At 72.1% G+C, this 115,343-nt stretch carries 89 protein-coding genes and 4 tRNA genes (2 of these 93 cut by a window edge); 30 read left to right on the top strand and 63 right to left on the bottom strand.

All coding sequences use genetic code 11. From position 1 onward, the window contains the following. Positions 1–1,732 carry the 5' portion of a leucine--tRNA ligase gene (leuS, locus tag OEIGOIKO_RS27980; RefSeq protein ID WP_125056308.1) on the bottom strand. 1,142 nt of this gene lie to the left of the window's left edge, so 1,732 of the gene's 2,874 nt are visible here — the first part of the coding sequence; the start codon lies at positions 1,730–1,732; its stop codon lies beyond the left edge, outside the window. Between the two features lie 578 nt (positions 1,733–2,310). Here leuS and OEIGOIKO_RS27975 point away from each other — a divergent pair. Beyond that, on the top strand, positions 2,311–3,429 hold the full coding sequence (locus tag OEIGOIKO_RS27975) for a hypothetical protein (protein WP_125056307.1): 1,119 nt from the start codon (positions 2,311–2,313) through the stop codon (positions 3,427–3,429). Further along, positions 3,426–4,967, top strand: coding sequence for an NADH-quinone oxidoreductase subunit NuoF family protein (locus OEIGOIKO_RS27970; protein WP_125056306.1), 1,542 nt, complete (start codon positions 3,426–3,428; stop codon positions 4,965–4,967). Before OEIGOIKO_RS27975 ends, OEIGOIKO_RS27970 begins: the two co-directional genes overlap by 4 nt. Before the next feature lie 119 nt (positions 4,968–5,086). Here the strand turns inward: OEIGOIKO_RS27970 and OEIGOIKO_RS27965 are convergent, their stop codons facing one another. After that, positions 5,087–5,347, bottom strand: a complete 261-nt coding sequence (locus OEIGOIKO_RS27965; RefSeq protein ID WP_125056305.1) for a hypothetical protein — start codon at positions 5,345–5,347, stop codon at positions 5,087–5,089. A 30-nt stretch (positions 5,348–5,377) separates the two neighbouring features. Beyond that, positions 5,378–9,007, bottom strand: a complete 3,630-nt coding sequence (locus OEIGOIKO_RS27960; RefSeq protein WP_170251883.1) for a hypothetical protein — start codon at positions 9,005–9,007, stop codon at positions 5,378–5,380. A 369-nt stretch (positions 9,008–9,376) separates the two neighbouring features. Here OEIGOIKO_RS27960 and OEIGOIKO_RS27955 point away from each other — a divergent pair, with 369 nt between their 5' ends. Then, the gene (locus OEIGOIKO_RS27955; RefSeq protein WP_246177565.1) at positions 9,377–9,892 is read left to right on the top strand and encodes a hypothetical protein; all 516 of its coding nucleotides are present in this window, start codon (positions 9,377–9,379) and stop codon (positions 9,890–9,892) included. A 273-nt stretch (positions 9,893–10,165) separates the two neighbouring features. Here OEIGOIKO_RS27955 and OEIGOIKO_RS27950 read toward each other — a convergent pair. Beyond that, positions 10,166–10,238, bottom strand: a tRNA-Ala gene (locus tag OEIGOIKO_RS27950). 168 nt (positions 10,239–10,406) lie between these two features. Between OEIGOIKO_RS27950 and OEIGOIKO_RS27945 the strand changes: the two genes are divergently transcribed. After that, on the top strand, positions 10,407–11,792 hold the full coding sequence (locus tag OEIGOIKO_RS27945) for a glycosyltransferase 87 family protein (RefSeq protein WP_125056303.1): 1,386 nt from the start codon (positions 10,407–10,409) through the stop codon (positions 11,790–11,792). Between the two features lie 144 nt (positions 11,793–11,936). Here the strand turns inward: OEIGOIKO_RS27945 and phsA are convergent, their stop codons facing one another. The 10 genes from phsA to OEIGOIKO_RS41840 all read right to left on the bottom strand — a co-directional run bounded on the left by phsA (position 11,937) and on the right by OEIGOIKO_RS41840 (position 19,441). Then, on the bottom strand, positions 11,937–13,778 hold the full coding sequence (gene phsA, locus OEIGOIKO_RS27940; protein WP_125056302.1) for an O-aminophenol oxidase PhsA: 1,842 nt from the start codon (positions 13,776–13,778) through the stop codon (positions 11,937–11,939). A 267-nt stretch (positions 13,779–14,045) separates the two neighbouring features. Continuing rightward, positions 14,046–14,279, bottom strand: a complete 234-nt coding sequence (locus OEIGOIKO_RS27935; protein ID WP_030020510.1) for a hypothetical protein — start codon at positions 14,277–14,279, stop codon at positions 14,046–14,048. 3 nt (positions 14,280–14,282) lie between these two features. Beyond that, entirely contained in the window at positions 14,283–14,531 is a 249-nt protein-coding gene (locus tag OEIGOIKO_RS27930) for a hypothetical protein (RefSeq protein ID WP_125056301.1), read from the bottom strand. A gap of 266 nt (positions 14,532–14,797) precedes the next feature. Further along, positions 14,798–14,870, bottom strand: a tRNA-Ala gene (locus OEIGOIKO_RS27925). A gap of 149 nt (positions 14,871–15,019) precedes the next feature. Then, positions 15,020–15,673 (bottom strand): histidine phosphatase family protein, encoded by a 654-nt coding sequence (locus tag OEIGOIKO_RS27920; RefSeq protein ID WP_125056300.1) that lies wholly within the window; start codon positions 15,671–15,673, stop codon positions 15,020–15,022. Next, complete coding sequence (gene rsfS, locus OEIGOIKO_RS27915; RefSeq protein ID WP_125056299.1) at positions 15,670–16,104, bottom strand: ribosome silencing factor; 435 nt, start codon at positions 16,102–16,104, stop codon at positions 15,670–15,672. The genes OEIGOIKO_RS27920 and rsfS overlap by 4 nt, the downstream gene beginning before the upstream one ends. A gap of 187 nt (positions 16,105–16,291) precedes the next feature. Further along, a complete protein-coding gene (locus tag OEIGOIKO_RS27910; protein ID WP_125056298.1) occupies positions 16,292–18,193 on the bottom strand; it encodes an LCP family protein in 1,902 nt (633 codons plus the stop codon). Between the two features lie 60 nt (positions 18,194–18,253). Then, positions 18,254–18,883: a nicotinate-nucleotide adenylyltransferase gene (gene nadD / locus OEIGOIKO_RS27905; RefSeq protein WP_050510248.1), complete on the bottom strand. Its 630-nt coding sequence runs from the start codon at positions 18,881–18,883 to the stop codon at positions 18,254–18,256. Positions 18,884–18,935: 52 nt separating this feature from the next. Next, positions 18,936–19,097 (bottom strand): hypothetical protein, encoded by a 162-nt coding sequence (locus OEIGOIKO_RS41845; protein WP_031001894.1) that lies wholly within the window; start codon positions 19,095–19,097, stop codon positions 18,936–18,938. A gap of 167 nt (positions 19,098–19,264) precedes the next feature. Continuing rightward, positions 19,265–19,441, bottom strand: coding sequence for a hypothetical protein (locus OEIGOIKO_RS41840; protein WP_170251882.1), 177 nt, complete (start codon positions 19,439–19,441; stop codon positions 19,265–19,267). 140 nt (positions 19,442–19,581) lie between these two features. Here OEIGOIKO_RS41840 and OEIGOIKO_RS27900 point away from each other — a divergent pair, with 140 nt between their 5' ends. Further along, positions 19,582–20,700 (top strand): M48 family metallopeptidase, encoded by a 1,119-nt coding sequence (locus OEIGOIKO_RS27900; RefSeq protein ID WP_125056297.1) that lies wholly within the window; start codon positions 19,582–19,584, stop codon positions 20,698–20,700. Here OEIGOIKO_RS27900 and OEIGOIKO_RS41835 read toward each other — a convergent pair. From OEIGOIKO_RS41835 to OEIGOIKO_RS27835, 13 genes are all read right to left on the bottom strand, one after another. Beyond that, positions 20,663–21,823, bottom strand: a complete 1,161-nt coding sequence (locus OEIGOIKO_RS41835; RefSeq protein WP_176602592.1) for an SCO2583 family membrane protein — start codon at positions 21,821–21,823, stop codon at positions 20,663–20,665. The two genes, OEIGOIKO_RS27900 and OEIGOIKO_RS41835, sit on opposite strands and share 38 nt — an antisense overlap. Before the next feature lie 226 nt (positions 21,824–22,049). After that, complete coding sequence (locus OEIGOIKO_RS27890; protein WP_125056296.1) at positions 22,050–22,682, bottom strand: SCO2584 family spore wall biosynthesis protein; 633 nt, start codon at positions 22,680–22,682, stop codon at positions 22,050–22,052. Positions 22,683–22,848: 166 nt separating this feature from the next. Beyond that, entirely contained in the window at positions 22,849–24,117 is a 1,269-nt protein-coding gene (locus OEIGOIKO_RS27885) for a glutamate-5-semialdehyde dehydrogenase (RefSeq protein ID WP_125056295.1), read from the bottom strand. 134 nt (positions 24,118–24,251) lie between these two features. Further along, positions 24,252–24,749: a hypothetical protein gene (locus OEIGOIKO_RS27880; protein ID WP_030020521.1), complete on the bottom strand. Its 498-nt coding sequence runs from the start codon at positions 24,747–24,749 to the stop codon at positions 24,252–24,254. Positions 24,750–25,106: 357 nt separating this feature from the next. Further along, positions 25,107–26,225: a glutamate 5-kinase gene (proB, locus tag OEIGOIKO_RS27875; protein WP_125056294.1), complete on the bottom strand. Its 1,119-nt coding sequence runs from the start codon at positions 26,223–26,225 to the stop codon at positions 25,107–25,109. Positions 26,226–26,389: 164 nt separating this feature from the next. After that, a complete protein-coding gene (gene obgE, locus OEIGOIKO_RS27870; protein ID WP_125056293.1) occupies positions 26,390–27,826 on the bottom strand; it encodes a GTPase ObgE in 1,437 nt (478 codons plus the stop codon). A gap of 142 nt (positions 27,827–27,968) precedes the next feature. Beyond that, the gene (rpmA, locus tag OEIGOIKO_RS27865; RefSeq protein ID WP_030020524.1) at positions 27,969–28,226 is read right to left on the bottom strand and encodes a 50S ribosomal protein L27; all 258 of its coding nucleotides are present in this window, start codon (positions 28,224–28,226) and stop codon (positions 27,969–27,971) included. 14 nt (positions 28,227–28,240) lie between these two features. Next, positions 28,241–28,561, bottom strand: a complete 321-nt coding sequence (gene rplU, locus OEIGOIKO_RS27860; protein WP_031001886.1) for a 50S ribosomal protein L21 — start codon at positions 28,559–28,561, stop codon at positions 28,241–28,243. A gap of 226 nt (positions 28,562–28,787) precedes the next feature. Next, positions 28,788–32,801 carry an Rne/Rng family ribonuclease gene (locus OEIGOIKO_RS27855; RefSeq protein ID WP_125056292.1) on the bottom strand — a complete coding sequence of 1,338 codons (4,014 nt, stop codon included), beginning with the start codon at positions 32,799–32,801 and terminating at the stop codon, positions 28,788–28,790. 250 nt (positions 32,802–33,051) lie between these two features. Then, a complete protein-coding gene (locus OEIGOIKO_RS27850; protein WP_125056291.1) occupies positions 33,052–33,795 on the bottom strand; it encodes a TIGR03936 family radical SAM-associated protein in 744 nt (247 codons plus the stop codon). 118 nt (positions 33,796–33,913) lie between these two features. Then, a complete protein-coding gene (locus OEIGOIKO_RS27845) occupies positions 33,914–35,134 on the bottom strand; it encodes a hypothetical protein (RefSeq protein ID WP_246177564.1) in 1,221 nt (406 codons plus the stop codon). A gap of 106 nt (positions 35,135–35,240) precedes the next feature. After that, entirely contained in the window at positions 35,241–37,169 is a 1,929-nt protein-coding gene (locus OEIGOIKO_RS27840) for a TIGR03960 family B12-binding radical SAM protein (RefSeq protein ID WP_125056290.1), read from the bottom strand. A gap of 190 nt (positions 37,170–37,359) precedes the next feature. Continuing rightward, positions 37,360–39,162, bottom strand: a complete 1,803-nt coding sequence (locus OEIGOIKO_RS27835; RefSeq protein ID WP_125056289.1) for a CYTH and CHAD domain-containing protein — start codon at positions 39,160–39,162, stop codon at positions 37,360–37,362. 297 nt (positions 39,163–39,459) lie between these two features. On the opposite strand from OEIGOIKO_RS27835, the gene OEIGOIKO_RS27830 reads away from it, so the two are divergent. The 3 genes from OEIGOIKO_RS27830 (at position 39,460) to OEIGOIKO_RS27820 (ending at position 43,331) form a co-directional block, all read left to right on the top strand. Beyond that, positions 39,460–40,839: a family 2B encapsulin nanocompartment shell protein gene (locus OEIGOIKO_RS27830; RefSeq protein WP_125056288.1), complete on the top strand. Its 1,380-nt coding sequence runs from the start codon at positions 39,460–39,462 to the stop codon at positions 40,837–40,839. Further along, positions 40,826–42,688 carry a cysteine desulfurase gene (locus OEIGOIKO_RS27825; protein WP_125056287.1) on the top strand — a complete coding sequence of 621 codons (1,863 nt, stop codon included), beginning with the start codon at positions 40,826–40,828 and terminating at the stop codon, positions 42,686–42,688. The genes OEIGOIKO_RS27830 and OEIGOIKO_RS27825 overlap by 14 nt, the downstream gene beginning before the upstream one ends. Before the next feature lie 184 nt (positions 42,689–42,872). After that, positions 42,873–43,331, top strand: coding sequence for a hypothetical protein (locus tag OEIGOIKO_RS27820; RefSeq protein ID WP_125056286.1), 459 nt, complete (start codon positions 42,873–42,875; stop codon positions 43,329–43,331). A gap of 44 nt (positions 43,332–43,375) precedes the next feature. Here the strand turns inward: OEIGOIKO_RS27820 and rodA are convergent, their stop codons facing one another. The 9 genes from rodA to OEIGOIKO_RS27775 form a co-directional block, all read right to left on the bottom strand. Beyond that, the gene (rodA, locus tag OEIGOIKO_RS27815; RefSeq protein WP_125056285.1) at positions 43,376–44,584 is read right to left on the bottom strand and encodes a rod shape-determining protein RodA; all 1,209 of its coding nucleotides are present in this window, start codon (positions 44,582–44,584) and stop codon (positions 43,376–43,378) included. After that, positions 44,581–46,722 carry a penicillin-binding protein 2 gene (gene mrdA, locus OEIGOIKO_RS27810; protein ID WP_125056284.1) on the bottom strand — a complete coding sequence of 714 codons (2,142 nt, stop codon included), beginning with the start codon at positions 46,720–46,722 and terminating at the stop codon, positions 44,581–44,583. Before mrdA ends, rodA begins: the two co-directional genes overlap by 4 nt. Beyond that, positions 46,719–47,441, bottom strand: a complete 723-nt coding sequence (mreD, locus tag OEIGOIKO_RS27805) for a rod shape-determining protein MreD (RefSeq protein WP_125056283.1) — start codon at positions 47,439–47,441, stop codon at positions 46,719–46,721. The genes mrdA and mreD overlap by 4 nt, the downstream gene beginning before the upstream one ends. 3 nt (positions 47,442–47,444) lie before the next feature. Continuing rightward, on the bottom strand, positions 47,445–48,377 hold the full coding sequence (gene mreC, locus OEIGOIKO_RS27800; RefSeq protein ID WP_125056282.1) for a rod shape-determining protein MreC: 933 nt from the start codon (positions 48,375–48,377) through the stop codon (positions 47,445–47,447). Positions 48,378–48,553: 176 nt separating this feature from the next. Then, entirely contained in the window at positions 48,554–49,573 is a 1,020-nt protein-coding gene (locus tag OEIGOIKO_RS27795; protein WP_003985182.1) for a rod shape-determining protein, read from the bottom strand. A 289-nt stretch (positions 49,574–49,862) separates the two neighbouring features. Further along, positions 49,863–50,276, bottom strand: a complete 414-nt coding sequence (gene ndk, locus OEIGOIKO_RS27790; protein WP_031001873.1) for a nucleoside-diphosphate kinase — start codon at positions 50,274–50,276, stop codon at positions 49,863–49,865. Positions 50,277–50,671: 395 nt separating this feature from the next. After that, positions 50,672–51,031 (bottom strand): DUF4233 domain-containing protein, encoded by a 360-nt coding sequence (locus tag OEIGOIKO_RS27785; protein WP_031001872.1) that lies wholly within the window; start codon positions 51,029–51,031, stop codon positions 50,672–50,674. A 2-nt stretch (positions 51,032–51,033) separates the two neighbouring features. Further along, positions 51,034–52,572 carry a bifunctional tetrahydrofolate synthase/dihydrofolate synthase gene (folC, locus tag OEIGOIKO_RS27780; RefSeq protein ID WP_174857228.1) on the bottom strand — a complete coding sequence of 513 codons (1,539 nt, stop codon included), beginning with the start codon at positions 52,570–52,572 and terminating at the stop codon, positions 51,034–51,036. Between the two features lie 103 nt (positions 52,573–52,675). Then, a complete protein-coding gene (locus OEIGOIKO_RS27775; RefSeq protein ID WP_125056281.1) occupies positions 52,676–54,124 on the bottom strand; it encodes a peptidoglycan D,D-transpeptidase FtsI family protein in 1,449 nt (482 codons plus the stop codon). Between the two features lie 350 nt (positions 54,125–54,474). On the opposite strand from OEIGOIKO_RS27775, the gene OEIGOIKO_RS27770 reads away from it, so the two are divergent. Beyond that, on the top strand, positions 54,475–55,674 hold the full coding sequence (locus tag OEIGOIKO_RS27770; RefSeq protein WP_125059036.1) for a hypothetical protein: 1,200 nt from the start codon (positions 54,475–54,477) through the stop codon (positions 55,672–55,674). Here the strand turns inward: OEIGOIKO_RS27770 and OEIGOIKO_RS27765 are convergent. Beyond that, positions 55,640–58,279 carry a valine--tRNA ligase gene (locus OEIGOIKO_RS27765; protein WP_125056280.1) on the bottom strand — a complete coding sequence of 880 codons (2,640 nt, stop codon included), beginning with the start codon at positions 58,277–58,279 and terminating at the stop codon, positions 55,640–55,642. The genes OEIGOIKO_RS27770 and OEIGOIKO_RS27765 overlap by 35 nt on opposite strands. Before the next feature lie 159 nt (positions 58,280–58,438). On the opposite strand from OEIGOIKO_RS27765, the gene OEIGOIKO_RS27760 reads away from it, so the two are divergent. Together OEIGOIKO_RS27760 and OEIGOIKO_RS27755 are read left to right on the top strand one after the other, a co-directional pair. Beyond that, positions 58,439–59,368 carry a hypothetical protein gene (locus OEIGOIKO_RS27760; protein WP_125056279.1) on the top strand — a complete coding sequence of 310 codons (930 nt, stop codon included), beginning with the start codon at positions 58,439–58,441 and terminating at the stop codon, positions 59,366–59,368. A gap of 33 nt (positions 59,369–59,401) precedes the next feature. Further along, positions 59,402–60,382, top strand: coding sequence for a hypothetical protein (locus tag OEIGOIKO_RS27755; protein WP_125056278.1), 981 nt, complete (start codon positions 59,402–59,404; stop codon positions 60,380–60,382). A 101-nt stretch (positions 60,383–60,483) separates the two neighbouring features. Here OEIGOIKO_RS27755 and clpX read toward each other — a convergent pair whose 3' ends face one another. From clpX to OEIGOIKO_RS27730, 5 genes are all read right to left on the bottom strand, one after another. Then, positions 60,484–61,773 (bottom strand): ATP-dependent Clp protease ATP-binding subunit ClpX, encoded by a 1,290-nt coding sequence (gene clpX, locus OEIGOIKO_RS27750; RefSeq protein ID WP_030020546.1) that lies wholly within the window; start codon positions 61,771–61,773, stop codon positions 60,484–60,486. Positions 61,774–61,936: 163 nt separating this feature from the next. Next, positions 61,937–62,620, bottom strand: a complete 684-nt coding sequence (locus OEIGOIKO_RS27745; protein WP_031001865.1) for an ATP-dependent Clp protease proteolytic subunit — start codon at positions 62,618–62,620, stop codon at positions 61,937–61,939. Positions 62,621–62,688: 68 nt separating this feature from the next. Further along, positions 62,689–63,291, bottom strand: coding sequence for an ATP-dependent Clp protease proteolytic subunit (locus OEIGOIKO_RS27740; RefSeq protein ID WP_030020548.1), 603 nt, complete (start codon positions 63,289–63,291; stop codon positions 62,689–62,691). Between the two features lie 324 nt (positions 63,292–63,615). After that, positions 63,616–65,004: a trigger factor gene (gene tig / locus OEIGOIKO_RS27735; protein ID WP_125056277.1), complete on the bottom strand. Its 1,389-nt coding sequence runs from the start codon at positions 65,002–65,004 to the stop codon at positions 63,616–63,618. 325 nt (positions 65,005–65,329) lie between these two features. Beyond that, a tRNA-Pro gene (locus OEIGOIKO_RS27730) sits at positions 65,330–65,406 on the bottom strand. A 214-nt stretch (positions 65,407–65,620) separates the two neighbouring features. On the opposite strand from OEIGOIKO_RS27730, the gene OEIGOIKO_RS27725 reads away from it, so the two are divergent. The 3 genes from OEIGOIKO_RS27725 to OEIGOIKO_RS27715 all read left to right on the top strand — a co-directional run bounded on the left by OEIGOIKO_RS27725 (position 65,621) and on the right by OEIGOIKO_RS27715 (position 66,444). Continuing rightward, a tRNA-Gly gene (locus tag OEIGOIKO_RS27725) sits at positions 65,621–65,691 on the top strand. 69 nt (positions 65,692–65,760) lie between these two features. Further along, complete coding sequence (locus OEIGOIKO_RS27720) at positions 65,761–65,949, top strand: hypothetical protein (RefSeq protein WP_125056276.1); 189 nt, start codon at positions 65,761–65,763, stop codon at positions 65,947–65,949. Between the two features lie 117 nt (positions 65,950–66,066). After that, entirely contained in the window at positions 66,067–66,444 is a 378-nt protein-coding gene (locus OEIGOIKO_RS27715; protein WP_125056275.1) for an arsenate reductase family protein, read from the top strand. A gap of 46 nt (positions 66,445–66,490) precedes the next feature. On the opposite strand, the gene OEIGOIKO_RS27710 is transcribed toward OEIGOIKO_RS27715, so the two are convergent. Further along, positions 66,491–66,685 carry a hypothetical protein gene (locus OEIGOIKO_RS27710; RefSeq protein ID WP_030020551.1) on the bottom strand — a complete coding sequence of 65 codons (195 nt, stop codon included), beginning with the start codon at positions 66,683–66,685 and terminating at the stop codon, positions 66,491–66,493. A gap of 574 nt (positions 66,686–67,259) precedes the next feature. Here OEIGOIKO_RS27710 and OEIGOIKO_RS27705 point away from each other — a divergent pair. Beyond that, positions 67,260–68,447 carry an acyltransferase family protein gene (locus OEIGOIKO_RS27705; RefSeq protein WP_125056274.1) on the top strand — a complete coding sequence of 396 codons (1,188 nt, stop codon included), beginning with the start codon at positions 67,260–67,262 and terminating at the stop codon, positions 68,445–68,447. 36 nt (positions 68,448–68,483) lie between these two features. Here the strand turns inward: OEIGOIKO_RS27705 and OEIGOIKO_RS27700 are convergent, their stop codons facing one another. Continuing rightward, a complete protein-coding gene (locus OEIGOIKO_RS27700; RefSeq protein WP_125056273.1) occupies positions 68,484–69,278 on the bottom strand; it encodes an ABC transporter ATP-binding protein in 795 nt (264 codons plus the stop codon). Between the two features lie 325 nt (positions 69,279–69,603). Between OEIGOIKO_RS27700 and OEIGOIKO_RS27695 the strand changes: the two genes are divergently transcribed. Then, entirely contained in the window at positions 69,604–70,797 is a 1,194-nt protein-coding gene (locus OEIGOIKO_RS27695; RefSeq protein ID WP_125056272.1) for a cation:proton antiporter, read from the top strand. 50 nt (positions 70,798–70,847) lie between these two features. On the opposite strand, the gene OEIGOIKO_RS41830 is transcribed toward OEIGOIKO_RS27695, so the two are convergent. Continuing rightward, positions 70,848–71,015: a hypothetical protein gene (locus OEIGOIKO_RS41830; protein ID WP_170251878.1), complete on the bottom strand. Its 168-nt coding sequence runs from the start codon at positions 71,013–71,015 to the stop codon at positions 70,848–70,850. A gap of 45 nt (positions 71,016–71,060) precedes the next feature. Then, a complete protein-coding gene (locus OEIGOIKO_RS27690) occupies positions 71,061–72,203 on the bottom strand; it encodes a PP2C family protein-serine/threonine phosphatase (RefSeq protein ID WP_125056271.1) in 1,143 nt (380 codons plus the stop codon). Between the two features lie 127 nt (positions 72,204–72,330). Between OEIGOIKO_RS27690 and OEIGOIKO_RS27685 the strand changes: the two genes are divergently transcribed. After that, positions 72,331–73,560, top strand: coding sequence for a GNAT family N-acetyltransferase (locus tag OEIGOIKO_RS27685; protein ID WP_125056270.1), 1,230 nt, complete (start codon positions 72,331–72,333; stop codon positions 73,558–73,560). A gap of 100 nt (positions 73,561–73,660) precedes the next feature. Beyond that, entirely contained in the window at positions 73,661–73,951 is a 291-nt protein-coding gene (locus tag OEIGOIKO_RS27680) for a hypothetical protein (RefSeq protein WP_125056269.1), read from the top strand. An 8-nt stretch (positions 73,952–73,959) separates the two neighbouring features. On the opposite strand, the gene OEIGOIKO_RS27675 is transcribed toward OEIGOIKO_RS27680, so the two are convergent. Beyond that, a complete protein-coding gene (locus OEIGOIKO_RS27675; RefSeq protein ID WP_125056268.1) occupies positions 73,960–74,769 on the bottom strand; it encodes an Fpg/Nei family DNA glycosylase in 810 nt (269 codons plus the stop codon). Positions 74,770–74,844: 75 nt separating this feature from the next. Beyond that, complete coding sequence (locus OEIGOIKO_RS27670; protein WP_125056267.1) at positions 74,845–75,333, bottom strand: ribose-5-phosphate isomerase; 489 nt, start codon at positions 75,331–75,333, stop codon at positions 74,845–74,847. A gap of 203 nt (positions 75,334–75,536) precedes the next feature. On the opposite strand from OEIGOIKO_RS27670, the gene OEIGOIKO_RS27665 reads away from it, so the two are divergent. Next, on the top strand, positions 75,537–77,045 hold the full coding sequence (locus OEIGOIKO_RS27665; RefSeq protein ID WP_125056266.1) for an amino acid permease: 1,509 nt from the start codon (positions 75,537–75,539) through the stop codon (positions 77,043–77,045). Here OEIGOIKO_RS27665 and OEIGOIKO_RS27660 read toward each other — a convergent pair. Further along, the gene (locus OEIGOIKO_RS27660) at positions 77,006–78,679 is read right to left on the bottom strand and encodes a serine/threonine-protein kinase (RefSeq protein WP_307721247.1); all 1,674 of its coding nucleotides are present in this window, start codon (positions 78,677–78,679) and stop codon (positions 77,006–77,008) included. The genes OEIGOIKO_RS27665 and OEIGOIKO_RS27660 overlap by 40 nt on opposite strands. 64 nt (positions 78,680–78,743) lie before the next feature. Here OEIGOIKO_RS27660 and OEIGOIKO_RS27655 point away from each other — a divergent pair, with 64 nt between their 5' ends. Then, positions 78,744–79,493 (top strand): hypothetical protein, encoded by a 750-nt coding sequence (locus tag OEIGOIKO_RS27655; RefSeq protein WP_246177562.1) that lies wholly within the window; start codon positions 78,744–78,746, stop codon positions 79,491–79,493. A 138-nt stretch (positions 79,494–79,631) separates the two neighbouring features. On the opposite strand, the gene OEIGOIKO_RS27650 is transcribed toward OEIGOIKO_RS27655, so the two are convergent. Beyond that, positions 79,632–80,231: a biotin transporter BioY gene (locus OEIGOIKO_RS27650; protein WP_125056265.1), complete on the bottom strand. Its 600-nt coding sequence runs from the start codon at positions 80,229–80,231 to the stop codon at positions 79,632–79,634. Positions 80,232–80,541: 310 nt separating this feature from the next. Here OEIGOIKO_RS27650 and OEIGOIKO_RS27645 point away from each other — a divergent pair, with 310 nt between their 5' ends. From OEIGOIKO_RS27645 to OEIGOIKO_RS27635, 3 genes are all read left to right on the top strand, one after another. Then, positions 80,542–81,954 (top strand): amino acid permease, encoded by a 1,413-nt coding sequence (locus tag OEIGOIKO_RS27645; RefSeq protein WP_125056264.1) that lies wholly within the window; start codon positions 80,542–80,544, stop codon positions 81,952–81,954. A 279-nt stretch (positions 81,955–82,233) separates the two neighbouring features. Beyond that, positions 82,234–83,700 carry an amino acid permease gene (locus tag OEIGOIKO_RS27640; RefSeq protein WP_125056263.1) on the top strand — a complete coding sequence of 489 codons (1,467 nt, stop codon included), beginning with the start codon at positions 82,234–82,236 and terminating at the stop codon, positions 83,698–83,700. 228 nt (positions 83,701–83,928) lie between these two features. Further along, positions 83,929–84,570, top strand: coding sequence for a superoxide dismutase (locus OEIGOIKO_RS27635; protein WP_031001846.1), 642 nt, complete (start codon positions 83,929–83,931; stop codon positions 84,568–84,570). A 171-nt stretch (positions 84,571–84,741) separates the two neighbouring features. Here OEIGOIKO_RS27635 and OEIGOIKO_RS27630 read toward each other — a convergent pair whose 3' ends face one another. After that, entirely contained in the window at positions 84,742–85,398 is a 657-nt protein-coding gene (locus OEIGOIKO_RS27630) for a mycothiol-dependent nitroreductase Rv2466c family protein (protein ID WP_125056262.1), read from the bottom strand. A gap of 123 nt (positions 85,399–85,521) precedes the next feature. On the opposite strand from OEIGOIKO_RS27630, the gene pepN (OEIGOIKO_RS27625) reads away from it, so the two are divergent. After that, positions 85,522–88,104, top strand: a complete 2,583-nt coding sequence (gene pepN, locus OEIGOIKO_RS27625) for an aminopeptidase N (RefSeq protein WP_125056261.1) — start codon at positions 85,522–85,524, stop codon at positions 88,102–88,104. A 249-nt stretch (positions 88,105–88,353) separates the two neighbouring features. Next, complete coding sequence (locus tag OEIGOIKO_RS27620) at positions 88,354–89,400, top strand: hypothetical protein (protein ID WP_174857227.1); 1,047 nt, start codon at positions 88,354–88,356, stop codon at positions 89,398–89,400. 31 nt (positions 89,401–89,431) lie between these two features. Here the strand turns inward: OEIGOIKO_RS27620 and OEIGOIKO_RS27615 are convergent, their stop codons facing one another. After that, entirely contained in the window at positions 89,432–91,198 is a 1,767-nt protein-coding gene (locus tag OEIGOIKO_RS27615) for a TIGR03767 family metallophosphoesterase (protein WP_125056260.1), read from the bottom strand. Positions 91,199–91,625: 427 nt separating this feature from the next. Between OEIGOIKO_RS27615 and OEIGOIKO_RS27610 the strand changes: the two genes are divergently transcribed. Next, positions 91,626–94,961 (top strand): S8 family serine peptidase, encoded by a 3,336-nt coding sequence (locus tag OEIGOIKO_RS27610; protein WP_125056259.1) that lies wholly within the window; start codon positions 91,626–91,628, stop codon positions 94,959–94,961. 83 nt (positions 94,962–95,044) lie between these two features. After that, a complete protein-coding gene (locus OEIGOIKO_RS27605; protein ID WP_125056258.1) occupies positions 95,045–96,076 on the top strand; it encodes an aspartate-semialdehyde dehydrogenase in 1,032 nt (343 codons plus the stop codon). Positions 96,077–96,148: 72 nt separating this feature from the next. On the opposite strand, the gene OEIGOIKO_RS27600 is transcribed toward OEIGOIKO_RS27605, so the two are convergent. Together OEIGOIKO_RS27600 and OEIGOIKO_RS27595 are read right to left on the bottom strand one after the other, a co-directional pair. Continuing rightward, positions 96,149–96,670 carry a DUF1203 domain-containing protein gene (locus tag OEIGOIKO_RS27600; RefSeq protein ID WP_125059028.1) on the bottom strand — a complete coding sequence of 174 codons (522 nt, stop codon included), beginning with the start codon at positions 96,668–96,670 and terminating at the stop codon, positions 96,149–96,151. Positions 96,671–96,879: 209 nt separating this feature from the next. Further along, a complete protein-coding gene (locus tag OEIGOIKO_RS27595) occupies positions 96,880–97,479 on the bottom strand; it encodes a Uma2 family endonuclease (protein WP_170251876.1) in 600 nt (199 codons plus the stop codon). A gap of 133 nt (positions 97,480–97,612) precedes the next feature. Between OEIGOIKO_RS27595 and pepN (OEIGOIKO_RS27590) the strand changes: the two genes are divergently transcribed. Next, entirely contained in the window at positions 97,613–100,189 is a 2,577-nt protein-coding gene (gene pepN / locus OEIGOIKO_RS27590) for an aminopeptidase N (RefSeq protein WP_125056256.1), read from the top strand. Between the two features lie 109 nt (positions 100,190–100,298). Here the strand turns inward: pepN (OEIGOIKO_RS27590) and OEIGOIKO_RS43585 are convergent, their stop codons facing one another. The 8 genes from OEIGOIKO_RS43585 to OEIGOIKO_RS27555 all read right to left on the bottom strand — a co-directional run bounded on the left by OEIGOIKO_RS43585 (position 100,299) and on the right by OEIGOIKO_RS27555 (position 110,190). Continuing rightward, positions 100,299–100,421, bottom strand: coding sequence for a hypothetical protein (locus tag OEIGOIKO_RS43585; RefSeq protein WP_281288394.1), 123 nt, complete (start codon positions 100,419–100,421; stop codon positions 100,299–100,301). Between the two features lie 1,439 nt (positions 100,422–101,860). Beyond that, positions 101,861–103,018 (bottom strand): allantoicase, encoded by a 1,158-nt coding sequence (gene alc, locus OEIGOIKO_RS27585; RefSeq protein WP_125056255.1) that lies wholly within the window; start codon positions 103,016–103,018, stop codon positions 101,861–101,863. Between the two features lie 118 nt (positions 103,019–103,136). Further along, positions 103,137–104,102 (bottom strand): LysR family transcriptional regulator, encoded by a 966-nt coding sequence (locus OEIGOIKO_RS27580; RefSeq protein ID WP_125056254.1) that lies wholly within the window; start codon positions 104,100–104,102, stop codon positions 103,137–103,139. A gap of 34 nt (positions 104,103–104,136) precedes the next feature. Then, positions 104,137–105,111, bottom strand: a complete 975-nt coding sequence (locus OEIGOIKO_RS27575) for an acyl-ACP desaturase (protein ID WP_125056253.1) — start codon at positions 105,109–105,111, stop codon at positions 104,137–104,139. A 233-nt stretch (positions 105,112–105,344) separates the two neighbouring features. Next, positions 105,345–105,587: a hypothetical protein gene (locus tag OEIGOIKO_RS27570; RefSeq protein WP_030020579.1), complete on the bottom strand. Its 243-nt coding sequence runs from the start codon at positions 105,585–105,587 to the stop codon at positions 105,345–105,347. 143 nt (positions 105,588–105,730) lie between these two features. Further along, positions 105,731–107,305: an alpha-L-fucosidase gene (locus tag OEIGOIKO_RS27565; protein WP_170252071.1), complete on the bottom strand. Its 1,575-nt coding sequence runs from the start codon at positions 107,303–107,305 to the stop codon at positions 105,731–105,733. Positions 107,306–107,704: 399 nt separating this feature from the next. Further along, positions 107,705–109,873 carry a 4-alpha-glucanotransferase gene (malQ, locus tag OEIGOIKO_RS27560; protein WP_125056251.1) on the bottom strand — a complete coding sequence of 723 codons (2,169 nt, stop codon included), beginning with the start codon at positions 109,871–109,873 and terminating at the stop codon, positions 107,705–107,707. Beyond that, the gene (locus OEIGOIKO_RS27555) at positions 109,873–110,190 is read right to left on the bottom strand and encodes a hypothetical protein (protein ID WP_125056250.1); all 318 of its coding nucleotides are present in this window, start codon (positions 110,188–110,190) and stop codon (positions 109,873–109,875) included. Before OEIGOIKO_RS27555 ends, malQ begins: the two co-directional genes overlap by 1 nt. A gap of 815 nt (positions 110,191–111,005) precedes the next feature. Here OEIGOIKO_RS27555 and OEIGOIKO_RS27550 point away from each other — a divergent pair. Beyond that, positions 111,006–114,170, top strand: coding sequence for a beta-N-acetylglucosaminidase domain-containing protein (locus OEIGOIKO_RS27550; protein ID WP_246178119.1), 3,165 nt, complete (start codon positions 111,006–111,008; stop codon positions 114,168–114,170). Between the two features lie 238 nt (positions 114,171–114,408). Here OEIGOIKO_RS27550 and OEIGOIKO_RS27545 read toward each other — a convergent pair whose 3' ends face one another. Further along, positions 114,409–114,945: an HNH endonuclease gene (locus OEIGOIKO_RS27545; protein WP_003982442.1), complete on the bottom strand. Its 537-nt coding sequence runs from the start codon at positions 114,943–114,945 to the stop codon at positions 114,409–114,411. Between the two features lie 277 nt (positions 114,946–115,222). Here OEIGOIKO_RS27545 and OEIGOIKO_RS27540 point away from each other — a divergent pair, with 277 nt between their 5' ends. Beyond that, positions 115,223–115,343 carry the beginning of a mechanosensitive ion channel family protein gene (locus OEIGOIKO_RS27540; protein WP_125056249.1) on the top strand. Its footprint extends 947 nt past the window's final position, so the window shows 121 of its 1,068 coding nt (coding positions 1–121); its start codon is at positions 115,223–115,225; the stop codon falls past the right edge of the window.

The raw sequence follows: 115,343 nt of genomic DNA, 5'->3' as shown, positions 1-115,343 counted from the left end.
TACGGGACAGCGGGGTCTCGGGCTGGGTGTCGGCGTCGTCCGGGTCGAAGGTGCGCGGCGAGTAGTCGTCGACCTCGGGCAGCTGCAGCGGCAGCATCGACTCGGGCAGCGCGTGCGCGACGCCGTCCTCGTCGTAGACGATCGGGAAGGGCTCGCCCCAGTAGCGCTGGCGGCTGAACAGCCAGTCGCGCAGCCGGAAGTTGACGGTGCCCTCGCCGATGCCGTTGGCGGCCAGCCACTCGGTGATCTTGATCTTGGCGTCCGGGACGGTCAGGCCGTCCAGCGCGATGCCGTCGCCCGCCGAGTTGACGATCTTCGCCTCGTACGAGTCGAAGGCCTCGTCCCAGGTGGCGGGGTCCTGGTCACGGCCGTCCGACGGCTCCACGACACAGCGCATCGGCAGCTCGAAGGCGCGCGCGAAGGCGAAGTCGCGGCTGTCGTGCGCCGGGACGGCCATGATCGCGCCGGTGCCGTAGCCCATCAGCACGTAGTCGGCGATGAAGACCGGGACGCGCTCGCCGCTGACCGGGTTGGTCGCGTACGCGCCGGTGAAGACGCCGGTCTTGTCCTTGGCCTCGGCCTGCCGCTCGACGTCCGACTTGGCCGCGGCCTGCTTGCGGTACGCGGCGACGGCCTCGGCCGGGGTGCCGTACCCGCCGGTCCAGACCTCGTGGGTGCCCTCGGGCCAGGCGTCCGGGACGATCGAGCGCTCGCCGGAGACCAGCTCGTGCTCGGGCGCCAGCACCATGTAGGTGGCACCGAACAGGGTGTCCTGGCGGGTGGTGAAGACGGTGATCTTCTCGTCCCCTACGGGGAAGTCCACCCGCGCGCCCTCGGACCGGCCGATCCAGTTGCGCTGCTGCAGCTTGATGGCGTCCGGCCAGTCCAGCCCGTCCAGGTCCTCCAGCAGACGGTCCGCGTAGGCGGTGATGCGCATGTTCCACTGGCGCAGCTTGGCCTTGAAGACCGGGTAGTTCCCGCGCTCGGACCGGCCCTCGGCGGTGACCTCCTCGTTGGCCAGCACGGTGCCCAGGCCGGGGCACCAGTTGACCGGCGCGTCCGAGGCGTACGCCAGGCGGTACTCGCCCAGGATCTCGGCGCGCTCGACGGCGCTCAGCGCGTTCCAGGGGCGCCCGTCCGGCGTCGTACGCTCTCCGGCCTCGAACTGCGCCACCAGCTCGGCGATGGGACGCGCCTTCTTCGCGTCGGCGTCGTACCAGGAGTTGAAGACCTGGACGAAGATCCACTGCGTCCACTTGTAGTAGTCCGGGTCGATCGTCTCGACGGAGCGGCGCGGGTCGTGGCCCAGGCCCAGCCGGCGCAGCTGGCGCCGCATGTTGACGATGTTGGCCTCGGTGGAGACGCGCGGGTGCGTGCCGGTCTGCACGGCGTACTGCTCGGCGGGCAGGCCGAAGGCGTCGAAGCCCAGGGTGTGGAGCACGTTGTGGCCGGTCATGCGCAGGTGGCGGCCGTACACGTCGGTCGCGATGAAGCCGAGCGGGTGGCCCACGTGCAGCCCCGCACCCGAGGGGTACGGGAACATGTCCATGATGAACTTCTTGGGCTTGGCCACCAGCTCCGGGTCGCCCGCCAGGTCGCCCTTCGGGTTCGGGGCCTCGTACGTGCCCTCCGCCTCCCAGAAGTCCTGCCAGCGCGCCTCGATGTCGGCGGCCAGCGCTGCCGTGTAGCGGTGCGGCGCTGCCACCTCGGCAGCCGAAGTCGTCTCGGTCATCGTCCTCAAAGCTCCATCGGTCGTCTCTGCCTGCGGCTACTGCGAAAAAGTGCGACTTTTGCGGAAACAAAAAGACCCCTCGCACAGGAGGGGACGCCGCGCCGATGCCGACCGGAAGCTCACCGGTCGGTACTGATCAGCGCGGCCCGCTAAGCAGAAGGCGTACGGCACGCATGGCGTCAGGGTACCGCAGGGGCCGCCGGGCCCGCTGGGAGCCGTCCGACCGCGGAACGGGCGGCGGCCCGGCGGGCGGGGGTCTCCAGGACGGGGCGGAGGCGGGGCGGGGGCTGGTGGCGGGTGTCTGCGGCCGCCTTCACGGGCTTCCTCGGCCGAGCCCCGACGAGCCTCCCCGGTCCGGTCAGACCTCGTCGGCCGAGCCCGGCGAACCTCCCCAGTACGGACGGGCCTCCTCGGCCGAGCCCGACGAGCCTCCCCAGTACGAACGGGCCTCCTCGGCCGAGCCCGGCACGGACTCCTTCGAACAAGCCCGACAGCCGACGGTAGCAGCGCGCCACCCCGCAGCACGCCGCTTACGGAAAGCCCGCCGCCCCGATCCCAGACCGCCCTACTTTTCCCGCATGCGTCCCCACCGCAAGAGCCGTGCCGCCTCCGGCCCACGGCCCCCTGGCTTACCCCGCCTCCCGGTCCGCCTCTCTGTCCGTCTCCCGGGCCGCCTTCCGGCCCGCCTCCCAAGCCTGTCCCGCCCGTCCCCCGGCCCACGCCGTCATGGCCCCCGGGACGGCCCGCGCCACACCGCCCCTGCCGACCCGGCGGCGGCCCCGGCCCCCGTCCCCCGCCGCCCGATCCCGCACCGCCCGCGCCTGCGCCGCCGCCCCGCGGTCGCCGCCGGAGCCGTCGCCGCCCTCGCCCTTCTCCTGCTCTCCGGGACCGCCCCGCTGCGCGGCTTCCTCGACTTCACGGCCGGTGTGCTGACGCTCGTCTCCCTCACGGCCGCCGTCGTCTGGGGGCTGGTAGCCGCGGGCCGTGCGCTCCTGCTGCCCCGCAGCCGGCTGCTCGCCCAGGGCGTCCACCGGGCCCTGGGCACTGCCTCGCTCGGCTTCCTGGCCCTGCACATCGCGGTCAAGGTCGCCGAGGGGCATGCGCACGTACTGAACGCGCTGCTGCCGTTCACCAGGACGCCCGCCGGGGCTTCCGCACTGATCGGCTTCGGCGCCGTGGCCGGCTACCTGATGGTGCTGGCCGCCGCGACCGGCGCGCTCCGCAGCGCCTTCGCCGGCCGCGGCCGGGCCTCGGAGCGCTGGCGCGCCCTGCACGCCTGCGCGTATCCGGCCTGGTGCCTGGCGCTCGTCCACGGCCTGAAGGCCGGGCGTGCCCCCTCCGGGTGGGTCACCACCGGGTACGCGCTGTGCCTGACGGCCGTCGCCGCCGCCCTCCTGGCGCGCGCCTTCCTCCCGCACGTCCTACGGGCCCGCCTCCGCGCCCGTACTGCCGATGCCCCGCCGCCTCCGCCGCCCCCCGCACACCCGGACCCGCACCCCTCGTCCCCGGGCTCCCCGCCGCCATACCCTTCGTATCCGGACTCCCCGCCGCCGTATCCCTCGTATCCGGACCCCTCGCCGCCGTATCTCTCACCTGCGGATTCCCCGCCGCCGGGCTCGTCGCCGCCGCCGTACGGACGGCACGCCCTCCACCCCGTCCCGGCCCAGCCCGCCTCGCACGGCAGGAGCCGATCGTGACCGGCCCGCTGCCCGACGTCCCGCCCGTCCAGGCCATCGGCCCGCCCCGGCTGACCGCGGGCTTCGACGAGGCCGAGCGCCTCGACCGCCGGGCCCACCTGCTCATCCACGGCTCGCCGCCGTCCCTGTCGGCGGACCGGCTGACCGAGCTGGCCGGCGCCATCGCGCTGCGCGGCCGTGGCGGCGCGGGCTTCCCCCTCGTACGGAAACTGGAGGCGGTGGCCCACCATGCGCGGCGCTCCGGCAACCGGCCCGCGGTCGTCGTCAACGGCTGCGAGGGCGAGCCCGCCTGCCGCAAGGACACCGTCCTGCTGTGCCGTGCGCCCCACCTCGTCCTGGACGGCGCGCTGCTCGCCGCCAACGCTCTCGGCGCCCGCACGCTGGTGGTGGGCGTGACCAAGGACGCGGCCGAGCGGTCGGTGCGGGACGCGCTGGCCGAACGCGGTCTGAGCGACCGGCGGCGCGGGCGGTCGTTGCGCGCCCGGCTCGTCCGCGTACCGGAACGGCTCGTCTCCGGCGAGGCGTCCGCGCTGATCCGGGCCGCGGAGGGCGGGCCGGCGCTGCCTCCGGGGCGGCGGGTGCGGGCCGCGGAGTCCGGACTCGGCGGCGCGCCCACGCTCTTCTCCAACGCCGAGACATTCGCGCAGCTCGCTGTCGCGGCCCGTGCGGGCGCCCACCGGTACGCCGCTACCGGGGCACCCCACGAACCCGGCACCCTGCTCCTGACCGTGTCCGGCGCGGTGCCCTCCCCCGCCGTCGTCGAGGCACCGAGCGGGGTGCCGCTTCTGTACGTCCTCCAGACGTGCGCCGCCGATCCGGCCCCTGGGGGCGTCCTGGTGGGCGGCTACCACGGCGCCTGGCTGGCCGCCGCGACCGCGTACGGAACGGTGGTCACCCGCGAAGCGCTCGCGGCCGGCGGCGGGGCGCTCGGCGCGGGCGCGGTACTGCCGGTGCCCGCCGGTACCTGCCCGCTCGGCGAGACCCTGCTCGTAGCGCGCTGGCTCGCGGCCGAGTCGTCGGGCCAGTGCGGGCCTTGCCGTTTGGGTCTGCCCTCCGTGGCAAGCGCGCTGGCGGACACCTTGGCGGGCGGCGGCCAGGAAGCGCTGGACGGCGTACGGCGTGCCACGCAGACCGCGAACGGGCGCGGTGCCTGCAAACACCCCGACGGCGCCGTACGGTTCGTGCTCTCCGCCTTGGACGCCTTCCCGGACGATCTCGCCGCGCACACCCTGGGCGGCGGATGCGGCCGGGAGACCGCCGGTGTTCTCCCCCTTCCCGCACCGGAGACAGCCGAGGCGGCCGACGGTACGGGCACGGGTACCGCGGGCGTGACGGCTGCCGCGGGCCGGTTGGCGGTGGACTGGACCCTGTGCGAAGGGCACGGCCTGTGCGCCAGGCTCCTCCCCGAAGCCGTACGTCTCGACCCGGACGGCTACCCGCTCATCCCGGACACCGCTCTCCCGCCCCGGCTCCACCAACGCGCCCAGCGCGCGGTCAGCCGCTGCCCTGCCCTCGCCCTGCGCTTGGAGAAGCCGTAAAGCCGTCGGGAAGACGTCTTCCGAACACCGCACAACACAGAACCGCGTCCCGGAAACGACGAGGGCCCGTCAGCAAGCTGACGGGCCCTCTTACCAGATCGCGGTCAGGCGATCAGGAGTCAGCGCCACTCGGGAGGGATGTTCTCCAGCTGCTTCAGCAGATCCCAGTCCTCCGGCTTGTCGCTCGGCCTGAACCACTCAGAACTGCGGCACACCCAGTACCCGCGAGTTTCTCGAACACCTTCCAGCATGGTGTCCTCGATTCCGGCCTCCGAACCACAGCAACCGCAAATGGTGTTGAGGGGGAGACCGCGCATCCGGAAAGGGGAGTCGACGAATCCGCAGATCCGGCACACACAGTCTTCGTCAAGATTTTCCATCTCTTTCCCTTCTTATGCCGCCTACCGGAGCTACCGCTCGTGCCCGAACCACTTCAGCGAGTCGAAGTGTTCTTCAAAGTTGTCTTCCTTGTAGCCACGAGGATGCGCGGGCGACCTCTTATGCGGCCTGTACATGGTATTGGGCAGCCCGTCCTTATTGAAAATGGTCAGCGTGTTTGAACTTTTCTCGTAGACCGCCCAGCCCCCAATATCTCCCTTGTCATCAATTCGATCGATCACACGATACCCGGGCGGCGGCTTCCCTGGATCGGTGTACTTGCGATAGCTATGCGCCCTTGTGACGTACTCTCCGATACTCTTCAGATCGGAGAACTCGGCAGAATGATTGGACCAGTGTTCATGCGCTTCTGCGACACGGGTCCTCCTTCTCGTCGTGTTCCAGACCTCCGCAGGCCGCCCCGCATCACGGTTCGCCCTCATGTACTTGAGGAGGGTGTCGGTGCCGTTCTTGCCGAACTGTGATTCGAGGTTCTTGATGCCTGACTTGAGGCCGCTCTTGAAGGCCTTGCCTTCCGCCTTGATGGCGGTCCGCATCGCATACTTGTCGATGTCGCCGAGGACGGGGAGGACACCGGCGCAGGAAGCGGTGGCGTCCAAGCCCATTCCACGGAGGCCGTAGATGAGGCAGTTGAGGCCGTCGAAGGGCTCGCCCAGGACCGGGACGTAGCCGGCCCAGTCGGAACCAGTCTGGAAGTCGTCGAGGTACTTCTCCCAGATGCTGGTGTCGTCTTCGTTGGCCAGGAGGAACCGCAGCTGCTCCTCAAGCGCCAGGAGTTCGTTCATCTCCTTCTGCGCCTGCGCATCGTGCCGCTTGGCCTCGGTCTCCTTCCGCTCCCTTTCCTTGTACTGCTCGCGGGCTTCGTCATGGGCCTTGCGCGCCGCGTCCCGGTCCTTGCCCGCGTTCTCGGCGGAGACCCGGGCGTCATTGGCGTAGGTCCACGCCTCGCTCGCGGACATCTGGGCCGACTGGGCCGACAGTTCGGCTCGGGCGGCGGCGTTGACCGCCCTGGTCGCGGCCTGGTCCGCCTCCTTGGCGGCCTGGGTGGCCTTTCGCGCCGACTCGGCGGCCCGGTCCGCGGAATCCTTGGCCTCCGCGGCCGACTTCCGGGCAGCATCGGCGTACTTCTTCGCCTGCCTGGCCTGTTCGTCGGCGTCCGCAGCGGCCTTGTCCGCCTCGGCGGCCGCCTTGCTGGCGCGGAGCCCGTGCTCCTTGGCCCGGAGGGCATCCTCCTTGGCCTTCGCCACGACCCTGTCGCCTTCGGCGAGCAGGCCCTGGATCCGGGCTTCATGGGTGGCCGCCATCTGGTCCTTGCGCTGGGCCTTGTGCTGCCCGACCGTGATGAACGCGCGGAGCAGGTCGGGCGACCCCTCAAGGGCGATCTGCGCCGCACTCTTGAGCTCAGGGCCACCTGTGCTCATCAGCCGCATGGCCTGGACCCGCTCATCGGCGAGACGCGCCTTGTCCTGTCCGGACTCGATGAATTCAACGAGCTTCTGCGGGGAATTGTCGTCCAGTGCCGCCTGTGCGGCAGCCTTCACCTGGGCCCCGCCCCTGCTGGCCAGCTTCATCACGCTGATGCGGTACTGGGTCGCCGCGGCCTCGTGCTGACCGGTGCTCAGGAACGCGTCGATCTGCTCGGCGTCGCCCTTGAGCGCCTTCTCGGCCGCGTTCTTGACCGAGTCCGACAAACCGTCCGCGGCCAGCGCCTCGACCCGCGTACGGCCGTCCTGCTTCGCGGCGTCCTGCCAGTCCTTGCGGACGTAGTCGCGGACGTCCTCGTCCGATCCGGCGAGGGCCACCTCGGCGGCAGTCCGGCTCCAGGGGCCCCGGGTCTTCATGGCCAGGAACGCCACCTTGCGGCCCTTGGCCGCCACCTGCCGGAGATCCGCGCCGGGCTGTGCGGCCTCGCCGGCCAGCCGCTGCGCCTCCGTGTCGAGCTCTCCCGTCGCCTTGAGCTTGTCGGCGACCTCGGCCTGGCCCTTCTCGTAGGCCTCCTTGAGGTCCCGGGCCTTCTCGATCGCGGCCGCGGTCCGCGTCTTGAGGCCTTCCTGCTCCGCCTGACGCGCGACCTCGTGCGTCTCCCGGGCGGTCTTCACCGCATCGGCCGCGACCTGCCCGGCGGCCGTGGCCGCAGCAGCGTGCCGATTGGCCTCGTCCGCCGCCTTCGCCGACTTCCCGGCGTTGTCGGCCGCGATGTCCGCCTCGCGTGCGGCGCTGCTGGCATGCGAAGCGGCCCGGTCGGCTGCCTGCTGGGCATCGGTCGCGGCCTTGGACGCCTTGCGCGCGAGCGACTTGGCGGCCTGGGCGGCCCGGCGGGACTCGGCGGCGTGCCGCTTGGCCTGGCCGGCCGCGGCCCTGGCCTCGGAAGCCTTGGCTCCGGCGGCGTCGGCGAACCTGCTCGACTCCGCCGCCGCGTTGGCAGCCGCATCCGCGTTGTTGCTGGCGCTCAGCGCCGCGTCGGCCGCGTTGTCCGCGGCGTCCGACGCCTTCTGCACCTCGGCGAGCGCGGCCTTCAGGCTGTTCACCGCCGTGACGGCGTTGCGTGCCTCCTCCGCGGCCTTGCGCGCGCCGGCGGCTGCTCCGGCGTCCGTCGCCGCTGCTGCGGCGGCGTTACGGGCCCGGGAGGCCGCGTTGGCCGCGTTGGCCGCCGCGGAGGCGGCCTGGGAAGCGGCGGCCGACGCGAGACGGGCCGCCCGGTTGGCCGCCTGCGACGCGCCGATGGCCCGCTGCGCCGCGCTCGCGGCGCCCTTGGCGGCCTCGGCCGCGACGTTGGCGAAGGCCGCCGCGTCCACGGAGCCCTTGCGCGCCTCCTCGGTGTGGCGCCTGGCCTTCTCGGCGGCCTCCTTGGCCGCCTTCGACGCCTCGACGGCCTGGTCCGCGGAGAACTTGGCCGCATCCGTTTCGCGCTTGGCCTCGGCACCGGCTTCCTTGGCCTGCTGAACCAGCTGCGCGACCGTGGCGTGCTCCTGGTCCCTCGCACGGGCCACATACTGGCCCACGTCGAGAAACTCCCGGATATCCGAGATGGAACCGTTCAGCGCGACCTGAGCGGCTTCCTTGGTCGCCTTGCCACCCGTGCTCATGACGCGCATCAGGCGCACACGGTCGTCGGCGTCACGCGCGGCGTACTGGCCCTTTTCAAGGAAGTCGCGCACGTCATTGATCGCGCCGCTCTCCATGGCGGCCTGGCCCTTTTTCTTGACCTGCGGGCCACCGACGCTCATGACCTGGGCCAGCTGCACGCGCTGGTCCTTCTCCAGCGGATTCTGCCAGCCGCTCTTGAGGAATCCCTTGACCTTGGCCGGGTCGTCGGAGTCCAGAGCGTCCTGAGCGGCGGCGCGGACCTTGCTGCCTCCGATGGAGGAGATACGCATGGCCAGCACGCGGTCATCGCTGGCTTCGGCAGTGGCCTTGTCCTTGTCGAGGAACTGCCGGACGTTTTCTTCCGTACCCAAGAGCACCGGCTCGGCGGCCCTCTTGACCATCCGGCCGCCGTTCTGCCACGCCTCGACGACGCGTCCCCGGTCGGTCGCCGGAATCGGGGTGCCGCCCTCGTCGTCCCCCTCCGCCGCGAAGGCCGGGGTACTTCCGATGAGGCCGGCCGTCAATGCCAAGGGGAGTGCGACGCCGACGAACAAGCCGCCTATGCGACTTGCCCCTGGTGTGCGCGCGCCGTGAGAGCGGGTTCTTCGTCTCACCGAGTCCATCCTTTCCAATTTTCCGAGATGCCACAAAACGGGCCCAGCGAGCATATAGGCCGCGATCGGCAACTACGCAGGCGGCCGCCCGCTGCCCAACACCCGTTCACAGGAAGGAGCTTGGGTCGCATTCACCGCGCGCGCCTCACTCCGACTCGACCGGACGCCCCGATGTGAACCGTTATCAAAAGGCAACCCATGTCCGGAGGTGAGGCGAAGTGATACGTTTTCGGACGCCAAAATTGTCATTCTGAGCGGCCGCCCTTGACGCCGCACACCACCTGGAAGGTTCCTCTGGTGATATCTCGCATGCGCAGAACGGTGCTTGCCGGCATCCTCGGCGCCACCACGGCCGTCGGGGCCGTCTCCGCCTTCACCATCGCCCAGGCCGCTCCGCAGCCTGCGGAGGTTCAGCAGACGGCGGCCGACGCCGCGATGTCCTCCGCGGTGGAGGACTTCAATTACCCCGACGCGGAGAGGATCCTCAAGGAAAAGGGGATCAAGCTGGGCAGGGGTGACGGGCACATCATCCTGAGCGAATGCAAGAACGACGACATTCGCGTGTGGACGACGAGCACCAGCGAAGACGGCAACAAGTACTGCTTCAAGGTCACCGGAAAGTCCGGGTACCTGACGCTCGAAGTTCCCGAGACCTTCGGCGTCCAGGCCCTGGACCGCCCTGTCGAGGCGACGCTCACCTCGGACGGGAAGAAGCAGACCGTCAAGGTCACCGAGGGAACCACCGAGCAGGTCGGTGTCGGCGACGGCCGCCCGGGCGCCTCCGGCAAGGAAGCGACTCTGGTCGAACTGCGCGTCAAGGGTTAACGGCAGGCCTGCCACCCCCGCCGATCATGCCCGGCCGTAGGCGCGGAGCCGTCAGTGACGTGACGGCTCCGCGCCTACGGCCGGCTGATCTTCTCCAGCGGGGGGGCAGCCGGGCGCCTCCGCCCCTGCCTTTGCCTCTGTGACGAAGCGCACAACGAGGGCCACATCGACCGCACCCGCCCGTCCCTCTAAACCAGAAGATCCCGCCTGATCGAATTGATCAGGCGGGATCCCGTGGACCGAACCTGAGGGATCTCAAGAACGATCTTTTTGTGGAGCTAAGGAGAATTGAACTCCTGACCTCCTGCATGCCATGCAGGCGCTCTACCAACTGAGCTATAGCCCCTTGTTGTGGTCCGCCGCGGTTCTTTTCCTTGCGGCTCCCCGCTGCGGCATCGCCTACATTACACGGTCCTCCCCGCCTTCTGCCAAATCGGTTGTCCTGGGCCCCCGGGCAAGGGCTCGATGTACTGTCGGCGGGCCGTGCCCGATTCGTCCTGGGGAGCTGTACGCCGTGTCCGCGCTGGAGCTGGAACAGTCCGCTGCACCCGGCGGTCCTTCCCCGCTGAGGGGCTTCGTCCGCCGCCGTCCGCTGCTGGTGGCAGCCGTCGGCTGTGTGCTGTCCTTCGCCGCCTTCTGGGTCGCGCAGCGGCTGGCGCACGTGACGATGGTCGACCTGATGGTCTACCGCGCCGAGGGCTGGACCGCCCGCAACGGCGAGGACCTGTACGACATGGTCGCGACCTCGGCGCTCCTGCCCAACACCTATCCGCCCTTCGCCGCGCTGCTGTTCACGCCGCTGACGCTGGTGGGCGTACCCGAGATGCGGACGCTCGCCACCCTCGGCAACCTCCTGCTCATGGTCGCCGTCGCCCACCTCGGCCTGCGGCTCGCGGGGCAGCCGAAGCGGGTGCCGCCGCTCGCCGCGGCGCTGGGGGTGGCCGCGCTGCTGGTCTGGTGCGAGCCGGTGTGGACGACGCTGCGCTACGGACAGATCAACCTGCTGCTCGCCGTGCTGGTCCTGTGGGACCTGACCCGTAAGGACACCAACCGGTGGGCCGGCGTCGGCATCGGCCTGGCGGCCGGCATCAAGCTCACCCCGGCCCTGTTCGCGGTCTTCCTCGCGCTGGCCGGGCTCGTACGGGCCTGGCAGCGGCTGCGGGAGGGCGCGGGGCCGCGGAAGGCCTGGAACCCCTGGCTGCGGCAGGCCGCCGTCGCCTGTCTCACCTTCCTGGGGACCGCGGTGCTGTCCGCGATCGTCCTGCCGCACGACTCCCGCCGCTTCTGGACGGAGATCATCTTCGCTGCCGACCGGGTCGGGGAGGTGGAGATCACCGCCAACCAGTCGCTGCGCGGCGCGCTGGCCCGGCTGCTGCACACCCACGACCCCGGCCTGTGGTGGCTGGCCGCCGCGGCCGTCGTGGCCGTCTTCGGGCTGGCCGTGGCGGTCGGCGCGCTGCTGCGCGGCCGCCGGGCCTGGGCGGCCGTCGCCTGTGCCGTGACCGCGCTGCTGGTCAGCCCGATCTCCTGGTCGCACCACTGGGTGTGGGGCGTACCGATGCTGATCCTGCTCGGCTCGGAGGCGATCGGCCGCGGCGGCGCCGGCAGCCGGACCGGCCGGCGCTGGTGGGCGGGAACGCTGTCGATGGGCCTCCTCTTCTGCTCGTTCGCGCTGTGGTTCGTGCCGCACCGCTACCACCACCATGAGGAACTGCACCAGAACGGCGGCCAGATGCTGTTGTCCGGGATCTATCCGATCGCCGGCCTGGTCTTTCTGGCCCTGACCGCCGTGTCGGTGCAGAGGGACGGCGCCGGTGGCGGCGGACCGGCGCTGCCGAGCACAGGGCAGGGCGCGGCCACCCCGGACGCCGGTCCGGCGGCGGCCACACCGGGACGCTGAGCCGGGACGCCGAACCGGGGCGCCGAACCGGGCCTCGAACCGGGCGTCGAACCGCCCCCGGCCAAGCGCCGGCCCTCACCTCAGCGCCCGCCTCTCCCCCTCTCCCTCCCCCTTCCCTGCCTCAGCGCCCGTCTCTCCGCCGCCTCAGTGTGCGTCGTGGCCGTGTCCGCCCGGCTGGTGATGATGGAACTTCAGCACCTCACGCGGCATCACGACGAACGGCCGCATCATCCCCATGTCCTCGTGCTCCAGCAGATGGCAGTGGTACATGAACCGGCCCGTCGCGCCCTGGAAGCGGGCGAGCACGTTGACCATCTGGCCCGGCGGGACCTGTATGACGTCCTTCCAGCCCTGGTCGCCCGGGGATATCGGGGCCGTACCGCCGTGTTCGAGCGGGACGCGGGTGCCGCCGGTCTTGTTGTCGTACGGGAAATTCGGGTCGCCGTCCGCCGGGTAGCGGTCGCGGCTGAGGACCTGGAAGTCCACGAGGTGGATGTGCATCGGGTGGGTGCCGGCGCCGCCCAGGTTCAAAAAGCTCCACTGTTCCCAGTCGCCGAGCCGGACCATGTGGTTCAGCGTGTCGTCGAACATCCGGGCCGTACGGCGGTACGTGCGGGTCTTTCCGTCCGCGCCGCGGATCTGGACGACTCCTTCGACGGGGAACTTCAGGCCCGTGTCGGGGATCTCCTCCATCTCCCACATCTCCGGGTGGAAGTTGCCGACCGGGCCGGGCGGGGTGAGGACGACGAGCCGGTGCTCGTGGTGGGGCGCCGAGCCGTGGGTGAGCCGCTCGAAGGACGGGGAGATCACCTGCGGGAGAACGAACGGGTCGCGCACCTGCGTGGTACCGACCCGGAACTGCATCACGTCCGGATACGTCACCCCGGGCGCGGCATTGACGAGCCGCAGCGTACGGCCGCGCAGCCGGCCGAAGTCGATGAGCAGGTCCATCCGCTCGGCGGACGCGACCGACAGCGGGCCGTCCACCGGGACCGGCCGCGGCAGCAGGCCGCCGTCCGAACCGATCTGCCACACCGCGCCCGTCACCGGCGCGCCCGTCGCGTCGTCCACCAGGCGCAGCTGGAAGGTGCGGCTGTTCGCCGCGTTCAGCACGCGGAAGCGGTACCAGCACGCCGCGACGTCGGCATGGGGCCAGATGACCCCGTTGACGAGGGTGTACGGGCCGGTGAAGGGCAGGGTGACGTTCTTCCCGTCCTTGTCCTGGGCCACGACCTGCGTCTTGTGCAGCAGACGGCCCGTCAGGCGGCCTTCCTCGTCCGTGTCGAGGTTGCGGTCCTGGATGACCAGCGGTATCTCCCGCCTGCCGGAGGGCAGTTGCAGCATGTCCTCCTCGTCGTCGCGGACCAGGTACATCCCGGCCAGGCCCGCGAAGACGTTCCACCGCGTGATGTCCATGGCGTGGTCGTGGTACCACCAGCTCGTCGCACGGTGGTCGTTGGGATACTCCGAGAGCTGGGAGTCACCGGGCGCGACGGCGTTCTCCGACCAGCCGTCGTTGCCGCCGCCGGTCACCGCGCCGTGCAGATGGGTGACCGTCCAGGGCGGCAGATCGGCGACGCCTTCCACGGGTGTGCTGTTCGCGCGGCCCGGCTCGTCGGTGGGCAGGGGCGCGCCCGGTAAGGGCTTGGCCTCGGCGGCGGTGACCGGATACCCGCCGGTGAGACGGTTGTGCCAGTTGATGCGGAGCCGCCGGCCGCGGCGCACCTCGATCGTCGGGCCCGGGTAGTGCCCCTCGTACGCCCACACCTTGGTCGGCGGGAGTTCGGAGTGCAGCCGGACCCAGGTGGTGGTCTGGTCGATGTCGATACCGCGCAGCGCCTCCTTGCGGCCGGGCCGCAGGACGGGCGGGATGCGCAGCTCGTCGACGAAGGGTGTCAGCCCGGCCACGGCTTCGCGCTTGGACGGCGCGCCGGACGGCCGGTCCGACGCCGCTTCCCGGACAGGATGAATCGTCAGATCACTCACGATGCGACCCCCGTGTCGCTTCCCCCGTGCCGCCGGCCGTCTCCGGCGGCAGCTTCACCCGTACAACGCCCCGTCTTTCGCACGGAGTTCCGTGTTCCGCCGGAAATTTCGTACTGATGCCCGCAACGGCGGCTCAACCCGCCCATGCGGTAGCTGACGGGCCATCCCTGGCCAAAGCTGGGCGGCCGTCAAGAACCGTCACAGGGGCAACGTCCCAGGGACCGCGTCGGCCCGCGGCAGCCCCGCCGCCGGGCGTACGCACCGCGCTCAGGCGGTCGCGAAGGAATAGAAACGCTTCAGCGTGCAGTGCTCGTCGAGCAGGCGCCCGTAGATCGGTTCCCCGTCGAGTTCGCGGTACGTCTCGATCGGGTCGCCTTTTATGACCAGGGCCCGCGCGCACTCCTCGCACCAGTACTGGTACTCGGGGTTGACCGGCTCCATGTCCCGGACGATCGGCGTCCCGCTGCCGCACCAGTCGCATTTCCTGCTGTGAGCGCCCATCAGTCAGCTCCAGCTGTGGCCGCAGGCCGTACAGACGAACGAGATGCCGCCGTTGTCGCCCAGCACCTGCGCCACGTGGGCCGAGCCGCAGGACGGGCACTGGAGCACGGCGCTGCCGGTGCCGTGTGCGTCACTGGAGAGGCGGGCGGGGCGGGCCGGACGGGGAGCGTCCTCGGGCAGCGGGCCGGCGCTCTGCGCGGGAGCGGTCGCATCGAGCAGGTCGTCGACCTCCTCCATGATGCTCGTGGGCATCGCGTTCTCTCCTCCCCTGCCGGCGCCGTCCGAATTCTGCCACGGACCGCCGACCGGGTCAGTCCCGCCGCCGTACCCGTTGTACCAGCACACCGCCGTACGGCGGCCGGAGCGCCGGAGGGACCGGCGTCGAACGCGGGCGGGCCGCGCGGTCCCCGCGCCGCGGGCTTTTGACGAGGTCTACCCCGTTACGCACCGGTTCGTGCGCCCGTCCGTGCACGAAATGATCCCGCCTCCCAGAGTGGGAGACGGGATCATCCGAGGTGTGGAGCTAAGGAGAATTGAACTCCTGACCTCCTGCATGCCATGCAGGCGCTCTACCAACTGAGCTATAGCCCCGGGTCTTGTTCCGCTCCTCCGGGGTTTTCCCCGGCGGCGCCGCGAACAAGAAGAACTCTAGCCTGCGACCAGCCCAAATGTGAAATCCGGTCGCTCCGGGCCCCCGGAGCGGCGGTCCGCCGGGCCGCGGGCGCCGGCCGCGGGACCGCTCAGTCGTCGTCGCCGAGCACCGGCTCCGGCAGCGTGCCGGCGTTGTGCTCCATCAGGCGCCAGCCGCGCGCCCCCTCGCCCAGCACGGACCAGCAGCAGTTCGACAGCCCGCCCAGTCCCTCCCAGTGGTGGGACTCCAGGCCCAGCAGCCGCCCGATGGTCGTACGGATCGTGCCGCCGTGGCTGACGACGACCAGGGTGCCGCCGTCCGGCAGCTTGTCGGCGCTGCGCTCCACGACGGGGGCCGCGCGGTCGGCGACCTCGGTCTCCAGTTCGCCGCCGCCGCGCCGTACGGGCTCGCCGCGCTTCCACGCCGCGTACTGCTCCCCGTACCGCGCCACGATCTCCTCGTGGGTCAGGCCCTGCCAGGCGCCCGCGTACGTCTCGCGCAGCCCCTGGTCGTGGGTGACCTCCAGACCGGTGACGGCCGCCAGCTCCCGGGCCGTGGCGGCGGCCCGGCGCAGGTCGGAGGCGATGATCGCGTCCGGCTGGAGGGCCGCGAGCAGCCGGGCGGCGCGGCGCGCCTGCGCCACGCCCTCCTCGGTCAGCTCGATGTCCGTGGAGCCCTGGAACCGGCGCTCCAGGTTCCACGCCGTCTGGCCGTGGCGCCACAGGACTATCCGGCGGCCACGGCCGCTGCTGGTCCCGTTCAGCTCAGGTCTCCGTCCTGCTCGGCCGTCGTGGCCTCGGCGTGCGCGGCGGCCTTGCCGCGGGTGGCCTTGGCCTCCTCGGGGAGGTCCAGCTCGGGGCAGTCCTTCCAGAGGCGTTCGAGGGCGTAGAAGACGCGCTCTTCGCTGTGCTGGACGTGGACGACGATGTCGACGTAGTCGAGCAGCACCCAGCGGGCCTCGCGGTCGCCCTCGCGGCGCACCGGCTTGGCGCCCAGGTCCTTGTTCAGCCGCTCCTCGATCTCGTCGACGATCGACTTGACCTGGCGGTCGTTGGGGGCCGAGGCCAGCAGGAATGCGTCGGTGATCGAGAGCACGTCGCTGACGTCGTACGCGATGATGTCGTGCGCGAGCTTGTCGGCGGCCGCCAGCGAGGCGGCCTTGATCAGCTCGATGGAGCGGTCGGTGGCGGTCACAGTCCAGCTTTCGGGATGGATGGTCAGGTACCCACCAAGGGTCTCACGGACCGCCGACACTCCCCTCGGGCTTTACGGGCCGGGCCCCACAGGCCCCACAGGCCCGGATGCGGCCGAAGGCGGTACGGGCGCCGTGCCCCGTACCGCCCCCGGCTCGCCGGGCACCGGCCTTCCGGTCCGGTGCCCCTCAGCCCTTGTAGTCCTGCCCCAGCACCACCGTCACGTCGGCGTTCGAGGCGGTCTTGCCCTGCTTGACCGCGCCGGCCGGCAGACCCAGCGTCTTGGCGGCCTCCTCGGCCTTCGCCTTCTGGGCGGCGTCCGCGTACGTGACCTCGGAGGCCGGCCTGGCCGCCGCGGTGCCGCCTTCGACGAACGAGTACCCGCCGTTGACCAGGGCGATCCGCGCCTTGTCGGTCGCTTCCTTCTTGCCGGTGGCGTTCTGGACGCTGACCCTCGGGGTCGAGCTGGGGTCGGCCTTCTTGACCGTGCCGCCGAGCACCTCCTTGACCACACCGTCCGCCGCCTGCCGGCTCAGCGTGCCGTCCTGCTGCACCGGCAGCAGGGTGGTCCCGTAGGCGCCGGACTTCGCCAGCTCTGCGCGCTGCGCGAGCGAGCTGCCCAGTTCCGCCTCGGTGAGCGGCGGGTCCAGCACCTGGAGCAGCGACTTCACGGTGGCCGTGGCGCCGTCCGCGTCGCTGGAGACCTTCTTCAGGGTGGCCTGCATCACCTGGCCGAAGCGCTCCAGCTGCTTGGTCTGCGGTTCGCCGGGCGCCTGGAACGTGGCGTACGCCACGGCCGCCTGGCCGTTCAGCTCCTGGCTCTTGCCCTGCTTGACGAGGGGGCCGTCGCCCTTCTTGGCGCCGGGGACGGTGGTGTCGGTGTCCAGCGTGATGCCGCCGGTCGTCTCGACCAGGTTCTCCAGGTACGGGGTGTCCAGCCGCCAGCTGGCCTTGATGTCGGCACCGAAGAGGGTGTTCAGGGCCTCCCTGGTGGGGTCGATGCCCTGGTCCTTGACCGACTTGGCCAGCGTCGTGGACCCGCCGTCCTCGGTGGAGACCGCCAGGCTGTTCGGGAGCAGGACGGTGGTGCCCTTGTGGGTGCTCTCGTTGTCCACGAGGAGCGCGGTGGAGCTGTTGCCCTTGGGGTCCTTCAGGTGCACGACGAGCACATCGCGCTTCTGTCCGGCGCCCCCGGCCTCCTTGCCCGCCCCGGCCCCCGAGAGGCCGGGCAGCTTGCCCGCCCACCAGAGATAGCCGACGCCGCCGAGGAGCAGCAGGACCAGCAGCACGATCAGCATGACCTTGCGGCTGCGGCCGCGCCGCTTGGCCTCCTCACGCCGCTCGGTACGGCTCTCGGTGAACTTGAGCCAGTCGATGACGTCCTCGGACTCCTCGGCCGGCTCCTCGATGAACGAGAACTGCTCGGTGCGGTAGTCCGTACCGCCCGCAGCGCCCCCGGGGCCCTGTGCGGCCTCCTGAGCCGACGCACGGCCCGTGGCTCCCGCGGCCCCCGGTGCCCCGTCGTGCGGGGCCTGCGTGGCGCTCTCCCGGGCGGGCTGCCCGTACGGCTGGTGCTCCGGCTCCTGGTAGGAGACCTGCTCGTACGAGGGCTGCGCCGACTGCTGCGGGATCCAGCCTTGCTGATGCTGCTGCTGATGTTGCTGCGGGGTCTGCTGCGGTGCTTGTTGCTGCGGCACACCGTGCTGCTGAGTCTGCTGGGGCTGGTGGAACTGCTGGGGCTGTCCGTACGGGTCGTACTGCTGCTGGTACTCCGCCTGCTGAGGCGTCTGCTGCGGCACCTGCTGATGGCCGTACGGGTCGTAGCCGTAACCCTGGCCCGCTCCCTGCTGCTCCGGGATCTGCTGCCCGGCGCCCGGCTGCCCGCCCGGCTGCCGGCCGTACGGGTCGTACGGACCCGGAGCACCGTACGGGTCGTAGCCCACCGGCTGCCCGTACTGGTCGTACGCGGCCTGCTGCGGCGCTTCCGGGTACACCGGCTGCCCGTAGGCGTCGTAGGTGTACCCCGGCTGCCCCTGCTGGTCCTGGGCATACGGGTCCCGCGGCACGTACGGGTCGTGTCGGTCGTTCACCGGTGCCCCTTTCCGTGAGCCCCGTCGGCGGTCGTCGTCGGCGGCCGTCGGCAACAGATGTCAACGGCCGTCGTGGCCGGTCAGGTCCTCGCGGTACAGGTCGCGCTTGTCGATGTAGCGCACGACGCCGTCCGGCACCAGATACCAGACCGGGTCCCCCTGGGCGACGCGCGCCCGGCAGTCGGTCGAGGAGATGGCCAGCGCCGGCACCTCGACCAGGGACACCGCCCCTTCGGGGAGCCCGGGGTCGGCGAGTATGTGCCCGGGCCTGGTCACCCCGATGAAGTGGGCGAGTGAGAACAGCTCCGGCGCGTCGTGCCAGGTCAGGATCTGGCCGAGCGCGTCGGCGCCGGTGATGAAGAAGAGGTCCGCGTCACGGTGCTGCTCGTGCAGCTCCCGCAGCGTGTCGATGGTGTACGTCTTGCCGCCGCGGTCGATGTCGATCCGGCTGACGGAGAACTGCGGGTTGGACGCGGTCGCGATGACCGTCATCAGATAGCGGTCCTCGGCCGGCGACACCGTCTTGTGGCTCTTCTGCCACGGCTGCCCGGTCGGGACGAATATGACCTCGTCGAGGTGGAACTGGCTGGCCACCTCGCTGGCGGCGACCAGGTGTCCGTGATGGATCGGGTCGAACGTCCCGCCCATCACTCCGAGCCGCCGCTTCACGGGCCCTGTCTGCTCTCCCATGCGTGCAGACCCTACTGGGCGCTGCGCGGTGCCGGGGTCCCGGTGCCCGCCCTCAGCGGTCCCGGTTGAAGCGGGTGGTGATCCAGAGCAGCAGGAGCAGGGCGATCAGGGCGCCGCCACCCGTGACGAACGGGTTCAGGCTCTCGTGCGCGCCGCCCTCCTGACCGCCTTCGGCGAGGGTGACCAGGTGCTGTGCGGTGGTGTGCAGGCTCATCGTCGGCAGAACCAATCCGGGATGGGGTCGGACAGAGACTTCCGCCACATCGTATGCGCGAGCTCACCCGTGTCTCACGCCGACTCCGCCGGGAGGGCGTTCGCACGCCCGTCCGCGGGGCTGTTCCGGGCCCGCGGGCGGGTGGGCCGTCCGGGACAGGGGCGGGGTCAGTCCCGGTCGTCGCGGTCGCTGTGGTCGTCCTTCCCGTAATTGCGCAGCAGGACCCATGCGAGGAACACCGCGCCGAGGATGCCGACGATCAGGACGGTGCGCAGGATCCACCCCGGGCCGTCGTTCTTCGAGGTCTCCGCCGCGGCGGCGAGCAGCACGCTCGGGTTCGGCATGGCTGAAGCGCTCCCTTTGTACGGGCATGTGGGCATCTGCGGGCCCCGGTGCGCTCGCCAGCGTACGCCTGGGCATCCAAATGGCTGTCAGTGGCGTCCTCTAGTCTGAATCACACGCAGTCGAACAGGGGGAGGCCCCAATGACGGAGAGCCCAGGCGGCAGCGAGCGCGTACCGAGCCGGGACCGCAGGCGGTTCCCCGGAATCTCGTCCCGCGCCTACGAGCACCCGGCGGACCGTTCCGCGCTCGTGGCCCTGCGCAAGCTCAGCGGGTTCGACACCGTCTTCAAGACGCTCAGCGGCCTGTTGCCGGAGCGCAGCCTGCGGCTGCTGTTCCTGTCGGACTCGGTGCGCGTCAGCGACCAGCAGTTCACGCATCTCAACGACATGCTGCGGGACGCCTGTTACATCCTGGACCTGGAGAAGGTCCCGCCGATGTACGTGAACCAGGACCCGGTGCCGAACGCCATGTGCATCGGGCTGGACGAGCCGATCATCGTCCTGACCACCGGCCTGGTCGAGCTGCTCGACGAGGAGGAGATGCGCGCGGTCATCGGCCACGAGGTCGGCCACGCGCTGTCCGGTCACGCGGTGTACCGCACGATCCTGCTGTTCCTGACGAACCTGGCGCTGAAGATCGCCTGGATTCCGCTGGGCAACGTCGCGATCATGGCGATAGTGACGGCGCTGCGCGAGTGGTTCCGCAAGTCGGAGCTGTCGGCCGACCGGGCCGGACTGCTGGTCGGGCAGGACCTGCAGGCGTCCATGCGCGGACTGATGAAGCTGGCCGGCGGCAACCACCTGCACGAGATGAACGTGGACGCGTTCCTGAAGCAGGCCGAGGAGTACGAGGCGGGCGGCGACCTGCGCGACTCCGTGCTGAAGGTGCTGAACATGCTGCCGCGCAGCCACCCGTTCACCACCGTGCGGGCGGCCGAGCTGAAGAAGTGGGCGGCCAGCCGCGACTACCAGCGCATCATGGACGGCCACTACCCGCGCAGGGACGAGGACAAGGACACCTCGGTGTCCGAATCCTTCCGTGAGTCCGCCGCGCACTACGCCGAGTCGGTGCGTACCAGCAAGGACCCGCTGATGGGCCTGGTGCGCGACATAGCCGGCGGCGCCGGTGACCTCGGCGGCAAGCTGCGGGACACGGTCTTCCGCGGCGGCTCCCGGCCCGGGACCTCCGGAGGCTCCGGCGGCGCGAACGGGTCGGACGGCGCTAACGGTCCGGACGAGCCGGGCCCGGCTGGGAAGTAGCCGCCAGCTTTCCGCACAGCCCCGTGTTCGAACGGCCGCGGGCGTACGGGTCGGTGGCCGCCGGCCCGGCGTCCCCGGCCCGCTGCCCCGCGAGCAGCGGCCGCAAGGTGCTCGACGCGTCGGCGGAGCAGGACATCGGCCCTGCCTGGAGGCTGCTCTGGAGCACCTCCAGGCGGTGGTCGTCCAGGTCGTCGCGGCTGATCCGGAAGCGCAGTTCGCGGCGGACGGTGAACAGCGAGGCGGCGGGGGCCTGTTGCCCCGCCGCGGCCTTGACACCGGCCCCGGCCCCCGCACCGGCACGGGCCCCGGCGCCCGCAGCAGCACCAGCACCAGCACCAGCAGGACGTACCGCGTAGGCGAAGGTGAAGTCGGCGCTCACCTCCAGCGCGTCCGCGCCGACCTCGGTGGCCGACAGGGTGCCGCTCACCCGTACATCGGTGTCGGCCAGCTCCACCTCGTCCGGATCGAAGCGGGTCAGCCAGCCGGTGGCCGCGTGCCGCCCGTCGTCGGCCGGGTGGGCCAGGCTCCGGTCGAACTGGTCGAGTTGGCCGGGATCGAGCAGCAGCCCCACCGGCCGTACGGAGCCGCCCGTCAGGGTGGCCGGGTCGATCGAGGAGCGCACGAGGTAGTCCTTGGCGAGGGTCAGGGCGGAGACGACCTGGCCGTCCGAGAAGTGCTCGGTCCGCGAGACCGCGGGCAGGTTCACGCCCGCCGCGCCGATGCGGTACTGCGCCGCGGGACCGCGCGCGAAGAGGTCGGCCGGCTTGCCGCCCGGCACGGCGCCGTCCGGCGCCAGCGGCACGACCGTGGACCGCAGCGGCTCCGCCGCCATCGGCTCGGGGGGCCGGTAGGGGTGGCGGACCCCCATGTAGATCGCGGTGCCGAAGGCGATGACGATCAGCAGGGCGAGGAGCACGGCCTGCCGGGCGCCGCCGAGCCGCGCCCAGGCGTGCCGGGTGCGTACGGCCCGTGCGTGGTCCTCCATGCGCTCCCTCGCCGAGTACTCCTGAAGGCGTGCAGCTCGTACGAACGATTCGTCGAAGACGACGGATCGGTATTCGTCCTCTCCGCCTCCCGCGGCGCCCTCGGGGGTCCCTTCGGGAGGGTCACCAGCACCGGCCATACCACAAGAGTAGGTCTGTGGAGGCGCCGGTAAACGCCCTGGTACGGGACAAGTTCGGCGGATTCTGCCGGAGCTGTGCCCCCCGCTTGCGGCGGCCGGACCCGCTCACGGGAGCCGCCCGGCGCCCCCGGAGGCACACGGACCGCGGGCCTCAACTGCTGCGCGCCTCCCGGATCTCAGCCGGTGCGCGGCTCCCGCCTCTCAGCCGTCGCACGGCTCCCGGAACTCAGCCGGTGCGCGGAGCGGCGGAAGCGGGTGGCGGCGTCGACTCGGCCGACGCGGACGCCGACGGCACCAGGCTGGAACGCACGGGCGGTACGCCGTCCACCCCGCTGGTCGCGGGCGGCGGCGCCGGAGTCTGCGTGCGCCCGCCGGACGCGCCGCGGTAGACCGCGGAGAAGGCGAGCGCGACGAGACCGATGCCCATGAGGACGGCGAGTACCCAGGCCACCGGGCGGTGCCAGCGGACGCTGCCCCGGTACGGGCGCAGGGCGCCGCCGTACGGGCCGTACGGACCGTGGGGGCCGTACGCGTCCGGGTCGGCGGGCCGCTCGCGGGCGGCGCCGGTGCCACGGCCGTAGCGGCGGCCCGTGGCGCGGGGCCGGCCGTCCGGGTCATCGGCGTCCGGGTCGGTGCCGTACCCCGGGCGGGCGCGGGCGGCGTCGGCCTCGGCGCGTGCCTGGGCGGCGGCCAGCATCCGTTCCACCGCGGTGGGTTCGTGGAAGCGCGCGGACCGCACGAAGTCCTCGTCGAGGACCACGGAGGCGAAGTCCTCGTCCGCTTCCCCGTGGCTCGGCTGACTGTGCTCGTCGGGCTCCTCGCCGTCCGGGAACGGCTTGCCCCCCACGTCGTCCGGCACCCGTCCAGACTAGCCCGGCCCGGTCGGTCGTGGGCGGGTAGCACGGGAATTCGGCCGCGGACCGGAGCGCGGCACCCGTCCCCGCCCCGCGCGAGACCCCTGCCCGGCCCACGCGAGACCCCGAGCAAGTCTCCAACCCTCCCGAGTTCCCGGCCCGCCCGTACGGTCAGCGCGTGTGACCGTCCCCGGTGACGACGTACTTCGTCGAGGTCAGCTCCGGCAGCCCCATCGGGCCGCGGGCGTGCAGCTTCTGCGTCGAGATGCCGATCTCGGCGCCGAACCCGAACTGGCTGCCGTCGGTGAAGCGGGTGGACGCGTTGACCGCGACCGTCGTGGAGTCCACGAGCTGGGTGAACCGGCGGGCCGCCGCCTGCGAGGTGGTGACGATCGCCTCGGTGTGCCCGGAGGACCAGCGGCGGATGTGCGCCACGGCGGCGTCCAGGTCCTGCACGACGGCCGCGGCGATGTCGTACGAGAGGTACTCGGCCGCCCAGTCCTCGTCCGTGGCCGGCGCGACCAGGCCGGGACCGGCCTGCTGCCAGGCCGTGTCGCCGTGCACGATCACCCCGGCCTGGGTCAGCGCCTCCAGCGCCCGCGGCAGGAACGTCTCCGCGATGCCGGCGTGCACCAGGACCGTCTCGGCGGCGTTGCAGACGCTGGGCCGCTGCGCCTTGGAGTTGATCAGGATGTCCAGCGCCATGTCGATGTCGGCGTGCTCGTCCACGTACACATGGCAGTTGCCGGTGCCGGTCTCGATCACCGGGACCGTGGACTCCTCGACGACCGTACGGATCAGCGAGGCACCGCCGCGCGGGATCAGCACGTCCACCAGGCCGCGCGCCCGCATCAGCTCGCGCACCGAGTCCCGGCTCTCCCCCGGCACCAGCTGGACGACATCGGCCGGCAGCCCGACGCTCGCCACCGCGTCCCGCAGCACCTCGACCAGCGCCGTGTTCGAGGCGTAGGCGGAGGACGAGCCGCGCAGCAGCACCGCGTTGCCCGCCTTCAGGCACAGCGCGGCGGCGTCCACGGTCACGTTCGGCCGGGCCTCGTAGATGATGCCGACGACGCCCAGCGGGACGCGGACCTGCCGCAGGTCGAGGCCGTTGGGCAGGGTGGAGCCGCGCAGCACCTCGCCGACCGGGTCGGGCAGTGCCACCACGTCCCGGACGTCGGCGGCCATCGCGGTGACCCGCTCGGGGGTCAGGGTGAGCCGGTCCACCAGGGACTCGCCGGTGCCCGCGGCCCGTGCCTTGGCGACGTCCCCGGCGTTGGCGGCGACGATCTCTTCGGTACGGGCCACCAGGGCGTCGGCGATGGCGAGCAGCGCGCCGTCGCGCGCGGTGCGCGGCTGCGGCGCCAGGACGGCCGCCGCCTCCTTGGCGCGCCGGGCGGTCTCGATGACGGGTGAGGAGTGCGCTGATTCGCTGGTCATGGCGGAAAGCGTAACCGGGCGGCGGCGTGCGGCCCGGTCACGTTCCATCTGGCAAGACGTCGTGGCCCGCGGCCGCCGGTGGGGCGCGGCGGGCCACCGGCCCACCACCGGTCGGGCCGGGGCCCGCACCGCCCTCAGTACGGATGCACCCCCACCCGGGACGCGGGCGGCGGCCCGTACCCCTCGGCGACGCGCTGGTGGTACGTCTCCCGGTCGATGACCTCCAGGCCGACGATCTCCCACGGCGGCAGCCCGGCCGAGGAGCGGTGTTCGCCCCACAGCCGCAGGGCGACCGCCGCGGCGTCGTGCAGGTCGCGGGCCTCTTCCCAGTAGCGGATCTCGGCGTGGTCGTTGGCGTAGCGGCTGGTCAGCAGGAAGGGGTGGTCGTGGGCGAGCTGTTCCAGTGCCCGCCGGACCTCCTGGACGGGGGCCTCGGCCCCCGAGACGCTGAGGGTCACGTGCCACAGCCGGGACGCCTCGCGGCGCCCGGGCGACGGCCGCTCGGACGTCGCCCGGCCCGGCCCGGCACGGTCCCCGGACGCGGACCCGCCGGCCGGTCCGGCGGGTCCGACGCTGGTCAGTGTGCGCTCCGCCGTCCCTCGGGGCAGCGCCCCTGAGCGCCCTCGTCTCACCGGCGGCCTCCTGTTATGCGTAGCGCTCCGCTCGTACCCACGGGGGCGGAGCCGATCGGTGCTGTCTTCCGTCACCGGCACCGGCCCGCCGCCGGGTGCGCCGCCGCGTACGGACCGCCCGAGTCACCGCGGATCGCGCTGCTCCGGGCCCCGGTCGCGGGCGGTTCCTCGGCAGTGGTCCGGCACTGCTGTCCCTCGGCGCGCACTCGCGCGCGGCGGACGGCGCTCCCCGGACGCCGTCCCCGCAACAAAGTTGACCAGCCCGCGGGCCGTCGCGGGGGCATTTTCGAGAAGGTCTCCGTGGAAAGGCTGGTCTTTGGACCTTTCCTGCCACTTGTTTCCCTGTTGTGACGGCCGTCAGTGGTGCAGTACGACCAGATCGTCCCGGTGCACGACCTCGCGTTCGTACGCGGGCCCCAGCTCGCGGGCGAGGTCACGGGTGGAGCGGCCGATCAGCCGCGGGATCTCCCGCGCGTCGAAGTTGACCAGGCCGCGGGCGACGGCGCGGCCCGCGGTGTCCCGGAGTTCGACCGGGTCGCCGGCGCTGAACTCCCCGTCCACCGAGGCGATACCGGCGGGCAGCAGCGAGGAGTGCCGTTCGACGACGGCCTCGACGGCGCCGTCGTCCAGCACCAGCGCGCCGCGCGGGGTGGAGGCGTGCGCCAGCCACAGCAGCCGGTCGGCGGAGCGGCGGCCGGTGCGCAGGAAGTGGGTGCCGGTGGGACCGCCGGCCAGGGCGTCGGCGGCGTGCACGGCGGAGGTCAGGACGACCGGGATACCGGCCGCGGCGGCGATCCGGGCCGCCTCGACCTTGGTGACCATGCCGCCGGTGCCGACGCCGGCCCGGCCGGCGCTGCCGATCGAGATGCCTTCCAGGTCGGCCGGGCCGCTCACCTGCGCGATCCGGGAGGTGCCGGGCAGGCTCGGGTCGCCGTCGTAGAGCCCGTCCACGTCCGAGAGCAGCACGAGCAGGTCGGCCCGTACGAGGTGGGCGACCAGGGCGGCCAGCCGGTCGTTGTCGCCGAAGCGGATCTCGTCGGTGGCGACGGTGTCGTTCTCGTTGACGATCGGCACGGCGCCCATGGCCAGCAACTGGTCCAGGGTCCGGAAGGCGTTGCGGTAGTGGGCGCGGCGGCTGGTGTCGTCCGAGGTGAGCAGGACCTGGCCGACGCGGCGGCCGTAGCGCGCGAAGGAGGCGGTGTAGCGGGCGACCAGCAGGCCCTGGCCGACGCTGGCGGCGGCCTGCTGCCGGGCCAGGTCGCGGGGCCGCCTGTCCAGGCCCAGCGGCGCCAGGCCCGCCGCGATGGCGCCGGAGGAGACCAGCACGATCTCCTTGTCCTGGTGCTTGGCCAGCACGTCCACCAGCGCGTCCACCCGGTCCGCGTCCAGGCCGCCGCTCGCCGTGGTCAGCGAGGACGAACCGACCTTGACCACGATCCTGCGGGCGTCCGTCACGTCCTGCCTTGCGCCTGCCACTGCCTACCCCTGTGCTCGCCTGTGCGCCGCCGCGTACGGACGGTCCCGGGTCCGGGAGGTTCCGGGTCCGGGAAGTTCCGTACGGGTGTTTCCGTACCACCGCAATCTACGGCAGGGGGACGGGCAGGCGCCCGCCGGATTCCCGGCGGGCGCCCGTCTGCCGCCTAGAACGGACGGAAGTCCTGGTACTCGTCCTCCGCCTCGTCCCGCGCCGCCTCGCGGTCGCGGCGGCGCTGCGCGGCCGGGCGCGGCGCCTCCATGCGGTGGTCCTCGCCACGGCGGCCGAGCATCTCGGCGCCCGCCGCCATCATCGGCTCCCAGTCGAAGACGACCGCGTTGTCCTCGGGGCCGATCGCGATGCCGTCGCCGGCCTGCGCGCCGACCTTGCGCAGCTGGTCCTCGACGCCGAGGCGGTTGAGGCGGTCGGCGAGGTAGCCGACGGCCTCGTCGTTGTTGAAGTCGGTCTGGCGCACCCAGCGCTCCGGCTTCTCGCCGCGGACACGGAAGAAGCCCTCGCCCTCCGGGGTGACCGTGAAGCCCGCGTCGTCCACCGCCTTCGGGCGGATGACGATACGGGTGGCTTCCTGGACGGGCTTGGCGGCGCGGGCCTCGGCGACGATGCCGGCCAGCGCGTACGACAGCTCCTTGAGGCCGGTGCGCGCGACGGCCGAGACCTCGAAGACGCGGTAGCCGCGCTCCTCCAGGTCGGGGCGGATCATGTCGGCGAGGTCCTGCCCGTCCGGGATGTCGATCTTGTTGAGGACGACCACCCGCGGCCGGTCGTCCAGACCGCCGTACTGGGCCAGCTCCGCCTCGATGATGTCCAGGTCGGAGACCGGGTCGCGGTCGGACTCCAGGGTCGCGGTGTCCAGGACGTGGACGAGCACCTCGCAGCGCTCCACGTGCCGCAGGAACTCCAGGCCCAGGCCCTTGCCCTGGCTGGCGCCGGGAATCAGGCCGGGGACGTCCGCGATGGTGTAGACGGTCGAACCGGCCGTGACCACGCCGAGGTTGGGCACCAGGGTGGTGAACGGGTAGTCGGCGATCTTCGGCTTGGCGGCCGAGAGCACCGAGATCAGCGAGGACTTGCCGGCGCTCGGGTAGCCGACCAGCGCGACGTCCGCGACGGTCTTGAGCTCCAGCACGATGTCGCGGGCCTCGCCGGGCTCGCCGAGCAGCGCGAAGCCGGGGGCCTTGCGGCGGGCGGAGGCCAGCGCGGCGTTGCCGAGGCCGCCGCGGCCGCCCTGTCCGGCGACGAAGGTGGTGCCCTGGCCGACCATGTCGGCGAGCACATTGCCCTTCTTGTCCAGCACGACGGTGCCGTCCGGGACGGGCAGGACCAGGTCCTGGCCGTTCTTGCCGGCGCGGTGGTCGCCGGCGCCGGGCTGGCCGTTGGTGGCCTTGCGGTGCGGGTGGTGGTGGTACTCCAGCAGCGTGGTGACGTCCTGGTCGACGACCAGGATCACGTCGCCGCCACGGCCGCCGTTGCCGCCGTCGGGGCCGCCGAGCGGCTTGAACTTCTCGCGCATCACGGAGGCCACGCCGTGGCCTCCGTTACCCGCGGCGACATGCAGCTCGACGCGGTCCACGAAGGTGGTCATGGTGGGGATGCCTCCAGATACGACGGAATTGTCTCTGTACTAACACGCCAAGGGCGGACCGGCCTTCCCGCGTACTGCGGGGAGAGGCGGTCCGCCCTCGGAGTGGTGCTGCTGAGCTATCGCTCGATGCCGAAGTGGTGGGTCACTCGGCGATCGGGACGATGTTCACGACCTTGCGGCCACGGTGGGTGCCGAACTGCACCGCACCCTCGGCCAGGGCGAACAGGGTGTCGTCGCCGCCACGGCCGACGCCCGTGCCCGGGTGGAAGTGGGTGCCGCGCTGGCGGACCAGGATCTCACCGGCGAGGACGGCCTGACCGCCGAAGCGCTTCACGCCGAGCCGCTGAGCATTGGAATCGCGACCGTTCCGAGTGGACGATGCGCCCTTCTTGTGTGCCATGTCTCCTCAGTCCCTTACTTCGCCGGCGAGTCGATGCCGGTGATCTTGATCGCCGTGTACTGCTGGCGGTGACCGATCCGCTTGCGGTAGCCGGTCTTGTTCTTGTACTTCAGGATGTCGATCTTGGCGCCCTTGTGGTGGTCCACAATCTCCGCCTGGACCTTCACCCCGGCCAGCACCCACGGGTCGCTGGTAACCGACTCGCCGTCGACGACGAGCAGCGTCGAGAGCTCGACCGCGTCGCCAACCTTGCCGGCAGAAATCTTGTCAACCTCGACGATGTCGCCGACAGCAACCTTGTGCTGGCGACCACCGCTACGCACGATTGCGTACACGCGGATCTCACTCTCTCGCTAGATACGGGACCACTGATGCCAGCCGCTCAACGGGTTCGTGAGATCCCGTGGAATCCGAGTGGACGAGCGGCCTCCCCCGGCGGACCGGGAGGTGTTTGCTCAGGGGTTTGGCGTACTACAGACGCCGACGGTCAAGGTTACGGGGCCTTGACCGGGGGGTCAAACCGGCCCCGGGCGCGTGGGCCCGGGGCACGGTCCGCCCCGCTCAGTCCTCCGTCGAAGCCGACACCGACGCGGCCGGGGCCTGCTCGGCGGCAGCGGTCTTCTTGGCCGCCGCCTTCTTCGTCGTGGTCTTCTTCGCGGTGGTCTTCTTGGTCGCGGCCTTCTTGGCCGGAGCCTTCTCCGCCGCGGCCTTCTTGGCGGTGGTCTTCTTCGCCGCCGTCTTCTTGGCCGTGGTGGTCTTCTTGGCAGCCGCCTTCTTCGCGGGCGCCTTCTTGGCCGCCTTCTTCGCCGCGGTCTTCTTGGCGGGCGCCTCCTCGGCGGCCTCCCCGGCTGCCTCGGCGGCGTCCGCGCTCACGGCGGCGTCGGTGCTCGCGGCAGCCTCAGCGGGAGCCTCCGCGGCCGGTTCGGCGGCCTCGGGGACCGCTTCGGCGGCCGGCTCGGGCGCGGGCTCGGCGACCGGCTCCGGTGCGGCTTCCGCCGCCGGGGCCGCGGTCTCCTCGGCAACCTTGGGCGAACCCGCGGGGGCGGTCGCCTTACGGGTCGCACGGCGGCGCGGACGGGCCGGCGCGGGCTCCGCGGCCGGCTCCGGCTCCACGACGGGCTCCGGCTCGGCGGCCGGCGCGGGCTCCGGGGCCTCCACCACGATCGCGGCGGCCTCGGACGCCTTGGGCGCGCCCGCCGGGGCGGACACCTTGCGGCTGGCGCGACGGCGGCCGCGGCCGCGTACGCCGCCGGCTGCCGCCTCGGCCTCCGCCGGGCTGCCGAACCACTCGTCGGTGCCGTCCACCGTCGGCTGCAGCTCCGCCTCGGTCACCGCGACGGGCTCCAGCTCCGGGTGCTCACCGGCCCGCGCGCTCTCCGCGTCCTGGTGCTCGTCGTGGTGCTGGTGGTCGTGCTGCTGCTGGTCCTGGCCGGACCCGCCGCCCTTGCCCTTCTTCTTGCGCTTGCCGCCGCCACCGCCGCCGGCCGAGGACGGCTGGTCCATGTGGACGATGACGCCACGGCCGTTGCAGTGCACGCACGGCTCGGAGAAGGACTCCAGCAGGCCCTGGCCGACCCGCTTACGGGTCATCTGGACCAGGCCCAGCGAGGTGACCTCGGCGACCTGGTGCTTCGTACGGTCGCGGCCCAGGCACTCCAGCATCCGCCGCAGCACCAGGTCCCGGTTGGACTCCAGCACCATGTCGATGAAGTCGATGACGACGATGCCGCCCAGGTCGCGCAGCCGCAGCTGGCGCACGATCTCCTCGGCCGCCTCCAGGTTGTTCCTGGTCACGGTCTCTTCGAGGTTGCCGCCCTGACCGGTGAACTTGCCGGTGTTGACGTCGATGACGACCATGGCCTCGGTCTTGTCGATCACCAGCGAACCGCCGGAGGGCAGCCAGACCTTGCGGTCCAGCGCCTTCATCAGCTGCTCGTCGATGCGGTACGTCGCGAAGACGTCGACGTCCGAGGTCCACTTCTGGAGCCGGTCGGCCAGGTCCGGCGCCACGTGCGAGACATAGCCGTGGATGGTCTGCCACGCCTCGTCGCCGCTGACGATGACCTTGGAGAAGTCCTCGTTGAAGATGTCGCGGACGACCCGGACGGTCATGTCGGGCTCGCCGTACAGCAGGCTCGGCGAGCTGGTGGAGCCCGCCTTGGCCTTCTTCTGGATGTCCTCCCACTGCGCCTGCAGGCGCTCCACGTCGCGGCGCAGCTCGTCCTCGCTGGCGCCCTCGGCGGCGGTACGGACGATGACGCCCGCGTCCTCGGGGACGATCTTCTTCAGGATCTGCTTCAGCCGCGCCCGCTCGGTGTCCGGCAGCTTGCGGCTGATGCCGGTCATCGAGCCCTCGGGCACGTAGACCAGGTAGCGGCCGGGCAGCGAGACCTGGCTGGTCAGGCGGGCGCCCTTGTGGCCGATCGGGTCCTTGGTGACCTGCACCAGCACGGACTGGCCGGACTTCAGCGCGGTCTCGATGCGGCGCGGCCCGTTGGCCATGCCGAGCGCCTCGAAGTTGACCTCGCCCGCGTACAGCACGGCGTTGCGGCCCTTGCCGATGTCGACGAAGGCGGCCTCCATCGACGGCAGGACGTTCTGCACCTTGCCGAGGTAGACGTTGCCGACGTACGAGGTCGCCTGCTCCTTGTTGACGAAGTGCTCGACGAGCACGTCGTCCTCCAGGACGCCGATCTGGGTGCGCTCGCCGCTCTGGCGGACGACCATCACGCGCTCGACGGCCTCGCGGCGCGCCAGGAACTCCGCCTCGGTGATGATCGGCACCCGGCGGCGGCCCTGCTCGCGGCCCTCGCGGCGGCGCTGCTTCTTGGCCTCCAGACGCGTCGAGCCCTTGATGGACTGGACCTCGTCGGACGGCTCGTCCTTCTTGCGGGGCTCGCGGACCTTGACGACCGTGCGCTCCGGGTCGTCGCCGCCCTGGGCGGCGTCCCCGTCGCCGAGGTCACCGCTGCGACGGCGGCGGCGACGGCGCCGGCGGCTGCTGCTGGAGCCGCCGCCCTGCTGGTCGTCGTCGTCCGCGGCGGGCGCGGCCTGCTCGGCCTGCTCCTCCTCGGCGGCCGGCTGCCCGGCGTCGGACGGCCGGTCCTCGCCTGACTGCTCGTCGCTGCCGTCGGCGGCCTCACCGCGACGGCGGCGGCGGCCTCCGCGACGGCGGCGGCGGGAAGGGCGGTCGCCCGACTCGTCGTCGCCCTGCGCGGCGTCGCGCTCGTCGTCGGTGTCGTCGTCGGAGTCGTCGGTGTCGTCCTGGACGTCCTGCGCGTTCTGGACGGGCTCGGCCTTCTCCGCCTTCGGCGCCTGCTCGGCCGCGGGCTGCTGCTCGGGCTCGGCGGCGGCACCCCGGCGGCGACGGCGGCGGCCGCCGGACGCGGGCTGCTCGTCCTGCTCGGCGGCGGGCTCCTCGGCGGCCTGCTCGGCCGCGGCCGCCGCGGCCGCGGCGGCGGTCTCCGGGGTCTGGAACATCGGCTCGGTGAAGACCGGCGCCTGGAACACGGCCGTCGGCGGGCGGCGGTCACGGCGGCGGGAGCCGCGGGCGGGCTCCTCCGGCGCGGCCTCGGCCTCGGCGCGCTGCTCGGCCGCGGGCTGCTCCTGCTGCGGGGCCTCGGCCGCACGGTCGGTACGACGGCGCGAGCGGCGGCGCGGGGCGTCACCGGAGCCGGACGCCGGAGCGGCGGGCGCCTCGGCGGTCTCGTCCCCGGAAGCGGCGGGCGCGGCGCTCTCCGTGGCGTCGCCCGCCTGCGGGGAGCCCGCGGGGGCGGTGGCCTTACGGGTGGCACGGCGGCGCGTACGGGCGGGCTTGGTGTCCTCGGCGGGCGCGGCCGGAGCCTCTGCCGGGGCCTGGGCCGCGGTGGTCTCCTCGGTCTCCTCGGCCTCGGCGTCCGCCTGGGCCGGGGCGGCCGCCTGCGGCTGCTCGGCGGCGGGCTGCGGCGAACCGGCGGGCGCGGTGGCCTTACGGGTCGCACGGCGGCGCGTACGGGCGGGCTTGGCGTCGTCGGACGCGGCGGGCTGCTCCGGGGCGGCGGGCGCGGCGGCCTGCTCACCGGACGCGGCCTGCGCCTCCGGGGCGGGCGTCGCGGCGGGCGTCTCGGCGGCCGGCGAGCCTGCGGGGGCGGAGGCACGGCGGGTGGCGCGGCGGCGCGGGCGGGCGCTCGGCGCCTCGTCCTCGGCGGCCGGCTGCGTCTCCTGCGGGGCCGGCGCGGCGGCGGGCACCTCGGCGGGGGCCGGCGCGGCCTCGGCCGCCTGCGGGGAGCCCGCGGGGGCGGTGGCCTTACGGGTGGCGCGGCGGCGGGTGCGCGCCGGCTTGGCGTCGTCGCCGGAGACGACCGTGGAGGCGGCGCTCTGGTCGTCCGGCGCGGCGCTCACGGCCGCGCTGCCGGTGCCGCTGTCCGCGGTCACCGGGCTCCCGGCGGCGGCGCTCGCCGCCCCCGAGGGCGGGCCGGCCGGCCGGGAGGCGGCGCGGCGCCGACGGCGCGGCGGCAGCGTGTCGCTGGGGGTGCCGCCCTCGGAGGACTGCTCCGAAGGGCCGCTGGGTTCGTTGGGCTCAATGGGTTCGAGCATGCGGGCGGTTCTCCCGTCACGCTCCCGGGCGCCGCGCCTGGATCCGGACGCGGCCCGCCGGTGCTGCACGGTGCCGCCCTCCGGGGCGCGGGCGCCGCACGGGAGCTGTCGTCTCGCTCGCCGGGCCCTTAGGTCGGGACCGGCGAAAGTCTGCTGGTCAGTGCGTCTGCCGGGCCGGGGTGGCTCCCTGGCTGATCGGCGACGCGACGACGGCGGTCCTGTGACAGGACCGTCCGGCGCCTCGCGGCACTCAGCCGGCGGCCGTTGTTGTGCCGGCCTCGGCAGCGTCGCGGTCGGGCGCGAGCGGGTCGGTCACCGCGCCGGTCTCCTCATCGAGCAGCCCCTGCGCCAGCCTGGTCACCGCTGCGGGGACCGGCGGCGCCAGGTCGGCCGTAGCTCGGAGGCCGGACAGGACGTCGTCGGGTCGTACGGCAGGTGTCAAATGCCGAACAACCAGCCGCAGTATCGCACAGGCTTTGCCGTCCGGCCTATCGCCCTCGGGGGCGACGGCTTCCAGGCGGGTGACCGCGCCGCGCGCGTCGAAGGTCCGCATGCCGTTCTTCGTACGGCGTTCGACCTGCACTTCCTCGGCGGCGAGGAACATCTCGGCGGCCCGGGCCGCCTCGGCCGGCTCGACGCCGTCGAGCCGCAGCTCCCACACCGACGCCTGCAGCCGGTCGGCGAGACCGGAGGTACGGGCCTCCACCGCGTCGGTGATGTCCAGACCCGTCGGCAGCGACTCGTTCAGCAGCTCCCGGAGCGTTGCCGGATCGCGGCGCTCGGCGAGCTGGATCTCCAGGTACTCGGCCTCGCTGCCCGTACCGGTCGGCGCGGCGTTGGCGTACGACACCTTGGGGTGCGGGGTGAAGCCCGCCGAATACGCCATGGGAACCTCGGCGCGGCGCAGCGCCCGCTCGAAAGCGCGCTGGAAGTCGCGGTGGCTGGTGAACCGGAGGCGGCCGCGCTTGGTGTAGCGCAGTCGGATGCGCTGCACCGCCGGTGCGGGCGGCGGGCCTTCGGGCTGTCGCTTGCCCAGTGTTACTTCTCCTTGGTGTGAGGGCGCTGCCGGACGTCACCCCGCGCGGGGCGGGGACGGTCCGTCCGGATGACGCCTACCCGGCGTCGCCCGGTCCGGGTCCCCGCCCAGGCGAGGACACGTCGCGCCCGGACGTCTTACCTAGAGTACGTGCCCGCGGTACCGCGGGTTCCCGCCGGGGCTGCGGCACCGCGGCGCGCTCCGGCCGCCCCGGTGCTCCGAACAGGGCCCGGCGGAGGTCGGCACGGGTCTGCCGTACGGACTGCCGGGCGGCCGCCAGCGCCTGCCGTACGGACCGGCCGGCCGCACCCGCCGCACGCCGCACCGGGCGCCACAGGCCGTCCCGTACGGCATGGCCCACCGGGGTGAGGACGGTGCGGTACAGCAGGCGGAACGGCTCGACGAAGATCCACCGCAGGAGTGTGCCGAGGGCCCGGCCGACGGCCCGGGACACGTACCCGGCCACCCGCCAGCAGTGCCCGAACGCGGCACCGGTCTCGCGCACCACGACGGTCACGGCGGCGCCGACCGCCCGGCCCACCGGGGCGAGCACGTACTGCCACACCGCGACCGCCGGGACGACGACCGTCCACCGTACGAGCGCGGCGACGGCGGCCGCGATACCGCGGGCCGCCCAGGCGGCACCGTGCCCGACAGGCGTCAGCACGTACCGGTAGCACCACTGGACAGGGAGCACGACCAGGTGCCGGCCGAGCCAGGCCAGTCCCGCACCCAGCCCGCGCACCAGCCGCCCGAAGCCGCCCCCGAGCCACCTGAAGGCGTGACCGACCGGAGTGAGCACCCATCGGTACACCCAGAGCGCCGGCACCACGACCAGGTGGTGGACCAGCCAAGCCACGGCCACCCCGACGGCCACCCCGACCGGCACCAGCACATACCGCCACAGAGCCGCCCACGGCCAGTAGAACAGCGCCTTGGCCAGCCAGAGCAACGCCGTACCGAACGCCCGTACGGTCCAGGCGACGCCGTGCCCGACCGGCGTGAGGACCCAGCGGTACGCCCAGGCCAGCGGCGCGACGACGAGGACGTGGCCCAGCCAGGACAGCCCGCGCCCCACGGGACGCAGCACCCCGCGGCGCAGGGCCCGGCCGCACACCGCGAGCGCGTCCCACACCATGCGCACCGGCACCACGAGCACCAGCACGACGATGCGCACCGGCAGCCGGACCACCCGGGTCAGGCACCCCTCCCCCGGCGCGTACCGCTCGGGCACCTGACGCGCCACCTGATGCTGCCCGTGCTCCTTGGACAGCGACGTCCCGCCCGTGGACTCCATGCGGTTTTCTCCCCCTCGCACCCGATATGGGCACTGACGCGCACATGCCCCGGCCCGGCCGCCGCATCGCTGCGGGGGCCGGGCCGGGGCACGAGCCGTGGAACGCTTACTTGTTGACGACCGACAGCGGCAGCAGCTTCTTGCCCGTCGGGCCGATCTGGATGTCGAGGTCGAGCTGAGGGCACACTCCGCAGTCGAAGCAAGGGGTCCAGCGGCAGTCCTCGACCTCGGTCTCGTCGAGGGCGTCCTGCCAGTCCTCCCAGAGCCAGTCCTTGTCCAGACCGGAGTCCAGGTGGTCCCAGGGCAGGACCTCCTCGTACGTGCGCTCGCGGGTGGTGTACCAGGCGACGTCGACGCCGTACGCGGGCAGCGTCTCCTCGGCGGCCTTCATCCAGCGGTCGTACGAGAAGTGCTCGCGCCAGCCGTCGAAGCGGCCGCCGCCCTCGTAGACGGCGCGGATGACCGAGCCGACGCGGCGGTCACCGCGCGAGAGCAGGCCCTCGACGATGCCGGGCTTGCCGTCGTGGTAGCGGAAGCCGATGGAGCGGCCGTACTTCTTGTCGCCGCGGATCTTGTCGCGCAGCTTCTCCAGGCGCGCGTCGGTCTCCTCGGCGGACAGCTGCGGCGCCCACTGGAAGGGGGTGTGCGGCTTGGGGACGAAGCCGCCGATGGAGACGGTGCAGCGGATGTCGTTGGAGTTGGCGACCTGGCGGCCCTTGGCGATGACGTTGACCGCCATGTCGCCGATCTGCAGGACGTCCTCGTCGGTCTCGGTGGGCAGGCCGCACATGAAGTACAGCTTCACCTGCCGCCAGCCGTTGCCGTAGGCCGTGGCGACCGTACGGATCAGGTCCTCCTCCGAGACCATCTTGTTGATGACCTTGCGCATCCGCTCGCTGCCGCCCTCGGGCGCGAAGGTCAGTCCCGAGCGTCGGCCGTTGCGCGTCAGCTCGTTGGCAAGATCGACGTTGAAGGCGTCGACACGGGTCGACGGCAGCGACAGGCCGATCTTGTCTTCCTCGTACCGGTCGGCGAGGCCCTTGGCGATGTCGCCGATCTCGGTGTGGTCCGCGGAGGACAGCGACAGCAGGCCGACCTCCTCGAATCCCGTGGCCTTCAGGCCCTTGTCCACCATCTCGCCGATGCCGGTGATGCTTCGCTCCCGCACGGGGCGCGTGATCATGCCTGCCTGGCAGAAACGGCAGCCGCGGGTGCAGCCACGGAAGATTTCGACCGACATCCGTTCGTGGACGGTCTCGGCCAGCGGGACGAGCGGCTGCTTGGGGTAGGGCCACTCGTCCAGGTCCATGACGGTGTGCTTGGACACCCGCCACGGGACGCCGGAGCGGTTCGGCACGACGCGCGAGATGCGCCCGTCGGCCAGGTACTCCACGTCGTAGAACTTGGGGACGTACACGCTGCCGGTCTTCGCGAGGCGGAACAGCAGCTCGTCACGGCCGCCCGGCCGGCCCTCGGCCTTCCAGGCGCGGATGATCTCGGTGATCTCCAGCACGGCCTGCTCGCCGTCACCGACCACCGCGCAGTCCAGGAAGTCGGCGATCGGCTCCGGATTGAACGCCGCGTGGCCGCCCGCGAGGATCAGCGGGTGGTCCTCCGTACGGTCCTTGGCCTCGATCGGGATGCCCGACAGGTCCAGGGCGGTGAGCAGGTTGGTGTAGCCCAGCTCGGTGGAGAAGGAGACGCCGAGTACGTCGAAGGCGCTGACCGGGCGGTGCGCGTCGACGGTGAACTGCGGCACGTCGTGCTCGCGCATCAGCGCTTCGAGGTCCGGCCAGACGCTGTACGTGCGCTCGGCCAGCACCCCCTCGCGCTCGTTGAGGACCTCGTACAGGATCATGACGCCCTGGTTGGGCAGCCCGACCTCGTAGGCGTCCGGGTACATGAGCGACCAGCGCACATCGCAGGAATCCCAGTCTTTGACGGTGGAGTTGAGCTCTCCACCGACGTACTGGATGGGCTTCTGGACATGCGGGAGAAGCGCTTCCAGGCGCGGGAAGACCGTCTCGACAGGCATCGCGGCGTCTTTCATGAGCTGGCAGGGGTGACCATCCAGCGTACCCCGGGAAAGCGGCCCTGTTGACGGGGACCACCCTGGTGGGCAAGGGGTGACGACGTGCGGACGGTGGGTCACCGGGCGGGGGCCCGCCGGGCGCGGCGCGGCGCCGCGGCCCGGTGGACCTCCTCTGCTCATCGCACGCGGTACGTCACCCGCGCAGCTTCCTGCGGTGCGCCGGCTTCGACGCCTTCCGCCACACCCCGGGCAGCTCCCGCTCCCGGGCCGCCGCGGCCGCCTCCTCCCGCCCGTACAGCAGTCCGAAACTGAAACCGCCCTCGCCCGCGCCGTGCGCCTGGACGGCGAGGTCCCGCAGCGCCGCGCGGGCCAGCACGCTGTCCTGGTGATCGCCGAGCAGCTGCTGCACCCGCTTCATGCGGGTGGCGAACTTCTTCGCCGGGCGGCCCAGCACCGGCGTCGCCGCCTCCGCCGCGTACCGCACCCGCTTGGCCGCCTTGCGGGCGGAGTGCAGCGCCTCGTCGCGCTCCGGCCCGGGCGGCGCCGCCAGCGCGGCCGCCATCCGCCTGTCCAGCCGCCGGTAGTCCTTGAGCACGGCCTTCACCATCACGCGCCCCGGCGGGCGGTCAGCGGCCGGGCGCAGCGGCGGGTCCGCCAGGAGTGCGTGCAGGCTCTCCAGCAACGTCAGGTGCCGCGTCCCGTCCAGGACCGCGAGCAGCGACTGCCGGGAGCCGAGACGGCGGCGCTGCGACCACAGGCGCAGGCGCGCGGCCACCGGGCCCATCCGCAGCTCGCGCGGCAGCTCCCCCAGCCCCTCCCGCAGCCGCTCCGCCAGCACCTCGCGGTCCCGGTCGACGCCCAACTCACCGGCCAGCCACTTCAGTTCGTCGCCGATCGGATCGGTCACCGACCGGTCCAGCACCGCGCCGTACGAGCGGAAGGCACTGCGCAGCCGGCGGGTGGCGACGCGCATCTGGTGCACCGAGTCGGGTACGTCCCGGCGGACGGCCGGGTCCAGCTCGACGAGAGAGCGGATCTGCTCACGGACGTACGCGAGGACGGCGTCACCGGCGGTACGGAGGTCGGCGGGCCGGGGGGACGCGTCGGCTTCCCCGGCTTTGCCGACCTTTCCGGGCTTGTCGGCCTTGCCGGGCTTGCTGGTCTTGGTGGACGCGCTCGTCTTGGTGGGTTTGCTCGTCTTGGCGGGCTTCCCGGTCGGGGAGGGCTTCCCCCGCTTCGTCTCCCCCTGCGGCGGCTGCTCCGCCTGCGCTGCCGTCTCGGCCGTCTCCGCCGTCTCCTCCAGCGCGCGGGCCAGCTTGGACGCCGAACTCGCGGGCCGTACTCCCGCGGCCGCGAGCACCTCCTCCACGGCGTCCAGGAGAGCGGGAGTCCCGTTCCCCACCAACTCCACCTCGATCTCGCGCCAGCGGACACCGACCGTCACCCGGCTCCCCGACGGCGCCTGGTCACGGTCCTGATCCCGGCTCCGGTCACGATCCTGGTCCTGGCCCTGGTCGCGCCCCTCCTCCCGGTCCGCACCGTCCACCGGCCCCGCACCGTCCACCCGGTGCGCCACCACCTCGTCGACCGCCACCTCTGCGACCGGCTCGCCCTGTTCGCTCTCCAGCACCCGCAGTGTGCGCCGGGTCCGAAGCTGCGCCACCGGCGCCAGCCGCGCGCCGCGCACCCGCGAGCGCACCAGCGCCGCGAGCTTCGGCGGCACCCGGTCGGCGAGCGGCGTGCGCACCTCGTCCCGTACACCGGGGGCGACCGGCAGCTTCAGGTGCCAGCCCGCGTCGCCGCCTCCGGTGCGCCGCCGCAGCGTGACGCCGTCGGCGGCGAGCCGCTGGTCCGGGGTGTCGTAGTAGGTGGCGAGCAGGACGACGGTGCCCTGGTCCGCGACGGCCGCGACCCCGGCGACGCCGGTCAGGTCGGGCAGTTCGGTGCTGTCGTCGGCCTCGTACTTTCGCTCGATCTCCCGCACGGTGTCCGCCATGGATCGAATCTAGCCGCGTGTGCGGCGCCGAGGCAGTCCCCGACCGGACGTTCTGGCGGTAGCGCGCCGTCCGCCGGAAGAGTTCCGGGCTGGCCACGCGGCGTCCGGCCCACAATCAGTTCATCTCTGTACGAACACCTGCGAATGCCCGATAGCTCCTTTCCGGCCGGTTGCGGAAATACGCCGTCTTGCCGTCGGCAGTTGCCGCTCGGACGATCGGTCCCCTCATCCCGCGTGCGGACCGCGGCGGCCACGAGGGCCGCGGTGCGTCGGCGCGCCCTTTCACGAGGAGGACCGATGACCACCAACGGCCGCCAGAGCCTCAGTCCCGACGCGGCACGGCAACTCGCCACCGCCACCAAGACCACGCCGCAGATGCGCGGCATCACCCCGCGCTATCTGCTGCGCGCCCTGCCGTGGGTGGACGTCGAGGCCGGTGTCTACCGCGTCAACCGCCGCCGTACGTTCATCCTCGGCGACGACCGGATCAGCACCTTCTCCGAGGGCGACAGCCACCGCATCGTGCCCGAGGATCTGCGGGAACTGCCGTTCCTGCGGCAGGCGGACGAGGGGCAGCTGCGCGAACTGGCCGAGACGTGCGACGAGGTGACCTTCGAGGCCGGGCAGTTACTGTGCTCGGAGAGCGACACCGCCGACCGGCTCTGGGTGCTCGTCCGGGGCCGCGCGGAGAAGCGGGTGACCGGCCGCTACGGCGAGGACGCGCTGCTGGAGATCGTCGGCGACGGCCAGTTCTTCGACCTGGAGGCCTGGGCGAAGGGCGAGACACTGCCGTACCGGGTCCGTACCCTCACCCCCGGTGTCGCGCTGTGCATCCACCGCTCCAAGCTGGCCGAACTGGCCGAGCGCGACGAGTCGTTGCGTACGTCGATGGAGTCCTACTGCTCCGGCGAAGGGCCCACCCCGGGCGCCGAGGCGCCGGTCGACCTGGCCTCCGGGCACGTCGGCGAACCGGTGCTGCCGGGCACGTACGTGGAGTACGAGGACACGCCGCGCGAGTACCACATGAGCCTCGCCCAGACCGTGCTGCGCGTGCACACCCGCGTCGCCGACCTGTACAACCAGCCCATCGACCAGACCCGGGCGCAGAGCAACCTGACCGTGCACGCGCTGCGTGAGCGGCAGGAGTCGATGATGCTCAACCACCCGGACTTCGGCCTGTTCAACCAGGTCGCGCCCGGGATGCGGGTACAGCCGCGCACCGGCTCGCCGACGCCGGACGACCTGGACGAGCTGCTGGCCAAGGTGTGGAAGCAGCCCGCGTACTTCGTGGCGCACCCGCGCGCGATCGCCGCGTTCGGGCGCGAATGTACCCGCCGGGGTGTGCCCCCGGTGACCGACACCCGGTTCGGCAGTCCGCTGCTGACCTGGCGCGGCGTGCCGCTGCTGCCGTCCGACAAGGTGGGCATCAACGGCGCGGGCACGACCGAGATCCTGCTGATGCGGGTGGGCGAGGCCGAGCAGGGCGTGGTGGGTCTGCGTCCCAGCTCGGTGCCCGACGAGGCGGAACCCGGCCTGTCCATCCGCAACATGGGCGTGGACCAGAAGGCCATCACCTCGTACCTGGTCACGGCCTACTTCAACACCGCCGTCCTGGTCGAGGACGCCCTGGCCGTCCTCCAGAACGTCGAGGTGTCCAAGTACCATGACTACTCCTGAGGTCACGGGGCTCACGGCACCGCTGAGCGCGCTCCTGGGCAAGGGGACGAAGACCGGCACCGCGGACCCGGCGGCGCCGTCCGCCGCTGCCACGGCCCCGGCCGTACCGGCGGACTCGGCACCCGGGACGTCAGCGGCCACCTCACCGGCCACGGCACCGAACATGGGCGCGGCGCCGGGCGCGGGGGCGACCGTCGTACCGGCCGCCGCCATGGCCGGCCTGCCGGGAATGCCACCGGTCCCGAGCGCGGGCTCCGGCACGGGCGGCGCGACGTCAAGTGCCGTTCCCGGTACGGCGTCAGCGGCCCCTGGCGCGGAGCACTACCTCGGCTTCGCCGCCGTCCCGGGCATGAGCGCGATCCCCGGAACGAGCGCGATCGCGGCTACGCAAACGGTCCCGGACCCGAACTCCGTTCCGGCCACGGGCACTGTCCCCGGCGTGGACGCGGTCCCGACCATGGGCACCGTCCCCGGCATGGACGCGATACCGACCACGGGCGCGACCCCCGCCGCCAGCGCCGTCCCGGCCCCCGAGACGGCCGCCACCGTCCCCACCACCCCGGCCGTTCCAGGCATTCCCGCCGCCGGCGCCGGCCCCGCTTCCGTCACCCAGCAGTTCCCCGGTGCCCAACGCGGCGCCTTCTCCCCCGAGATGGCGCGCCGCGACGTACCGATCCTGCACCGGCTGGTCAACGGCCGGCCGCTCGTGTGGCTCGACAACGGCGCCACCACGCAGAAGCCGCGCCAGGTGATCGAGGCCGTGGCCGCGTTCTACGGCTCGGCCAACTCCAACATCCACCGCGGTGCTCACACCATGGCCCGCGACGCCACCGCCCTGTACGAAGCGGGCCGGGCCGCCGTCGCGGACTTCCTGGGCGCCCCGTCCCCCGAGGAGATCGTCTTCGTCCGGGGCACCACCGAGGCGATCAACCTGGTCGCCCAGACGTGGGGGCGGGCCAACGTCGGCCCGGGCGACGACATCCTCGTCCCCGTACTGGAGCACCACTCCGACATCGTGCCCTGGCAGCAGCTCGCCGCCGAGACCCACGCCCGGGTGGTGCCGGTCCCGCTGCTGCCGGACGGACAGATCGACCAGTTCGCCTACGCCGACCTGCTGTCCTCCCGTACCCGCCTGGTGGCCGTCAGCCATGCCTCCAACGTGCTGGGCACCGTCCCGCCGGTGGCGGAGATGACGGCGCTGGCCCACCGCTACGGCGCCAAGGTGCTGGTGGACGGCGCGCAGGCGGTGGCTCACTTCCCGGTCGACGTGCAGGCTCTGGACGCCGACTTCTACGCCTTCTCCGGTCACAAGCTGTTCGCGCCCACGGGCATCGGCGCGCTGTACGCCAAGCCCGAGCTGCTGGCGTCGACGGCGCCGTGGCAGGGCGGCGGAAACATGATCGAGTCCGTTTCCTTCGACCGCACGACGTTCGCGCCCGCACCGCACCTCTTCGAGGCCGGTACGGGCCACATCTCCGGCGTGGTGGGGCTGCTCGCGGCCCTCGACTGGCTGTCGTCCTTCGACCACGAGGCCATCGCCGCGTACGAGACCCAGCTGCTGGCCTACGCGCAGCAGGTGCTGGCGGCCGTACCCGGTCTGCGGGTGCTGGGCGAGGCCCCCGACCGCATCGGGGTACTGGCCTTCACGCTCGCCGGGCACGACCCGACGGCGGTGGCGCAGGCCCTCGACCTGGAGGGCATCGCCGTCCGCTCGGGCCACCACTGCGCGCAGCCGGCCCTGGCCCACTACGGCCTGGACAGCGCCGTACGCGCCTCCCTGGCCCTCTACAACACTCCCGAGGAGGTGGACCAGCTGGCAGCCTCCTTGCTGCGCATCCAGCAGTCCTGACGCCTGTCCGCCGGTGTCCGTCCCGAGCTGCCAGCCGGGGCGGACACCGCCTTCGCGTGCGCAGTCCGGCTCGACGATGCTCCGCCGCCCCGCTCCTGACACTGCCCGGCCCCCGGTCCGCCCCCGTCCGCACCTGCCGGTACAGTGCGATCCTTGACCGGCGCACATCAGAACAGGGGGAACGATGCTCGCGCATCTGACGGACACCGCACGCCAGTTGGCCGCTGTCCTGTGGCAGCAGCACACGGTCTACCGGGACCGGACGGGCGGGGTGGTCATACGGGGCGAGCACGTCCAGCGGTGGATAAGCCTGTCCGTCACCGGGACGCGGGGTGAGGTGCTCTTACGGGCGGGCCGCATCCTGGACGGCGGTACGAGTGCGCCCGCGCGGGCGGAGACGGTGATGCGGCTGGACAGCGGTACGGGCGAACTCGCCGCCGCGTGCCGCCGGCTGCTGGCCGACACGGCCCTCAGCGGCGCCGCGGAGGCTCCCTGGGAGCCCCGGGCGAGCCGGCCCCGGCCGCAGGCCCGGCAGCGGACGGGCGGGGCACGGATCGCCCTCTGGGTGCTCCTGGCCACGGTGACGAGCGCCGCGGTGCTCGCCGCCCTCGTCGCCTACAGCTCCTACCGCGCCGCCCGCTGACGTACGGACGTGCCGTACGGACCTGACGTACGCCCGGCGCGGGATCAGGCCGACACCGGCCGCTGCACATGGATGGACTGGAGCAGCCCTATGGCGATCCAGACCGCGAACATGGACGTGCCGCCGTACGAGACGAACGGCAGCGGGAGCCCGGTGACCGGCATGATGCCGAGCGTCATGCCGATGTTCTCGAACGCCTGGAAGGAGAACCAGGAGATGCAGCCCGCCGCGACGATGGTGCTGTAGAGCTCGCTGGCCTCCCGGGCGATGCGGCAGGCGCGCCACAGGACGACGCCCAGCAGGACGATGATCAGGCCCGCGCCGAGGAAGCCCAGCTCCTCACCGGCGACGGTGAAGATGAAGTCGGTCTGCTGCTCCGGGACGAACTGGCCGGTGGTCTGGCTGCCCTGGAAGAGGCCGGAGCCGGTCAGCCCGCCGCCGCCGATCGCGATGCGCGCCTGGTTGGTGTTGTAGCCGACGCCCGCCGGGTCCAGGCTCGGGTTGGCGAAGGCGGCGAAGCGGGCGATCTGGTAGGCGTCCAGCAGGCCCAGCTGCCAGATGGCGACGCAGCCGGCGACACCGGCGCCCACCAGTCCGAGGATCCACCGGTTGGAGGCGCCGGAGGCGAGCAGGACGCCGAGGATGATGGCGCCGAGGACCATGACGGAGCCGAGGTCCGGCATCAGCATGATGATGACGACGGGGATCGCGGCCAGGCCGAGGGCCTGCACGACGGTGCGGTGGTCGGGGTGCGGGCGGTCGCCCGCGTCGACCCGGCCCGCGAGGATCACCGCCATCCCCAGCGTGATGGTGATCTTGGCGAATTCGGCGGGCTGGAGGGAGAGTCCGCCGGGGATGGCCAGCCAGGAGCGGGAGCCGTTGATCGTGGCGCCCAGCGGCGTGAGGACGAGCAGCGACAGCAGCAGCGAGACGGTGTACAGGATCGGCACGGCTCCGCGCAGCGTGCGGTGGCCGAGCCAGATCGCGCCGGCCGCCAGGGTCAGGCCGATGCCGGTGTTCAGCAGGTGGCGGAGGAGGAAGCCGAACTCGTCACCGTGGTTGAGTTCGGTGCGGTTGCGGGTCGCGGAGAAGACCAGCACCGCGCCGATCAGGGACAGGGCCAGGCAGCACAGCAGCATGACCCAGTCGAGGCGGCGGACGACCGAGTCGCGCGCCGTCAGTTTGCCCCAGGCACCGCGGTCGGGGCTGTAGCGGCGGACGGTGAAGCCGTTCGCCGTGTGCGAGCTGGTCACTGTTCCCGCCTTCCGGGCGCGGCGGACGGCGGGGTGGCGGCCACCGGCTTGATGGGCTGCGCCTGGATCGTGCCGTCGCCCAGGATCTTGGGCAGGCCGGTCTGCGGCCGGGGCAGCAGCGCCGCCTTCTCGTCGATCTTGCCCTTGTCGTCCACCCCGTACAGCGCGTTGTAGATCTTGCGTACGGCAGGACCCGCCGAGCCCGATCCCGTACCGCCCTGGGAGATGGTCATGACGATCGTGTAGTCCTTGGTGTACGTGGCGAACCAGCCCGTCGTCTGCTTGCCGTACACCTCGGCCGTACCGGTCTTGGCATGCATCGGGATCTTGTCCTGCGGCCAGCCCTGGAAGCGCCAGGCGGCGGTGCCGCGGGTGGCGACACCGGCCAGCGCGCCGTCGATCTGGGACAGCGTCTTGGCCGTCACCGGCAGCTTCCCGTGGGCCTTGGGCTCGATGTTCTCGATGCGCTTGCCGTCCGGGCTGACGACGGCCTTGCCGACGGTCGGGTTGTACAGCGTGCCGCCGTTGGCGATCGCCGCGTAGATCGTCGCCATCTGGATCGGGGTGACCTGGGTGTCGCCCTGGCCGATGGAGTAGTTGACGGAGTCACCGGCGCGCATCTTCATGCCGGACTCGCAGTTCTCCTTGGCGATCTTCGAGACGTAGTCGTCGCCGGTCTGGCCCTGCTTGCACCAGCCGTCCTTGTTGGCCTCCCAGTACCGCTTCTTCCACTGACGGTCCGGGACCCGGCCGGTGACCTCGTTGGGCAGGTCGATGCCGGTCTCCTTGCCGAGGCCGAACTGGTGCGCCGTCTTGTAGAACCAGTCGGCCGGGTTCTTCGGCTTGTTGCCGCCGTCCTTCTGCCACTGCTGGTAGGCGAGGCTGTAGAAGACGGTGTCGCAGGAGACCTCCAGCGCCCGGCCGAGGTTGATCGGGCCGTACCCCTTGGACTCGAAGTTCTTGAAGACCTGGTTGCCGATGCTGAAGGAGGCGGTGCAGGGGTAGGTGCCGTTGAAGTCGTATCCGGCGGCGACCGCGGCCGAGGTGGAGACGACCTTGAAGATCGAGCCGGGCGCGGCCTGGCCCTGGATCGCCCGGTTGAGCAGCGGGTAGTTGGAGTCCTTGCCGGTCAGCTTCGCGTAGTCCTTGCCGGAGATGCCGCCGACCCAGGCGTTGGGGTCGTAGGACGGGTTGGAGGCCATGGAGACGATGCGGCCGGTCTTGTTCTCCATGACGACCACGGCGCCCGCGTCGGCCTTGTAGTTGGTGCCGGTGTTCTTGTCGTGGGTGTCGCGGGCGTCCTTCATCGCCTGCGCCAGTTCCTTCTCCGCTATGGCCTGGACCCGGGCGTCTATGCTCGTGACGACGTTGGAGCCGGGCACCGCCTTGTCGCTCTTGGCCTTGCCGATGACCCGGCCGAGGTTGTCGACCTCGTAGCGGGTCACGCCGGCCTTGCCGCGCAGCGCGCTGTCGTAGGTGCGCTCCAGCCCGGACCGGCCGATCTGGTCGGAGCGCAGCAGCGGCGAGCGGGTGTCCTTGGCCTTCTGGATCTCCTCGTCGGTGACCGGCGAGAGGTAGCCGAGGACCTGCGCGGTCTCGGCCTTGCCGGGCGCGGCGTAGCGGCGTACGGCGGTGGGCTCGGCGGAGATGCCGGGGAAGTCCTCGGAGCGTTCGCGGATCTGGAGGGCCTGCTGGGTGGTGGCCTCGTCCGTGATCGGGATGGGCTGGAAGGGCGAGCCGTTCCAGCAGGGCTGCGGGGTCTTGGCGTCGCACAGCCGGACCTTGTTGCGGATCTCGGTCTCCGACATGCCCAGGACCTTGGCGAGCCGGCCGAGCACGGCCTTGCCGTCGTCCTTCATCTTCAGCAGGTCGGTACGGCTCGCGGAGACGACCAGGCGGGTCTGGTTGTCGGCGAGCGGGATGCCGCGGGCGTCGAGGATGGAGCCGCGGGTGGCCGGTTCGACGACCTGCTGGACGTGGTTGTTGCGGGCCTCGTCGGCGTACTCCCGGCCGTTGCGGATCTGGAGGTACCAGAGCCGGCCGCCGAGGGTCAGCAGCAGGGAGAAGACGAGGATCTGGATGGCGATCAGCCGGATCGTGACGCGCGAGGTACGGCCGGTCTCCGGAATGTTGGTCACAGTCGCTTGACCCCCTTGAGGCGTCCTGCCTTGCTACGGGCCGATCTGCCGAGCAGTCCGGCGCGCTGGCCGCCGATCCGGGCCGGTTTGGACGGGAGGCCGGTGCGCATCGAGCGGCTCGCCTTCAGGCCGGTGCCGGAACCGATCCAGCCGTGCACGCTCTTGCGGCCCTTGGCGGAGCCGCCCTGCCCGCCGGCGGCGTCCGCCGCCAGCGGATCGTGTTCCGTCCGGCGGGCCAGCGCCATCACCAGGGGTACGGCGAACGGGGCCAGCAGCAGGTCGTAGAGCGTGGCGGTGAACAGCAGCCAGCCCAGGCCGACGTGGCGGGCGGCGGAGTCGCCGACGAGCGAGCCGACGCCCGCGTACAGCAGGGTCGAGCCGAGGGCGGCGGCGACCACGACGGCCAGCGGCATGGTCGCCGAGCGGTGCTGTCCGGTGTCCGGCTTGGTCAGCCCGGCCGCGTACCCGATGACGCACAGCACCAGGGCGTACCGGCCGATGGCGTGGTCGGAGGGCGGCGCGAGGTCGGCGAGCAGCCCGGCGCCGAAGCCGACCAGGGCGCCGCTGACGTGCCCGTACACCAGGGCGAGACCGAGGACGACCAGGAGCAGCAGGTCCGGTGTGGCGCCCGGGAGCTGGAGCCGCGCCAGCACGCCGACCTGGACCAGCAGGGCCACGACCACCAGCGCGGCGGAGAGCAGGATCCTCTTGATGCGCATCGGTCAGCTCCTGGGGGAGGCGCTCGCGGTGGGGGTGGCCGTGACGGTGACCGTCGGCGTCGGCTTGGGTTTGGCGGGCTTCTGCGGCAGCACCGTGTCGCGCGGGTCCTCGCGGGGCGGCTGGACGACCACGCCGACGATGTCGAGCTGGGAGAAGCCGACGAACGGGCGGACCTGGAGGGAGCGGGTCAGATCGCCGTTGGACGGGTCGACCTTGACGACCCGCCCGACCGGGACGCCGGGCACGAACGGCTTGTCGGCGCTGGAGCCGAAGGTGACCAGCCGGTCGCCCTTCTTCACCTCGGCCTTGCCGTTCAGGAGCTGCACGCGCAGCGAGTCGCCGCCCTGGCCGGTGGCGAAGCCGATCTCGTTGGTCTTCTCCATCCGGGTGCCGACAGTGAAGTCCGGGTCGTTGGCCAGCAGGACGGTGGCGGTGCTGCGGCCGACGGTGGTGACCCGGCCGACCAGGCCGTCGCCGTTGAGGACGGTCATGTCACGGGCGATGCCGTCCTGGGAGCCGGCGTCGATGGTGACGGTCCAGGAGAAGCCCTGCGCCGCGCCGATGGCGATGACCTGGGCGCCTTTGATGCCGTACTGGCCGGTGCCGGCGGTCTTGAGCATCTTGTCCAGCTCGGCCGCCCGGTTGCGGTTGCGGTCGGCGGAGCCGAGCTTCGCCTTGAGGGCGGCGTTCTCCCGTTCCAGGACGCTGATCCGGGTGTGCCGCTCGCCGGAGTCGCGTACCGCGCCGACCGCGTTGCCCACCGGGTCGACGACCGTGGCGATACCGCTCTCGACCGGGCCGAAGGCCGCCGCGGCGGCCTGCCGGGCGGGGGCGAGCGGGGACCGTTCGCCGCCGCGGATGTCCACCGTGATCAGCGCGAACGCGATCGCGACCAGCAGCACCAGTAGCAGCCGGCTCTCTCGTGTGTCCCTCACGTGCGGCGGCCGTGTCCTTCCTCGTAGGACCGGCCGGCTGCGGGCCCGCGCCGGTCGCGCTGGGGAGTGCGGTTGTGCCTGTGTACGCAGTGCGCGCCCGTCGGGGCGTGGTGCTTGTATATCAACGATCCGCCGTACGGACGATCAGCCGCCCGTACGGCGGAATGTCGGGTTCCTCAGCGGCGCGGCTGGGAGTCCAGTACCTGCTGGAGGGCCTCGAACTCCTCGACGCACTTGCCGCTGCCGAGCGCGACGGAGTCGAGCGGGTCCTCGGCGATGTGGATCGGCATGCCGGTCTCGCGGCGCAGGCGCTCGTCGAGGCCGCGCAGCAGGGCGCCGCCGCCGGTGAGCACGATGCCGCGGTCCATCACGTCACCGGACAGCTCCGGCGGGCACTTGTCGAGCGTGGTCTTGACCGCGTCGACGATGGAGTTGACCGGCTCCTCGATCGCCTTGCGGACCTCGGCCGCCGAGATGACGACGGTCTTGGGCAGGCCGGAGACCAGGTCGCGGCCGCGGATCTCGGTGTGCTCGTCCTGCTCCAGGTCGTACGCCGAACCGATGGTGATCTTGATGCTCTCGGCGGTGCGCTCGCCCAGCAGGAGGCTGTACTCCTTCTTGATGTGCTGGATGATCGCGTTGTCCAGCTCGTCGCCGGCCACCCGGATCGACTGGGCCGTGACGATGCCGCCGAGCGAGATCACGGCGACCTCGGTCGTGCCGCCGCCGATGTCCACCACCATGTTGCCGGTGGCCTCGTGGACCGGCAGGCCGGAGCCGATCGCGGCGGCCATCGGCTCCTCGATGATGTGCACCTGGCGCGCACCGGCCTGGGTGGACGCCTCGATGACCGCGCGGCGCTCGACTCCGGTGATGCCGGAGGGGACACAGACGACGACGCGCGGGCGGGCCAGGTAACGGCGCTTGTGGATCTTGAGGATGAAGTAGCGGAGCATCCGCTCGGTGATCTCGAAGTCGGCGATCACGCCGTCCTTCAGGGGGCGCACCGCGACGATGTTGCCGGGGGTGCGGCCGATCATCTTCTTCGCCTCGGCCCCGACGGCCAGGATGCCGCCGGTGTTGGTGTTGATGGCCACGACCGACGGCTCGTTGAGAACGATCCCGCGACCCCTGACGTACACCAGCGTGTTGGCGGTCCCGAGGTCGACAGCCATGTCACGGCCGATGAACGACATGTTGTTCCCCATGAGGATACGTCTGGCCTTCCCAACTGGAGCGAATGCTTACTTGAGGTCGGCAGGTGTGGTGCGCCGGGGCGCGGAAGCTCCATCGTAGTCACGAAGTCCCCACCGCTCGAACGCGGTGCGGGGTTCCTTCGCCATTGTCGGCGGAACACGGACCCGCCCCCCTCAATGGTGACGTCGTGTCGCGCCGAAGCGTTCCCCCGTTCGGCACCCGGATACCGCGGGGTGACCGACGGGCCGCCGGTCACCCCAGGTCACCGGGGGTCGGGGTGACCGGATGTCAGGACCGGCCCGGGAAGAAAATCTTGATTTCACGCTCCGCCGACTCCGGCGAGTCCGAGGCGTGGACGAGGTTTTCCCGGGTGATGGTCCCGAAATCGCCGCGGATCGAGCCGCCGGGCGCCTTGATCGGGTCGGTCGGACCGGCCAGCGCCCGTACGCCCTCGATGACCCGCTCGCCCTCGACGACCAGGCTGACCACCGGGCCCGACGACATGAACTGCACCAACGGCTCGTAGAAGTCCCGGCCGACGTGCTCGGCGTAGTGCTGCTCCAGGATCTCGCGGTCCAGGGTGCGCAGCTCCAGCGCGCTGATCGTCCAGCCCGCCTTGCGCTCGATACGGCCGAGAATCTCACCGACCAGGCCGCGGCGGACCGCGTCGGGCTTGAGGAGGACGAGCGTGCGCTGGCTCACGGGAGAGGCTCCTTGTGTTACGCGACAGACGGCAGGTGCCCTGAGGCTACATGGGTGACGGCGTTGGGCTGTACGCGGTACCGGGGCCGGGCGGAGGGCCGAACGGGTGATGCGGGAGCGGGTTTCGCACGTGTGAGCGACGGGGTGCGGGTGGCGGCCGGGCGGGGCGTCCGGGCCGGGCCGCCGTGCAGCCGCGCCCGGAACCGAGAGGTCCGGTCCCGGGCGCGCGTCGTCCGGCCGTACAACGGGGCGTCCGTACAACGGGACGTCCGTACAACGGGACGTCCGTACGTCGGGACGCTGTGCACCGGGACGTCCGTACATCACGCCAGCCACGCGACGCGACATCCGTGCGACGCGCGCCCGTGACCGGACCGGAAACCGTCGGTCCGCGCCTACGCCGCCCCCGGCTGCGGGCCCTCCCCCGCCTGGGCCGCCCACCGGGCCTTCGCCTCGTCGATCTTGCGGCCGAAGTGCACCGACGCCCACCACAGCGCGGCGAAGACCGCGCCGAGGAAGAACATCGTGCCCACCACGAAACCGCTGGCGATCAGGGCCACCTGGAGGGCCCAGCCGAGCTGCACGCCGCCGGGGCGGGTGAGCACGCCGCACAGCAGGACGCACAGCAGCATCGCGACGCCGCTGACCGTCCAGACCGTGGCCGCGGAGTGGCCGGAGGTCTGCATGGCGACCAGACCGGCGAACCCGATCACGAAGAACTCGCCGATCAGCGTGCTCGCACACAGCGTGCGCATGGTCAGTTCCTTCCCAGGAGCAGCCGGGCCTCGCCGACCGTGATCACGGATCCGGTGACCAGCACGCCGGCCCCGGAGTACTCGCCCTCCTCCTCCGCGAGGGTGATCGCCGCCTCCAGCGCGTCGTCGAGCCGGGGCTCGACCTGCACCCGCTCGGAGCCGAAGATCTCCACCGCGACGCCCGCCAGCTCGTCCGCGTCCATGGCGCGCTGGCTGGAGTTACGGGTCACCACGATCTCCGCGAAGATCGGCTCGAAGGCTTCCAGGACGCCGCGTACGTCCTTGCCCTCGCTGGCGCCGAGCACCCCGACGAGTCGGCTGAAACCGAACGCCTCGCTGACCGCCTCGGCCGCGGCCCGCGCGCCCGCCGGGTTGTGCGCCGCGTCCAGGATCACGGTCGGGCTGCTGCGCACGACCTCCAGGCGGCCCGGCGAGGACACCGCGGCGAACGCGGAGCGGATGGTGTCGATGTCCAGGGTGCGGGCGTGCTCGGAGCCGATGCCGAAGAACGCCTCCACGGCGGCGAGCGCCACCGCGGCGTTGTGCGCCTGGTGGGCGCCGTACAGCGGCAGGAAGATGCCCTCGTACTCGCCGCCCAGGCCGCGCAGCGTCAGGAGCTGGCCGCCGACCGCGACCTCGCGGCTCAGCACGCCGAACTCCATGCCCTCGCGGGCGACCGTGGCGTCCACCTCGACCGCGTGCTTGAGCATCACGGACGCCGCGTCCACCGGCTGCTGCGCCAGGACGACGGTGGCGTCCTTCTTGATGATCCCGGACTTCTCGCCGGCGATCTGCTCGGGGGTGTCGCCGAGGCGGTCGGTGTGGTCCAGCGAGATGGGCGTGACGACGGCGACGTCGCCGTCGATCACGTTGGTCGCGTCCCAGGTGCCGCCCATGCCGACCTCGACGACCGCGACGTCCACCGGGGCGTCCGCGAAGGCCGCGTACGCCATGGCGGTGAGCACCTCGAAGAAGGAGAGGCGGTACTGCTCGCGCTCGTCGACCATCTGCACGTACGGCGCGATGTCGCGGTACGTCTCGATGAAGCGCTCGGCCGAGATCGGGGCGCCGTCCAGGCTGATCCGCTCGGTCACGGACTGGACGTGCGGGCTGGTGTACCGGCCGGTGCGCAGGTCGAAGGCGGTCAGCAGGGCCTCGATCATGCGGGCGGTGCTGGTCTTGCCGTTGGTGCCGGTGATGTGGATGGACGGGTAGGCGCGCTGCGGCGAGCCCAGCACGTCCATCAGCGCCTCGATGCGCCGCACCGACGGGTCCAGCTTGGTCTCGCCCCAGCGGCCGGCCAGCTCGGCCTCCACCTCGCGCAGCGCGCGGTCCACCTCGGGGTCCTCGGGACGGGCGGGAACTCCGTCCCCCTGGGGCGGGCCGGCCTGCGCACGCAGCGTACGGCTGCCGGCCTCGATCACCGCGAGGTCGGGGTCCCTGTCGGTCTCGGCCTCCACCATCTCCTCGAAGGGGTCGGCCGGGCCGTCCGGGCCGGGAATCGGGTCGGGGTCGTCGTTTCGGGGGCGCTCGTCGCTCACGGCTCCAGTCTACGAGCCACCACCGACAGCGGCGGGTGGCGGCCTGCGGCCGGGGCGCGACGGCCCGCGGCCCCGGCCGGAGCACCCCCGGCGGGCTTCGGTGCTACGACAGCGCCGCCTTCATCATCGCCTTGGCCACCGGCCCCGCCAGGCCACCACCCGAGATCTCACTGCGGGCCGCGTCGCTGTCCTCGACCATGACCGCGACGGCCACCTGGTGGCCCTTGCCGTCCTTGGCGTAGGAGACGAACCACGCGTACGGGGTCCCCTCGTTGTCCACGCCGTGCTGGGCGGTGCCGGTCTTGCCGCCGACCGTCAGTCCGTCGATCTTGGCCTTGGAGCCGGTGCCTTCGTTCACGACGGTCTCCATGGAGGACTGGAGCTGCTCGGCGGTGCGCTGCGAGACCGCCTTGCCGTACTTCTCGGGCGCGTACCGCTGGAGGGTGTTGCCGCCGCTGTCGGTGAGCTTGTCGACCATCTGCGGTGTCTGGAGATCACCGCCGTTGGCGATGGCGGACGCGACCATGGCCATCTGGAGCGGCGTCGCGGTGTCGTCGAACTGGCCGATGCCGGACAGCGCGGTCTGCGCCTTGTCCATGCCCTGCGGGTACAGGCTCTTGCCCGCCCGCACCGGGGTGTCCAGCTTGCCGTTGTTGAAGCCGAACTTCTCGGCCTGTGCGCGCACCTTGTCCTGGCCCAGGTCGGCGGCCATCTTCGCGAAGACGGTGTTGCAGGAGTACTGGAGCGCGGTGCGGATGGTCGCGTTCTTGCAGGGCGCCGAGGCGCTCTCGTTCTTCAGGGTGGTGCGGGTGCCGGGCAGGACGTACGGGTCGGGGCTGTCGGTGGCCTCGTCCACGGAGGAGTACAGGCCGTTCTCCAGCGCGGCCGCCGCGACGACGAGCTTGAAGGTGGAGCCGGGCGGCAGCGGCTGCCGCAGCGCGCGGTTGACCTCGGGGTGCTTCTTGTCCGCCGACAGGTCCTGCCACGCCTTCTGGTCGGTGCTGCCGGAGCCGGCGAACTTGCCCGGGTCGTACGAGGGCGTGCTGACCATCCCGAGGATCTTGCCGGTGGCCGGGTCGAGGGCGACCGCGGCCCCGGTCTTGTTCCCGAGCGCCTCGTAACCGGCCTTCTGCACCTCGGAGTCGATGGTGGTGGCCACGTCGCCGCCCTTGGGGCGCTGACGGGTCAGCGCGTCGCCCGGGTTCTGCAGGCGGCTGTCGGAGCCGTCCAGGAGGTCGCCGTACAGGCTCTCCAGCTGGTTGCTGCCGAAGATCTGCGAGGTGAAGCCGGTGACGGGGGCGTAGAGCGGGCCGTTCTTGTACGTCCGCTTGTTCTTGAGGGTGCCGTCGGTGGCGGTGGAGCCGGTCACCGGCTGTCCGTCCACGAGGATGTTGCCCAGCGGATTCGCGTACTTGGCTATGGAAACGCGGGGATTGTGCGGATCGTCCGTGAACGTGGACGCCTTGGCCCCCTGCAACCAGGTGACCCACGCCAGCAGCGCGAGGATCAGCAGGATGCAGAAGACCGAGACGCGGCGCAGGGGTTTGTTCATGGGTGGCGCGGCTCCTCGTCGCTGGACGGTGGTGCGGCCGACTACGTACGCCGTACGTTTCGCCGGAAAGTCCCGTTTGCGGGCCCCATGGTCCCCCGTCTCGATGAGAGGCGGATGAGAAGACGGCGGCCGCCCCGCCGTGCCGCACACCTCCGATCGCCGCCCCGGGCAACGCACCACCCCCCTGCCCGCATCTTCCCCGGCGGGCTCTGTGAGCCTTGACCGACACGAAGATCCGGAGAACCGACCGGAAGAGAACGGGCCCCGGAGGGCGGCGGTCGTACGGCCGCCGGGCTCCCCGGCGAAACAGGAGCTGAAAAAGCGTGCGCGTGCCGGCAATCAGTCAGCGGATGCACTTGGTGCTGCTCACCGCGTGGACCGTGCTGTGGTTCGTCGTGGTCGAGCCGAACGGGGGTTTCTCCTGGCACTACCTGCGCACCGGCGGCGAGCTGATCTACCAGGGCGCGTCCGGCGACGGCACCGGCGGCCTCAACCTCTACGCCCACCACCCCGAGTTGCAGATGGGCCCGGTCAGCTTCCTGATCGCCGGTCTGTTCAACCCGTTCCCCGAGCACACCGGACAGTTCCTGGCCGCCGCCCTGATGTCGCTGCTCGGCCTGGTGATCGTGGTGCTGGCGGGCCGCAGCGCCGCCTGGCACTTCCTGGGCACCGGCACCAACCACCAGCGGCTGCGGCAGCGCGTCCTGATAGCCGGGCTGGCCTTCATCCCCATGTGGATCGAGGTCTCGGTCCGCTTCGGGCACCTGGACGACGTGCTCGCGCTGTTCTTCACGGCGCTGGCCGTACGGTCGGTGACCCGCGGCAACGCCGCGCTGACCGGCGTCTTCCTGGCCCTCGCCATGGACTCCAAGCCGACGGCGCTGGCCTTCGTCCCGCTGCTGCTCGCGCTCCCGAAGGAGAAGTGGCTGCGCGCGGGGCTGTGGACGGCGGGCCTGGTCGCGGTGGCCTGGCTGCCGTTCTTCATCGGTGACATGAACTCGTTCTCGGCGGCCAAGTTCGCCATCCCCAACCACCCGGCGTCCGCGCTGCGCTGGCTGGGCGTGGCCGACCCGGAGACACCCGGCTGGGACCGGCCCGCGCAGTTCGCGCTGGGCCTGCTGCTGGGCTGTCTGGCGGTGTGGCGGGGGCGCTGGGCCGCCGTCGTCCTGCTGGGCGCCAACGCCCGTATCGTCCTGGACCCCAGCGTCTACACGTACTACACCGCGTCCGTCCTGCTCGGCACGCTGCTGTGGGACGTCATCGGGCAGCGGCGCCTGGTGCCCTGGTGGAGCTGGCTGGCGCTGCTGATCCTGTACGGCAGCGTCTTCGTGGTGCCCGACGACTCGGCGCGCGGCCTGATCCGCCTGGCGTTCGTGGCCGTCTCCACGGCGTACGTCCTGCTGTGGCCGGTACGGGAACGCGGCGACCGGCGCGGCTCGGGACGGCGCAGGCCCCCCGCCCGTAAGGACGAGGGGCCTGCGGAGCCGTATGCGCCGGCCGTCCCGGCGCCGGGCGCTACGCCTTGGGCAGGGCCGCCAGCTGCGCGCTGATGCGCACGATGTCGGCCTCGGCCGTCTCCAGCCGCGTACGGATCTTGGCGACGACGTGTTCCGGGGCCTTGCCCAGGAACGCCTCGTTGCCCAGCTTCCCGTTGGCCTGGGCCTTCTCCTTCTCGGCGGCGGCCAGGTCCTTCGACAGCCGCTTGCGCTCGGCCGCCACGTCGATGGCGCCCGACAGGTCCAGCGCGACGGTGGCACCCGCGACCGGGAGGGACGCGGTGGCGGTGAAGTCCTCGCCCGCGGGCTGGAGGCGCAGCAGCGAGCGCATCGCGGCCTCGTGGGCGGCGAGCCGGGTACCGGCCAGGTCCAGCCGGGCCGGGACCTTCTGGCCCGGCTGGAGGCCCTGGTCGGAGCGGAAGCGGCGGACCTCGGTGACGACCTGCTGAACGGTCTCGATCTCCCGCTCGGCAGCCGCGTCGCGGAAGCCGGAGTCGGCCGGCCACTCGGCGATCACCAGCGACTCACGGCCGGTCAGCGTCGTCCACAGGGTCTCCGTGACGAACGGCACGACCGGGTGCAGCAGCCGCAGCGTGACGTCCAGGACCTCGCCGAGCACCCGGCGCGAGGCGTCGGCGGCCGGGCCGCCCGCCATGAAGGTGGTCTTGGACAGCTCGACGTACCAGTCGAAGACCTCGTCCCAGGCGAAGTGGAAGAGGGCGTCCGACAGCTTGGCGAACTGGTAGTCGTCGTAGTACGCGTCCACCTCGGCGACGACCGTGTTGAGCCGGGAGAGGATCCACCGGTCGGTCGCCGAGAGCTGCTCGGCCGGGGGCAGCTCGCCCTCGACCGTCGCGCCGTTCATCAGCGCGAAGCGGGTGGCGTTCCAGATCTTGTTGGCGAAGTTGCGCGACCCCTGGACCCAGTCCTCACCGATCGGCACGTCGGTGCCGGGGTTGGCGCCGCGGGCGAGCGTGAAACGGACGGCATCGGAACCGTACTTGTCCATCCAGTCCAGCGGGTTGACCGCGTTGCCGAAGGACTTCGACATCTTCTTGCCGCGCTCGTCGCGGACCATGCCGTGCAGGGCGATGGTCTTGAACGGCGGGGTGCCGTCCATCGCGTACAGTCCGAACATCATCATCCGGGCGACCCAGAAGAAGAGGATGTCGTAGCCGGTGACCAGCACCGAGTTCGGGTAGAACTTCTCGACGCTCGGGGTCTTCTCCGGCCAGCCGAGCGTGGAGAACGGCCACAGACCGGACGAGAACCAGGTGTCCAGGACGTCCGTGTCCTGCGTCCAGCCCTCGCCGGTGGGGGCCTCGTCGTCCGGTCCGACGCAGACGACCTCGCCGTTCGGGCCGTACCAGACCGGGATGCGGTGGCCCCACCACAGCTGGCGCGAGATGCACCAGTCGTGGAGGTTGTCGACCCAGCCGAAGTAGCGGGACTCCATCTCCTTGGGGTGGATGTCCACCTTGCCGTCACGCACCGCGTCACCGGCGGCCTTGGCCAGCGGGCCGACCTTGACCCACCACTGCATGGACAGCCGGGGCTCGATGGTCGTCTTGCAGCGCGAGCAGTGGCCGACCGAGTGGGTGTACGGGCGCTTCTCGGCCACGATGCGGCCCTCGGCGCGCAGCGCCGCGACGATCGCGGAGCGGGCCTCGAAGCGGTCCAGGCCCTCGAAGGGGCCGTGCGCGGTGATCACGCCGCGCTCGTCCAGCACCGCGAGGTTGGGCAGATCGTGCCGGCGGCCGATCTCGAAGTCGTTCGGGTCGTGGGCCGGGGTGACCTTGACCGCACCGGTGCCGAACTCCGGGTCGACGTGCTCGTCGGCGACGACCGGGATACGGCGGCCGGTCAGCGGCAGCTCGATCTCCGTGCCGACCAGGTGGCGGTAGCGCTCGTCGTCGGGGTGAACCGCGACGGCGGTGTCACCGAGCATCGTCTCGGCGCGGGTGGTCGCGACGACGATGGACGCGTCGCCCTCCCCGTACTTGATCGAGACCAGCTCGCCGTCGTCGTCCTGGTACTCCACCTCGATGTCCGAGATGGCGGTCAGACAGCGCGGGCACCAGTTGATGATGCGCTCGGCGCGGTAGATCAGCTCGTCGTCGTAGAGCCGCTTGAAGATCGTCTGGACGGCCTTGGACAGGCCCTCGTCCATCGTGAAGCGCTCACGCGACCAGGCGACGCCGTCGCCGAGGCGCTTCATCTGCCCGGAGATCTGCCCGCCGGACTCGCCCTTCCAGCGCCACACCCGCTCGACGAACGCCTCCCGACCCAGGTCATGGCGCGAGACGCCCTCCTTGGCCAGCTCGCGCTCGACGACGTTCTGGGTGGCGATGCCCGCGTGGTCCATACCGGGCTGCCACAGCGTCTCGTAGCCCTGCATCCGCTTCCGGCGGGTGAGGGCGTCGATCAGGGTGTGCTCGAAGGCGTGCCCGAGGTGCAGCGAGCCCGTGACGTTCGGCGGCGGGATGACGATCGTGTACGGCGGCTTCTCGCTCTTCTCGTCCGCCTCGAAGTACCCCCGCTCCACCCAGCGCTCGTACAGCGGCCCCTCTACCTCGGCCGGCGCGTACTGGGTCGGCAGTTCAGTGGGGCTGCTGTTCGGCCCGCCGTCTCGGGGGCTCTGCTGAGTGTTCTCGGTCACGACGCTCAGTGTACGGGCGCGGATGTCGCAGTCTCGAATCGGTTTGGCCCCTGGAGCACCGGCCGTCGGTGGCGTCGTACAGGATGTTGGCGACGCACGGACATCAACTGTGACGGGTGTCATCGGACGCCGTCAGTCGCTACGAGGGGAACCCGCTCCATGAGCTTCAACCAGCCGCCTCCCGGCCCGTACGGCCAGCCGCCGCAGCAGCCGGGACCGTACGGTCAGCCCGCGCCGCAGCCGGTCGGGCAGCCCCAGTACGGCTACCCCCAGCAGGGCGGCCAGGTCCCCCCGCAGCAGCCTTACGGCTATCCGCAGCAGGCTCCTCAGCCCGGCTACCCGCAGCAGCCCCAGGCGCCGTACGGACAGCCGCCGCAGCCCGCCCCTTACGGGCAGCAGGCCGGCGGCTACGGTCAGCAGCAGCCTCAGGGCGGCGGCAAGGGCAAGGGGATGAAGATCACCCTCAGCATCGTCGCGGCGGCGGCCGTGGCGGGCATCGGCGTGGGCGCCTACTACGCGTTCGGGCCCGGCGGGGACGTGGCGCCCTACACGATCTCCATGCCGGACAACCTGCTCGGTACGTACAAGAAGGCGGCGGGCAAGGACGAGACGAAGGACGAGTCCAACGACGCCGAGACCAAGGCCCTCGGCATCACCGAGGGCACCAGCGTCCAGGGCAGCTACGCGAACGAGAAGGGGCAGCCGCTGCTCGTCACCGGTGTCTACGGCAAGGTCGCCGACCCCAAGAGCACGGTGAACAAGATGGTCGCCCAGATGGAGAAGAAGTCGGAGCGGACCGACACCCAGGGCGCGAAGGTGGACGTCGTCACCCCGGTGACGGAGTTCTCGCCCGACGGCTTCGACGGCTCGGTCATGAAGTGCAAGGCGGTCAAGGGCACCGCGTCGCGGGCCGGCCTCACCGCGACGTCCACGGTGACCTGGTGCATCTGGGGCGACTCCAGCGCGGTGGGCGTCGTCATCAACAACGGGGTCGAGGCGCCCACCAAGTCCACCGGCCCCGCCTTCTCGGCCGAGCAGTTCTCCGAGAAGACCCGCGAGATCCGCGACGCGGTGCGCCACGAGAAGTGACGGCCGCGGCCGTACGCAGGGGGAGGACACGTCATGAGCTTCAACCAGCCGCCGCCGGGCCCTTACGGGAGCAGCGGGCAGCCGCCGCAGGGGCCGTACGGTGACAGCGGGCAGCAGCAGCCGCAGGGCGGAGGCTTCGGCCCGCCACAAGGACCGCCTCAGGGAGCGCCGCAAGGGCCTCCTCAGGGACCGCCGCCCGGCCCGTACGGGTACGGTGCGCCCCAGCAGCCGCCGGGCGCGCAGCAGCCGATGCAGCCCCCGCAGTACCCGCAGTTCCCGCCGTCAGGGCCGCCCGGCCCGTCCGGCGGCGGCAGCGGGAGCACCGGCAAGATCATCGCCGGGGTGACCGCCGGTGTCGTGCTCGTGGGCGCCATCATCGGCGGGGCCGTGATGCTCGTCTCGGGTGACGGCGGCAGCGGTCCGCCGCGGGCCCGTGGCGCCGAGTCCGCCGCTCCGGGGACCGGTTCCGGTGCCTCCGGCCCGTCCGAGGAGAAGCCGTCCGCGGAGGACGGCGGGCAGCGGATGCGGCTGACGACGCCCGCGACGGTCGACGAAGGCGCGTACACGCTGGAGAAGGACAAGGCGGCGCTGCAGCGCGAAGGCCGCACGCTGGGCGCGCCGCCGCCGGGCATCACGCAGGAGATCGCCCGCTACCGGGGCACCCGCGGCAGCGGGACGACCGCCCTGGTGATCTCCGGCGGCTACGGCACCATCGGGGACCCGGACACCGTGGTGGACAACATGTTCCGCGGCGTGGCCACCGGGGGCACCACGGTCGTGCGGCAGCGCGAGACGTTCCGGCCCGGCGGGGCGGACGGCACCGTCACGATCGACTGCGAGGTCGTACGGAACCCGTCGTTCGGCCACGCGCCGGTCTGCGGCTGGGCCGACGGCTCGACCGCCGCCGTGCTGCTCTACCTCAACGGTGAGCTGCGCTCCCCCTCGGACATCAACCTGTCGCAGTACGCGGACACCACCGCCGTGGTGCGCGGCGAGACCCGTACCCCGCGGTAGCCGGGCCGCCGGAACCCTGCGTCGCAGCCGAGCGAAAGGGCCGCCTCGCGACCGGTGGTCGCGGGCGGCCCTCGCCGTCCGTGCGGGGGGAACGGACGGCGCTACGCGCTCTTCTCGTGGTGTTCGCCCGACTCACCACCGCGGTTGCGCGGCACCAGCGTCGGGTTCACGTTGGAGTGCACGACCTCTTCGGTGATCACGACGCGGGCCACGTCCTTGCGGGACGGGACCTCGTACATCACCGACTGCAGGACCTCTTCCATGATGGCGCGCAGGCCGCGCGCGCCGGTGCCGCGCAGGATCGCCTGGTCGGCGATGGCCTCCAGCGCCGGGCGGTCGAAGTCCAGCTCCACGCCGTCCAGTTCGAACAGGCGCTGGTACTGCTTGACGAGCGCGTTGCGCGGCTCCAGGAGGATCTGGAGGAGCGCCTCGCGGTCGAGGTTGTGCACCGAGGTCAGCACGGGAAGCCGGCCGATGAACTCCGGGATCATCCCGAACTTCACCAGGTCCTCCGGCATGACGTCCTGGAGCTGGTCCTTGGACTCGATCTCGCGCTTGGAGCGGATGTTGGCGCCGAAACCGATGCCCTTGGCGCCGGACCGGGCCTCGATGATCTTCTCCAGACCCGCGAACGCGCCGCCCACGATGAACAGCACGTTCGTCGTGTCGATCTGGATGAACTCCTGGTGCGGGTGCTTGCGCCCGCCCTGCGGCGGCACCGAGGCGGTGGTGCCCTCCAGGATCTTCAGCAGGGCCTGCTGGACGCCCTCGCCGGAGACGTCACGGGTGATCGACGGGTTCTCGCTCTTGCGGGCGACCTTGTCGATCTCGTCGATGTAGATGATCCCGGTCTCGGCCTTCTTGATGTCGAAGTCCGCGGCCTGGATCAGCTTGAGGAGGATGTTCTCCACGTCCTCGCCGACATAGCCGGCCTCCGTCAGCGCCGTCGCGTCGGCGAAGGCGAACGGGACGTTGAGCATCCGGGCGAGCGTCTGCGCGAGCAGCGTCTTGCCGGAGCCGGTGGGGCCGAGCAGCAGGATGTTGGACTTGCCGAGCTCGATGCCGTCGTCGCCGCCGCGCGCGCCACCGTTCTCACCCGCCTGGACCCGCTTGTAGTGGTTGTAGACGGCGACCGAGAGCGCCTTCTTGGCGGGCTCCTGGCCTACGACGTAGCTCTCCAGGAACTCGTAGATCTCCCGGGGCTTGGGCAGTTCCTCCCAGCGGACCTCGGAGGTCTCGGCGAGCTCCTCCTCGATGATCTCGTTGCAGAGGTCGATGCACTCGTCGCAGATGTACACACCAGGCCCCGCGATGAGCTTCTTCACCTGCTTCTGACTCTTCCCGCAGAACGAGCACTTGAGCAGGTCGCCGCCGTCACCGATGCGTGCCACGAGGTGCTTCCCCTTCGCCTGGGATCCGCATTGCTCCGCGGACCCGGGTGCTTGCCTATCGACGGTACCTTGCCGGGCCCCCCGTACGGGCCCCCCTTGGACCGACTCGGTCAACCCGGTCCAAGGGGGCGTTGTGTCCGGCTCATTTCGCGACGGGTCGCGATCAGACCGAGGCGGCCGTCTTACGGGTCGAGACGATCTGGTCGACCAGACCGTACGCCAGGGACTCCTCGGCGGTCAGGATCTTGTCGCGCTCGATGTCGTCGCGGATCTTCTCGATCGGCGTGGTGGAGTGCTTGGCCAGCATGTCCTCCAGCTGCGTACGCATCCGGAGGATCTCGTTGGCGGCGATCTCCAGGTCGGAGACCTGGCCGCGGCCGGTCTCGCTGTACGGCTGGTGGATCAGCACCCGGGCGTTGGGCAGCGCCATCCGCTTGCCGGGGGTGCCGGCGGCGAGCAGCACGGCCGCGGCGGAGGCCGCCTGGCCCATGCAGACCGTCTGCACGTCGGGCTTGACGAACTGCATCGTGTCGTAGATCGCGGTCAGCGCCGTGAAGGAGCCGCCGGGCGAGTTGATGTAGATCGAGATGTCCCGGTCCGGGTCCATCGACTCCAGGCACAGCAGCTGCGCCATGACGTCGTTGGCCGACGCGTCGTCGATCTGCACGCCGAGGAAGATCACGCGCTCTTCGAAGAGCTTCGCGTACGGGTCGTACTCGCGCACGCCCTGCGAGGTGCGCTCGACGAAGCGCGGGACGATGTAGCGGGACTCGGCGGGCAGGCCCTGGAACTCTGCCTGCGGGGCGTCGTGGCGCTCGTAGAGGCTACGGCCGGGGAAGTTGTTCATCTGGAGGTTCACCGTCCTGGTGGCGGTCAAAGGGGCTGGAGTCGGCTGCGTGGCGAGTCGTCCGGGGCTCAGGCCCCGGTGCCGCCCCCGCCCGGAACGCCCGCCGCGGTGGTCATGACGTCGTCGATGAGGCCGTACTCCTTGGCCTCCTGCGGGTCGAACCAGCGGTCGCGGTCGGAGTCGCGGGTGATCTGCTCGACGGTCTGGCCCGTGTGCTGGGCGGTGAGCTCCGCCATGCGCTTCTTGGTGTGCAGCAGCCGCTCGGCGTGGATCTTGATGTCCGACGCGGAGCCCGCCAGGCCCGCGGAGGGCTGGTGGATGAGGATCTCGGCGTTGGGCAGCGCGAAGCGCTTGCCCGGGGTGCCGGCGCTCAGCAGGAACTGGCCCATCGAGGCGGCGAGGCCCATGGCGATGGTCACCACGTCGTTCTTGATGTACTGCATGGTGTCGTAGATCGCCATGCCGGCCGAGATCGAGCCGCCCGGGCTGTTGATGTAAAGGAAGATGTCCTTGTCCGGGTCAGCGGCGAGGAGCAGCAGCTGCGCGGTGATCTTGTTGGCGATGTCGTCGTCGACCGGCTGGCCGAGGAAGATGATCCGCTCGCCGAGCAGCCGGTTGTAGACCTGGTCGCCGAGGCCACCGAAGGTCGGCTCAGCGGCGGCGGAAGGCATCGGGATCGTCACGTGTCCACCTGCTCGTTGTCGGACGGCCCAGGGCCGTCTCAGCGTCGTCTTCTGGGGCGCGGGGAGGGCGCGGCGTGCTCCGCCGGCGCCGTTACGGCTAGTCCCCTGCCCTCGTATCTACGGACCCTAACGCGCTGGTCGGCGGGCGCCATCCCGCATTGTCAACTGTTCGCTGTGAGCGCAGGCTCACCGGCGTTCACGGGCCCTGACGACGTACGGGCCCGAACACGCGGGCGTGGCGTGTTCGGGCCCGTACGTCTACTGGCGCTGCGGGGCGGCCGGGGCCGCCCGTGCGACCGGAAGGGCCGGGGCTCAGCCCTCGGTCTTCTCGGCCTTCTCGGCGTCGGTGCTCTCGGCCTCGGAGGCCTCGACGGTCTCGGCCGTCTCGTCCTCGTCGTCCAGGTCGACGACCTCGCCGTTGGTGTCCTTGACCGTGGCGGCCTCGACGACGACCGCGAGGGCCTTGCCGCGGGCGACCTCACCCACGAGCATCGGCACCTGGCCGCCCTCGACGACCGCCTGGGCGAACTGGTCGGGGGACATGCCGGAGGACTGGGCGCGGCGCATGAGGTGCTCGGTGAGCTCCTCCTGGCTGACGTTCAGCTTCTCCTTGTTGACCAGCTCGTCCAGGATGAACTGGGTCTTGATGCCCTTCTCGGCCTGCTCCTTGGTCTCGGCGTCGAACTCTTCCTCGGTCTTGCCCTGGATCTCCAGGTACTTCGCGAGGTCGAGGCCCATCTGGCCGAGCTGGTGGTTGACCAGGTTGTGCTTGCGGGTCTCGATCTCGTCCGCGAGCAGCTTCTCCGGCATCGGGACCTCGACCAGCTTCAGCAGCTCGTCGAGGACCTTCTCCTGGGCCTGGGTGGCCTGGTCGTACTTCTTCATCTGGGCGAGGCGCTTGGCGCTGTCGGCGCGCAGCTCCTCCAGCGTGTCGAACTCGCTCGCCAGCTGCGCGAAGTCGTCGTCCAGCGCGGGCAGCTCACGGGCGGCCACGGCGGTGACGTCGACCTTGACCTCGGCCTCCTTGCCGGCGGCGGAGCCGCCCTTCAGCTCGGAGGTGAAGGTGCCGGTCTCGCCGGCCTTCAGGCCCTTGACGGCGTCGTCGATGCCGTCCAGCAGCTCGCCGGAGCCGATGGTGTAGCTGACGCCCTGGGCGACGCCGTCCTCCAGCACCTCGCCGTCGACCTTGGCCTCCAGGTCGACGGTGAGCACGTCGCCGTCCTCGGCGGCGCGCTCGACCGGGGTGGTCGAGGCGAAGCGGTCGCGCAGCTGCTCGACCGACTTGTCGATGTCCTCGTCCGACACCTCGACGGCGTCGACCTCGACCTCGATGCCGGAGTAGTCCGGGATCTCCAGGGCCGGGCGGATGTCGACCTCGGCGGTGAAGGTCAGCAGCTCGCCGTCCTTCAGCTCGGTGATGTCGACCTCGGGCTGGCCGAGGACGTTCAGCTCACCCTCGTTGACCGCCTCGGTGTAGAACTTCGGGAGCGCGTCGTTGACGGCCTCTTCCAGTACGGCGCCGCGACCGAACCGCTGGTCGATGACTCGGGCCGGGATCTTGCCCTGGCGGAAGCCCTTCACCGTGACCTGCTGGTTGATCTTCTTGTACGCCGCGTCGAGGCTGGGCTTGAGCTCCTCGAAGGGCACCTCGACAGTGAGCCGAACCCGGGTCGGGTTCAGGGTCTCCACGGCGCTCTTCACGGTTCGGTCTCCTTGGGGCTGACTTCTGGGGTTCTGCTTGAGATCTGCCGGCGCCTGGAGCCCAGGCGCCCTGCGGACCGCGCCCGGGAGAAAGACACACGGGCACGCAGCTTGCATAGTAACCGCAAGCGGGTTGGCACCCGCAATGTGATCTTGACGGGCGGCTTACGGGCCCGTCCGCCCGGAGCCGGACCGGGCCGCGGAGCCGGGCCCCGCGGGCGGCGGGCGCGCCGCGCCCGGAGCGCCGGAGACCGGGCCGGGACGCCGTACGGCCGAACGCCTTGCGGCTGGTACGGCCCGTACGGCGGAACGTGGAAAAACCTGCTGGTCGGGGTGGCCGGATTCGAACCGACGACCTTCCGCTCCCAAAGCGGACGCGCTACCAAGCTGCGCCACACCCCGTCGGTGCGACACGTAGGGTACATGGCCGTGGACGGCACGGCTGCCGGATATCCATGGACATGGGCCGCGGACCAGGGGGCGCACGGTGCACCGGCAGGGGCGCACGGGCCGCGGACGGCCGCTGCCGCCGGCCGGAACGGGGCGGAGTGTGCGGTGGACCCGGGTGACCCGCTACGATGCACTGCGTGCCGCGGTCACCCGACCGGCGGCGCATGCGGGCGTAGCTCAATGGTAGAGCCCCAGTCTTCCAAACTGGCTACGCGGGTTCGATTCCCGTCGCCCGCTCGGTGTGGTTCAGGGCCAGGTCAGAGGTTTTCTCGGCCTGGCCCTGAGCGTTTTCCGGGACAGGGGGCCATGGCCAGGAGGCGGTACGTCGCCCGAGGCGTGCCCGGCGGCTACCGGATCCGGGACAACCGGGGACGGCGCTGGTGGGGCGACCTCTACGAGCTGTGCCCCGACGAACTCGTCGAGGAGCTGAACCGTGGGGCCGACCCCGCGAAGCTCACGGCACTGATGAAGCGGTACCGGGCCCTGAAGCGGTAGCCCCCGGCCGCTCCGGCCGGCACGGAGGCCGGGCCGCCGTCGCCGCCCGACTGCCGTTTCTTGTCATCTCCTGACCAAGGCCGACCGCACCCCGGGGGCGCTCACTAAGGTGACGGCATGGAGATCTGGCTCAATCCCGCGTGTTCCAAGTGCCGTAGCGCCGTCGACCTGCTGAACGAGGAGGGCGCGGACTACACCGTCCGCAGGTATCTCGAACAGCCTCCGACCGCCGCCGAGTTGCGGGAGGTGCTGGGCCGGCTGGGGCTGGAGCCGTGGGACATCACGCGCACGCGCGAGGCCGAGGCGGCGGAGCTGGGCATCGGCGGCTGGGAGCGTACGGACGCCACGCGGGAACGGTGGATCGAGGCGCTGGCCGAGCGGCCGCGGCTGATCCAGCGGCCGATCATCACGGCGGACGACGGCACGGCACTGGTCGGGCGCAGCGAGGAGGCCGTGCGGGAGGCGGTCGCGCGGAGCGGACGCGACGACCGCTGACCGTCCCGGCCGGGCCCGCGCACGGCGGGTGCGGGCCCGCGACGCGCTAGAAGCTGATGTTGTTGATCGTCTCGGCCACCGAGTTCAGGAACCGGTTGATGGACGGCGCGATGCCGGTGGAGGCGAGGAAGAAGCCGAAGAGGATGGCCACCAGCGCCGGTCCCGCCTTGAGCGACTTGCCGCGTATCAACACGATCATGATGATGCCCAACAACAGCACGACGGACAGCGAAAGAGCCACAACTGATCACACCCTCGGTCGGAACGCCTGGCCGGCCCCGGAAGCATGCAGCCGCGCACACCCCCGCTCGGCACCATCGTGCCACCAAGTCACTGCCCAGTGGAGGCGGGTGGCGAATCATCGGCCAAGGCTTTGCCTGCGAACCGGACGGACGCGCCGCCGGGCACGGTCGGACGCCGGTCCGGGGCCCGGGAATTGACGCCCCGGCACACATTCGGCCGCGCGGCCGGAACCGTACGCGGCGCCTGGCCGGATGCCGCCGCGCGGACCGGCTCCCTTTTGTGCACACGTGAATTCCTGAGGCGCCTGCGCGCTCGCCGGGCGACCACCGCGCCGACATACCGGTAGCGAAGCGGACATCGCCCCCGGGCCCGCGACGGGGCATATGCCCTCGCGTAAGCGGATGACGCACCCCGGGTCAGATATTCACCGGCCCTCCGGAAAATGCGCGAAAGCGCGCCCGAACCGTCCGCCAGCCGCTCCCCGAAAGGGAATTCCCACCGCGCCACGCCGGTATTGCGCATTCGGCGCAGAAGGTTTTACGCATTCCCCGGCCGCCACTAGGGTGCGTCAGATGTTTCCCGCTGCGCCGACCCCGCGACGTGTGCTTCCCCCGGCCGCCGGGCCCCCTGCCCCGGACACGGCGGTCCCCGCCGCGGACGCCCCGGGCGCGGGGCATCGGGCCGCCGGGCAGGCAGTGACGGAGGCCGCGCGGCCTGCCGCCGGGGCGGGTCGGGAGGCCGCCGGGAGCGGCCGGGACGCTTTCTTCGACAATGCGAAGTATCTGGCGATCGTGCTGGTCGCCATGGGGCATTCCTGGGAGCCGCTGACCGGCCTGAGCCGCACGGCCGGGGCGCTCTACATGACGGTGTACGCCTTCCACATGCCGGCGTTCATCATCATCTCCGGGTATTTCTCCCGCGGTTTCGATCTGCGCCCGGACCGGCTGCGCCGGCTGATCACCGGTGTCGTGGTGCCGTACCTCGTCTTCGAGACCGCCTACACGCTTTTCGCGCGCTGGGCGTACGACGACCCGGACCTGCCGGTCAGTCTCCTGGACCCCTGGTATCTGACCTGGTTCCTGGCCGCGCTGTTCGTGTGGCGGCTCACGACTCCCCTGTGGCGCATCGTCCGCCGGCCGGTCCCCCTGGCCCTGGCCGTGGCGGTTCTGGCGTCCGTGTCCCCGGAGGTCGGTGACGACCTCGACATGCAACGGCTGCTCCAGTTCCTGCCGTTCTTCGTCCTGGGACTGAACCTGCGGCCCGAGCACTTCGCGCTGGTACGGCGGCGGGCGGCACGGATCGCGGCGGTGCCCGTCCTCGCGGCCGCCCTGGTGCTGGCCTACTGGGCGGTGCCGCGGATGACCTCGGCGTGGTTCTACCACCGGGAGAGCGCGCAGGAGTTGGGGGCGCCCTGGTGGACGGGCGCGGTGATGACGCTCGCGACGTTCGGCTGCTCGCTGGTTTTGACCGGCTGCTTCCTCGCGTGGGTGCCGGCCCGCCGTACGTGGTTCACGGTGCTGGGCGCCGGAACCCTGTACGGCTACCTGCTGCACGGCTTCCTGACCAAGGGCGCCCGCTCCCGCGGCTGGTTCGACGGCCACACGTGGTTGCACACGCCGCTCGGCGAGATCGCGGTGAGCCTGACGGCGGCGGTCGCGGTGACGGCGCTGTGCACCCCGCCGGTCCGCAGGGCCCTGCGCTGCGTCGTGGAGCCCAGGATGACGTGGGCGTTCCGGAAGGAGCCGGTCCGCCAGGACTGACGGCCACCGGCGCGCCCACCCCACACCTCTGCTCCCTCAGGCGGCGGCCGCCCCGCACGAATGACCGGTCAGGGCCGCCGTCCGCGCGGCGACCCGCTCGGGCGAGGGGCGCTCCATGCCGTCGACGAGCGCGCCGTCGGCGAGGAAGAGCACCCGGTCGGCCCAGGAGGCCGCCACCGGGTCGTGGGTGACCATGACGACCGTGGTGCCGAGCCCGTCGGCCGCGTACCGCAGCAGGCCGAGGATCTCGGCGGCGGCTGCGGCGTCGAGTGCGCCCGTCGGTTCGTCGGCGAAGACCACGTCCGGCCCGGTGACCAGGGCGCGGGCGACGGCGACACGCTGCTGCCGGCCGCCGGAGAGCCGGCCGGGGCGCCGTCCCGCGTGCCTGCCGAGGCCGACGCGGGCGAGCACCTCGGCGGTGCGCCGCCGGTCGGCGTACCGGCCGGCGAGCCGCATCGACAGGGCGACGTTCTCCTCGACGGTCAGCGACGGCAGCAGGTTGAACGCCTGGAAGACGAAGCCGAGGCGTTCGCGGCGCAGTGCGGTGAGCCGGTCCGTCCGCATGCGGGTGATGTCCGTACCGCCGACGCGGACCGTACCGCCGGTCGGCCGGTCCAGGCCCGCCGCGCACCGGAGGAGGGTGGACTTCCCGGAGCCCGCGGGCCCCGTCACGGCGGTGAAGCCGCCGTGCGGCAGGTCGAGGTCGATGCCGCGCAGGGCATGCACGGCGCCGGCGCCGTCTCCGTACTGCCGCCGGACGCCGCGCAGCTCCACGGCGCAGGTGCCGCTCCGCTGCCGCCGTCCGTCCCGGTCTTCGTCACGCTGGCCCATCGTGCCGCCCCTCGTCTCGTACGTCCGGTCGCCCTGTGACCGTACGGAGCGGGAGTGAACCTGGACCATGGCGGCTGCCGGTGGCTCCCGGGTGGGGAAAACCCGAGGCAGGTCTCTCGTCGGGAGGCCCGGACAGGTCCCGGAGGCGGGTCGGTGAAGGAGCGGGCAGGAGCGGCGAGCGCAGCATGCGGTGCGCCCAGGGGCACCGGCCCCGAAAAGTCGTTTGGTAAACTAACCATTAACGCTTTCTTGACTCCCCCTTGACCGAACATCGTCCGGCCGAACCTCTGGAGGAGCCATCGGACACGCACAAACCCTCCTCGCGATGGGCGGGGCCTTCCTGGCCGCAGCCGTCCTCGCCCGTCTGGGCAGCCGCATCGGGCTCCCCACGATCCCCCTGTTCATCCTGGCCGGGATACTGCTCGGCCCGCACACCCCCGGCATCGCCCTGGTCGACGATCCGCACGAGCTGGAGATGCTCTCCCTGCTGGGTCTGGTGCTGCTGCTCTTCTACCTCGGCCTCGAATTCCACATGGACGACCTCAAGGAGGGCGGCCGGAGGATGGCCGTCGCCGGGGCCGCCTATCTGGCGCTGAACGTCGGCGCCGGTCTGGTCTTCGGCTTCCTGGTCGGCTGGGGCACCTCCGAGGCGCTGGTCCTGGCCGGGGTGCTCGGCATCTCCTCGTCGGCGATCGTCACCAAAGTCCTCATGGACACCGGCCGGCTCGGCAATCCCGAGACCAAGCCGATCCTCGGCATCATCGTGGTCGAGGACATCTTCCTCGCGCTCTACCTGGCCGCGCTCCAGCCGGTGATCTCCGGCGCCGACTCGATGGCCTCGGCGGTCCTCGACGCGGGCAAGGCGTTCGGCTTCCTGCTGCTGCTCGCGGTGGTCGCCCGCTGGGGGACGGCGGTGATCGGCAAGCTGATCGCCACCAAGGACAACGAACTGCTGGTCATCTCCTTCCTGGGCGCCGCCGTCTTCGTGGCGGGCGTCTCGGAGTGGTTCGGCGTCGCGGACGCGATCGGCGCGTTCATGGTCGGTCTGATGCTCGGCAGCACCAGTTCCGGCAAGAAGATCATGGAGCTGGTGCATCCGCTGCGGGACGCCTTCGGCGCGATCTTCTTCTTCGCGTTCGGGCTCTCCATCGATCCCGGCGACCTGCCGTCGGTGGTGTGGCCGGTGCTGATCGCGGTGGCGCTGACCCTGCTGATGAACGTGCTCGCGGGGCTGGCGGCCGCCCGGATCTACGGCTTCGGGCCGCGCCCGGCCGCGAACATCGCCACCGCGCTGCTCGCCCGGGGCGAGTTCGCGCTGATCCTGGCGACCATGGCGGCGGGCGCCGGGCTGGACGAGCGGCTGGCACCCTTCATCGCCGGGTACGTGCTGATCCTGGCCGTCCTGGGGCCGCTGGCGGCCGGCCGGTCGGCCTGGCTGGCGCGGGTCCTGCCGGGCGGCGGGGGCCCGGACGCGCCGACGGGCAGCGGGCAGCCCGAGCCCGCGGCGGCCGGCAGGTAGCGCGGGCAGGTCGGCCCGTACGGCTCACCGCCGCCGCGCGGGCCCGGCGGTCACGGCCGCTCGCCCAGGGCTCGCGCGGCAGTGGGCGGCCGGTCTCCAGCAGCGTCTTGAGGCTGGCCGGCACCGTCGGTGAGGGCGTGCCGGACCTGCTCCGGCGTGCTCTCGACGTACGTGACGTAGCCGCAGGTGAGAGTGCCTGCCGCCCGTGTGCCTGCCATGCGTCCTCCGCGGGCGGGGCCTGGCGGTCGGGCCCACCGTACGGTTCAGTCGCGGCAGATCAGCAGCAGCGCGCGGTCGTCGTTGACGTCCTTGGCCACGGCTTCGATCAGATGCCACGCGGCCCCCACGAAGCCGCCGGCCACGTAGCGGTCGGCCTCGCCGGTCAGCCGGTCGATGCCCTCCGCGATGTCCCGGTCGGCGGCCTCCACCAGGCCGTCCGTGAAGAGCATCAGCACGTCACCGGGGCGCAGCGTCCCTTTGACCGGGTCGAACTGCGCCCCGTCGTACACCCCGAGCAGCGGCCCCTCCGCCGCCTTCTCCTCCCAGCGGCCGGTGCCCGCGCTGAGCTGGAGTGCGGGCAGGTGTCCGGCGGACAGCAGCTCGTAGTCGCCGGACTCCAGGTCCAGCACGAGGTGGACGGAGGTGGCGAAGCCCTCGTCCCAGTCCTGGCGCAGCAGGTAGCCGTTGGCGGCGGGCAGGAAGCCGTGCGGCGGCAGCGAGCCGAGCAGGCCGCCGAAGGCGCCGGAGAGCAGCAGCGCGCGGGAGGCCGCGTCCATGCCCTTGCCGGACACGTCGGTCAGGACGACTTCGAGGATGTTGCCCCCGTGCGTACGGGAGGCCACCACGAAGTCGCCGGAGAAGGACTGCCCGCCGGCCGGGCGCAGCGCCATCTCGCGGTGCCAGCCGGCCGGCAGTTTGGGCAGCTTGCTCTGGACGCGGATACGTTCACGCAGGTCGAAGAGCATGGTGCCGCCGCGCCGCCACGGCACGCCGACCCGGCTGCGGAACTGCGCGATCAGCAGCCCGGACAGGCCGACCGCCGCGACCACCAGCACCGTGCCCGGGGTGATCCGGTCGCGGCCCTGGTCGTACGGACCGAGCAGCGACGCCTCGACGATCAGGGCCGCGGCGGAGGTCCCGTACAGGGCGAGCAGATTGGCCGGGCGCAGCAGCAGGCCGCCGGCGATGACCGGCAGGACCAGCGCGGTGGGCGCGATCCAGTCGGGGCGCCAGACGGTGCCGCAGGCGATGGCGGGAATGGCGATCAGGAGGGCGACCAGGGCGATCCAGTCGGAGCCGTCGCCCCGGAAGTAGTCGACCCCGGCCTTGCGCACGCTGATACGGGCCCGGTGCACCGCCTTGCGCCACCGGGCCGTCGGGGACTCCGCTCCCGTGCTGCTCGCCATTGTTCTGGGACCTTATCCACCCGTTCGGCGGCGCGTCGATTCACGGCACGCCGCCTGGCGCAATCGCCGGGAAACGGCGTTCGAAAAACGGTCGCGCGGGCGGAAGACGTCCTGCTACCCATGGCCTATGACGACCGAGTTGCGGCAACTGCGTCCGGACGACTGGGCCGACTGGTACGGGAAGCTGGAGCGGGCGTTCGGGGGCACTCCCGAAGCGCCCGAGGAGCGCGCCCTGTGGCGGCGGCTGGGCGAGCCGGAGCGCTGCCTGGACATGCGGGACGGCGGCGAGACCGTGGGCACGGCGGGCGCGTACTCGTTCCGGCTGACGGTGCCCGGCGGCGCCGTGCTCCCGGCGGCCGGTGTGACGCTGGTCAGTGTGCAGCCCACGCACCGGCGGCGCGGCATCCTGCGCACGATGATGCGCCACCAGCTCGCGGACATCCGGGACCGGCGCGAGCCGCTGGCCGTGCTCACCGCCTCCGAACCGGCCATCTACGGGCGCTTCGGATACGGCGCCGGGTCCGAGGCGGTGAGCATGACGCTCGACACGCTGCGCCAGTCGGTCGACGTGCCGGAGGGTGCCGACGACGTACGGCTGCGGCTGGTCGACCCGGAGACCGGGCTGGCGGACTGCGAGAAGGTGTACGAACAGCTGGTCACCGGCCGGCCCGGGATGCTCGCCCGGCAGCCCGGCTGGGAGCGGCTGCCGCTGCTCGACCCGGAGGCCGACCGCGACGGGGCCGGGCCGCTGCTGTGCGTGCTGGCCGAGGTGGCCGGGGAGACACGCGGGTACGCGCGCTACGCGGTCAAGGCGGGCTGGGACAGCGGCGGGCCCGACGGGACGGTGGTCCTGCGGGACGTCGAGGCGCTGGACCCGGTGGTCTACGCGGCGCTGTGGCGCTACCTGTTCGGCATCGACCTGACGTCCCGGCTGACGGTACGCAACCGCCCGGCCGACGATCCGCTGCTGCACCTCGTGGACGACATCCGGCGCTGCCGGGTCATGGTGCGCGAGTCGCTGTTCGTACGGCTGGTGGAGGCCGGCGAGGCACTCGCGGCGCGGACGTACGCGGCGCCGCTGGACGTGGTCCTGGACGTGGCGGACCCGTTCTGCCCCTGGAACGAGGGCCGGTGGCGGCTCACCGGCGACGAGAAGGGCGCCTCCTGCGAGCGGACCGCGGACCCCGCCGACCTGGCGCTGACCGTCCGGGAGTTGGGCGCCGCCTACCTGGGCGGCTTCACCCTCGACGCGCTGGCCGCGGCGGGCCGGGTACGCGAACTGCGCCCGGGCGCCCTGCGGGAGGCGTCGGTGGCGTTCGGCACGCACCGCAAGCCGTGGCTGCCGCACGGGTTCTGAGGGCGGGTGTCCGCGCCCTTGACCGGCGCCGGCCCGAGCCCGGCCGCCGTTCGGGGCGGGCCGCTGACAGGCCCCTCACCTGCGGGTCTATCGTTTCGGTGTGAACGACACCAAAACGCCCCACGAACGGCTCGTCTGGCAACTGGCCGGGTGGGACGCCGACGAACGCCTGGCGGACCTCACCGAGCTCAGCCGGGAAGAGATCATGCGTATCCGTGACCTCTTCGACCGCCGCCTGCCCCCGGCGGGGACGGACGAGTGGCTGGCCTGCGCGGAGTACGAAGTGACCCACGACCTGCGACCCCACGTGCTGGCCGCCGTTCCCCGGCTGAAGTTCGAGCCGGGGCTGGACTACTTCGTCGGGGGGACTCGCTCGCACCAGGCCTCGTGAGCCGGAGTTCACTTCGGCTGGCAGCCCGGGCACCAGAAGAGGTTGCGGTTGGCCAGGGCCGCGGTGCGGATCTCGGTGCGGCAGATGTGGCACTCCTGGCGGGCCCGGCGGTAGACGTAGACCTCGCCGCCGTGGTCGTCGACGCGCGGCGGGCGGCCCATGGCCTCGGGGAGGTGTTCCGCGCGGACCGTGTCGATGCGGTTGTGCCGGACGCCCTCGCGCATCAGGTCGACCAGGTCCGCCCAGACCGCGTCCCATTCGGACCGGCGCAGATCACGTCCGGCGCGGTACGGGTCGATGCCGTGCCGGAAGAGGACCTCGGCGCGGTAGACGTTGCCGACGCCCGCGATCACCTTCTGGTCCATCAGCAGGGCGGCGACCGACGTACGGCTGCGGGAGATCCGCGCCCAGGCGCGTTCGCCGTCGTCCTCGGGGCGCAGCGGGTCGGGGCCGAGGCGGTCGTGTATCGCCTGCTTCCCGGCGTCGGTGAGCAGCGCGCAGGCGGTGGGGCCGCGCAGGTCGGCGTAGGCGGTGGCGTTGGCCAGCCGCAGCCGTACGGTGTCGGTGGGCGGCGGGGCCGGGGCGTCGCCGAAGGTCAGCTTGCCGAACAGGCCGAGGTGGATGTGGACCCATCCGGCGGGCCCGAAGCCGAGGAAGAGGTGCTTGCCGTGCGCCTCGGCGGTGGTCATGACCTGGCCGTCGATCAGCGCCGCGCTGTCGGAGAACTTGCCCTGGGGGCTGCTCGCCCGGACCGGCACGCCCTCGAAGAGCGCACGGTGGTCCAGCGCGAGGCGGTGGATCGTGTGCCCCTCGGGCATGGGTCGACGCCTCCTCGGCGGGGGTAACGGCGACCGCCCGCGCCGACGGCGGCGCGGGCGGGACGGCGGGTGGGCTCAGCCCTGCTGCGGGTGGTGGGCCGGGATGTCCGGGAGTTCGCCGGTGGTCTCGTAGCGGGAGAGCATCTCGATGCGGCGGGTGTGCCGCTCCTCGTTCGAGTACGGCGTGGCCAGGAACGCCTCGATGAAGCGCGTCGCCTCGTCCTGGGTGTGCATCCGGCCGCCGACCGAGATCACGTTGGCGTCGTTATGCTCCCGCCCCAGCTTCGCGGTCTCCTCGCTCCAGGCCAGCACCGCCCGGACGCCCTTGACCTTGTTGGCGGCGATCTGCTCGCCGTTGCCGGAGCCGCCGATGACGACGCCCAGGCTCTCCGGGTCGGCCGCGGTCCGCTCGGCGGCGCGCAGGCAGAACGGCGGATAGTCGTCCACGGCGTCGTAGATGTGCGGGCCGCAGTCGACGGGCTCGTGGCCGTGGGCCTTGAGCCACTCGACGAGGTGGTTCTTCAGTTCGAAACCGGCATGGTCGGAGCCGAGATACACGCGCATGTGCTGAGTGTTGCACGGACGTGTCGTCCGCCGGGCCCGGGGTAGGTGTCGCCGGTCCCCCGGCCGCCATACGTGCGATGTACACACGGTGACGTGCGGAAATGAGATCCACGCAACGATCCGGATTCAGATCTTCCAAAACGGCCGTTAACGCAGTTCTAATGCGGGGACTCGACACCGAGAACCACAGAAGGACGGTGCACATGGGCGCGCATCCGCCGACCATGAACGCGGGCAAGGCGGCCGGTGGCCCCGGCGGCCCCGGCGGCCCCGGCGGAGGCCAGTCTCCCGACGGCCTTCAGGCAGGTCTCAAGAACCGTCATCTGTCGATGATCGCCATCGGCGGCGTGATCGGCGCCGGACTGTTCGTGGGCTCCGGCGCGGGCATCGCGGCGGCCGGTCCCGGCATCCTGATCTCGTACGCGCTGACCGGCCTGCTGGTCGTCCTGGTGATGCGGATGCTGGGCGAGATGGCCGCCGCCTCCCCGACCTCCGGCTCGTTCTCCGCCTACGCGGACCGGGCGCTGGGCCGCTGGGCGGGCTTCACCATCGGCTGGCTGTACTGGTTCTTCTGGTCGGTCGTGCTGGCCGTCGAGGCGACCGCCGCCGCCTCGATCCTCACCGGCTGGGTCCCCGCCGTCCCGCAGTGGGCGTGGGCGCTGCTGGTGATGATCGTGCTGACCGGCACCAACCTGATCTCCGTCGGCTCGTTCGGCGAGTTCGAGTTCTGGTTCGCCGGCATCAAGGTCGTGGCGATCGTGGTGTTCATCGTGGTCGGCGCGCTGGCGATCTTCGGGCTGCCGCCCGGCGACCACGCGGTGGGCCTGTCGAACCTGACCGGCCACGGCGGGTTCCTGCCGAACGGGCCCGGCGCGATCCTCTCCGGCATGCTGCTGGTGGTCTTCTCCTTCATGGGCAGCGAGATCGTCACCCTGGCGGCCAGCGAGTCGCCGAACCCGGTGCAGGCCGTCCGCAAGGCCGTCAACAGCGTCATCTGGCGGATCGCGCTGTTCTACCTCGGCTCGATCGCGGTGATCGTGACGCTGCTGCCGTGGGACGACCCGGCGCTCGACAAGAGCCCGTACGTGGCCGTGCTGAGGTCGCTGGACATCCCGGCGGCCGGCACCGTGATGGACGTCGTGGTGCTCACCGCCGTGCTGTCCTGCCTGAACTCCGGCCTGTACACCGCCTCCCGGATGGCGTTCTCGCTCGGCGAGCGCGGCGACGCGCCGAAGTCCTTCGCCCGGGTGAACAAGGGCGGCGTCCCGGCGACCGCCATCTGGGCGTCGGTGGCCTTCGGCTTCGTCGCGACGATCTTCAGCTACACCTCCAAGGACACCGTCTTCGCGTTCCTGCTGAACTCCTCCGGCGCGGTGGCGCTCTTCGTCTGGCTGGTCATCTGCTGCTCGCAGCTGCGGATGCGCAAGATCATCGAGCGGGAGATGCCGGAGCGGCTGACGGTACGGATGTGGCTGTACCCGTATCTGACGTACGCGACGATCGCGCTGATCCTCTTCGTCGTGGGCTACATGTTCTACAACCCCGACGGGCGCAAGCAGATGGTGCTCTCGGTGGTCGCGGCCGTGGTCGTCCTGGCCGTCGGCCTGGTGCTGGACCGCAAGCGGCGCGCCGACGGCGGCGCCGGCGCGGCGGACGGCGGCGGCCCGGAAGGTCAGGGCGACGTCCGGAAGGACTCCTTGACCCGCTCGTAGGCGCGCAGGGCGGCGGCCTCGGCGGAATCCAGGTACCAGAGGTTGAGCTGGTAGGTCCGGTTCCCGGCCCGGAAGCCGAGCTGCCGCCCGTGCGCCGGTTTCCCGTCCCGGGTGTAGGCGAACTCCCACTCGACGGCGGGGTACCCCTGGAAGGTGGTGCGCTCCAGGCGGACCCTGCGGTAGCCCGGCACGTCGTGCTGCTGCGCCTCGTACCGCTGCCAGACCGCCAGCAGGTCGCCGCCGGAGGACGGGTCCTGCCGGGCCGAGACGAGCGTGGAGCCGTCCCGCGTGCTGTACGTGATGTCGCTGGTGGACTCCTCGGTGCGGTTCCAGCCGGCCGGCGGCACCCAGCTGAAGCCGTTCTCGGTGCGGCGGGCGCCGGCCGGGGCCGCCGGGCCGCCGCTCCCGGTGTCCGTGGCGGTGCCCGTACCGGCGCCGGTGCCGGTGGCGGAAGGGCGGCCGGTACCGGCTCCGGCACCGGCCGTACCGCCGGGGTCCGCGCCCTGCGACGCGACGAGGATCACCACGACCGCGGCGGCGGACGCGAGGACGCCGCCGGCCGCGAGCAGGGCCTGCCGCTTGCGGCGGGGGCGACCGGGTGGGTCTGAGGGGGCGGGTGGGGCCGAGGGGGCGGCGGGAGGCGGCGCGGGCCGAGGGCCGCTGTCCGTGCGGGGAGCAGGGGCTGCCGCCTCGATGCGGTCCGGAGCCGGGTCGGCCACCGTGGGCGTACGGACGTCCACGACCTCGGCCGCGTTCATCGGCTCCGTCGGATTCGCCGCGGCGGCCCGGCGCGCCAGCGGGCCGAGCCGCGCCTCGACCTCGTCGAGGGAGGGACGCGCCTCCGGGTCCTTGTTCAGCAGGGCGGTCAGCACCTCGCGCAGCGGACCCGCGGCGGGCGGGATGGCGGGCTCCTCGTGCAGCACCGCGTGCAGCGTGGCGAGGGTCGTGGCGCGGGTGAACGGTGACTGCCCCGCGACGGCGGCGCACAGGGTGGCGCCCAGTGACCACAGGTCGGAGGGCGGCCCCTGCTCCTGTCCCGCGACCCGTTCGGGCGCCATGTAGTCCGGCGAGCCGATCAGCATCCCGGCCATGGTCAGGGCGGTGGCGTCCTGCATGGCGGCGATGCCGAAGTCGGTCAGGACGACGGCGCCCCGGCCGTCGATCAGGACGTTGCCGGGCTTGATGTCCCGGTGGAGTACGCCCACCGCGTGCACCTCGCGCAGGGCGCGGGCCAGTCCGGCGCCGGCCCGGGCCGTCGCGTCCGGGGACAGCGGGCCGTCCTGGGCGAGGATCTGCTCCAGGGAGCGGGCCTGGACCAGCTGCATGACGATCCACAGCCGGTCGCCCTCCTCCGCCACGTCGTGGACGCGCACCACATTCGGATGGTCGATACGGGCGGTGGCGCGGGCCTCGCGCAGACTGCGTTCGCGCTGCACCACGCTTTCCTCGCCGGCGTGTTCGTCGATACGTATTTCCTTGACCGCGACGCACCGGTCGAGCATTTCGTCCTGGGCGCGCCAGACCCGCCCCATTCCGCCGCGTCCGATCAATTCCAGCAGGCGGTATCGGCCCGCCGCCAGACGCCCGGGCCCCACCTCGCTCGCATTCCCCACCATGCCCAGCCCCCACAGCACCCGCGGAATCTTGTGGTACCCATCAAATACCTCAGCCGAGGACGGGGAAAAGGGGGGTTCAAGAATGTACACAACCCGACAGGGGAAACGTGCGTTCATGGTGGCCGCGGCGGCGGCCGTACTGGCGCTGCCGGTCGGTTCGGCAGCCCTGGCGGCCGAACCCGTACCGGGCAGCAGCGCGGGCGGCAAGGCCGGTCCCAGCGCGCCGGCGGGCTATCGGATCACCACGGAACTGCCGGAAAGGATTTCCGTCGACAATCGCAGCGGAAAGACGGAGCTGACCGCCAAGGTCACCAACAAGGGTTCCGCTGCGACCGGTGCCGTACGGCTGACGGTCGCCGGTTTCCAGGGGCTGACGGTCGACGACGTGGCCGGGTGCACGAAGGTGCCCGAGGCACGACTGCCGAAGGGCTCGAACAGCGCGTACTCGTGTGCGATCGACTCGCTGGCGAGCGGAAAGAGCCGTACGTTCGACGTCACCGCGCATTTCGATCTGAACCGGCAGGGACAGATCTGTCTGCCGGTGACCCTGGGAAACACGGAGACCTTGCTGTGGCAGCAGGGCCCGGTCCATTTCGGCACCCGTGATCCGGTGTCCGACGCGCCGGACACCCCGCTGATGCTCAACACCGTCAATGTGCCGGCCGGTTCGTCGACCGCCACGCCGGGCCCGTCGGAGTCGGCGGCTCCCGGGGAGCGGCTGCCCGAGACCGGCCCGCCGTCGGTCCTGCCGCTGGCGGGCGCCGCCGCGGGCCTGCTGCTCCTCGGCGGTGCCGGGGTGTGGATCACCACCCGCAGGTCGTCGCACCGGTGACCTGGGGCCGTACCCGACGCGCAGACCGCACGCGTACGGCCCGTCCGCGCCCGGAAAGCCGCCGGGCCCCGTACCACCACGCGACGTGGCGGTACGGGGCCCGGTCCGGTTCCGTACGGAGGGACGGCGCGCGCGGGGTCAGCCGCGGCGGCCGAGCAGCTTCCACGCGGTGGGCAGCGCGCCCATCGCCAGCGCGGCCTTGAGGGCGTCGCCGATCAGGAAGGGGACGAGACCGGTCGCGGCCGCCTGGCCGAGCGACATGCCGGTGCTCAGCGCGAGGAAGGGCACGCCGACCGCGTAGATCAGGGCCGTGCCGACCGCCATGGTGCCGACCGTGCGCAGCGGGCCGCGGTCGCCGCCGCGGCGGGCCAGCGCGCCCACCGCGGTGGCGGCGAGGAGCATGCCGAGGACGTAGCCGAAGGTCGCGCCGCCCGCGCCGGCCGCGCCGCCCGCGAACCAGGGCAGGCCCGCCATGCCGAGCAGCGCGTACAGCGCGAGGGAGGCGAAGCCGCGGCCCGCGCCGAGCGAGGCGCCGACGAGCAGGGCGGCGAAGGTCTGGCCGGTGACCGGGACCGGGGAGCCGGGGACCGGGAGGGCGATCTGCGCGGCGATGCCGGTGAGCGCGGCGCCGCCGACGACCAGTGCGGCGTCACGGACGCGGGCGCGGGTGGCGCCCGCCGCGGGCAGCAGATCGGCGAGGACCGCACCGGGCCTGGTGGTTGCGTCGGCAGTGCTCATCGGAACTCCGCGGGGTGTGAGGTGGAGCGGGGACAGGGGGACGCGACGACGTTAGTCCAGCGCCCCGCAGCCGATCATCGTGTGGCGGCGACAAAGGCGCAATGGTGTCCTTGGAGACTTCCGTACAACGCCGCGCCCGGTGGGCCGAACCGCCTCGTCAGCGGTCTTCGCAGGTCACGTGATGCTCATCACGGCCATCGCCCCGGACGGGTGCGCATTTTGTGGTAGCGCGCGACGGGCGGGGAAACTGGGGGGACAACGCGGGACCCTGTGGGGTTCCCCCAAAGACCCTTTGCGAGAGTACGAGCCCATGCACGACGCCCCCACCGCCACCGGAACGCCACCTTCGGGCGATGGCGCCGGCGAGCGCGAACCGCTGTCCGCCGGGCTCAAACAGCGCCATCTGACCATGCTCGGGCTGGGCGGGGTGATCGGCGCGGGCCTGTTCGTGGGCTCCGGCGCGGGCATCGCGGTGGCCGGCCCCGGCATCGTCCTCTCGTACCTGATCGCGGGCGCGCTGGCCATGCTGATCATGCGGATGCTCGGCGAGATGTCCTCGGCGATGCCCGCGTCCGGCGCCTTCTCGGTGCACGCGGAGCGCGCGCTGGGCCGCTGGGCGGGCTTCAGCGTGGGCTGGCTGTACTGGTTCCTGCTGGTGGTGGTGCTGGCGGTGGAGGCCACCGGCGCGGCGCAGATCGCCAACGGGTGGGTGCCCGCGGTCCCGCAGTGGGGCTGGGTGCTGATCTTCATGCTGGTGTTCACGGCCGCCAACCTCACCGCGGTCAAGAGTTTCGGCGAGTTCGAGTTCTGGTTCGCGACGCTGAAGGTCGGCGCGATCGTGCTGTTCCTGGTGCTCAGCCTGCTCGCGATCTTCGGGGTGCTGCCGGACACCGAGGCGGTCGGGCTGGCCAACCTCACCGGGCAGGGCGGGTTCCTGCCCAACGGCTGGCAGGGCGTGGTCTCCGGTGTCCTCGCCGTCGCGTTCGCCTTCGGCGGCCTGGAGGTCGTGACCATCGCCGCGGCCGAGTCCGACGACCCGGCGCGCAACGTGGCGCGCGCGGTGCGCAGCGCGGTGTGGCGCATCCTCTTCTTCTACGTGGGCTCGATGCTGGTCGTCGTGACACTGCTGCCCTGGTCGTCGATGCAGCCGGGCAAGAGCCCGTACGTCGCGGTGCTGGACAGCATCGGCGTGCCGGGCGCGGGCCAGATCATGAACGTGGTGGTCTTCGTGGCGCTGCTGTCGGCGCTCAACGCCAACCTCTACGGGTCCTCGCGGATGGTCTTCTCGCTGGCCGAGCGGGGCGAGGCGCCGCGCTCGCTGCTGAAGGTGACGGCGGGCGGGGTGCCGCGCCGGGCGGTGCTGTCCTCGGTGGCCTTCGGCTTCGTCTCGGTGCTGCTCAATCTGCTGTGGCCGGACACGGTCTTCCTCTACATGCTGAACGCGGTCGGCGCGGTGCTGCTGTTCGTCTGGGCGCTGATCGCGCTGTCGCAGCTGCGGCTGCGGCGCCAGATCGAGCGGACGGCGCCGGAGAAGCTGACCCTGCGCATGTGGGCGTTCCCGTATCTGACCTGGACGGCGCTGGCGGCCATGCTGGCGGTGCTGGTGCTGATGCTCACCGACGACGGGGCCCGGCCGCAGCTGCTGTGGTCGGCCGCGGCGACCGGTGCGGTGCTGGTGGTCGCGGGTCTGCGGGAGCTGCGGATGCGGCGGTCCGGCCGCTGAGCCGACGGTCGTCCACCGCCCTCGCGGGGGGCCGGGCGACCGCCCTCGCGGGGCCGGACCGTCGGCCGGAATCGGCCGTCCCTCTTCCGCCTCACTTCCCCCGCGCGAACACCCGGGGTCACGTCTCACAACGGTGTGAATACGACCGGTCACGATCACGTCTGAATACCGAACAACTGCTGCACGACTGTTGCCCTCAGCGGACACAGACACTCAAACTGAGCGCGTTTTCCCCGTCGATCGTCTCGCTCGCTCTCACTTAATGGGACAGGTACGACCATGAATCGGACACCTTCGTCCAGCACGCCCGAGCGCGAGCGGACCGGCCAGGTCCCGGGCGCCGGGGCGGGCGCGGACGGCACCGGCAGCGCGGCGGACCCGGGCACCGGCGCCCCGCTGTCCAACGGACTCAAGCAGCGCCATCTGTCGATGATCGCCCTCGGCGGGGTGATCGGCGCCGGGCTGTTCGTCGGCTCCAAGGAGGGCATCGCGGCGGCCGGCCCGTCGATCGTGCTCGCCTACGCCGTCTCCGGCTGCCTGGTGATGCTGGTGATGCGGATGCTCGGCGAGATGGCGGCGGCCAGCCCCGCCTCCGGCTCGTTCTCCGTGCACGCCGGGCGCTCGATCGGGCCGTGGGCGGGCCTGACCACCGGCTGGATGTTCACCGCGCAGCTGTGTGTGGCGGTGGCCGCCGAGGCGATCGGCGCCGCCGGGATCATGACCGGCTGGTTCCCCGACACGCAGCCCTGGATGTGGGTGCTGCTGTTCATGGTGGTCTTCTGCGGCGCCAACCTGGCGGCGGTCAGCAACTTCGGCGAGTTCGAGTTCTGGTTCGCGGCCCTGAAGATCACCGCGATCGGCATCTTCCTCGTCCTGGGCGTGCTCGCCGTCCTCGGGGTGCTGCCCGGCACCTCCGCCCCCGGCGCCACCCACCTGACCGGCGACGGCGGCTTCCTGCCCAACGGCTCGGACGGCCTGGTCATCGGCCTGCTGGCGTCCGTCTTCGCCTACGGCGGCCTGGAGACGGTGACGATCGCCGCCGCCGAGTCCAAGGACCCGGTGCGCGGTGTGGCCCGCGCCGTGCGCACCGCGATGTGGCGGATCGCCCTGTTCTACGTCGGCTCGATGGCGGTCATCGTCACCGTCATCCCCTGGAACAACGCGGACATCGCCAAGAACGGCCCGTACGTCGCCGTCCTGGACTACCTGGACATCCCGGCGGCCGGGCAGATCATGAACGTCGTCATCCTGATCGCGCTGCTGTCCGCGATGAACGCCAACATCTACGGCTCCTCCCGGATGGCGCACTCGCTCTCCGCGCGCGGCCAGGGCCCGCGCTTCCTGCGCACGGTCAGCGGCGGCGTGCCGCGCCGCGCGGTGATCCTCTGCTCCGCCTTCGGATTCCTCGCGGTGCTGTTCAGCTACTGGTGGCCGGAGACCGTCTTCCAGTGGCTGCTCAACATGGTGGGCGCGGCGATCCTGGTCGTGTGGGGCTTCATCGCCGTCGCGCAGCTGCGGATGCGCCGCCGGCTGGAGCGTGAGGAGCCCGGGAAGCTGGTCGTGCGGATGTGGCTCTTCCCGGTGCTGACGTGGGTCGCGCTGGCCGGTGTGGTGGCGGTGCTGCTGCTGATGCTGCGGGACGAGAACCAGCGCGTGCAGCTCTACTTCACCGGCGGGTTCGCGGTGGTGCTCGTCGCCGTCGGTCTCGCCAAGCAGCGAATGGCGCGTCAAAAGGACGCCGGGTAAGCACAAGTAAGGCTCACCTCACTTAAAGCAGAAGTGCGGTAAGGCTTACCTCACCAGAATGCGCCGCGCTTTTCGGGAGGCGGTGCCGGACCTCGGACCGAGGTCGGGCACCGCCTCCTTCTTTTGGCCCAGACTCCGCCCCTCGGCAGGTTCGTGATCACTCATGCTGGTAGCGTGCAGTTGCAAGTCGATTGCAATTAAAGGTCGTAAGCAGCTGGAGGGCTCGGCATGGCCACCTACAATCTTCCGGAACTTCCGTACGACTACGCGGCGCTCGAACCTGTCATCAGCCCTGAGATCATCGAGCTGCACCACGACAAGCACCACGCCGCGTACGTCAAGGGCGCCAACGACACCCTGGAGCAGCTCGCCGAGGCGCGCGACAAGGACCAGTGGGGCTCCATCAACGGCCTGGAGAAGAACCTCGCGTTCCACCTCTCCGGCCACATCCTGCACAGCATCTACTGGCACAACATGACCGGTGACGGCGGCGGCGAGCCGCTGGACAAGGACGGCGTGGGCGAGCTGGCGGACGCCATCGCGGAGAACTTCGGCTCGTTCGCCAAGTTCAAGGCCCAGCTCACCAAGGCCGCGGCCACCACCCAGGGCTCCGGCTGGGGTGTCCTGGCCTACGAGCCGATCACCGGCCGCCTGATCGTCGAGCAGATCTACGACCACCAGGGCAACGTCGGCCAGGGCTCGGTGCCGATCCTGGTCTTCGACGCCTGGGAGCACGCCTTCTACCTGCAGTACAAGAACCAGAAGGTGGACTTCATCGAGGCGATGTGGCGCGTCGTCAACTGGCAGGACGTCGCCAAGCGCTACGCGGCCGCCAAGGAGCGCTCCAACGTACTGCTGATCGCTCCCTGATCCCGGCGCCTCCGGCGCACCGGTGAGCGTCCTGCCTCGTGATCGTCTTCTCAGCCTTCACCCGGCAGGCGGATAGCGGAAGGACCCCCGTGAGGACGTGACTCATGGGGGTCCTTCTGCGTCCGGCGGCGGGGCGCCCGCGTCCGTGCACGGCGCCGCCGGAGCGGCGGGTCAGTCGAAGACCGGGCCCTGCGTCCGCGTCCGCTTGATCTCGTAGAAGCCCGGGATGGACGCGACCATCAGCGTGCCGTCCCAGAGCTGTGCGGCCTGCTCGCCCTTCGGCGCCGGGGTGACGACCGGGCCGAAGAAGGCGATCCGCTCGCCGTCCGCGCCGGGGACGGCGATGACCGGGGTGCCGACCTCCTGGCCCACCAGGTCGATGCCCTCCTTGTGCGAGGCGCGCAGCTCCTTGTCGTACGCGTCGGTGTCCGCCGCTTCGACCAGCCCGGCGGGCAGTCCGGCCTCCTCCAGCGCGGCCACGATCGTCTCCTTCGTACGCGGCAGGCCCTGGTGGTGGAAGCGGGTGCCGAGCGCGGTGTAGAGGCGGGCCAGCGCCTCCTGGCCGTGCTCCCGCTCGGCGGCGATGCACACCCGCACCGGCGCCCACACCGGGCCGCCGGGACGGTTCTTCTCCCGGTACTCCTCGGGCAGCTGGTCGAGCTTGTCCTCGTTCAGCACGCCGAGGCTCATCACGTGCCAGCGCACGTCCACCGGGCGCACCCGCTCCACCTCCAGCATCCAGCGGGAGGTCAGCCAGGCCCACGGGCAGGACGGGTCGAACCAGAAATCGGCCGGGGTCCGGTCGGTTGCGGCAGCGGTCTGGGACACGGTTGCTCCTCGAACGTTCGGGTCGGCGGCCGGCCGGCGGACCGGCCACCGGCTTCAACCGGGGCGCGGCGTGCCATGATTCCCAGTGTTCGATATACGAGACGAGGACGAGGGAGTCGCGTCGTGCCCGGTGAGAATCTGACCCGAGACGAGGCCCGGGAGCGGGCCGCACTGCTGAGCGTCGACGGGTACGACGTGGCGCTGGACCTGCGGTCGGCGGTCCAGGAGGGCGAGGCCGCGCGCACCTTCCGCTCGCGCACCACCCTCCGCTTCCGGTGCGCCGAGCCCGGGGCCGCCACCTTCGCGGACCTGGTGGCGCCGGCCGTCACCGCCGTCACCCTCAACGGGCGGGAGCTGGACCCGGCGGAGGTCTTCGACGGCACCCGGGTCGCCCTGGCGGACCTGGCCGCGGAGAACACCCTGGTGGTCGACGCGCGGTGCGCCTACAGCCGGACCGGCGAGGGCCTGCACCGCTTCGTGGACCCGGAGGACGGCGAGGTCTACCTCTACACGCAGTACGAGCCGGCCGACGCCCGGCGGGTCTTCGCCAACTTCGAACAGCCCGACCTGAAGGCACCGTTCCGCTTCGAGGTGACCGCGCCCGACGGCTGGGTGGTGCTCAGCAACGGCGCCCAGGAGGGCGAGCCCGAGGCGGGCACGTACCGGTTCGCCGAGACGTGGCCGATCTCGACGTACATCACGGCCGTCGTCGCCGGCCCGTACCACTACGTCTCCGACACCTACCGGCGCACCCTCGCCGACGGCACGGAGCTGGAGATCCCGCTCGGCGCGCTGTGCCGCAAGGGACTGTCGCGGCACTTCGACCCCGCGGACATCTTCACCGTCACCAAGCAGGGCCTGGACTTCTTCCACGAGCACTTCGACTACCCGTACCCCTTCGGCAAGTACGACCAGGCGTTCGTGCCCGAGTACAACATCGGCGCGATGGAGAACCCGGGCTGTGTGACCTTCCGCGAGGAGTTCGTCTTCCGCGGCAAGGTGACCGAGGCGTCCTACGAGCGCCGCGCCAACGTCATCCTGCACGAGATGGCGCACATGTGGTTCGGCGACCTGGTCACCATGCAGTGGTGGGACGACCTGTGGCTCAAGGAGTCGTTCGCCGACTTCATGGGCGCGCTGTCCCTGGTGGAGGCGACCCGCTTCACCAACGGCTGGATCACCTTCGCCAACGGCCGCAAGGCCTGGGCCTACCGCGCCGACCAGCTGCCGTCCACCCACCCGGTCACCGCCGACATCCGTGACCTGGAGGACGCCAAGCTCAACTTCGACGGCATCACGTACGCCAAGGGCGCGGCCGTCCTCAAGCAGCTCGTCGCATACGTGGGACGGGACGCGTTCCTGGAGGGCGCGCGGCGCTACTTCAAGCGCCACGCGTACGGCAACACCCGCCTGACCGACCTGCTGTCCGTCCTGGAGGAGACCTCCGGACGCGACCTGGCCACCTGGTCGCGCGCCTGGCTGGAGACGGCGGGCGTCAACGCGCTCACGCCGCAGGCCACGTACGACGCCGAAGGCCGTATCACCGAGCTGAGCATCCTCCAGGAAGCCACCGCCGAGCGCCCCGAACTGCGGCCGCACCGGGTGGCCGTGGGCCTGTACCGGCGGGAGAACGCGGACGGCGCCCTGGTCCGCTACGCCCGCGCCGAGCTGGACGTCTCCGGCCCGCGCACGGTCGTCACCGAACTGACCGGCGCCGACCGCCCGGAGCTGATCCTGGTCAACGACGACGACCTGACGTACTGCAAGGTCCGCTTCGACGAGCGGTCGCTGGCCACGCTCCGCGGCCATCTCGGCGAGATCACCGACCCGCTGTCGCGCGCGCTGTGCTGGTCCGCGGTGTGGGGCCTGACCCGCGACGGGCTGATGCCCGCCCGCGACTACCTCGACCTGGTGCTGCGCTTCGCGGGCCGCGAGTCGGACATCGGCGTGCTCCAGTCGCTGCACGCCCAGGCCGGCTACGCGCTCGCGCACTACACGGCCCCCGAACACCGCGACCTGGCCGCGCAGGAGCTGGCACAAGGCGCGCTGCACGAACTGCGGCTGGCCGAGCCGGGCAGCGGACACCAGCTGTCCTGGGCCCGGTTCTTCTCCTCGGTGGCCGCCACGGCCGCCGACCTCCAGCTCCTCCAGGGCCTGCTGGACGGCACCGCGAAGATCGACGGCCTGGACGTCGACCAGGAGCTGCGCTGGACGTTCCTGGAGCCGCTGACCGCGCGCGGCGCCGCCGACCAGGCCGCCCTGGACGCCGAACTGCGCCGCGACGACACCGCCTCGGGCCGCCGCCACCACGTACGCTGCCTGGCCGCCCGGCCCTCGGCCGAGGTCAAGGCGCGGGCCTGGGCGGACGTGGTGGAGTCCGACGAGCTGTCCAACGCGCTGGTCGAGGCGACGATCTCCGGCTTCGCGCAGGGGTCGCAGCGGGAGCTGACGGCCCCGTACGCGCCGAAGTACTTCGCGGCCGTCGAGCGGGTCTGGCGGGAGCGGTCGATCGAGATCGGCATGGCCGTGGTCCGGGGCCTGTTCCCCGCCCACCAGGACCGCCAGGAGACGCTGGACGCGGCGGACGCGTGGCTGTCCGGCCACCCGGACGCGCCGCCCGCGCTGCGGCGCCTGGTGTCCGAGGCGCGCGACGACCTGGCGCGGGCCCTGCGGGCGCAGGCCTGCGACGCGCAGGCCGCGCGGTAGCCGCCGGGGCCCCGCGCGTGAACCGTACGGGCTCGCGCGCGGGGCCCGTCGCCGTCCGCGTACGGGACCCGTTGGTACCCGCATACGAGCCCCGGCCGTGCGCACGGGCCCTCGTACAGGCGTCAACTCCGTCCGGACCGGCGATTTTCGGCAGTCGAACTCCCGTACTTTAGGACGGCGTTGTCCGGGTTTGTCGACGGGCGTGTAACAGGCGTTAGGAGGCGGGGCGGCGGCGGGAATGGCCGGGACATGAACCACACTTCCCCAACCTCCGGCGGGGAGTCCCCCACCCCGCTCTCCCCCCGTCCGCTGCACGACCGCCCCGGCCGCGGTCCCCGCGTACTGACCGGCCGCCAGCTGCGCGAACACGGCATCGGCGCCGCGGAGGCCGCCGAGCGGTGCCGCCCCGGCGGCCCCTGGCAGCAGGTGCTGCCGGGTGTGCACCTGCTCCATCCCGGCCCGCCCACCAGCGAGGAACGCCTGCACGCGGTGCTGCTGTACGCGGCGAGCCGGCCGTCCGCCGTCCCCGCGCAGACCGGCCCGGCACCTGCCCAGGACCCGATGATCACCGGGCTGGCGGCGCTGGCCCTGCACCGCTTCGCCGCCGCTCCCCCACTGCTGTCCCTGGACCGCATCGACGTACTGGTGCCGCGCACCCGGCGGCTGCGCTCCACCGGCTTCGCGCGGGTCGTCCGGGCGCAGGTGATGCCGCAGCCGCAGCAGATCACCGGAGTGCCGGTGGCTCCCGTCCCCCGGGCCCTGGCAGACGCCGTCAGCGGGCTCTCGGACGCCTGCACGGTACGCCGGCTGCTCACCGAAGCGGTGCGCGGCGGCCACTGCGAAGCGACGGCGGTGGTACGGGAGTTCAACGAGGCGCGGCTGCTGAACCTGCCGCACGTGGTGGACGCCGTACACGCCCTCCTGGCCGAGGGCCGCGCGCTGGCCGAGGGCCGGCTCTACGACCTGGTGCGGCGGTACGGCCTGCCGGACCCGCTGTGGAACGTCGATCTGCGGCTGCCCGGCGGCCCGCACCTCGGCGGGGTGGACGCGTACTGGCCGGAGCAGGCGGTGGCCGTGGAGATCGACGCGCGGGCGCCCCGTCAGGAGGACGAGGCGCTGCGGGCGCAGTACGCCCACAAGCGCGAGCACCTGGAACGGCTGGGCATCACGGTCGTCCGCCTCAGCCCGCGCAAGCTGCGCGATGCTCCGGAGCAGCAGGCGGCGGTGGTCCGTACGGCCCTGATGGCGGCGGACGACCACGAGCCGGGGTCGTACGTGGTGGTGCTACCGCGCTGAGATCCGCCGCGACGGAGTACGGGGCCGTCGCTCAGCGCCGCCTCAGCAGCAGCTCGGTGTTGCGGTCGCCCGGGTCGCCGGCGAGATCGCTGCGGGCTCCGGGGGCGTTGCAGGACAGTTCGCGGTAGAGCGCCGCCAGTCCCCGCTGCGACAGGTCGCCGAAGTCCGTGCGGTGCGGCGCGTGCGACTCGACCAGCGTGGTGAACAGGGAGAGCGTGCCGTCCCGGTTGTCCGTCACCTCGACGACCCGGGCCAGCTGCGGGAAGTCGATGTGCGAGGCGGTGGTGACCTCCCAGAAGGTGCCGTGCGGGGTGACGAGGTTGCGGTGGCTGTGCCCGTTGATCCAGGCCAGCACGTTGCGGTGCCGGGAGAGCAGGCCGACCAGTTCGGGTCCGCCGTGCCGCCGCTCGGCCGGGCGGGACGGGTCGGGCAGGGTGTTGTCCATGGACGTACTGGTGTGGTGGCTGAAGACGAGGACGTGCTCGTACGCGTGCGCCCGCAGCGTGCGGTCGAGCCAGCGCAGCTGACCCGATCCGACGGAGCCGGTGTGGTGGCCGCCCGGGTCGGTGGTGTCGAGGCTGATGCCCACCACGTCCTCCGCGATCCGGAACGTGTAGTAGAGCCGGTCCGCGTCGAGGTCGTCCGCCGTGTAACCGTGCCCGTGCGGTCCCGGGCCGGTGTGCCGGGGGTCCAGGTGCGCGCGCAGGTAGGCGGGGCGGGTGAAGGGGACGCGGCGCTCGTCCGGTGTCACGGAGCGCGCCCGTTTCCCGTGCGCCTTCAGCAGGTCCGCGAACTCCCGTCTGGCGGAACCCGATCCATGGCGTACCGCCAGGAAGGCGCGGATGGCCTCGTCGGCCGGCAGCAGTTCGAGCTTGCGCCCGCCGGTCGCGACCTCCGCCAGGAACGGGTCGTCGGGGGCGCAGCAGCCCGCGGGCAGCGAGTCGTGGTTGCCGACCGTCGAGTACCAGGGCAGGTGCAGTCCGGGGCTGGTGACCGTACGGGTCGCCGCCTCCAGGAAGCCGGGGATGCCGGGGAAGCCGCGCAGCTTGTCGGCGTCGCGCAGGGCGCTGTCCGGCTGCCAGTACAGCGGGTGGCCGCTGTTCTGCACGCCTTCGTAGTGCCGCGGGTCGCCCGAGTTGGGGGTGATCCGGCCGCCGCTCAGCGCGGTCAGGTACCAGTCGAGTTCGATGCTGGAGTTGTTGTCCGTGTTGTCGCCGGTGGTCATCGCGAAGGACAGCGGTGCCCCGGTGGCGGGCCCGCCGGGCAGGCTGTTGACCCGCTCGACGAGGGAGACCGCCCCCGCGACGGACAGCGCCTCCTGGGGACGCCAGGCGCCCGCGGACCGCACCCGCAGGTACTCGTAGCGCAACGGGTGCTGCACATCGACCACGTGCAGGTCGGTGAGCTGCACGAACGCGGCGAGCACGGTGCGCCGGTCGTCCCGGCCGGGGCGCGTGGCGGCGAGGTCACGCCGTACGACACGGTCCCAGCCGGGGCCTTCGGCGAGCCTGCGGTACCCCGTCGCCGCGCCGCCCGGGGTGGCGACCGAGGCGAGGGTGGTGCCCTCGGTGTAGGGAACGCGGGGGACGGGCGGCGCGGCGACCGGTTCCGGGGCGACGAGGGGGACGGCGCCTGTCACCACGTCAGGGCCGGCGGAGGGCCCGGCGCCGCCGGCTCCGTACGCCAGCGCGAACGCGGTCGTGGCGCCGACGGCACCGGTGGCGGCGAGGAAGGCACGGCGGTCGACGGCGGGTGCGGTGGCGGCGGCGGAGGCGGCGGCGGACCGTGTACGGGACATGCACGAGCTCCCTGGTACGGACGGACGGCGGCGAGGGCGGCCCGGAACGGCCGTAACCGCCCTCTCACCAGGGAGCGTCGGCAGCGGGTGTGGCCCACGGGTGAACCGCGCCGCAACGCCGGCCGCCGATCGCCGGACAGGGATCACGGCAGGCGCCGATGGTCACCGGGCCCTCGGGCCGGGTGCGGGCGGCGGCCACCGGAGGTTCATCTCCCGGGGTAACCGGGCGGCGGCCCGGACCGCCGAACCGCCGGACCGCCGGACCGCCGGGGTGCCGGGCGCCGGCACCGGCTGCACGCCCCGCACATGCCGCCCGAATGTTCACAAACTTGTGATCACGCCCCTCCCCAAACCCCATCCCGTTACGTCATATTGAGCGGTTATACGGGTTCGATTTCCGGACCCTTCACCCCCGAAGAGGTGTGCCATGACCCCCGACACAGGACGCCCGCCCGCGGGCCGGGCAAGACGCACGGCCCGGATCGCGGCCGTCGCGGCGATCGCCGTCGCCACCGCGGCCGGGCCCGCGCTCACCGCGGCCGGCGCCGCCTTCGCGGCAGGCACCGACGCGGACGCCCGAATATCCGCCGGCACCACCCCCGCGCCGAAGTCCCCGCACGACAAGCTCGGTTCGCAGGACGCCGAACTGCTCGCCCGCGCCAAGTCGGGCGGCGCCCGGTTCGTCTCGATGATGCTGGCCACCGCGCCGGGCTCCACCGAGCAGGCGGCCGCGGGACTGGACTCCCTGAAGGGCGCCTCCGTCGGGCGTACGGACGACAAACTCGGTTACGTCCGGGCCACCGTGCCCACCGCCCAGGCCGACGCGGCCATCGCGAAGATGCAGAAGCTGTCCTCCGTGCACGCCATCGACCTCCGCCAGGAGATCAAGCTGCCGGACCCGCGGCCCGGCACGGACAGCGTGCACAAGGGCAAGCCGCAGGCCGGAAGTTACCCGGCGCCCGGCAAGAACACCCCGGCGAAGAACCCGTACCAGCCGTCCTTCGAGACCGGCGCGGTGGACTTCGTCCGCGACCACCCCAAGGCCGACGGCCGCGGCGTGACCATCGGCGTCCTCGACTCCGGTGTGGACCTGGCGCACCCCGCGCTGCAGAAGACCACCACCGGCGAGCGCAAGATCGTCGACTGGGTCACCGCGACCGACCCGGTCAGCGACGGCGACCAGACCTGGCGCCCGATGACCACCGCGGTCTCCGGCCCGTCCTTCACCTACGGCGGCCGGACCTGGAAGGCCCCCGCGGGCTCGTACCTGGTCAGCACCTTCGCCGAGGCCGCCACCACCGGCGGCGACATGAAGGGCGACCTGAACCGCGACGGGGACACCACCGACCGCTGGGGCGTGCTCTACGACCCGGCCGCCGGGACCGTGCGCGTGGACCTCAACGACAACGGCGACTTCACCGACGACGCGCCCATGAAGCCGTACAAGGACGGCTTCGACGTCGGCTACTTCGGCAAGGACGACCCGAGCACCCCGATCGCCGAGCGCATCCCCTTCACGGTGGAGATCCGCAAGGACGTCCCGATGGACCCGCTCGGCGGGGACTGGGCGGGCAAGAAGGCCGACTTCGTCAACATCGGCGTCGTCGAGTCGGAGCACGGCACCCACGTCGCGGGCATCACCGCGGCGAACGGCCTGTTCGGCGGCAAGATGAACGGCGCCGCCCCCGGCGCCAAGCTGGTCTCCTCGCGCGCCTGCACCTGGAGCGGCGGCTGCACCAACATCGCGCTCACCGAGGGCATGATCGACCTCGTCACCAAGCGCGGCGTGGACATCGTCAACATGTCGATCGGCGGCCTGCCCGCGCTCAACGACGGCAACAACGCCCGCGCCGAGCTGTACACCCGGCTGATCGACACCTACGGCGTCCAGCTGATCATCTCGGCGGGCAACAGCGGCCCCGGCGCCAACACCATCGGCGATCCCGGCCTGGCCGACAAGGTCGTCAGCGTCGGCGCGTCCATCTCCAAGGAGACCTGGGCGGCCAACTACGGCTCGGCCGTGACCCGGAAGTACGCCATGCTCCCGTTCTCCTCCCGCGGCCCGCGCGAGGACGGCGGCTTCACGCCGGTCATCACCGCGCCCGGCGCCTCCATCAACACCATCCCCACCTGGGAGCCCGGCGGCCCCACCGCCGAAGCGGGCTACGACCTGCCGCCCGGCTACGCCATGCTCCAGGGCACCTCGATGGCGGCGCCGCAGGCCACCGGAGCCTCGGCGCTGCTGCTGTCCGCCGCGAAGCAGCAGCGCGTCGCACTGCCCCCGGCGAAGCTGCGCACCGCGCTCACCTCGACCGCCAAGCGGATCAAGGGCTTCCAGTCGTACGAGCAGGGCTCCGGCCTGATGGACATCCGCGCCGCCTGGTCCGCGATCCGGCACGGCGCCGCCGCCCATGAGTACACCGTCCGCGCCCCCGTGAAGACCGCCCTGTCCGATTTCCTGAAGACGCCCGGCTACGGCACCGGCCTCTACGACCGCGAGGGCGGCCTGAAGGTGCGGCAGTCCCGGACGTACGAGATCACCCTCACCCGTACCACCGGTCCCGACCGCCCCGTCCGCCACGAGCTGGACCTGATCAACAACGACGGCACCTTCGACCTGCCGGACGAGGACGGCGCGGTCTGGCTGCCGCTGAACCGGCCGGTCACGTTCGAGATCACCGCCAGGCCGCGGACCGCCGGCATCCACAGCGTCACCGTCGACCTGGACGACCCGCGCACCGAGGGCGTCGACCGCAAGATCCTCGCCACCGTCGTGGCCGCCGAGCCGCTGGCCGCGCCCAGCCACGCGGTCGCCAAGTCCGGCACCGTCCAGCGCAACGCCACCACCTCGCACTTCATCACCGTCCCGAAGGGCGCCAAGGCCCTCCAGGTCTCGATGAGCGGGCTCGCGGCCGGCAGCCAGACGCGCTGGATCGCCCTCAGCCCGCAGGGCGTCCCGGTCGACCCGACCGGCACCCCGAACTGCTACCCGAACTACCCCAACCCCGCCAACACGTGCGACCCGACGCGGCGCACCTACAAGAACCCGGCGCCCGGCGTCTGGGAGATCGAGGTCGAGTCGCGGCGCACCTCGCCGCTGCTGGACAACCCGTACACGGTCACCGCGGCCACCCTCGGCACCACCTTCGACCCGGCCGTCCGCGTCCTGCCGGAGGCGAAGACCGGCAGCCCGGCCCCGGTGTCCTGGAAGGTCAGCAACGCCTTCGCCGCCGTCGAGGGCACCCTCAAGGGCGGCGAGCTGGGCTCGTCCCGTACGCAGCGCCCGACGATCAAGGAAGGCGAGTCGCAGCGGTACGAGATCGTCGTGGGCAGCGGGGTGTCCCGGCTGGACGCCGCGATCGGCGCGCCCGCCGACGCCAAGGCCGACCTGGACCTGAGCGTCCTGCTCGGCGGCAAGGTCGTCGCCTCGTCGGCGACCGGCACCTCGGACGAGGCGGTCAGCATCGCCAAGCCCGCGCCGGGCACCTACACCGTCGTCGTGGACGGCTACGCGATCCCCGCGGGCAGCACCGCCTACGACTACCGTGATGTGTATTACTCCGCCGGACTCGGTTCGCTCAAGACGGACGAGTCGAAACCGGTGAAGCTGGGTAGCGGAGCATCGACGCAGGTCACGGCCGAGGTCGCGGTCGCGGGCCCGGCTCCCGCCGGACGCGAGTTCTTCGGTGAGGTCCAGCTGCTGAACGGGTCCGGGACGGTCACGGGCAGCGGTGGCGTGCGCATCGAAAAGGTCGTGCCGTAACGGCCTGAGATAGTGGACAGTAACGGGGCGGGTGCCCTCCACGGCACCCGTTCCGCTGCTGTACGTACCGAACAAGGAGTGCCATGAGGATCGGAATCGTCGGAGCCACCGGTCAGGTCGGCGGCGTGATGCGGGGCATCCTCGCCGAGCGGAACTTCCCGGTGGAGCAGCTGCGACTGTTCGCCTCGGCCCGCTCCGCCGGGCGTACGCTCCCGTGGCAGGACACCGAGATCACGATCGAGGACGCGGCCACCGCGGACTACTCCGGTCTGGACATCGTGCTCTTCTCGGCCGGCGGGTCGACCTCCAAGGCGCTGGCCCCCAAGGTCGCCGACGCGGGCCCGGTCGTGATCGACAACTCCTCCGCCTGGCGCATGGACCCCGACGTCCCGCTGATCGTCTCCGAGGTCAACCCGCAGGCGATCTCCGAGCGCCGCAAGGGCATCATCGCCAACCCGAACTGCACGACCATGGCCGCCATGCCGGTGCTGCGCCCGCTGCACGCCGAGGCCGGCCTGGTCTCGCTGGTCGTCGCCACCTACCAGGCGGTCTCCGGCAGCGGCCTGGCGGGCGTCGCGGAGCTGGACGAGCAGGTGCGCAAGGCCGTCGAGCAGGACGCCACCAAGCTCACCCACGACGGCGCGGCCATCGACTTCCCCGAGCCGGACAAGTACGTCCGCCCGATCGCCTTCAACGTGCTGCCGATGGCCGGCTCCATCGTCGACGACGGCCTCAACGAGACCGACGAGGAGCAGAAGCTCCGCAACGAGAGCCGCAAGATCCTGGAGATCCCGGGCCTGAAGGTCTCCGGCACCTGCGTCCGCGTCCCGGTCTTCAGCGGCCACTCGCTCCAGGTCAACGCCCGCTTCGAGCGCGAAATCACCCCGGAGCGCGCCACCGAGCTGCTGGCCGGCGCCCCCGGCGTCGCCCTCTCGCACATCCCCACCCCGCTCCAGGCCGCCGGCCAGGACGCCTCGTACGTGGGCCGCATCCGCACGGACGAGACGGTCGACCACGGCCTGTCGCTCTTCCTCTCCAACGACAACCTGCGCAAGGGCGCGGCCCTGAACGCGGTCCAGATCGCGGAGCTGGTCGCGGCGGAGCTGCGCGGCTGAGACGTTTCCGCACGCTGCGCGGGGCCCGTACGGATCTTCCGTACGGGCCCCGCGGCGTATCCGTCCGTACGGCTACGGCCGCCGCACCTCGAACTGAAAACACCCGTACTCCAGCGCCCGGACGTGCACCAGCGCCACCTCCGGCCGCGCGAAAGCCTCCGCGAACGCCGCGTCGAACCCGGCCTCCGCATCCTCCGGAATCTCGAAGAACCGCCCGCCCACGATGTGCCCGTCCGCGTCGTACCGACGCAGCGTCCGCAGGGCCCCCGGCCGCGCGAACGGGTACCCGGCGCGACCGCCGTCCGGCCCGCCGCACGCCCCGGCGTGAATGAACACCGGCCCACACTCGTCGTACGCCCCCGGCCGCACCCACCGCTCCTCGGCCCACCGCCGCAGGGGCGCGTACGAAACGAGCGCGATCCGCTCGCCTTCCTCGATGGGCCGCAGACAGCACCGCAGCGGACTGCCCACACTGTCCACCCGGTCGCTCACGGACCCGGCGGCGAAGGGCTCCATGGCCCGCCCGGAGTCGTCCGCGAGGCGCAGTTCCTGGAGGGCGGTTTCGGGGATGGGGAGAGGTGTGTACGTCGTCATACGTACAGGGTGGGCGGGCATCCGGCTTGTTTCCGGCGGGAATCGGACGGGGAGCCGGCCGACGTCCCCGTCCCCCGCCACCCGGTCCCACAGCCGCGCGTCACCGCTCTCGTCCCACTCCTGCCACGCCGAGGTGTAGTCACTCTCCAGCCCGGAGGCACGCGGCGGCTCGGCCGCCGCGGATGCGGGTACCGCCCTGTCGTCCATCCCTACGGCAGCTTGGGCGGATACGGCTTGAACCGCGAGGTGTCGACCGCGAGTGAGAACGGTTCGGGGAGCGGCACCCGGTCGCCGAACCGGTACGGGTCCATCCGGCGGTAGCCCAGGTGGTCGGGCTGGGAGTGCAGCTCGACCACGGCCTCGTCGGGGTCCACGAGGAGGTGGAGCGGGATCCGGCTCATCGCGTACCACCTGCGCTTCCTGACGTAGTCGCTGTCCCGCTCGGAGACGACTTGTTCCAGGACTTCCGCGACGAGGAGAACCCGGTCCGCGGGGAAGGGGTGGCGGTTGTCCTCGATGGCCTCTTCCGTGGTGACGGTGAGGTCCGCCTTGGGCTCGAAGCCGGGGACGCCGGAGACCAGTGCCTGGCCGGACAGCGCGGCCCAGCCCGCACGCGTCAGCTGAGAGCCCAGCAGCGCGACGGCACAGGTACGGTACGGCGGCCCCGAACGCCGCATGACGATCTTTCCTTCGACCAGCTCGATCCTGAGGTGATCCAGTTCCGGGCGCTCCTCCAGAAAACGCAGTAGCCCGTGGTCGCCCAGGCCGCCCATGATGTGCCCGGCGGCGTCGTGCTGAGTCGTGGTCATCGTCGCCTCCTTGCCGCGGAGCATAGGGAGCGGGACGGGCGGGCGGGGCCGGAATTTCCCCGATGCCCCCGACCGAGTGGTCGGGTGCTCCGTGGAAGGATGGCCCAAAGTCCGAAGCGAAGGAGATGAACGGGTGCCTGGCACGAATCTGACCCGCGACGAGGCGCAGCAGCGGGCGCGGCTGCTGAGTGTGGACGCGTATGAGATCGATCTGGACCTCTCCGGTGCGCAGGAGGCGGGTGAGGGCGGTACGTTCCGGTCGGTGACCACGGTGCGTTTCGACGCCGCCGAGGCGGGTGCGGAATCGTTCATCGACCTGGTGGCGCCGACCGTGCGCGAGGTGGTGCTCAACGGCGAGAGCCTGGACCCGGGCACCGTTTTCGCGGATTCCCGGATCGCGCTCGCGGGGCTGCGGGAGGGCCGCAACGAGCTGCGGGTCGTCGCGGACTGCGCTTACACCAATTCCGGTGAGGGCCTGCACCGCTTCGTCGACCCGGTCGACCAGCAGGCGTACCTCTACACGCAGTTCGAGGTGCCGGACGCCCGCCGGGTGTTCGCCAGCTTCGAGCAGCCGGACCTGAAGGCGACGTTCACCTTCACCGTCAAGGCCCCCGAGGGCTGGACGGTGATCTCCAACTCGCCGGCGCCGGAGCCGCGGGACAACGTGTGGCGGTTCGCTCCGACGCAGCGGATCTCCACCTACATCACCGCACTGATCGCCGGCCCGTACCACAGTGTGCACAGCACCTGGGAGGGCGAGGGCCGCTCGGTGCCCCTGGGCATCTACTGCCGGCCGTCGCTGGCCGAGCACCTGGACGCGGACGCGATCTTCGAGGTCACCCGGCAGGGCTTCGACTGGTTCGAGGAGAAGTTCGACTTCGCGTACCCGTTCGCCAAGTACGACCAGCTCTTCGTGCCGGAGTTCAACGCGGGCGCGATGGAGAACGCGGGCGCGGTGACCATCCGCGACCAGTACGTCTTCCGCTCGAAGGTGACGGACGCCGCGTACGAGGGCCGTGCCGAGACCATTCTGCACGAGCTGGCCCACATGTGGTTCGGCGACCTGGTCACCATGGAGTGGTGGAACGACCTGTGGCTGAACGAGTCGTTCGCCACCTACACCTCCATCGCCTGCCAGGCGCACGCTCCCGGCAGCCGCTGGCCGCACGCCTGGACCACCTTCGCGAACTCGATGAAGACCTGGGCGTACCGGCAGGACCAGCTGCCCTCCACGCACCCGATCATGGCCGAGATCCGTGACCTGGACGACGTGCTCGTCAACTTCGACGGCATCACGTACGCCAAGGGCGCGTCCGTCCTCAAGCAGCTCGTCGCCTATGTCGGCATGGACGAGTTCTTCCAGGGCGTGCAGGCGTACTTCAAGGCGCACGCCTTCGGCAACACCCGCCTGTCCGACCTGCTCGGCGCGCTGGAGGAGACCAGCGGCCGGGACCTGAAGACCTGGTCGAAGGCGTGGCTGGAGACGGCCGGCATCAACGTGCTGCGCCCGGAGCTGACGGTCGCCGAGGACGGTACGGTCACCTCCTTCACCGTGCTCCAGGAGGCCCCGGCGCTGCCGGCCGGCGCCAAGGGCGAGCCGGTCCTGCGCCCGCACCGCATCGCGATCGGCTGCTACGACCTCAAGGACGGCAAGCTCGTCCGTACGAACCGGATCGAGCTGGACGTGGACGGCGAGCGCACCGAGGTGCCTTTCCCCGCGAACACACCCCGCCCGGCCGTCATCCTCCTCAACGACGACGACCTGTCGTACGCCAAGGTCCGCCTGGACGAGGGCTCGCTGCGCGTCGTCACCGAGCACCTGGGCGACTTCACCGAGTCGCTGCCGCGCGCGCTGTGCTGGGCGTCGGCGTGGGACATGACGCGGGACGGCGAGCTGCCCACCCGCGAGTACCTGGAGCTGGTGCTGTCGGGCATCACCAAGGAGTCCGACATCGGCGTCGTGCAGTCGCTGCACCGCCAGGTGAAGCTGGCGCTGGAGCTGTACGCGGCCCCGGCCTGGCGGGAGACCGGCCTCGCGAAGTGGACCGAGGCGGCGCTGGAGCAGCTGCGGGCCGCGGCCCCCGGCAGCGACCACCAGCTGGCCTGGGCCCGCGCGTTCATCGCCACGGCCCGTACCGACGCGCAGCTGGATCTGGTCCAGGGCCTGCTGGACGGTACGCAGGAGCTGCCCGGCCTGGCCGTGGACACCGAGCTGCGCTGGGCGCTCGTCCAGCGGCTGGCCACGACCGGCCGCGCCGACGAGAAGGTCGTCGAGGCGGAGCTGGAGCGCGACCGGACCTCGGCGGGCGAGCGGCACGCCGCGGCCGCGCGGGCGTCCCGGCCGACCGCCGAGGCGAAGGCGGCGGCCTGGGCCTCGGTCGTGGACAGCGACAAGCTGCCCAACGCGGTGCAGGAGGCCGTGATCGGCGGCTTCGTCCAGACCGACCAGCGGGAGCTGCTGGCACCGTACGCGGAGAAGTACTTCGCCGTGGTCAAGGACGTCTGGGACAGCCGCAGCCACGAGATGGCCCAGCAGATCGCGGTCGGCCTGTACCCGTCCCTCCAGGTCTCCCAGGAGACCCTGGACGCGACCGACGCCTGGCTCGGCTCGGCCGAACCGGGCGCGGGCCTGCGCCGCCTGGTGACGGAGTCCCGCTCCGGCATCGAGCGCGCGCTGAAGGCCCAGCGGGCGGACGAGGCGGCCGCGTAACGGCGCGCCGGACACGCTGGAAGCGCCCCGGACCGGGTGGTCCGGGGCGCTTTGTCGTCCAGGGGCACCGTCGCCGGTGTGGCACCGAGTGCCCCGCGCCGGCGGTCGCTCAGTGGTTGTTCAGGTACCAGGCGGCGGCTGCCGTCGCGGTCAGGATGCTGCCGATCCAGCGGAGCAATCGCGGGGAGGCGTAGAGGGTCAGTTCTAAGTGACCGTCCAGGTTCACCTGCATGCGCCTGCGGTGGCCGTGGTGGGGGCTGGGGGCGTCCGAGGGGGTAGCCGTGACGCCGCCTGCCGGAGAAGAGCTGAGGGGCTGCCCGGAGGGGGTGGGACCGGCGCTGCCCGTGGTACTACCGACGTCGCCGGCGGGCGAAGGCCCCTGGGTCCGGCTGCGGGTCGGTTCGTTCATTGCATGTCTCCCATTGTCCGGCCGACACCTTTGTCGGCCCTGGTCCGGCGAAGAACCCGAACCGCGCCTCGCTCCAACGGCCAAGAAGGGAAGGCGCGGACGGAAGTGAACGCTGCTCCCCCGCTGCATGCGTCCAGACCATTAATGCTCCCCGGCCCGGCGCTGGCAACCGATTCCCGTGACCTTGGGCCACAGACGGGACCATGGCCTGTCAGTGGGCGGGAGTATGCTGCACCGCCCCCGATCGGACATATGACGCCCATTCAGTTCAAAGTCCATGCGCGCCCCGCATCTACTGACCAGTAGCGCCTCGGCTCACCGAGGAACCGGGCTCCGGCACCGGAGCTGCCAGGCCGGACCCGCGGCCATGCGCAACGAATGGGCAACAGAACATCACGGAACACGAGGGGCGCATGTGACCAACGCGACACCCTCGGACCACCCAAGTGGCGCCCATTTCATGATCATTGCACTTTGCCGTTCGTGAACCAACCGCTCAGTACGGACGATTGGTTCACCCCTGAACAACCTACCGGTCCGGACGTCGGGTCCACACGCCGATCGCCGTTCGGACCAGGGCAGGAGCAAGTAATCGATGGAGACGTCATGGCTGTTCGAGCAGCTTCTCGCGCAACGGCGGGCGAGCGGTGGTCCACCGACGGAAGAGATCGCCCTTGCAAATGATATTCCGGTCACCGAAGCCCGGACGACCCCTGACCGGCCCGCAATAGCCGCCTCGGAAACCGCCGCCCCTTCCCTTACTTGGCCGTTGGAGCAGGGGCGGCGGCTCTCACCGGACGCGGAGACCACGTCCTGACCTGGTCGTCGCCCTGCTGCGGGCACATACAGGATGCCACCCGCGGCAGCCGGTCGACGGCCGCCTCCAAGGATAGTGTCGTGACACCGGAAACCCGCGTGGAAGTGACGTCAAACACTCCATCCAGGAGAAAGCGGGGTGCTATTTCAGCGCACTACGGGTTTGATGGTTTACCATGCTCAAATTTCGCTCAAATTGAGTTACGTATTGCGTGTATCGATATGGAAACCTGTCGACAAGAGGCGGCACAACAGCGGGCTTGAGCCCAGCTACTGACGGGCCGTCATCGAAGGTGCGCGTCGTCGTCGTGACACCGCGTGCCGCCGGACATGGTGACGCCCGGCAGGCGGCGCGTTCGGGCGCTGCCGTCTGCCGGGCGAGCCGGTCGCCGCCGGGCCCCGCCCCCCTCCGGCGGGGCCCGGTGCGGGCGCGGTGCGGGGCCGGGTCAGCCGCCCAGTGCGTCGAAGCGGCGGACGAGTCCGGCGCGGCCCTCGTCGGTGAAGTCGCCGTGCAGGCGCATGCGGGCCACGCCGCCGTCGGGGAAGACGTCCAGCCGTACGTGGGTCGCGGTCACCGGGCGCGGGAGGGCGAAGCGGTGCGGGGTGTCGGGCTGGAGTGCGGTCTGCGGCAGAATCTCGAACCAGGAGGCGTCGTCCGCCGGGTCGGCGGTCTCCGCGTCGCATCCGTAGAGCGCCGCCCAGCCCGCCGCGTTGCCCTTCAGGTACGCGGTGTCGATCTCGACGGCGCGGATCTCGCCCTGCGCGGCGAGGCGGAACCGTACCCAGTCGTTGGTGTCGCGGACGCGGCGGCGGCGGTTCTCCCAGCCGTCGTCCATCTTGCGGGACAGATCGGGCCGGATGATCTGGGCGGGCGAGGAGTAGAAGCGGTCGGAGGCGTCCTCGACGACGCCGCCGTGCATGACAGAGGCCAGGTCGACGGTGCCGAGCACATCCAGCCACGCCGGGTCGGGCACGACCTCGCCGTACACCCGCAGCCGGGCGACGCCGCCGTCCGGGTGCTGCTTGAGACGCAGGTGGGTGAAGCGGCGCTGCACGGTCACCTCGAAGCCGTTGGCGGCGTGGCCGCGCACCGGCGTACGGGGGACGAGCTCCTCCCACTTCACGTCGTCGGCGAGCAGGTCGGCGGGGCTCGGGCTGCCGGGGAGCGCGGTGGCCTCGACGGTGATCTGCTGCGGGTAGTTGCCGCGGAAGTGGGCGGTGTCGACGATCACGCCCCGGACGACACCGGGGGCGGCCAGGCGGATCAGCGCCCAGTCGTGCTCGTCGTCGGTGGGGAACGGGTGCGCGCCGTCGGCCCCGCGCCGCCGCCGGGTCTCCCAGCCGTCCATGATCTTGCCCTTGTGACCGAAGCGCTCCGGGTCGAAGACCGCGGGGCCGGGCTTCAGCAGGTTCTCGCGCTCGGCGAAGAACTCGTCGTTCGCGGCGATGACGCCGGCGCCGAAGCGGCGGTCGGCGAGGTCGACGAGCGAGGTGAAGGGGAAGTCCCCGCCGCGGTAGTCCGCGTACGGGTCGCCGCCGCCGTACGGGGCGGCGTCGTTGGCGTGCGGGTCGGTGGCGGAGGCGGCGGCCGGAGTGCTGGTCATCTCTGCCCTTCGGTGAGGGGGTGATGTGACGCGGACTCCTCGACGATTGCAGGAACGTTTAGTCCAGGTCTATCGAAAGTTTCTGGAGGTTGCATTCAGGCAGCCTGAATGGTCGGGGTCAGTGATCCGCCTCCCCCGGCGGCACGGCCGCCCCCTCGGCGACCCGCCGCAGCGCGGCCAGCACCCGCGCGAGCCCCGGCGCCCCCTCCGCCCCGCGCCGCACCGCCGCCACCACGTGCCGCCGCGGCTGGTCGGCACGGAGTACCCGCACCGCCACCGCGGCGGCACCGCCCTCGTCCCGTACGGGTCCGGTCCGGCCCCGCGCCCCCGACATCGCCATCCGGGGCACCAGCGCCACCCCCATCCCCGCGCCGACCATGGCCAGGATCGCGTCCCAGTCGGCCGCGGCATGCGCCCGTTCCGGGACGAATCCGGCGTGCTCGCACGCGGCCGTCGTGATCTGCGACCAGGGACCGCTGCTCCCGAAGATCCACTGCTCGCCCGCCAGATCGGCCAGCCGCAGCCCCGGCTCGTCCGCCAGCGGATGCCCCGCGGGCAGCGCCACGTCCAGCGGATCGGCGAGCAGCGCGAGCCGGGTGAACTTCGGGTCGCGCGGCGTCGGCGCGTGCGCGGCCAGCGAGAGCGCGAGGTCGACGCTGCCCTCCGCCAGCAGCTCGTACGCCTCCGCCGCCTCCGCCTCCCGTACGGACACCGCGAGGCCCGGGTGCGAGCCGCGCAGGTCCCGTACGGCGGGGACCACCAGCGCGGGGATCGAGGTGGAGAACGCGCCGACCCGCACCTCCCCCGCCTCGCCCTGGAGGTAGCCGAGCAACTCGGCGTCCGCGCGTTCCAGTTGCGCGAAGACGGCTTCGGTGTGCCGCAGGACGAGGTGCGCGGCGTCCGTCAGGCGTACCCGCCGGCCGTGGGCCTCCAGGAGCGTCACCCCGAGCTGCCTGGCCAGCCCGGCCAGCTGCTGCGACACCGCGGACGGCGTCAGGTGCAGCGCCTCGGCGGCCGCCGTGACCGTGCCCAGCTCGTGGAGGGTGCGCAGGATGCGCAGCTTCTTGATGTCCCAGTCGGCCATGCGGGCAGCGTACGCAGGCGGAAGGGCGGGCCCCCTACCCCCGTGCCGCCCGGCGGGCCTCCCGGGCCGCCAGCCGCTCGTCGAACTTGCGCGCCTGGTCGTCCAGCCCGCCCATGTACATCCCCAGCTCCTCCTGGGCCCGCAGCCCGGCCGGGCCGAGGCCGCCGATCTCCAGCACCTTCAGGTAGCGCAGCACCGGCTGGAGCACGTCGTCGTGGTGGATGCGCAGGTTGTAGATCCCGCCGATCGCCATCCGGGCCGCGGCGCGCTCGAAGCCGGGCATGCCGTGTCCCGGCATCCGGAAGCCGGTGACCACGTCCCGTACGGAGCACATGGTCTGGTCGGGCGCGAGCTCGAAGGCGGCGGCGAGCAGGTTCCGGTAGAAGACCATGTGCAGGTTCTCGTCGGTGGCGATGCGGGACAGCATCCGGTCGCAGACCGGGTCGCCGGAGTGGTGGCCGGTGTTGCGGTGCGAGATGCGGGTCGCCAGCTCCTGGAAGGCGACGTACGCGATCGAGTGCAGCATGCTGTGCGCGTTGTCGGACTCGAAGCCCGCCGACATGTGCGCCATCCGGAAGTTCTCCAGCTCGACCGGGTCCACGGCCCGGCTGGTGAGCAGGTAGTCCCGCATGACGATGCCGTGCCGGCCCTCCTCCGCCGTCCAGCGGTGCACCCAGGTGCCCCAGGCGCCGTCCCGCCCGAAGAGGGTGGCGATCTCGTGGTGGTAGCTGGGCAGGTTGTCCTCGGTCAGCAGGTTGACCACCAGGGCGGTCCGCCCTATGTCGCTGACCTTGGACTGCTCGGGGGCCCACGGTTCGCCGCCCATGACGCCGTCGAAGTTGCGGCCGTCGCTCCAGGGGACGTACTCGTGCGGCATCCAGTCCTTGGCCACCTTCAGGTGCCGGTTCAGCTCCTTGTCGACGACCTCTTCGAGGGCGTACAGCAGCCGGGCGTCGCTCCATGCGGCCTGGCCGCGCTCTTCGGCGTGGCGGTCGGGGGCGATGGTCACGGGTACTCCTGGGGACGGGGTTACCTACGGCTCCGTAGGTTACGCCATCGTAGGTTAGCTCCACGTCAAAACAAGCCCTCGCCGGAATCCCGCCCTCCGCGACAGGGGAGCAACGGCCCGGTGCGGTATACGCGGGCACGAAAAAGAGGGCGCCCGCCGGTTCTCGCGAACCTGCGGGCGCCCTCGAAGAGGCGTGGGGAGGAATCCTGTCGGAGTCCTGCGGGAGTCCTGGGTCAGGCCTTGGACTGCTTGCGGGACTTGTCGCCTGCCATGACCAGGCCGGCGATGACCAGGAAGAGGACGATGGGAGCGGCGACATAGAGGCCGAGCGTCTGGACGACACTCAGGCCCGGACCCGGGTCGTCACCATCGTCGCGGGTGAGCGCGAACGCGGGGGACGACATCAGCAGCATCAGCGCGGTGCCGGCCGTGATGGTTCCGGCGCGCAGGGCGTTCTTCTTGACCAGATTGCTCACGAGGTCAACGTATCGGACGCCGTTCACCCTCGCGCGCCCGGGGTGGCCTAACGGTTGACCCGGCCGGTCGAAAGCCGGTGCGGGGACGGTCCGGGACGGCTGCCGATCCGTTCCGGGGCCGCCGGGGGCCGGTCCGGGCCCGTTCAGGCGCGGGACCGGTGGGCGGTCACCGGCGTCAGGCGCGGGGCGGCGCGGGCCGCGAGGACCCGTACGCGGACGGCGTCGGCGGTCACCGGCGCGGGCAGCGCCAGGATGCGCCGGTGGCCGACGGTCGTCCCGCCGGCGATCCGCCGCCAGGTCCCGCCGGTCCGCGCCTCGACGGCGAACCGTTCCACCCGCTGTCCGTACCGCGGGTCCTCCCCGAGCCCGACCCGGTCGAACGTGATGCCGCCGGGGCGCTCGGGCACGGACCGGCCGCCCGCCGAGCGGTCCCGGCCGTCCGTCAGCAGGTCCCTGCCGCCCGCCAGGAGATCCTTCCCGTACGTCTCCCGTACGGCCCGCCCGAAGCCGGCGAGGGCGGCGGCATCCGCCGCGTCGATCCGCCCGCCGCGCCCCGGCGGCACGTTGAGCAGCAGCGACGCGTTGCGGCCCACGCTCTTCTCGTACAGGGCCAGCAGTTGGCCGGGCGTCTTGGGCCGTTCCCAGGGGTGGTGGAACCAGCCGGGCCGGATCGAGACGTCCGCCTCCGCCGGATACCACTGGAGGTACTTGGTGGCCGGTGCGAGCAGCTTGGCGCGGGAGCCGATGTCGGCGTCGGTGGAGTCGTTGGGCAGGCCGCCGGAGAGCACCGACCAGGGGTCGACGGCGGACGGGGTGACACTCCACTCCGTCTCGCGCGCCACGCCCCGCTCGTTGCCGACCCAGCGCACGCCCTGCGGCCCCTGGAAGACGACGGTGCGCGGCGACAGGCGGCGGATCGTCTCGAACCACTGGCGCACGTCGTACTTCTGCGTGATCCCGGCGTCCGCCCATGGGTTCGCGCCGTCCAGCCACAGCTCCTCGACCGGGCCGTACTGGGTGAGCAGTTCGTAGACCTGGTTGAGGTAGTACGCGCCGTAGTCGTCGGCGCGGACGGTGAAGGAGGGCAGCCGTCCGTCGCGTACGGCGTCGGCGCGGTCGTCACCGGGGACGAGGGCGGGAAGGGTGCGCTCGGTGACGGGGCTGCCGTTGCCGAAGCGGCCCAGCCCGGCGGGTGCCCGGCCGCGGTCCTCCAGGGCGACCCGTTCGGGCAGGCTGAGCGGCTTGCCCTCGGCCTGCTTGCGCCGGACTTCCTCGACCCAGCGCGCGTGCCGGGCGTGCGGCAGTTCGGCGCCGTCGGACGGGGAGAGGTAGAGGCCCACCGCGAGCCCGGCCTTACGGGCGGCCCGCACGTACGCGCCGACGACGTCCGGCCTTCCGGGGCTCGCCCGGACGGTGTGCGGGGTGTAGCGGCTGGGGTAGAGCACGAAACCGTCGTGGTGCTTCACGGTCAGCATGACCTGCTCGGCGCCCGCCGCCTTGTACGCGCGCATCCACTGGTCGACGTCGAGGCGCGGCGGCGCGAACCACGTCGGGTCTTCCGTGCCGGAGCCCCACTCACGGCCGGTGAAGGTGTTCATGCCGAAGTGTGTGAACGCGGTGACCTCCCGCTCCTGCCAGGCACGCTGGGCGGCGGTCGGCACGATGCGGGCGGCCTTCTCGATGATCCGGGCCGGGGTGTCGCAGGGCAGGACGGTCATCTGGGAGGCGGGGCGGACGGGGCCCTGGCAGGGGTTCGCGGTGGGGTGACGGGAGAAGGGCGGCGGCTGGACTGGTTGACGGACGGCGGCCGACGGCTGGACGGGCTGGCGGGCGGAGGCCTGCGGCCGGACGGGGTCCGGCCGGCCGTCGGCGGCGGAGGCCCGGAGCGGGAACGGCAGCGCGAGAGCAGCGGCGACGGTGAGCGCGAAGGCGGTGCGGAAGCGGGCACGGAAGCGGGCACGTGATCGGCTTCTTGCCATGGTTCCCTCCAACTCCCCGACCGGAAAGGGTCGGATCTCTTGGACGGCGTCCACGGCATGGTGCCGTACGGCCGGGGCGGCCGGAAGACGACCGCAAGACGGGCGCGACCGCCTGCCCTTCCGGCCGTACCGGCCCGACTACCCCTGCGACGTGCGCAGTTCACTCATCAGCGCATGGAGCCGGGGCGCTGCGGCGATCTCCTCCAAGGACAGCGGGCGCCCCGCCGGATCGGTGACCGGCAGCCGCCAGTTGGGATATTCGTCCCAGGTCCCCGGGAGGTTCTGCGGCCGCCGGTCGCCCACCGCGTCCGGCAGCCACACCCCGACCATGCGGGCGGGCGTCCGCAGCAGATAGCGGTGCAGGGCCTTGACCGCCGCCTCCTCGTCCCCCCGGCCCTCCGGCAGCAGTCCCAGCCGGTGCAGCGTCTCCAGCCACTCGCCGACCTCGACCGCCTCCGCCGCCTGCTCCTCGTGGAGCGGGCGGTCCAGCAGCCCGAGGCCGTGCCGCAGCGCCGCGTGCTGCCCGGTCAGCCGGGCCGCCGTGCTGGGCAGGTCGTGCGTGGTGACGGTGGCCAGGCAGTCGGCGCGCCAGTCCCCGGGCGGCAGCGGCCGGGCCGGTTCCTTGGTGTAGTCGCGTTCGAACCACAGGACGGACGTGCCGAGCACGCCCCGGCCGGCCAGCTCCGTACGGACCACCGGCTCGACCGTCCCCAGGTCCTCCCCGATGACGGCGGCGCCCGCGCGGTGCGCCTCCAGGGCGAGGACGGAGAGCATCGCCTCGGCGTCGTACCGCACGTACGCGCCCTCCGTCGGCGGCCGGCCCTCCGGCACCCACCACAGCCGGAACAGGCCCATGACGTGGTCGATGCGCAGGGCGCCCGCGTGCCGCAGCATGCCGCGCAGCAGACCGCGGTACGGGGCGTAGCCCTGGGCGGCCAGCGCGTCCGGCCGCCAGGGCGGCAGGCCCCAGTCCTGACCGCGCGAGTTGAAGGCGTCCGGCGGCGCGCCCACGGACATGCCCGACGCGAAGGCGTCCTGCTGGGCCCAGGTGTCGGACCCGGAGGGGTGGACGCCGACGGCCAGGTCGTGCACCAGCCCGATGCCCATCCCGGCCTCCTCGGCGGCGCGCTGGGCGGCGGCGAGCTGCTGGTCGGTGAACCACGCGAGACGGCTGTAGAAGTCGATGCGGTCCAGCAGGCTGCCGCGCATCCGTGCCGTCCGGGCCGAGCGCGGGTCGTCCAGACCGGCGGGCCAGCCGCGCCAGTCGGACCCGTACAGCTCGGCCAGCGCGCACCAGGTGGCGTGGTCCTCCAGACTCGTGCCCTGCTCGGCGAGGAAGTCGCAGTAGGCGGCGCGCCGCCCGGGGCTCAGCGGCACCTTCCAGAGCAGCTCCAGCGCTTCCTTCTTCAGCTCCCACACGGCGTCCCGGTCGATCAGCGCGCCCTTGCGGAGCACGGCGTCGCGCAGTGTCCGGCCCCGTACGAGCAGCGCGTCGAACCGGGACCGGGCGTCGCCTTCGAGGCAGCCCAGCTCGGGGATGTCCTCGATGCGCAGGTGGACGGGGTCGGGGAAGCGGCGGGAGGAGGGGCGGTACGGCGAGGGGTCGGTGGGCGCTCCCGGTACGGCGGCGTGCAGCGGGTTGATCTGCACGAAGCCGCTGCCGAGCGCGCGTCCGGACCAGGCGGTCAGGTCGGCGAGGTCGCCCAGGTCCCCCATGCCCCAGGAGCGGCCGGAGAGCAGGGAGTAGAGCTGCACCATGAAGCCGTGGGTGCGGCCGGGCGGCGCGGGCATCCGGTCGGGGGCGACGATGAGGTGAGCGCGGGCTGAGCGGCCGTCGGGCGTGTGGGCGCGCAAGGTGTGGATGCCGAAGGGGAGACGGCCCACGGAGCCGCCGGGGACGTGGCCGGGAAGGCGGACGGCAGCCCGGCGCGGCGCGGGGGCGCCGTCGCGGCCCGGCTCCTGAGCGGGCGGCTCGTACGCGTCCTGCGGGCGGCCCCCGGGGTCCGGCCCCCAGTCGAGCACCTCGCCCGACTCGGTCTCCACCCGCAGGGCGGTGCCTTCGGGCAGGCGCGAAAGTTTCGGCGGGCGCCCCGGGCGCACCACGACGGTGGGCGGGAGCAGGGCCCGGCCCGCGCCCTGGTCGTACGCCTCCAGAGCGGCGCGTACGGCGTGCGGAGTCGAGGCGTCGACCCCGAGCGCGGCGAGGACGGCGACGACGGTGTCGTCACCGACGTGTTCCACCCGGCCCGGTGCGGGCTCATAGGACGTGCACACACCGTGCAGACCGGCGAGCCGCGGTCGGCCCATCAGACCTCCATGGTCTCCGTACCCAGGCCGGCCGCGGTGGGCTCGCTGGTCAGCGGCAGCTCGGCGGCGATCGGGGACTCACTGGTGAGCGGGGCGGCGTCGGCGAGCGGGGGCTCGCTGGTCAGCGGCGGTTCGCAGAAGCAGAGCGAGCCGGAGCCGTCCAGGCCGGAGTCGGGGTCGGACACGCCGGCGAACAGATCCGGCTCGACGGGTTTACCCGGCCGGAAATTCTCCGGTCCGGAGGGTTTGACACGCTCTGCCGGGTACTCGGGGGCGGACGACAGTGCGTCGAGGAGAAGCTGAGCGGACGCGGCCACGGAGGGCCTCCCGTTCGTCGGTAGTGGGTCACGGCCTGCCCTACCCACTACGGGCGGTCGCAGACGTATCCATTCAACCAACGTGGCCCAGGTCACACATCCCTCGTGCAGGCGATTTGCCGGTGGCGGACGGGTGACGGCGCAGAGCTGCCCACCGGAGAGGCGTTCCGGAGGAAGTCCTTCAGCGCCTCGAACCCCTCCCGGCCCCCGCCCCGCCCCTCTCCGGCGGCCCCTGGAACACGCCGCGACACGCCGGCCGCACAGGGCAAACCCGGCACTTGGTGTGCTGCCGTTGACACCCTCACCGCCGGAGTGGTGGGCTCACTGCCGAAGGCTGGTCCGGCGGGTTTCCACGGGGTACGAGGCCCCCGCCGCGACAGCCGGCTCAGGGGCGCGCGGCCGCGGGGCGGCCGGGCTGCGGCCGTCCGGTGCGTCACCGGCCGGCCGGTGAGTGGGACGACGGGGACTGAGGAGAGACCGTGCGAGTCCGGAGCGGCGTTCGGGACGCCGGACAGGTCGGCAGGCAGGGCGGCAGGCAAGGCCGCAGGCAGGACGATGCAATCGGCGGGGCCGGGAGCAGCGGCGTCGCAAGCGGCGGGGCCGGGGACGGAGAAGCCGGGGACGGCGACGCCTTCCGGGCCGGGCACAGCGACGCGTCCCCGGCCGGCGACGGCGCGGCCCGCCGTACCGATCGCACCGCCACCCCTCTGACCGGCCCCACCAGCATCGGCACCGGCAGCCTCGGCGCCGGCGGCACGGGCCGTTTCGGCGCCGTACGGGCCGGGGCCCGCGCGCGGGTCGCCGGGGCCACCGCCATCGCCGCGGCCGTCATCGGCGGGCTCCTCGGCAGCACCGCCCCTGTTCACGCGGCCCCCGCCGACCCGGCCGTCGGCACTCCCGACCTGCCCGGACAGTCCGACGGCACAGGCGGCACCGGCCGGACCGTTTCCGCCGGGCAGTTGCCCGCCGTATGGCCGCGTCCGCAGTCGATGCGGCCGGGTGGCGCGTCCGTAGCGCTGGACGGCGAGGCCACCATCGCCGCCGCCCCGGATGCCGACCCGTACGCCCTGAGCGCGCTGCGCGACGTGCTGCGCGACGCCGGGGTCCGTACGGTCCACGAGGCCGCCCCGGGCCAGACGCTGCCCGGCGAGGGCCCTGTGTTCCGCGTCGGCGGCCCGGACGCCGAGACCGCGCTGCGGGCCCTGCGCGCGCCCGCCCGCGGAGACCTGCCCTCCGGCGGCTACCGCCTCGCTGTCGGCGAGGTGGCGGGCCGGGACACGGTCGCCCTGGACGGCGTCGGCCCGGACGGCCTCTTCCACGCCGTACAGACCTTGCGCCAACTGGTCGTGGAGCGCGCCAAGAGCGACGGCAAGGCGAGCAGCGGCAAGGCAGGCAGCGACAAGGCCGACACCGGCAAGGAGCTGGCCGCGGCCGTCGTACGGGACTGGCCCGGCACCCCCGTACGCGGCACGACCGAGGGCTTCTTCGGCCAGCCCTGGACCCGCGAGCAGCGCCTGGCCCAGCTCGACTTCATGGGCCGTACGAAGCAGAACCGCTACCTCTACGCGCCCGGCGACGACCCGTACCGCCAGTTCCGGTGGCGTGACCCCTACCCGGCGGAGCAGCGCGAGGACTTCCGCGCGCTGGCCGCCCGGGCCCGCGCCAACCATGTGACGCTGGGCTGGGCCGTCTCCCCCGGGCAGGCCATGTGCATGTCCTCCGAGGACGACCTGAAGGCGCTGCGCCGCAAGGTGGACGCCATGTGGGCGCTGGGCGTGCGCGCCTTCCAGCTCCAGTTCCAGGACGTCAGCTACAGCGAGTGGCACTGCGACGCGGACGCCGACACCTTCGGCTCCGGCCCCGAGGCCGCCGCGAAGGCGCACGCCAAGGTGGCGGACGCGCTCGCCGCCCACCTCGCCGAGCGGCACCCCGAGGCGCCGCCGCTCAGCCTGCTGCCGACCGAGTACTACCAGGACGGCTCGACCGCCTACCGGGAGGCGCTGGCGGCCGCGCTGTCCGACCGGGTCGAGGTCGCGTGGACCGGCGTCGGCGTCGTCCCCCGTACCATCACCGGCGGCGAACTGGCCGAGGCCCGCGAGGTGTTCGGCCACCGGATGGTCACGATGGACAACTACCCGGTCAACGACTACGCGCAGGACCGTATCTTCCTCGGCCCCTACACGGGCCGCGAACCCGCCGTCGCCGTCGGCTCCAGCGCGCTGCTGGCCAACGCCATGGCGCAGCCCACCGCGTCCCGCATCGCGCTGTTCACCGCCGCCGACTACGCCTGGAACCCGCGCGGCTACCGGCCCGGCGCCTCCTGGGAGGCCGCCGTCGACGACCTCTCCGGCGGGAACGCCGCCTCCCGCGCCGCACTGCACGCGCTGGCCGGCAACGACGCCTCCTCGGTCCTCGGCACCGACGAGTCCGCGTACCTCAAGCCGCTGATCGAAGCGTTCTGGAAGGCGCGCGCCGACGCCACCGACAGCGACAACCGGGGCGACGACGAGCGCTACACCAAGGCCGCGGCCCGGCTGCGGGCCGCCTTCCACACGATGAGCGGCGCGCCGGAACGCCTCTCCCCCGGCCTGGCCGACGAAGTGCGTCCCTGGGCACGCCAATTGGCACGGTACGGTTCGGCGGGCGAGCGGGCCGTCGACATGCTGGTGGCGCAGGCCCGCGGCGACGGCTCCGCCGCGTGGACCGCACAGCGCGCCGTCCAGGACCTGCTGAAAAAGATCAAGAAGAGTCCGGTCACGGTCGGAAAGGGCGTTCTGGGCCCCTTCCTCGACCGCGCGATGACCGAGTCCGACGCCTGGACCGGCGCCCGCTCCGACCGCTCCGAGACGGCCCCGCCGCCGGAGCAGGACGCCCGCCCCACCTCCCTGACCGTCCCCTTCGGCCGCCCCCGCCCGCTGACCGCGGTCACCTCGCTCACCGAGCCGAGCCCGTCGGCGGCCGCCGTGTCCGTGGAGGCGCACGTCCCCGGCGAAGGCTGGCGGCGGCTCGGCGGCCTCTCCGGCACCGGCTGGACACAGACCGAGGCGCGCGGCATGAAGGCCGACAGCATCCGGCTGGCCTGGAAGGACGGCACCACGGCGCCGTCCGTGCACTCCTTCACCCCGTGGTTCGCCGACACCCCGGCGGCGGGCCTGGAACTGGCGCACGACGAGATCGACGCCGACACCGGCGGCACCTTCTCCGTGGACGCCCGGATCTTCTCCCGCCGCCCCGCCGACGTGGAGGGCAAGCTCACGGCGAAGGCGCCCAAGGGCTTCACCGTACGGGCGCCGGAGCACGTCACGGCCCCGCGCGGCGGCACGGCCACCGCCCGTATCCACGTCACGGTCCCGCGCGACGCCAAGACCGGTACGTACGAGATCCCGGTCACCTACGGCGACCAGAAGCGGACGCTGACCGTCCGGACCTACCCGCCCACCACGGGCCCCGACCTGGCCCGCGGCGCCGAGGCCACCTCCTCCGGCGACGAGACGTCCGAGTTCCCGGCCACCGCCGCCACCGACGGCGACCCGAAGACCCGCTGGTCCTCCCCCGCCCAGGACGACGCCTGGCTCCAGTTCACGCTGCCGCGCCCGGCCCGCCTGGGCCGCCTCACCCTCAGCTGGCAGGACGCGTACGCGGCCGCCTACACGGTCCGCGTGTCGTCCGACGGCGTCACCTGGCGCACGGCCGCCACCGTCCGCGACGGCAAGGGCGGCCGCGAGACCCTCCGGATGGACGCGCAGGACGTCCGCTTCGTCCGCATCCAGGGCGACAAGCGCGCGACCCGCTTCGGCTACTCACTGTGGAGCGTGGAGGCGTACGCGGTGAAGGGCCCGGACCGGCCCGGGCCGCCGCCGTCCCGGCCGTCCGGCCCCGGCGGCGACCGGCCCGGCACGCCTGCCCGGCCGGCGAAGACCGGGGACATGCCAGGAAGCGGGCCGTCGGCCCATGAGGCGTGGCCGGGTGGCGGGCGCTAGGGAGGCGTGCGTACTCGGCCCATGAGGCGTGGCCGGGTGGCGGGCGCCAGGGAGACGTGCGTACTCCGCCCATGAGGCGTGGCCGGATGGCGGGCGCCAGGGGGGCGTGCGTACTCCGCCCATGAGGCGTGGCCGGATGGCGGGCGCCAGGGAGACGTGCGTACCGGGAGCTCGGACGGGCCCGGCCGAGCCCGTCCGAAGCCGGCCGCTCCTCCCTCACCACGCAAAAGACCCGGACCTATGCCGATACGGCATCGATCCGGGCCAGCGCGTCATCCGCCCCGTACGGCTGCAGATATGGCAGCCACCGGGGGTCCCTATGCCCCGTGCCGATGATCCGCCAGGCCAGGCCGGACGGCGGCGCGGGCTGATGCCGCAACCGCCAGCCGATCTCGGCGACATGCCGGTCGGCCTTGACGTGGTTGCAGCGGCGGCACGCGGCGACGACGTTCTCCCAGGTGTGCTGCCCGCCACGACTGCGCGGAACGACGTGGTCGACGCTGGTTGCGACGCCACCGCAGTACATGCACCGCCCGCCGTCCCGGGCGAAGAGGGCACGGCGGGTCAACGGGACGGGACCGCGAAAAGGCACCCGCACGAACCGCTTGAGGCGGACCACACTGGGAGCGGGCATCACACGGGTCGCGCTGTGCATCAGGGCGCCGGACTCCTCAAGGCTGACGGCCTTTTCGTTGAGGACGAGGATGAGCGCGCGGCGGAGCGGTACGACGCCGAGCGGCTCGTACGACGCGTTGAGGACCAGGACATGCGGCACGGGTGCCTCCTTGTACGCCGGCGGCGCGTGGCTCGCGCCGGGACGATCTCTCCACAGTGTCCCCCGGTGCCTGGTCGGAGCGCCACCATCACCGGGTAACGGGTCCGAGGTGTTTTCGACCACACCGCTTTACTTCCCCCCAAACAGACCCGTAATTGGTCCGGTCACTCTCGAACACCGGCGCGGACCGCCCCCGTTGCCCCGTTAGTGTGGTTGGTCTGCCCGGGGCACGGTAAGTCCCGACCCGGGTCTGCTGTCCCACACGGAGGTTCCTGCTGTGTTCTGGTCCGCTTCCCCAGCCGCCACGCCGCCCGGCGCGCACCGCCGGGCGTCGCTCGACGACGCCACGGAGAAGGCCACCAACGCCGCCGGATGGGTGGAGGAGAACTGGGCGACCT

Origin of the sequence: Streptomyces paromomycinus (assembly GCF_003865155.1) — a bacterium.
GTDB lineage: Bacteria > Actinomycetota > Actinomycetes > Streptomycetales > Streptomycetaceae > Streptomyces > Streptomyces chrestomyceticus.
The sequence above is the reverse complement of the archived record's forward strand: the minus strand, read 5'-3'. Positions and strand labels throughout refer to the sequence as shown.

Excerpts from the sequence above, each read along its gene's own strand:
- OEIGOIKO_RS27975 (WP_125056307.1), top strand. The coding sequence starts at position 2,311 with ATGCGTCCCCACCGCAAGAGCCGTGCCGCCTCCGGCCCACGGCCCCCT.
- OEIGOIKO_RS27965 (WP_125056305.1), bottom strand. The coding sequence starts at position 5,347 with ATGGAAAATCTTGACGAAGACTGTGTGTGCCGGATCTGCGGATTCGTC.
- OEIGOIKO_RS27955 (WP_246177565.1), top strand. The coding sequence starts at position 9,377 with ATGCGCAGAACGGTGCTTGCCGGCATCCTCGGCGCCACCACGGCCGTC.
- OEIGOIKO_RS27935 (WP_030020510.1), bottom strand. The coding sequence starts at position 14,279 with ATGGGCGCTCACAGCAGGAAATGCGACTGGTGCGGCAGCGGGACGCCG.
- OEIGOIKO_RS27930 (WP_125056301.1), bottom strand. The coding sequence starts at position 14,531 with ATGCCCACGAGCATCATGGAGGAGGTCGACGACCTGCTCGATGCGACC.
- nadD (WP_050510248.1), bottom strand. The coding sequence starts at position 18,883 with ATGGGAGAGCAGACAGGGCCCGTGAAGCGGCGGCTCGGAGTGATGGGC.
- OEIGOIKO_RS41845 (WP_031001894.1), bottom strand. The coding sequence starts at position 19,097 with ATGAGCCTGCACACCACCGCACAGCACCTGGTCACCCTCGCCGAAGGC.
- OEIGOIKO_RS41840 (WP_170251882.1), bottom strand. The coding sequence starts at position 19,441 with ATGCCGAACCCGAGCGTGCTGCTCGCCGCCGCGGCGGAGACCTCGAAG.
- OEIGOIKO_RS27900 (WP_125056297.1), top strand. The coding sequence starts at position 19,582 with ATGACGGAGAGCCCAGGCGGCAGCGAGCGCGTACCGAGCCGGGACCGC.
- OEIGOIKO_RS41835 (WP_176602592.1), bottom strand. The coding sequence starts at position 21,823 with ATGGCCGGTGCTGGTGACCCTCCCGAAGGGACCCCCGAGGGCGCCGCG.
- OEIGOIKO_RS27885 (WP_125056295.1), bottom strand. The coding sequence starts at position 24,117 with ATGACCAGCGAATCAGCGCACTCCTCACCCGTCATCGAGACCGCCCGG.
- obgE (WP_125056293.1), bottom strand. The coding sequence starts at position 27,826 with ATGACCACCTTCGTGGACCGCGTCGAGCTGCATGTCGCCGCGGGTAAC.
- rpmA (WP_030020524.1), bottom strand. The coding sequence starts at position 28,226 with ATGGCACACAAGAAGGGCGCATCGTCCACTCGGAACGGTCGCGATTCC.
- OEIGOIKO_RS27855 (WP_125056292.1), bottom strand. The coding sequence starts at position 32,801 with ATGCTCGAACCCATTGAGCCCAACGAACCCAGCGGCCCTTCGGAGCAG.
- OEIGOIKO_RS27845 (WP_246177564.1), bottom strand. The coding sequence starts at position 35,134 with ATGGAGTCCACGGGCGGGACGTCGCTGTCCAAGGAGCACGGGCAGCAT.
- OEIGOIKO_RS27840 (WP_125056290.1), bottom strand. The coding sequence starts at position 37,169 with ATGCCTGTCGAGACGGTCTTCCCGCGCCTGGAAGCGCTTCTCCCGCAT.
- OEIGOIKO_RS27835 (WP_125056289.1), bottom strand. The coding sequence starts at position 39,162 with ATGGCGGACACCGTGCGGGAGATCGAGCGAAAGTACGAGGCCGACGAC.
- OEIGOIKO_RS27830 (WP_125056288.1), top strand. The coding sequence starts at position 39,460 with ATGACCACCAACGGCCGCCAGAGCCTCAGTCCCGACGCGGCACGGCAA.
- OEIGOIKO_RS27825 (WP_125056287.1), top strand. The coding sequence starts at position 40,826 with ATGACTACTCCTGAGGTCACGGGGCTCACGGCACCGCTGAGCGCGCTC.
- OEIGOIKO_RS27820 (WP_125056286.1), top strand. The coding sequence starts at position 42,873 with ATGCTCGCGCATCTGACGGACACCGCACGCCAGTTGGCCGCTGTCCTG.
- mreD (WP_125056283.1), bottom strand. The coding sequence starts at position 47,441 with ATGCGCATCAAGAGGATCCTGCTCTCCGCCGCGCTGGTGGTCGTGGCC.
- OEIGOIKO_RS27795 (WP_003985182.1), bottom strand. The coding sequence starts at position 49,573 with ATGTCGTTCATCGGCCGTGACATGGCTGTCGACCTCGGGACCGCCAAC.
- OEIGOIKO_RS27785 (WP_031001872.1), bottom strand. The coding sequence starts at position 51,031 with ATGCGCACGCTGTGTGCGAGCACGCTGATCGGCGAGTTCTTCGTGATC.
- OEIGOIKO_RS27775 (WP_125056281.1), bottom strand. The coding sequence starts at position 54,124 with ATGAACAAACCCCTGCGCCGCGTCTCGGTCTTCTGCATCCTGCTGATC.
- OEIGOIKO_RS27770 (WP_125059036.1), top strand. The coding sequence starts at position 54,475 with ATGCACTTGGTGCTGCTCACCGCGTGGACCGTGCTGTGGTTCGTCGTG.
- OEIGOIKO_RS27760 (WP_125056279.1), top strand. The coding sequence starts at position 58,439 with ATGAGCTTCAACCAGCCGCCTCCCGGCCCGTACGGCCAGCCGCCGCAG.
- OEIGOIKO_RS27755 (WP_125056278.1), top strand. The coding sequence starts at position 59,402 with ATGAGCTTCAACCAGCCGCCGCCGGGCCCTTACGGGAGCAGCGGGCAG.
- OEIGOIKO_RS27745 (WP_031001865.1), bottom strand. The coding sequence starts at position 62,620 with ATGAACAACTTCCCCGGCCGTAGCCTCTACGAGCGCCACGACGCCCCG.
- OEIGOIKO_RS27740 (WP_030020548.1), bottom strand. The coding sequence starts at position 63,291 with ATGCCTTCCGCCGCCGCTGAGCCGACCTTCGGTGGCCTCGGCGACCAG.
- OEIGOIKO_RS27720 (WP_125056276.1), top strand. The coding sequence starts at position 65,761 with ATGGCCAGGAGGCGGTACGTCGCCCGAGGCGTGCCCGGCGGCTACCGG.
- OEIGOIKO_RS27715 (WP_125056275.1), top strand. The coding sequence starts at position 66,067 with ATGGAGATCTGGCTCAATCCCGCGTGTTCCAAGTGCCGTAGCGCCGTC.
- OEIGOIKO_RS27705 (WP_125056274.1), top strand. The coding sequence starts at position 67,260 with ATGTTTCCCGCTGCGCCGACCCCGCGACGTGTGCTTCCCCCGGCCGCC.
- OEIGOIKO_RS27700 (WP_125056273.1), bottom strand. The coding sequence starts at position 69,278 with ATGGGCCAGCGTGACGAAGACCGGGACGGACGGCGGCAGCGGAGCGGC.
- OEIGOIKO_RS27695 (WP_125056272.1), top strand. The coding sequence starts at position 69,604 with ATGGGCGGGGCCTTCCTGGCCGCAGCCGTCCTCGCCCGTCTGGGCAGC.
- OEIGOIKO_RS41830 (WP_170251878.1), bottom strand. The coding sequence starts at position 71,015 with ATGGCAGGCACACGGGCGGCAGGCACTCTCACCTGCGGCTACGTCACG.
- OEIGOIKO_RS27690 (WP_125056271.1), bottom strand. The coding sequence starts at position 72,203 with ATGGCGAGCAGCACGGGAGCGGAGTCCCCGACGGCCCGGTGGCGCAAG.
- OEIGOIKO_RS27685 (WP_125056270.1), top strand. The coding sequence starts at position 72,331 with ATGACGACCGAGTTGCGGCAACTGCGTCCGGACGACTGGGCCGACTGG.
- OEIGOIKO_RS27675 (WP_125056268.1), bottom strand. The coding sequence starts at position 74,769 with ATGCCCGAGGGGCACACGATCCACCGCCTCGCGCTGGACCACCGTGCG.
- OEIGOIKO_RS27670 (WP_125056267.1), bottom strand. The coding sequence starts at position 75,333 with ATGCGCGTGTATCTCGGCTCCGACCATGCCGGTTTCGAACTGAAGAAC.
- OEIGOIKO_RS27665 (WP_125056266.1), top strand. The coding sequence starts at position 75,537 with ATGGGCGCGCATCCGCCGACCATGAACGCGGGCAAGGCGGCCGGTGGC.
- OEIGOIKO_RS27655 (WP_246177562.1), top strand. The coding sequence starts at position 78,744 with ATGTACACAACCCGACAGGGGAAACGTGCGTTCATGGTGGCCGCGGCG.
- OEIGOIKO_RS27650 (WP_125056265.1), bottom strand. The coding sequence starts at position 80,231 with ATGAGCACTGCCGACGCAACCACCAGGCCCGGTGCGGTCCTCGCCGAT.
- OEIGOIKO_RS27645 (WP_125056264.1), top strand. The coding sequence starts at position 80,542 with ATGCACGACGCCCCCACCGCCACCGGAACGCCACCTTCGGGCGATGGC.
- OEIGOIKO_RS27640 (WP_125056263.1), top strand. The coding sequence starts at position 82,234 with ATGAATCGGACACCTTCGTCCAGCACGCCCGAGCGCGAGCGGACCGGC.
- OEIGOIKO_RS27635 (WP_031001846.1), top strand. The coding sequence starts at position 83,929 with ATGGCCACCTACAATCTTCCGGAACTTCCGTACGACTACGCGGCGCTC.
- OEIGOIKO_RS27620 (WP_174857227.1), top strand. The coding sequence starts at position 88,354 with ATGAACCACACTTCCCCAACCTCCGGCGGGGAGTCCCCCACCCCGCTC.
- OEIGOIKO_RS27615 (WP_125056260.1), bottom strand. The coding sequence starts at position 91,198 with ATGTCCCGTACACGGTCCGCCGCCGCCTCCGCCGCCGCCACCGCACCC.
- OEIGOIKO_RS27610 (WP_125056259.1), top strand. The coding sequence starts at position 91,626 with ATGACCCCCGACACAGGACGCCCGCCCGCGGGCCGGGCAAGACGCACG.
- OEIGOIKO_RS27605 (WP_125056258.1), top strand. The coding sequence starts at position 95,045 with ATGAGGATCGGAATCGTCGGAGCCACCGGTCAGGTCGGCGGCGTGATG.
- OEIGOIKO_RS27600 (WP_125059028.1), bottom strand. The coding sequence starts at position 96,670 with ATGACGACGTACACACCTCTCCCCATCCCCGAAACCGCCCTCCAGGAA.
- OEIGOIKO_RS27595 (WP_170251876.1), bottom strand. The coding sequence starts at position 97,479 with ATGACCACGACTCAGCACGACGCCGCCGGGCACATCATGGGCGGCCTG.
- OEIGOIKO_RS43585 (WP_281288394.1), bottom strand. The coding sequence starts at position 100,421 with ATGCAGGTGAACCTGGACGGTCACTTAGAACTGACCCTCTACGCCTCC.
- alc (WP_125056255.1), bottom strand. The coding sequence starts at position 103,018 with ATGACCAGCACTCCGGCCGCCGCCTCCGCCACCGACCCGCACGCCAAC.
- OEIGOIKO_RS27580 (WP_125056254.1), bottom strand. The coding sequence starts at position 104,102 with ATGGCCGACTGGGACATCAAGAAGCTGCGCATCCTGCGCACCCTCCAC.
- OEIGOIKO_RS27565 (WP_170252071.1), bottom strand. The coding sequence starts at position 107,305 with ATGACCGTCCTGCCCTGCGACACCCCGGCCCGGATCATCGAGAAGGCC.
- malQ (WP_125056251.1), bottom strand. The coding sequence starts at position 109,873 with ATGGGCCGACCGCGGCTCGCCGGTCTGCACGGTGTGTGCACGTCCTAT.